This window comes from Bordetella genomosp. 10, from assembly GCF_002261225.1.
In the GTDB taxonomy this organism is placed as follows: domain Bacteria; phylum Pseudomonadota; class Gammaproteobacteria; order Burkholderiales; family Burkholderiaceae_B; genus Bordetella_C.
The window spans coordinates 2,452,127-2,566,910 of sequence record NZ_NEVM01000005.1; the positions used below are offsets into that span (position 1 = coordinate 2,452,127).

General features: G+C 66.8%; 100 protein-coding genes, 1 tRNA gene and 1 pseudogene (2 of these 102 cut by a window edge). 40 read left to right on the top strand and 62 right to left on the bottom strand.

The features are described 5' to 3' along the window. Window positions 1–345, top strand: partial view of a hypothetical protein gene (locus CAL29_RS27120; protein WP_143277754.1) — the 3' portion only. Its footprint begins 369 nt before the window's first position; 345 of the gene's 714 nt are visible here — the last part of the coding sequence; the start codon falls outside the window, past its left edge; it ends in the stop codon at window positions 343–345. Here the strand turns inward: CAL29_RS27120 and mobV are convergent. From mobV to CAL29_RS27135, 3 genes are all read right to left on the bottom strand, one after another. Next, window positions 342–1,406, bottom strand: coding sequence for a MobV family relaxase (gene mobV / locus CAL29_RS27125; RefSeq protein ID WP_094855997.1), 1,065 nt, complete (start codon window positions 1,404–1,406; stop codon window positions 342–344). The genes CAL29_RS27120 and mobV overlap by 4 nt on opposite strands. 336 nt (window positions 1,407–1,742) lie before the next feature. After that, a complete protein-coding gene (locus CAL29_RS27130) occupies window positions 1,743–2,999 on the bottom strand; it encodes a tyrosine-type recombinase/integrase (RefSeq protein WP_143277755.1) in 1,257 nt (418 codons plus the stop codon). Window positions 3,000–3,079: 80 nt separating this feature from the next. After that, a tRNA-Ser gene (locus CAL29_RS27135) sits at window positions 3,080–3,170 on the bottom strand. A gap of 219 nt (window positions 3,171–3,389) precedes the next feature. Here CAL29_RS27135 and CAL29_RS27140 point away from each other — a divergent pair. Next, window positions 3,390–4,103, top strand: coding sequence for a hypothetical protein (locus CAL29_RS27140; protein ID WP_094855999.1), 714 nt, complete (start codon window positions 3,390–3,392; stop codon window positions 4,101–4,103). Window positions 4,104–4,116: 13 nt separating this feature from the next. Here the strand turns inward: CAL29_RS27140 and CAL29_RS27145 are convergent, their stop codons facing one another. The 6 genes from CAL29_RS27145 to CAL29_RS27170 form a co-directional block, all read right to left on the bottom strand. Continuing rightward, entirely contained in the window at window positions 4,117–5,880 is a 1,764-nt protein-coding gene (locus CAL29_RS27145; RefSeq protein WP_094856000.1) for a peptidase M14, read from the bottom strand. A 2-nt stretch (window positions 5,881–5,882) separates the two neighbouring features. Continuing rightward, complete coding sequence (locus tag CAL29_RS27150; RefSeq protein WP_094856001.1) at window positions 5,883–6,749, bottom strand: ABC transporter permease; 867 nt, start codon at window positions 6,747–6,749, stop codon at window positions 5,883–5,885. 6 nt (window positions 6,750–6,755) lie between these two features. Further along, the gene (locus tag CAL29_RS27155; RefSeq protein WP_094856002.1) at window positions 6,756–7,679 is read right to left on the bottom strand and encodes an ABC transporter permease; all 924 of its coding nucleotides are present in this window, start codon (window positions 7,677–7,679) and stop codon (window positions 6,756–6,758) included. A gap of 82 nt (window positions 7,680–7,761) precedes the next feature. Further along, window positions 7,762–9,285 carry an ABC transporter substrate-binding protein gene (locus CAL29_RS27160; RefSeq protein WP_094856003.1) on the bottom strand — a complete coding sequence of 508 codons (1,524 nt, stop codon included), beginning with the start codon at window positions 9,283–9,285 and terminating at the stop codon, window positions 7,762–7,764. 234 nt (window positions 9,286–9,519) lie between these two features. Then, window positions 9,520–11,373: an ABC transporter ATP-binding protein gene (locus CAL29_RS27165; RefSeq protein ID WP_373559816.1), complete on the bottom strand. Its 1,854-nt coding sequence runs from the start codon at window positions 11,371–11,373 to the stop codon at window positions 9,520–9,522. A gap of 147 nt (window positions 11,374–11,520) precedes the next feature. After that, complete coding sequence (locus tag CAL29_RS27170; RefSeq protein WP_094856004.1) at window positions 11,521–12,399, bottom strand: LysR family transcriptional regulator; 879 nt, start codon at window positions 12,397–12,399, stop codon at window positions 11,521–11,523. A 131-nt stretch (window positions 12,400–12,530) separates the two neighbouring features. Here CAL29_RS27170 and argH point away from each other — a divergent pair, with 131 nt between their 5' ends. Then, the gene (gene argH, locus CAL29_RS27175; RefSeq protein WP_094856005.1) at window positions 12,531–14,039 is read left to right on the top strand and encodes an argininosuccinate lyase; all 1,509 of its coding nucleotides are present in this window, start codon (window positions 12,531–12,533) and stop codon (window positions 14,037–14,039) included. 135 nt (window positions 14,040–14,174) lie between these two features. Further along, window positions 14,175–15,140 (top strand): Bug family tripartite tricarboxylate transporter substrate binding protein, encoded by a 966-nt coding sequence (locus tag CAL29_RS27180; protein WP_094856006.1) that lies wholly within the window; start codon window positions 14,175–14,177, stop codon window positions 15,138–15,140. A 67-nt stretch (window positions 15,141–15,207) separates the two neighbouring features. On the opposite strand, the gene CAL29_RS27185 is transcribed toward CAL29_RS27180, so the two are convergent. The 5 genes from CAL29_RS27185 to ribD all read right to left on the bottom strand — a co-directional run bounded on the left by CAL29_RS27185 (window position 15,208) and on the right by ribD (window position 22,194). Further along, complete coding sequence (locus CAL29_RS27185; RefSeq protein WP_094856007.1) at window positions 15,208–16,764, bottom strand: SpoVR family protein; 1,557 nt, start codon at window positions 16,762–16,764, stop codon at window positions 15,208–15,210. Then, a complete protein-coding gene (locus CAL29_RS27190; RefSeq protein ID WP_094856008.1) occupies window positions 16,761–18,023 on the bottom strand; it encodes a YeaH/YhbH family protein in 1,263 nt (420 codons plus the stop codon). The genes CAL29_RS27185 and CAL29_RS27190 overlap by 4 nt, the downstream gene beginning before the upstream one ends. A 10-nt stretch (window positions 18,024–18,033) precedes the next feature. Then, the gene (locus CAL29_RS27195) at window positions 18,034–19,959 is read right to left on the bottom strand and encodes a PrkA family serine protein kinase (RefSeq protein ID WP_094856009.1); all 1,926 of its coding nucleotides are present in this window, start codon (window positions 19,957–19,959) and stop codon (window positions 18,034–18,036) included. Between the two features lie 308 nt (window positions 19,960–20,267). After that, window positions 20,268–20,915 (bottom strand): riboflavin synthase, encoded by a 648-nt coding sequence (locus tag CAL29_RS27200; RefSeq protein ID WP_094856010.1) that lies wholly within the window; start codon window positions 20,913–20,915, stop codon window positions 20,268–20,270. A gap of 148 nt (window positions 20,916–21,063) precedes the next feature. Then, a complete protein-coding gene (ribD, locus tag CAL29_RS27205) occupies window positions 21,064–22,194 on the bottom strand; it encodes a bifunctional diaminohydroxyphosphoribosylaminopyrimidine deaminase/5-amino-6-(5-phosphoribosylamino)uracil reductase RibD (protein WP_373559817.1) in 1,131 nt (376 codons plus the stop codon). Between the two features lie 174 nt (window positions 22,195–22,368). Between ribD and CAL29_RS27210 the strand changes: the two genes are divergently transcribed. Then, window positions 22,369–22,932 (top strand): cysteine hydrolase family protein, encoded by a 564-nt coding sequence (locus CAL29_RS27210; protein ID WP_094856012.1) that lies wholly within the window; start codon window positions 22,369–22,371, stop codon window positions 22,930–22,932. Between the two features lie 43 nt (window positions 22,933–22,975). After that, entirely contained in the window at window positions 22,976–23,971 is a 996-nt protein-coding gene (locus tag CAL29_RS27215) for a GlxA family transcriptional regulator (RefSeq protein WP_179284203.1), read from the top strand. Between the two features lie 94 nt (window positions 23,972–24,065). Here the strand turns inward: CAL29_RS27215 and nrdR are convergent, their stop codons facing one another. The 4 genes from nrdR to tyrS form a co-directional block, all read right to left on the bottom strand. Next, window positions 24,066–24,545, bottom strand: coding sequence for a transcriptional regulator NrdR (nrdR, locus tag CAL29_RS27220; protein WP_094856014.1), 480 nt, complete (start codon window positions 24,543–24,545; stop codon window positions 24,066–24,068). Between the two features lie 121 nt (window positions 24,546–24,666). Beyond that, the gene (gene glyA / locus CAL29_RS27225) at window positions 24,667–25,911 is read right to left on the bottom strand and encodes a serine hydroxymethyltransferase (protein ID WP_094856015.1); all 1,245 of its coding nucleotides are present in this window, start codon (window positions 25,909–25,911) and stop codon (window positions 24,667–24,669) included. A 382-nt stretch (window positions 25,912–26,293) separates the two neighbouring features. Beyond that, window positions 26,294–26,947, bottom strand: a complete 654-nt coding sequence (locus CAL29_RS27230; RefSeq protein WP_094856016.1) for a YbhB/YbcL family Raf kinase inhibitor-like protein — start codon at window positions 26,945–26,947, stop codon at window positions 26,294–26,296. Window positions 26,948–27,104: 157 nt separating this feature from the next. Next, on the bottom strand, window positions 27,105–28,334 hold the full coding sequence (gene tyrS / locus CAL29_RS27235) for a tyrosine--tRNA ligase (protein WP_094856017.1): 1,230 nt from the start codon (window positions 28,332–28,334) through the stop codon (window positions 27,105–27,107). A 194-nt stretch (window positions 28,335–28,528) separates the two neighbouring features. On the opposite strand from tyrS, the gene CAL29_RS27240 reads away from it, so the two are divergent. Both CAL29_RS27240 and CAL29_RS27245 read left to right on the top strand, forming a co-directional pair. Then, window positions 28,529–29,941, top strand: coding sequence for a M23 family metallopeptidase (locus CAL29_RS27240; protein WP_373559818.1), 1,413 nt, complete (start codon window positions 28,529–28,531; stop codon window positions 29,939–29,941). Between the two features lie 32 nt (window positions 29,942–29,973). Beyond that, the gene (locus CAL29_RS27245) at window positions 29,974–31,086 is read left to right on the top strand and encodes an anhydro-N-acetylmuramic acid kinase (RefSeq protein WP_094856018.1); all 1,113 of its coding nucleotides are present in this window, start codon (window positions 29,974–29,976) and stop codon (window positions 31,084–31,086) included. A 167-nt stretch (window positions 31,087–31,253) separates the two neighbouring features. Here CAL29_RS27245 and erpA read toward each other — a convergent pair whose 3' ends face one another. The 8 genes from erpA to CAL29_RS27285 form a co-directional block, all read right to left on the bottom strand. Continuing rightward, complete coding sequence (gene erpA / locus CAL29_RS27250; RefSeq protein WP_094856019.1) at window positions 31,254–31,628, bottom strand: iron-sulfur cluster insertion protein ErpA; 375 nt, start codon at window positions 31,626–31,628, stop codon at window positions 31,254–31,256. A 131-nt stretch (window positions 31,629–31,759) separates the two neighbouring features. Further along, the gene (locus CAL29_RS27255; protein WP_094856020.1) at window positions 31,760–32,590 is read right to left on the bottom strand and encodes a DUF6776 family protein; all 831 of its coding nucleotides are present in this window, start codon (window positions 32,588–32,590) and stop codon (window positions 31,760–31,762) included. Window positions 32,591–32,655: 65 nt separating this feature from the next. Beyond that, entirely contained in the window at window positions 32,656–33,048 is a 393-nt protein-coding gene (gene rpsI / locus CAL29_RS27260) for a 30S ribosomal protein S9 (protein ID WP_088598928.1), read from the bottom strand. Between the two features lie 9 nt (window positions 33,049–33,057). Beyond that, complete coding sequence (gene rplM, locus CAL29_RS27265; protein ID WP_094856021.1) at window positions 33,058–33,486, bottom strand: 50S ribosomal protein L13; 429 nt, start codon at window positions 33,484–33,486, stop codon at window positions 33,058–33,060. Window positions 33,487–33,713: 227 nt separating this feature from the next. Continuing rightward, complete coding sequence (locus CAL29_RS27270) at window positions 33,714–34,742, bottom strand: alpha/beta fold hydrolase (RefSeq protein ID WP_094856022.1); 1,029 nt, start codon at window positions 34,740–34,742, stop codon at window positions 33,714–33,716. Between the two features lie 99 nt (window positions 34,743–34,841). Next, entirely contained in the window at window positions 34,842–36,476 is a 1,635-nt protein-coding gene (locus CAL29_RS27275; protein WP_094856023.1) for a GMC family oxidoreductase, read from the bottom strand. Window positions 36,477–36,740: 264 nt separating this feature from the next. After that, on the bottom strand, window positions 36,741–38,366 hold the full coding sequence (locus CAL29_RS27280) for an ABC transporter substrate-binding protein (protein ID WP_094856024.1): 1,626 nt from the start codon (window positions 38,364–38,366) through the stop codon (window positions 36,741–36,743). A gap of 158 nt (window positions 38,367–38,524) precedes the next feature. Further along, window positions 38,525–39,283, bottom strand: a complete 759-nt coding sequence (locus CAL29_RS27285; protein WP_256977768.1) for a FadR/GntR family transcriptional regulator — start codon at window positions 39,281–39,283, stop codon at window positions 38,525–38,527. 157 nt (window positions 39,284–39,440) lie between these two features. On the opposite strand from CAL29_RS27285, the gene CAL29_RS27290 reads away from it, so the two are divergent. Further along, window positions 39,441–40,424, top strand: coding sequence for an asparaginase (locus CAL29_RS27290; RefSeq protein WP_094856026.1), 984 nt, complete (start codon window positions 39,441–39,443; stop codon window positions 40,422–40,424). A gap of 86 nt (window positions 40,425–40,510) precedes the next feature. Here CAL29_RS27290 and CAL29_RS27295 read toward each other — a convergent pair whose 3' ends face one another. The 6 genes from CAL29_RS27295 to pmbA form a co-directional block, all read right to left on the bottom strand. After that, a complete protein-coding gene (locus CAL29_RS27295) occupies window positions 40,511–41,221 on the bottom strand; it encodes an ABC transporter ATP-binding protein (protein ID WP_094856027.1) in 711 nt (236 codons plus the stop codon). A 51-nt stretch (window positions 41,222–41,272) separates the two neighbouring features. Next, complete coding sequence (locus tag CAL29_RS27300; protein ID WP_094856028.1) at window positions 41,273–42,061, bottom strand: ABC transporter ATP-binding protein; 789 nt, start codon at window positions 42,059–42,061, stop codon at window positions 41,273–41,275. Next, window positions 42,054–42,920, bottom strand: a complete 867-nt coding sequence (locus tag CAL29_RS27305; protein ID WP_094856029.1) for a branched-chain amino acid ABC transporter permease — start codon at window positions 42,918–42,920, stop codon at window positions 42,054–42,056. The genes CAL29_RS27300 and CAL29_RS27305 overlap by 8 nt, the downstream gene beginning before the upstream one ends. Window positions 42,921–42,922: 2 nt before the next feature. Further along, window positions 42,923–43,804, bottom strand: a complete 882-nt coding sequence (locus CAL29_RS27310) for a branched-chain amino acid ABC transporter permease (protein ID WP_094856030.1) — start codon at window positions 43,802–43,804, stop codon at window positions 42,923–42,925. A gap of 99 nt (window positions 43,805–43,903) precedes the next feature. Next, window positions 43,904–45,058 carry an ABC transporter substrate-binding protein gene (locus CAL29_RS27315; protein WP_094856031.1) on the bottom strand — a complete coding sequence of 385 codons (1,155 nt, stop codon included), beginning with the start codon at window positions 45,056–45,058 and terminating at the stop codon, window positions 43,904–43,906. 221 nt (window positions 45,059–45,279) lie between these two features. After that, window positions 45,280–46,644 carry a metalloprotease PmbA gene (gene pmbA / locus CAL29_RS27320; protein WP_094856032.1) on the bottom strand — a complete coding sequence of 455 codons (1,365 nt, stop codon included), beginning with the start codon at window positions 46,642–46,644 and terminating at the stop codon, window positions 45,280–45,282. 115 nt (window positions 46,645–46,759) lie between these two features. Between pmbA and yjgA the strand changes: the two genes are divergently transcribed. Both yjgA and CAL29_RS27330 read left to right on the top strand, forming a co-directional pair. After that, on the top strand, window positions 46,760–47,302 hold the full coding sequence (gene yjgA / locus CAL29_RS27325) for a ribosome biogenesis factor YjgA (RefSeq protein ID WP_094856033.1): 543 nt from the start codon (window positions 46,760–46,762) through the stop codon (window positions 47,300–47,302). Window positions 47,303–47,363: 61 nt separating this feature from the next. Continuing rightward, window positions 47,364–48,053, top strand: coding sequence for an alpha/beta hydrolase (locus tag CAL29_RS27330; RefSeq protein WP_094856034.1), 690 nt, complete (start codon window positions 47,364–47,366; stop codon window positions 48,051–48,053). A gap of 12 nt (window positions 48,054–48,065) precedes the next feature. Here the strand turns inward: CAL29_RS27330 and CAL29_RS27335 are convergent, their stop codons facing one another. Next, window positions 48,066–50,507, bottom strand: coding sequence for a bifunctional acetate--CoA ligase family protein/GNAT family N-acetyltransferase (locus tag CAL29_RS27335; RefSeq protein ID WP_094856035.1), 2,442 nt, complete (start codon window positions 50,505–50,507; stop codon window positions 48,066–48,068). Between the two features lie 57 nt (window positions 50,508–50,564). Here CAL29_RS27335 and gltX point away from each other — a divergent pair, with 57 nt between their 5' ends. Beyond that, window positions 50,565–51,983 (top strand): glutamate--tRNA ligase, encoded by a 1,419-nt coding sequence (gene gltX / locus CAL29_RS27340; RefSeq protein ID WP_094856036.1) that lies wholly within the window; start codon window positions 50,565–50,567, stop codon window positions 51,981–51,983. Window positions 51,984–52,018: 35 nt separating this feature from the next. On the opposite strand, the gene CAL29_RS27345 is transcribed toward gltX, so the two are convergent. After that, window positions 52,019–52,552: a hypothetical protein gene (locus CAL29_RS27345; RefSeq protein WP_373559819.1), complete on the bottom strand. Its 534-nt coding sequence runs from the start codon at window positions 52,550–52,552 to the stop codon at window positions 52,019–52,021. Window positions 52,553–53,084: 532 nt separating this feature from the next. Between CAL29_RS27345 and CAL29_RS27350 the strand changes: the two genes are divergently transcribed. The 4 genes from CAL29_RS27350 (at window position 53,085) to CAL29_RS27365 (ending at window position 58,808) form a co-directional block, all read left to right on the top strand. Then, the gene (locus CAL29_RS27350; protein WP_094856037.1) at window positions 53,085–56,024 is read left to right on the top strand and encodes a ribonucleoside-diphosphate reductase subunit alpha; all 2,940 of its coding nucleotides are present in this window, start codon (window positions 53,085–53,087) and stop codon (window positions 56,022–56,024) included. Between the two features lie 21 nt (window positions 56,025–56,045). Next, the gene (locus tag CAL29_RS27355; protein WP_094856038.1) at window positions 56,046–57,221 is read left to right on the top strand and encodes a ribonucleotide-diphosphate reductase subunit beta; all 1,176 of its coding nucleotides are present in this window, start codon (window positions 56,046–56,048) and stop codon (window positions 57,219–57,221) included. 268 nt (window positions 57,222–57,489) lie between these two features. Then, window positions 57,490–58,023 (top strand): histone H1-like DNA-binding protein, encoded by a 534-nt coding sequence (locus tag CAL29_RS27360; RefSeq protein WP_094856039.1) that lies wholly within the window; start codon window positions 57,490–57,492, stop codon window positions 58,021–58,023. Between the two features lie 224 nt (window positions 58,024–58,247). Next, window positions 58,248–58,808: a YggT family protein gene (locus CAL29_RS27365; protein ID WP_094856040.1), complete on the top strand. Its 561-nt coding sequence runs from the start codon at window positions 58,248–58,250 to the stop codon at window positions 58,806–58,808. Window positions 58,809–58,983: 175 nt separating this feature from the next. Here the strand turns inward: CAL29_RS27365 and CAL29_RS27370 are convergent, their stop codons facing one another. The 9 genes and pseudogenes from CAL29_RS27370 to CAL29_RS27405 form a co-directional block, all read right to left on the bottom strand. Next, window positions 58,984–59,493 carry an outer membrane lipoprotein gene (locus tag CAL29_RS27370; protein ID WP_094856041.1) on the bottom strand — a complete coding sequence of 170 codons (510 nt, stop codon included), beginning with the start codon at window positions 59,491–59,493 and terminating at the stop codon, window positions 58,984–58,986. Window positions 59,494–59,670: 177 nt separating this feature from the next. Then, window positions 59,671–60,612, bottom strand: coding sequence for a carbohydrate kinase family protein (locus tag CAL29_RS27375; protein ID WP_094856042.1), 942 nt, complete (start codon window positions 60,610–60,612; stop codon window positions 59,671–59,673). 26 nt (window positions 60,613–60,638) lie between these two features. Beyond that, window positions 60,639–61,754, bottom strand: coding sequence for a DUF3426 domain-containing protein (locus CAL29_RS32330; protein ID WP_444979157.1), 1,116 nt, complete (start codon window positions 61,752–61,754; stop codon window positions 60,639–60,641). Window positions 61,755–62,213: 459 nt separating this feature from the next. Continuing rightward, a pseudogene (locus CAL29_RS32350) lies at window positions 62,214–62,318 on the bottom strand (MJ0042-type zinc finger domain-containing protein); the annotation flags it as partial. Window positions 62,319–62,343: 25 nt separating this feature from the next. Beyond that, window positions 62,344–63,273, bottom strand: a complete 930-nt coding sequence (gene prmA, locus CAL29_RS27385) for a 50S ribosomal protein L11 methyltransferase (RefSeq protein ID WP_094856044.1) — start codon at window positions 63,271–63,273, stop codon at window positions 62,344–62,346. A gap of 247 nt (window positions 63,274–63,520) precedes the next feature. Continuing rightward, window positions 63,521–64,867 (bottom strand): acetyl-CoA carboxylase biotin carboxylase subunit, encoded by a 1,347-nt coding sequence (gene accC, locus CAL29_RS27390; protein ID WP_094856045.1) that lies wholly within the window; start codon window positions 64,865–64,867, stop codon window positions 63,521–63,523. A 14-nt stretch (window positions 64,868–64,881) separates the two neighbouring features. Further along, entirely contained in the window at window positions 64,882–65,331 is a 450-nt protein-coding gene (gene accB, locus CAL29_RS27395; protein ID WP_094856046.1) for an acetyl-CoA carboxylase biotin carboxyl carrier protein, read from the bottom strand. A gap of 96 nt (window positions 65,332–65,427) precedes the next feature. Beyond that, entirely contained in the window at window positions 65,428–65,862 is a 435-nt protein-coding gene (gene aroQ / locus CAL29_RS27400) for a type II 3-dehydroquinate dehydratase (protein WP_094856047.1), read from the bottom strand. Window positions 65,863–66,113: 251 nt separating this feature from the next. Next, on the bottom strand, window positions 66,114–66,647 hold the full coding sequence (locus tag CAL29_RS27405; protein WP_094856946.1) for a TlpA family protein disulfide reductase: 534 nt from the start codon (window positions 66,645–66,647) through the stop codon (window positions 66,114–66,116). A gap of 122 nt (window positions 66,648–66,769) precedes the next feature. On the opposite strand from CAL29_RS27405, the gene mpl reads away from it, so the two are divergent. From mpl to CAL29_RS27470, 13 genes are all read left to right on the top strand, one after another. Further along, window positions 66,770–68,158, top strand: coding sequence for a UDP-N-acetylmuramate:L-alanyl-gamma-D-glutamyl-meso-diaminopimelate ligase (mpl, locus tag CAL29_RS27410; protein WP_094856048.1), 1,389 nt, complete (start codon window positions 66,770–66,772; stop codon window positions 68,156–68,158). Further along, entirely contained in the window at window positions 68,155–68,763 is a 609-nt protein-coding gene (locus tag CAL29_RS27415) for a YqiA/YcfP family alpha/beta fold hydrolase (protein WP_094856049.1), read from the top strand. Before mpl ends, CAL29_RS27415 begins: the two co-directional genes overlap by 4 nt. A gap of 195 nt (window positions 68,764–68,958) precedes the next feature. Continuing rightward, window positions 68,959–70,863: a ribonuclease catalytic domain-containing protein gene (locus tag CAL29_RS27420; protein ID WP_094856050.1), complete on the top strand. Its 1,905-nt coding sequence runs from the start codon at window positions 68,959–68,961 to the stop codon at window positions 70,861–70,863. Window positions 70,864–70,987: 124 nt separating this feature from the next. Further along, entirely contained in the window at window positions 70,988–71,665 is a 678-nt protein-coding gene (locus CAL29_RS27425; protein ID WP_094856051.1) for a response regulator transcription factor, read from the top strand. Then, window positions 71,662–74,193, top strand: a complete 2,532-nt coding sequence (locus CAL29_RS27430) for a sensor histidine kinase (protein ID WP_256977769.1) — start codon at window positions 71,662–71,664, stop codon at window positions 74,191–74,193. The genes CAL29_RS27425 and CAL29_RS27430 overlap by 4 nt, the downstream gene beginning before the upstream one ends. A 164-nt stretch (window positions 74,194–74,357) precedes the next feature. Beyond that, entirely contained in the window at window positions 74,358–75,452 is a 1,095-nt protein-coding gene (locus tag CAL29_RS27435; RefSeq protein ID WP_094856052.1) for an ABC transporter substrate-binding protein, read from the top strand. Window positions 75,453–75,613: 161 nt separating this feature from the next. Beyond that, window positions 75,614–77,386, top strand: coding sequence for an ABC transporter permease (locus CAL29_RS27440; RefSeq protein ID WP_094856053.1), 1,773 nt, complete (start codon window positions 75,614–75,616; stop codon window positions 77,384–77,386). Beyond that, window positions 77,379–78,464 carry an ABC transporter ATP-binding protein gene (locus CAL29_RS27445; protein WP_094856054.1) on the top strand — a complete coding sequence of 362 codons (1,086 nt, stop codon included), beginning with the start codon at window positions 77,379–77,381 and terminating at the stop codon, window positions 78,462–78,464. The genes CAL29_RS27440 and CAL29_RS27445 overlap by 8 nt, the downstream gene beginning before the upstream one ends. Window positions 78,465–78,550: 86 nt before the next feature. Then, on the top strand, window positions 78,551–79,435 hold the full coding sequence (locus CAL29_RS27450; protein ID WP_256977770.1) for an energy transducer TonB: 885 nt from the start codon (window positions 78,551–78,553) through the stop codon (window positions 79,433–79,435). After that, window positions 79,432–80,301 (top strand): shikimate dehydrogenase, encoded by an 870-nt coding sequence (gene aroE / locus CAL29_RS27455; RefSeq protein ID WP_094856056.1) that lies wholly within the window; start codon window positions 79,432–79,434, stop codon window positions 80,299–80,301. The genes CAL29_RS27450 and aroE overlap by 4 nt, the downstream gene beginning before the upstream one ends. Before the next feature lie 6 nt (window positions 80,302–80,307). Then, the gene (gene mtgA, locus CAL29_RS27460) at window positions 80,308–81,045 is read left to right on the top strand and encodes a monofunctional biosynthetic peptidoglycan transglycosylase (RefSeq protein WP_143277756.1); all 738 of its coding nucleotides are present in this window, start codon (window positions 80,308–80,310) and stop codon (window positions 81,043–81,045) included. A gap of 121 nt (window positions 81,046–81,166) precedes the next feature. Next, the gene (gene lptG, locus CAL29_RS27465; protein WP_094856057.1) at window positions 81,167–82,345 is read left to right on the top strand and encodes an LPS export ABC transporter permease LptG; all 1,179 of its coding nucleotides are present in this window, start codon (window positions 81,167–81,169) and stop codon (window positions 82,343–82,345) included. After that, a complete protein-coding gene (locus tag CAL29_RS27470) occupies window positions 82,342–83,181 on the top strand; it encodes a symmetrical bis(5'-nucleosyl)-tetraphosphatase (protein WP_094856058.1) in 840 nt (279 codons plus the stop codon). Before lptG ends, CAL29_RS27470 begins: the two co-directional genes overlap by 4 nt. A 6-nt stretch (window positions 83,182–83,187) precedes the next feature. Here CAL29_RS27470 and CAL29_RS27475 read toward each other — a convergent pair whose 3' ends face one another. From CAL29_RS27475 to CAL29_RS27490, 4 genes are all read right to left on the bottom strand, one after another. Continuing rightward, window positions 83,188–83,931, bottom strand: coding sequence for a lysophospholipid acyltransferase family protein (locus CAL29_RS27475; protein WP_094856949.1), 744 nt, complete (start codon window positions 83,929–83,931; stop codon window positions 83,188–83,190). Window positions 83,932–84,162: 231 nt separating this feature from the next. Continuing rightward, window positions 84,163–84,561, bottom strand: a complete 399-nt coding sequence (gene ruvX, locus CAL29_RS27480; protein WP_094856950.1) for a Holliday junction resolvase RuvX — start codon at window positions 84,559–84,561, stop codon at window positions 84,163–84,165. Then, window positions 84,554–85,147 (bottom strand): YqgE/AlgH family protein, encoded by a 594-nt coding sequence (locus tag CAL29_RS27485; RefSeq protein WP_094856059.1) that lies wholly within the window; start codon window positions 85,145–85,147, stop codon window positions 84,554–84,556. The genes ruvX and CAL29_RS27485 overlap by 8 nt, the downstream gene beginning before the upstream one ends. 77 nt (window positions 85,148–85,224) lie before the next feature. Then, complete coding sequence (locus CAL29_RS27490) at window positions 85,225–85,389, bottom strand: rubredoxin (RefSeq protein WP_094856060.1); 165 nt, start codon at window positions 85,387–85,389, stop codon at window positions 85,225–85,227. Between the two features lie 186 nt (window positions 85,390–85,575). Here CAL29_RS27490 and thiD point away from each other — a divergent pair, with 186 nt between their 5' ends. The 3 genes from thiD to hemL are packed head-to-tail and all read left to right on the top strand — an operon-like array spanning window position 85,576 to window position 88,354. After that, window positions 85,576–86,382: a bifunctional hydroxymethylpyrimidine kinase/phosphomethylpyrimidine kinase gene (gene thiD, locus CAL29_RS27495; protein WP_094856061.1), complete on the top strand. Its 807-nt coding sequence runs from the start codon at window positions 85,576–85,578 to the stop codon at window positions 86,380–86,382. Continuing rightward, the gene (thiE, locus tag CAL29_RS27500) at window positions 86,382–87,044 is read left to right on the top strand and encodes a thiamine phosphate synthase (protein WP_094856062.1); all 663 of its coding nucleotides are present in this window, start codon (window positions 86,382–86,384) and stop codon (window positions 87,042–87,044) included. Before thiD ends, thiE begins: the two co-directional genes overlap by 1 nt. 23 nt (window positions 87,045–87,067) lie before the next feature. Then, complete coding sequence (hemL, locus tag CAL29_RS27505) at window positions 87,068–88,354, top strand: glutamate-1-semialdehyde 2,1-aminomutase (RefSeq protein WP_094856063.1); 1,287 nt, start codon at window positions 87,068–87,070, stop codon at window positions 88,352–88,354. Here the strand turns inward: hemL and siaD are convergent. Both siaD and siaC read right to left on the bottom strand, forming a co-directional pair. After that, a complete protein-coding gene (siaD, locus tag CAL29_RS27510; protein ID WP_094856064.1) occupies window positions 88,351–89,154 on the bottom strand; it encodes a biofilm regulation diguanylate cyclase SiaD in 804 nt (267 codons plus the stop codon). The two genes, hemL and siaD, sit on opposite strands and share 4 nt — an antisense overlap. A gap of 79 nt (window positions 89,155–89,233) precedes the next feature. Beyond that, window positions 89,234–89,611: a biofilm regulation phosphoprotein SiaC gene (siaC, locus tag CAL29_RS27515; protein ID WP_094856065.1), complete on the bottom strand. Its 378-nt coding sequence runs from the start codon at window positions 89,609–89,611 to the stop codon at window positions 89,234–89,236. Window positions 89,612–90,187: 576 nt separating this feature from the next. Here siaC and CAL29_RS27520 point away from each other — a divergent pair. From CAL29_RS27520 to CAL29_RS27535, 4 genes are all read left to right on the top strand, one after another. Next, complete coding sequence (locus CAL29_RS27520) at window positions 90,188–91,231, top strand: hypothetical protein (RefSeq protein ID WP_094856066.1); 1,044 nt, start codon at window positions 90,188–90,190, stop codon at window positions 91,229–91,231. Window positions 91,232–91,378: 147 nt separating this feature from the next. Beyond that, window positions 91,379–92,605, top strand: a complete 1,227-nt coding sequence (gene argJ, locus CAL29_RS27525) for a bifunctional glutamate N-acetyltransferase/amino-acid acetyltransferase ArgJ (RefSeq protein WP_094856067.1) — start codon at window positions 91,379–91,381, stop codon at window positions 92,603–92,605. An 82-nt stretch (window positions 92,606–92,687) separates the two neighbouring features. Then, the gene (locus CAL29_RS27530; protein ID WP_094856068.1) at window positions 92,688–93,554 is read left to right on the top strand and encodes an ATP-binding protein; all 867 of its coding nucleotides are present in this window, start codon (window positions 92,688–92,690) and stop codon (window positions 93,552–93,554) included. Continuing rightward, window positions 93,547–94,542, top strand: a complete 996-nt coding sequence (locus tag CAL29_RS27535) for a Nudix family hydrolase (RefSeq protein WP_094856069.1) — start codon at window positions 93,547–93,549, stop codon at window positions 94,540–94,542. Before CAL29_RS27530 ends, CAL29_RS27535 begins: the two co-directional genes overlap by 8 nt. 202 nt (window positions 94,543–94,744) lie before the next feature. Here CAL29_RS27535 and CAL29_RS27540 read toward each other — a convergent pair whose 3' ends face one another. The 9 genes from CAL29_RS27540 to CAL29_RS27580 all read right to left on the bottom strand — a co-directional run bounded on the left by CAL29_RS27540 (window position 94,745) and on the right by CAL29_RS27580 (window position 107,764). After that, window positions 94,745–94,954 carry a hypothetical protein gene (locus CAL29_RS27540; protein ID WP_094856070.1) on the bottom strand — a complete coding sequence of 70 codons (210 nt, stop codon included), beginning with the start codon at window positions 94,952–94,954 and terminating at the stop codon, window positions 94,745–94,747. 4 nt (window positions 94,955–94,958) lie between these two features. Continuing rightward, window positions 94,959–95,720, bottom strand: a complete 762-nt coding sequence (locus CAL29_RS27545; protein WP_143277757.1) for a GAF domain-containing protein — start codon at window positions 95,718–95,720, stop codon at window positions 94,959–94,961. A gap of 242 nt (window positions 95,721–95,962) precedes the next feature. Next, complete coding sequence (locus CAL29_RS27550) at window positions 95,963–97,435, bottom strand: efflux transporter outer membrane subunit (RefSeq protein ID WP_094856072.1); 1,473 nt, start codon at window positions 97,433–97,435, stop codon at window positions 95,963–95,965. Beyond that, a complete protein-coding gene (locus CAL29_RS27555; RefSeq protein ID WP_094856073.1) occupies window positions 97,432–100,548 on the bottom strand; it encodes a multidrug efflux RND transporter permease subunit in 3,117 nt (1,038 codons plus the stop codon). Before CAL29_RS27555 ends, CAL29_RS27550 begins: the two co-directional genes overlap by 4 nt. After that, entirely contained in the window at window positions 100,545–103,655 is a 3,111-nt protein-coding gene (locus CAL29_RS27560; protein ID WP_094856074.1) for an MdtB/MuxB family multidrug efflux RND transporter permease subunit, read from the bottom strand. The genes CAL29_RS27555 and CAL29_RS27560 overlap by 4 nt, the downstream gene beginning before the upstream one ends. Further along, window positions 103,652–105,034: an MdtA/MuxA family multidrug efflux RND transporter periplasmic adaptor subunit gene (locus tag CAL29_RS27565; RefSeq protein WP_094856075.1), complete on the bottom strand. Its 1,383-nt coding sequence runs from the start codon at window positions 105,032–105,034 to the stop codon at window positions 103,652–103,654. The genes CAL29_RS27560 and CAL29_RS27565 overlap by 4 nt, the downstream gene beginning before the upstream one ends. 245 nt (window positions 105,035–105,279) lie before the next feature. After that, a complete protein-coding gene (gene zapD, locus CAL29_RS27570; protein ID WP_256977773.1) occupies window positions 105,280–106,032 on the bottom strand; it encodes a cell division protein ZapD in 753 nt (250 codons plus the stop codon). 55 nt (window positions 106,033–106,087) lie between these two features. Next, window positions 106,088–106,747, bottom strand: coding sequence for a dephospho-CoA kinase (gene coaE, locus CAL29_RS27575; RefSeq protein ID WP_094856077.1), 660 nt, complete (start codon window positions 106,745–106,747; stop codon window positions 106,088–106,090). Between the two features lie 168 nt (window positions 106,748–106,915). Continuing rightward, a complete protein-coding gene (locus CAL29_RS27580) occupies window positions 106,916–107,764 on the bottom strand; it encodes a prepilin peptidase (protein ID WP_094856078.1) in 849 nt (282 codons plus the stop codon). Window positions 107,765–107,916: 152 nt separating this feature from the next. On the opposite strand from CAL29_RS27580, the gene CAL29_RS27585 reads away from it, so the two are divergent. Beyond that, a complete protein-coding gene (locus tag CAL29_RS27585; RefSeq protein WP_094856079.1) occupies window positions 107,917–108,714 on the top strand; it encodes a copper resistance protein NlpE N-terminal domain-containing protein in 798 nt (265 codons plus the stop codon). A 137-nt stretch (window positions 108,715–108,851) separates the two neighbouring features. On the opposite strand, the gene CAL29_RS27590 is transcribed toward CAL29_RS27585, so the two are convergent. The 4 genes from CAL29_RS27590 to CAL29_RS27605 form a co-directional block, all read right to left on the bottom strand. Continuing rightward, window positions 108,852–109,205, bottom strand: a complete 354-nt coding sequence (locus tag CAL29_RS27590; RefSeq protein ID WP_256977774.1) for a LuxR C-terminal-related transcriptional regulator — start codon at window positions 109,203–109,205, stop codon at window positions 108,852–108,854. Window positions 109,206–109,329: 124 nt separating this feature from the next. Next, window positions 109,330–110,172 carry a pantoate--beta-alanine ligase gene (panC, locus tag CAL29_RS27595; protein ID WP_094856080.1) on the bottom strand — a complete coding sequence of 281 codons (843 nt, stop codon included), beginning with the start codon at window positions 110,170–110,172 and terminating at the stop codon, window positions 109,330–109,332. Between the two features lie 36 nt (window positions 110,173–110,208). Next, the gene (locus CAL29_RS27600; protein ID WP_094856081.1) at window positions 110,209–111,096 is read right to left on the bottom strand and encodes a segregation and condensation protein A; all 888 of its coding nucleotides are present in this window, start codon (window positions 111,094–111,096) and stop codon (window positions 110,209–110,211) included. A gap of 17 nt (window positions 111,097–111,113) precedes the next feature. Then, complete coding sequence (locus CAL29_RS27605) at window positions 111,114–111,302, bottom strand: DUF3460 family protein (RefSeq protein ID WP_094856082.1); 189 nt, start codon at window positions 111,300–111,302, stop codon at window positions 111,114–111,116. A 171-nt stretch (window positions 111,303–111,473) separates the two neighbouring features. Here CAL29_RS27605 and CAL29_RS27610 point away from each other — a divergent pair, with 171 nt between their 5' ends. The 3 genes in view from CAL29_RS27610 to CAL29_RS27620 are tightly spaced (at most 38 nt apart) and all read left to right on the top strand, a layout consistent with a single transcriptional unit that may run on beyond the window. Next, entirely contained in the window at window positions 111,474–112,949 is a 1,476-nt protein-coding gene (locus CAL29_RS27610; RefSeq protein ID WP_094856083.1) for a DHA2 family efflux MFS transporter permease subunit, read from the top strand. After that, window positions 112,939–114,450, top strand: a complete 1,512-nt coding sequence (glpK, locus tag CAL29_RS27615) for a glycerol kinase GlpK (protein WP_094856084.1) — start codon at window positions 112,939–112,941, stop codon at window positions 114,448–114,450. The genes CAL29_RS27610 and glpK overlap by 11 nt, the downstream gene beginning before the upstream one ends. Window positions 114,451–114,488: 38 nt before the next feature. Further along, a protein-coding gene (locus CAL29_RS27620) for an MFS transporter (protein WP_094856085.1) crosses the window boundary here: on the top strand, window positions 114,489–114,784 show its start. It continues 1,078 nt past the right edge of the window; the window shows 296 of its 1,374 coding nt (coding positions 1–296); its start codon is at window positions 114,489–114,491; its stop codon lies beyond the right edge, outside the window.

Genomic DNA, 114,784 nt, shown 5'->3' on the forward strand with positions numbered 1-114,784 from the left:
CATTTTGATGCCAAATCAATTTTCACCATCTTTTCTTTTGGATATGTGGCATTCTTCATCCTTTGGGGGTTCCTCGTAAGCTTTCCGATTCTGACCGGCCCCACCTATGCTTGGTTAAGCCAATTTATCGACCTGCCTGGTCACGGCTATTTTTACTCGAAACTGGCTTGGCCGTACATTCTTGGTGGCACCGCTCTTGCCGTTTCACCAATGCAGGCTTGGTGCCGAAAACGGCAGGCAGAGGGCAAGCCCTCCGTTCCTACTCTCATTCTGGTTCTCGCCGTCCCTGCATTCCTTTTTTCCATTTTTTGGATCTCGGTATTTACCCGGAACCTCTTTAGCTAATTAGGGTGCCCTTCCAAGAGCGGGGGATGCGAGGGTTTGGAGGATGGAGCTTGAGGTTCGTACCTCTGCTTCATTCTCGCCAGCTCCCTCGCCAATAATTTGTTCTGCTCCATTAGAACTTGATTTGCCTTCAAGTCCAAGAATCGACCGTTTATCGCTTCCTTGTAAATCTCTCTTCGTTGGTCGACCTCCTCAAGTCCAGACTTCAGCTTCTTCCTTTCTGCAACGATTTCGTTCTGTAGGCGATGAAAATCTAGCCTAGCTAGAGCATTGGCAGTTTTCTGCTGCTTGGCGAAAAAATCGATATATGGAGTGAGAAGTTCGCGAATTTTTTGACGAACCACATTTATGCTAAGCCGCTCGCCCAGAGAAATCTCTACACTGTCGATTAGCCTATCAATTTTCTTCTTATAGTCGGTCTGCATCGCAAGATCGATAGCACGGTAGAACTTCTTCATCGGCACATGCTTTCGCATCGAGCCGCGAACACCTCGAACTAACTTCCACTTTTTGTTATGTTCAGCAAATCGATCCTGCAATCCGACTAGGAATTCCGGGTCATATCTTTTTGCATTTAATGACCAAGTTTCTTTGTGGAATTCGCCTTTTTGATTTTTATACCTCTTGAGCGACTTCAGCTCCGTAGAAATCATAAAGTGGATGTGTGGGCTCGATTCATCCATATGCAGCACTGCGAACTTTAGCTGCTGCCCGAATTCATTTTTTACGAATTGCACCTGATCGAGAGCCCACTTTCCGATCTGCTCTACAGATTTTCCTTTGAAAAATTCGGGCGAGGCAGTGGCGATGAACTCCAACATTTGCACATTGTCTTTCCGAGTTTTAATGCCGAGTTTTGCATAAAATTCGCAAAGCTTTTCTTGCAAACTCATGGATTTTGCGACATCGACATCTAGCGAATTGAACAGAATTTCGTTCAACTTTGATCTACTGGCATCGATGTTTGATTGCTCCCGCAATCTCAAATTGTGCTTCGCCGCCGCCGTTATTTGTGCCGGGCTTTTTATCTTTTTTGCTCTTAATATTGCGTACTGTGGCATGGTTTTTTCTTCTTATTTTTGCACTCCTTTTATTTATTCTAGCGGAGCACGAAGAAAAAACAAGGACACCGGATTAAAACCCGGTATCACTCACTATACCAACCCACTACACTTCGTTCCGGGGTTGGTGTTCGCCACGGGGTTCCCCCTTTGGATTCCCCAAAGCAAAACCGATGGGGCTGGGCCCCTTGCCCCCATTCCGACTGCCAAATAAATTTGACAATCGGCCCTATAGGCTACGCGATGAATCGGGTGTTACTCCTCCCACCGCGCAAGCGAGCCCCGCAGGGACTCTTCCAAAGCCCCCCCTTGTTAGGGGCTGGGGGTAGGAGGAAATTAGGCATAGCCAACTTTCTCCAACAGCATTTTTTGAACTACTGAAAGTTGAGCTTGAAGAACCGTCAACGGAAAATCTTGGCTATAGATTTCAGCATTTGTTCCCTCGACCTCATGCCCAATAACTTGGCATCGCATCTCTAACGACACCCCTTGTTCTTTCATATAATTATTAAAGAATTTTCTCAACGAGTGGAACACGAGCTTGCCTCGATTAATTCCAATTTCGTCAATATACCTAGCGAATTTTTTCCCAACTGCATTTCCCGCACCCTTACCCTCTAACTCCCGGTATTTGAAAATCTTGTCATCGGGCAGCTTTCTTCCCTCAATAAAAGGCTGGAGTTCGTTCATCAATTCATCGGGAATGGGCACCTCACGAACCCCCGCTTTTGTCTTGGCATCGAGAATTCGCACGAAATGAAAACTCCTCTCATGCTTGAGGAACTGCCCTTTTTTCAGGATAGTTAGCTCACCCACCCGAAAGCCTGTCACAAGTTCCAGCATCAGGCAGAAATAAAAGTCGGGATCCTTTTTCTTGTGGGCGAGCATTCTCTGCCGATCAAAGACTGACAACACCTCTTCCAGATAAAACGAAGCATAGGTGCTTTTCGCTCGTTCCCGCGAAGTCAGCAGGGTGCGATCTTTGGCGGGATTTTCCGCGAAAAGGTACTTGTGTTTGATGGCAAAATTAAGAACCGTACGAATGACGGACACTTTATTGTCAATCGTTCGCAGTTCATTGCCTGAACCCTTTAAATGCTCTTGATAACGGGTGATGTCATCGCTCGTTATCCGATAGAGATACGGATTTTTCAGGAACTCAGCAAATTCGGTAATGTTTGTCGTGTATTGCTGAACCGAACGGGTCTGCAATTTCTTCATTGCCATGAACTTGCTGAACAGCTCCAGCAGCCGCAACCCCTTGGGCTGCTCTTCCTCTATGGGAGCATTGCGAAGGACACCGCTGGCAGGCACCAGATGCCCCAGCTTGTCCAGCATCCCCAAGGCGAGCAATGCTTGCTCGTTGTCTTCCTTGGTGCCGTCAGTCTTGATATAGCCCCGCTTGAGGTCTATTTCGTAGTTCTTGACCTTCGATGGATCGACCATGCCCAGAGCCTCATAGAACTTCAAGGCTCGTAGGATAGCAAGGGAACGGTCACGGGTTCGCAGGCTTCGCTTTACTTGCCTACCATCGACCCGCAGATGAATGCAATAGACACCCGTTTCGGCACGGGCATAGACAGGTATTTTCACGGGTGTTGTTACCCATTTTGCTACCTATCCTGCATTCCAGAGTTTGGAAAATCCTTGAAAAATCAAGGACTTAGAAGACTTGGCGGACAGAGGGGGATTCGAACCCCCGATACGCTTTTGACGTATACACGCTTTCCAGGCGTGCGCCTTCAACCGCTCGGCCACCTGTCCTGATCCGGGTATTCCGCCCGGGAATCAACCCGAAACGGAAAACGGCAATCAGCGATTCTAGCAGATCTGGATGAATTGTGCTGGTATGGGGTTCCGCGGCTTGCCAGGCCCCCAACGGCCCCACAACGATCCCCCCCACGGCCAACCCCCAGCCGCAACAGCGTTAGCATCGACATCGACACCGCTAACCGCAACAAATCCCCCTCAACAGGACCCAAGATGCGCAACCTGGACTTCAGCTCCTGGCAAGCCCTGCTCTCCACCCTGGTCGGCCTGGCGATCTTCACCCTGATCGGCGTAGGCATCCGCCTACTCATCATGCAGACCGTGCAGCAAAAGCGCCAGCGTGAAAACCGCCAGATCAACGAACGCCTGCGCACGCTCATCGCCGCCTATAAAACCCTCGGCGGCTCCTTCACCGGCAACCTGCTGGTCGACCCCACCCACCTGCGCGACCTTCGCCAGAATACGAAAAGCCCCGACACAGCCGAGACAACGACCGACACCACCGAATCCACATCCGACCGCCGCCGCCGCACCCGCGACGCGGTGGAAGCCGCTCTATCCGACATCATTCTCCTCGGCACCGAAGAACAAGTCAGGCTGGCCGCCCACGCCGCCACCGAACTCACGCAAGGCAGGCCCATCCACACCGCCGAACTCGTGGCATCGCTACGGACCTTCATCCGCGAAGTCCTCGATCTGGAACCGTTGCCCCGCGAATTGACCATACCCGCCCAAGGCCCCGCCCGCCCCTCGGCATCCTCCTCGAAAGGCAAGGAAACCGGCCGCGGCGAAGGCGGCAAGGATGGCGGCAAGGACGGCAGTACAGGTGGTGGCGGCATGGGCGGCGGCGCGGGAATGGGCATGGGTCTCGGCCTGGGCGTGGGCGCCGCGCACAAGCTTCCGGACGACGACGGCGCTCCGAACTAACCCCCGACGCTGCCTACTTCCCCGCCCCACCCCGCGTCACGCAGTTCAAGTACCCGTCCACGGCCGCCAGGGCCGTCGCGGTCTGCACCTCCTGCGCGAGGCGGAAGCGGTCGCCATAGACCGTCTCATCGGGAAATTCGCTGATCAGCATCAGCGGCACCCGCTCCTTCGCCGACTCGCTGATCTGCACCGGAATCCCGTTCAGCATGTCGAAGCCGCGCTCTTGCGCATGCGCCTCGAATACGGCCAGTTGGCGCGCGTTGAACCGGATCAGTTCCGGCTGTTCGCGCGCCAGGCGGGCGGTGATGTTCTCCACCAGCGCCCGGGCCCTGCCGCCCCAGCCGGGATGATGCCGCATGACCAGGAAGAAGCCCTTGGGGATGGTCCACAACTCGAAATGGCGCGGCAGGTAGCCCGACAAGGGCCGCGTCCATTCATGGGACGGATAGCCATGCAGGCTGACGTGCAGTTGCGCGCCGCTCATCTCGTAGGCCTTGATGCGCGCTTCCAGTTCGTAGTACGGCGCCTTCTCGCGATACGCCAAGTCGTCGCCCAGCGCGGTGTAGCGGGCGGCATGGTGCATATGCCGCGGATTGGTCTGGCACAGGCGTCCGAACAGCGCATAGCCATCCGGATTCTCCAGCCCGATCAGCACGAAATGCGCGTCCGGCCGCGCCTTCAGCACATGCGCGGCAGCCAATGCGCCCACCACGCCGGAGGCCTCGTTGGCATGCTGCCCGCCGGAAATCACCACGGCCGGCTCGGCGCCGCGCACGTAGCAGCCGCGCACCGCGCGCCCCTGCCGCGTCCGCACGGCAAAGGGCTCTCCGCCCATCACCTGCATCTCGTGCGCGACACGCTCCGGCGACAGCGGCCCGTTAACCGCCGACAAGGGCGTGCCCAGCGACCGCGCCACCACTTCCGGGACCGGCTCGAAAGCCTCCGTGGCGATGCGCAGCTTCACCTCGCGCTCGCTATGGCGCACGTCCGGCACGATCTGTCCCGGCTGCAAGCCGCGGCTGCCCAAGGGCCGTCCCGAATGGCGCTGGAAGACTTCCAGCAAACCGAAGTAGATTTCCTCGTGCATGGCTTCGAAGGTGCTGATGACCTCGTCTTCGTAGCCCGTATCGCGTTCGATGCCCGGCAGCTCCACGAGCACTTCCAGCCGATCGAAATAGGGTTCGTCCTGCCCCCACGGATGCCCGGCCGCCGTGCGCAGGATGGCGTCGTACATCCGCGAATACTCGGTCGGCCGCGCCTCGTCCAACAGCAGCTTGCCGTCCGCCCCTTCCACGCGCACCCAGCCGGTGGGCGTCAGGCTGGACACGCCAGCGTGGTCGGTCACGACATGGTTCGGCGCGAACACCTTCTTCTGTTCGGTGCGGGCCGTGGCGTAGCGCAGCTCCACCTCGTAGTCGAGCCCATCGCCGGAGGCCTCGAACGACACCTCTATGGTGTCCAGCATGCCGACCAGCGGATAGGCCTCCAGGGTGAACCGGCGCGGCGGCGCCGACGCATGCACCGGATAGCGCACGGTCACGCCGGCCAGGCCGTTGACGTCGACCTCGTCCAGGAAGAAATGCACCAGCGGCTTGTAGGCGCTGTAGAACCGCGCCTGCACGCCCGCCTGCGACAGCCGCAGCTCGGCCGAACGGCGCGCCGCGGCGTCCTCGAACAGCCACGCATGCACGCTGGCGCCACGATAGACGGGGTCGGAAAACTCCCGCACCCAGGCATCCAGGGTGCGCTCGAAAGTCTGTTCCAGCAGTATCGCCATGTCTACACCTTGCCCGTCGGATCGAGACGGTCACGCAGCCAATCGCCCAGCAGGTTCAGGCCCAGCACCGTCAACATGATGGCCAGCCCCGGAAACACGCTGACCCACCAGGCGGTCTGCAAATAAGTCCGGCCGTCGGCAAGCATACCGCCCCAGCTCGGGATGGTGGGATCCACCCCCAGGCCCAGGAAGGTCAGGCTGCTTTCCAGCAGGATGTTGTTGGCCACGTTCAAGGCCATCAGGATGATCAGCGGCCCCAGCAGATTGGGCACGATATGGTGGCGCAGCATCGCCAGGTCGCGCACGCCGAAGGCGCGCGCCGCCTGCACGAACTCGCGCTCCCGCAGCGCCAGCACCTGGGCGCGCACCAGCCGCGCGTATTGCACCCACTGCGAGATCACCATGAAGAAGATCACGTTGAACAAGCCGCCGCCGAGAATGGAAATGAAGGTGATCGCCACCAGGATGAAAGGCAGCGCCAGTTGCACGTCGGCGAAGCGCATCACGATGACGTCCCACACGCCGCGATAGTAGCCGGACACCAGCCCCATGGCCGTGCCCAGCAAGGCCCCGAACAGCACCGAGAAAAAGCCCGCCGTCAGCGAGATCTGGCCGCCCACCACCACGCGCGCCAGCACGTCGCGGCCCAGCGGATCGGTGCCGAATACGTGGGCCCAGGACTGGAAGGGCGGAATCAGGCGCGCGCCCAGGTCCATGCCTTCGCCGCCATCGGGAAACAGCCAGCCGGACAGCAGCACCGCCAGCACCATGACGGCGGTCAGCACCACGCCCAGCAGGAACTCCAGGGAGCGGAAACGGCGGCGGCCGGCGGCGCGGCGCGCGGCTTCATCGGGAAGAGTTGTCTGCATGGCGCCTCAACGCGTGCGAATGCGGGGATCGACGATGCCGTAGGCGATGTCGACCAGCAGATTGACCACCACGATGACCAGCGCCAGCACGGTGACCGTGCCTTGCAGCACAGGGTAGTCGCGCGACGCGATCGCATCGAAGGCCAGCGTGCCCATGCCCGGCCAGTTGAAAACCTTCTCGATCACCACGATGCCGCCGATCAGCCCGCCGAACTGCAAACCCATGTAGGTAATGAGCGGAATGGCGCAATTGCGCAGCGCGTGCTTGTAGAGCACCACGCGCTCGCGCAGGCCCTTGCTGCGCGCCACCATGATGTACTGCGCCGACAGCGTCTCCAGCATGGTGGTGCGCACCAGCCGCACGTTGGTGGCGCTGAGGATGATGGCCATGGTCAGCGCCGGCATGACCAGGCTGACGGGGCCGTCCCATCCCGACGGAGGCAGCAGCGGAAAGGTAATGGACAGCAGCAGCACCAGCATCAGGGCCAGCCAGAAGTTGGGAAAGGACAGGCCGACCAGTGAAAGGATGCGTATCGCCTGGTCGCTGGCCTTGCCCTTGTTCACCGCCGCGCGTATGCCCAGCGGCACGGAAATCAGCACGGACAGCGCCAGCGATACGAAGGCCAGCATCAAGGTCGCCGGCAAGGCGTCGCCGATCAGCCGCCCCACCGAGGTGCCACCCGCGAAGCTGTGGCCGAAATCGCCATGCAGCAGGCCGCCCATGTAGGACAGGTACTGCACGGCAAAGGGCCGGTCCAGTCCCAAACCGGCGCGGATGTTCTGCAGGTCCTGCTCGCTGATGCTGCCGGCGCCCTGGCTCAGCATGACGGCCGGGTCGCCGGTCAGGCGCACCGCGTAGGAAACGAGCAGGGTCACCGCCAACACGACGAAGACGGCTTGCAGGACACGCTTGACGATGAAACCGGTCATGAGGATAGGCGCGTGGCGCGCCCCGGCGTCGAGCCGGGGCGCGATTCAACGGACGACTCGACGAACAATCGATCTTTCAACGTCATTCCACGCTTGCATTCACGAAACGGAAGCGGATGTCGCCGGGGATTTCCGCGTTCTTGACGCGATTGTTCACGCCGACCACGGTGTCCAGCGCGTACATCGGCAGGTCCAGCGCCTGGTCCGCCACATAGGCCGCGACGGCGCGCAGCGTCTTCTGGCGTTCGTTGACGTCATACGTGTTGCGCTGCGCCTCCAGCATGGCGTCCAGCTTGGGATCCTTGTCGTACGGATTCCACTTCTCGCCGCTGTGGTACATCAGGTAGGCGGTGTTGTCGTAGTCGTAGGTCCAGCCGCCCCACTGGTTCTGCCACATCGCGCCCGTCTTGCCCTGCGGGATGATGTCGTTGATCAGCACCGGCGTCTCATACGGCTTGATGGTGACCTTCACGCCGACCGCCTGCATATAGGCGGCCATGGCCTGCGCCACTTCGCGGAACTGCGAATCGCTGCCGCGCACGTCGAGCTGGACGGTCTCGCCGGGCTTGACGCCGGCCGCGGCCAGCAGCTTCTTCGCCTCGCCGGGATTGAAGGGCAAGGGCTTGAGCGCCGGATCGTAACCGAAAGACAGGTCGCCCTGGAAGCTGGCGATGGGCTTGGCCTTGCCCAGCAGCAGTTGCTTGATGATGGCGTCGCGGTCGACGGCCATGGTCAGCGCGCGCCGCACGTCGCGCTTGGCGGTGATGCCATGCGCGGTATCGAAGCGCACCACGATGGTGACCGGCCCGCTGGTGCTGACCACGTGCGCGTTGGACGACTTGTCGATGGTCGCGATCAGGTTCAGCGGGATGACCGTGGCGATATCCACGCGGCCGGCCTGCAGCTCCGCCACCTGCGTCGCCGGCTCGGAGATGAAGCGATAGACCACCTGGTCCAGCTTGGGTTTGCCGCCCCAGTAATCGTCATTGCGCGCCAGCGTCAGGCTGACCTTGGGCTTGTAGTCGACGAACTTGAACGGGCCGGTGCCCACGGGATGCTCGTTGAAATAGGCATCCCCCTTCTCCTGGATGTACTTCGGCGGCACGATCATGGCGCCATAGCCGGCCAGCTTGGTCAGCAGCACGGGATCGGGGCGCTTCATGACGAAGTCGACCGTGTGATCGTCGACCACCTCCACCTTGTCGATCGAGGTGTAGTTGGACCGCTGCGGCCCCTTCGCGCCTTCCTGGCTCAGCAGGCGATCGAAGGTGAACTTGACGGCGTTGGCATCGAAAGGCTCGCCGTCGTGGAACTTGACGCCCTCGCGCAGCTTGAAGCGGATGCGCGCGTTGTTGTCGAGGAATTCCCAACTGGTCGCCAGCGCCGGCTGCAGCTTCATGTCCGCGCCCCGCATGGTCAGGCCGTCATAGATATTGCTGCCGACCGATCCCCACCAGGTCACGAAGGTGTCGATCGGATCCCAACTGCCGGCGTCCTGCGTAATGGCGACCGTCAAGGTGCCGGCCGCGTGCGCGCCGGCCAGCGGGGCCAGGGCCCCGGCGCCGAGCGCCAGCGCCGCGCTCGCCGCGGCAATGGTTCTTTTCATCGCCGGGCCGCTCCCAAGATGAAAAACGCCCCCTCGGGGGGCAGCAAGCGGCGCCAGCCGCGCGGCGTGGGGGCCTTTTTTCATCGCCGGGCCGCTCCCAAGATGAAAAGCGCCCCCTCGGGGAGCAGCAAGCGGCGCAGCCGCGCGGCGTGGGGGCATTTTTTTCAGGGAAAACATGGTCGCCTCCAAGGACAGGATCGATAAGGAAAGGAATCTGTTCAAACCGGGCCGACGTCAACGGGCCACCAGATGGCCCGGCTCGACTTCGTCCAACATCAAAATGGCCGGCTCGTCGCCCACGCGGCGCACCGGGCTGGGAATCTCTCCGGACACCAGGCTGGTATCGATGTGCCGGCCCGGCTCGGCCACCGGCACGGCGGCCAGCAGCCTGCGCGTATACGGATGGCGCGGCGCCTCGAAAATGCGGCGCCGGCTGCCCAACTCGACGATCTGCCCCAGGTACATCACCGCCACGCGATGGCTGACCCGCTCCACCACCGCCATGTCGTGCGTGATGAACAGATAGGACAGGCCGTGCTCCTTCTGCAGATCCATCAGCAGGTTGAGGATCTGCGCCTGGATGGAGACGTCCAGCGCCGACACCGATTCGTCGGCGATGATCAGCCGCGGCTTGCTGGCCAGGGCGCGCGCGATGCACACGCGCTGGCGCTGGCCGCCGGAGAACTCGTGGGGATAGCGCCGCGCGTGCTGGGCGGACAGTCCGACGTGCTCCAGCAGCTCCGCCACGCGCCGCTGGATGGCCGCCTGGCCATCCAGCAGGCCATGCGTGACGATGGGTTCGGCGATGCTGAAGCCCACGGTCTTGCGCGGATCCAGCGAAGCATAGGGATCCTGGAAGATGTACTGGATTTCCTGGCGCAGGCGCTGGGCGCCGGCGCGGTCCATCGAGAAAATATCGCGCCCGTCGAAGCGCACTTCGCCCGACGTCGGCGCCACCAGTTGCTGCAACGTCTTACCGATGGTCGACTTGCCGCTGCCCGATTCTCCCACCAGGGCCAGCGTTTCGCCGGGGTAAAGATCGAAGCTGACGCCCTCCACCGCATGCACGCGATGCGTGGCGCGGCCGAAGAAGTTGCGCTTGACGTCGAAGCGCGTGGTCAGGCCGCGCACGCTGAGCAAGGGCTGGCGATAGTCCGCCGTGTCCTGGTCGTACGCCGCGCCGGCCTGGCGCAGCGTATCGCCGTCCAGCACCACCTGCTGCGTGCGGCGCGGCAGGTCGGTCCCGGCCATGCTGCCCAGGCGCGGCACGGCCGCCAGCAGCGCTTGCGTATAGGCATGCCGGGGCGCCTCGAAAATCTGCCTTACCGGCCCCTGCTCCACCTTCTTCCCGCGCAGCATGACGACCACCTCGTCGGCCATTTCCGCCACCACGCCCATATCGTGGGTGATGAACACCACGGCGGTGCCCAGATCGCGCTGCAACTCGCGGATGATGTTGAGGATCTGCGCCTGGATGGTCACGTCCAACGCGGTGGTCGGCTCGTCGGCGATCAGCAGCCGCGGCTTGCACGACAGGGCCATGGCGATCATGACACGCTGGCGCATGCCGCCGGACAACTGGTGCGGGTAGCGGTCCAGCATCTGCGCCGCGTCCGGCAGGCGCACCTTCTCCAGCAGCGCCCGCGCCGCCTGGCGCGCCGCCGCCGGCGACAGCCGCTGGTGCAGCACGATGGCTTCCTGGATCTGGTCGCCCACCGTATAGACCGGATTCAGCGACGTCATCGGCTCCTGGAAGATCATGGCGATATCGTTGCCGCGCAAGGCGCGCATGCGGTCCTCGGACGCCTGCGCCAGGTCCAGCGTCCGGCCCTCCTTGTCGCGCAGCAGGATGCTGCCGGCGCTGACGCGCCCGCCCGTGTAGCGGGTCAGGCCCATGATGGCCAGGGAAGTGACGGATTTGCCCGAACCCGATTCGCCCACGATGGCCAGCGTCTGGCCGGGGCGCACATCGAAATCCAGGCTGTCGACGGCGCGCACCGGGCCGGCGTCGGAGGAAAAATCCACGGTGACCCCTCGCAGCGACAGCAGCACGTCTGCGGAAGGCGGAGTGGTAATGCGGTTAGACAAGGGGGAAATAAGAAAATGTGATTCTGGCGTATCGGGCGATTCTCGACGGTGCCGGAGCGGCGGCACATCCGTATAAACCCTTAGACCCCGCGCATCGTGCCGGCACGGTTTCACGAGCCTGGGCTCCCGGCCACGGACATTCCGGCGCTAGGCCGCCGGCCACGCCTGCTCCACGCATTCCAGGAAGGCGCGCACCAGCCGCGGGCTGGGCGTATTGACGGGCTTCAGCACATAGCTGCTGAACTCGATCGCCGGCGCGAATGGGATCGCCTTCATCCCCGGTGTCTTCATGCTGCGGCTGACGATGGGGTTGACGATGCCCACGCCCAGCCCCAAGCCCACCATCCTGCATATCGTCGTCGCGTAAGGCGTCTCTATCGTCAGCTCCCGCTCGTCCGGCGCGAAGGCCGCATCGGTGGCCAGCCGCGTGGAGCTGCCGTGCGGCAGGGAGATGAAGCGCTCGCCCGCCAGGTCCCCGGCCTGTATCAGGCGCTTGCGCGCGAGCCGGTGCTCGGCCGGCACGACGCACACCCCGCGCTCCTTGCGCAGCAGTTCGGTCTCGATGCCGGGGATATCCGACAGATAGGAGACCAGTCCCACATCGCAGTAGCGCATCGACGTCCACTTCGCGACCGTGGGCGATCCGTTGGTATGGATCACGACCGGCACCTTGGGGTAGCGTTCGGTGAACAGGCGCATCGCTTCCGGAATGATGCTCATGGCGATGGACGCCACCGCCCCCACCCGCAAGCTGCCGGCGCCCGATTGCCGTATCGACCGCGCCGACTCCGACAGGCTATCCAGGCCGACGAATGCACGCTCGACCTCGCCCAGCAGGGCCTCCGCCTCCAGGGTCGGGAAGATGCGGCCGGCGACGCGCTCGAAAAGCGCGAAGCCGACCTCTTTTTCCAGTTGCGAAATCACGCGCGTGACGTTGGGCTGCGACGTATGCAACTGGCTCGCGGCCAGCGTCATCGAACGGGTCAGCATGACGGCGCGGAAGGTTTCGATCTGCTTGAAGTTCATGCGTCCCGCCTCGGAAAACGCCCTTGCACAAGGCCATATCAAGAAAGTATGGACTCGGCAAGATAACTGATTTGACGTTACAGGGGGGCATTTTCATACTGGCCTGCACTCGTTTCATTGGAGCAGGAAGAATGGAGTCCAAGGTCAGCCGGCGCCTCAAGGAGGCCATCGCACCCGAGGTGCGCGAATATGTTTTCGTGCCCCGCCTCAATCGCGAATTCCACAACAACTTCGTCTACCTGACGAGCATCAACCAGGCGCACCTGCTGATGCTGCACGCCACGGGCCTGATGGACACCGCCACCGCCGCCACCCTGGCCCGGGCCCTGGCGCGGATGGAAGAGGAAGGCCCCGACGCCGTCGAACTGGACGCGGGCCGCGAAGAAGCCTATTTCAACTACGAAGCGCGGTTGATGGAAATCGCCGGCCGCGACGCCGGCGGCCGCCTGCACATGGCGCGCAGCCGCAACGACATGGGCGCCACCGTCGATCGCATGAAGACGCGCGCGAAGATCCTGGATCTCATCGACGCCATGGCCGCCGTGCACCAGGCCGCCATGGCGCGGGCGCGCGAGCATGCCGACGCGGTCATGCCAGGCTATACCCACCTGCAACCCGCCCAGCCCATCACCTACGGCTACTACCTGACCGCCGTCGCGGAAACCATCCTGCGCGACATCGACCGTCTCAACCTGGGACTGCGCCGCCTGGACGCCTGCCCGCTCGGCGCGGGCGCCCTCGCCGGCACCGCCTTTCCCATCGACCGCTCGGCGACCGCCGCCTGGCTCGGCTTCACGGCCGCCGTTCCCAATGCGCTGGACGCCGTGGCGTCGCGGGACTTCGCCTGGGAGCTCATGTCGTCCGTCGCCATCGCCGCGGTCACGTGGAGCCGCGTGGCCCAGGACTATTACGTGTGGTCCACGCCCGAATTCGGCCTGATCGAATTCCCCGACAGCGTGGCCAGCACCTCCAGCATCATGCCGCAGAAGAAGAACCCCGCGGTGCTGGAGCACCTGAAGGGCAAGGCGGCGCACATGGTGGGCTTGCTGACCGCCTCCATGGCCACGATCAAGGGCACGAACTTCACGCACACGGGCGACGGCAGCCGCGAAAGCATGCGCAGCTTCTATGAGGCCGTGGACGAGGCCAAGCGCTGCCTGGCGCTGTTCCGCCTGATCGTGGATCGCGCGCAACCCCGCCGCGATGCCATGCTGTTCCAGGCCCGCACGAATTTCTCGACGGCGACGGACCTGGCCGACGCGCTGGTGCGCGAGGCCGGCATGTCCTTCCGCGACGCGCACCATGTCGTGGGCGCGGTCGTGCGCCGCGCGCTCGACGCGGGCATTCCAGCCGACCGTATCGACGCGGCCCTGATTGATGCGGCGGCCATGGAGGAGCTGGGCCGCCCGGCGGGCCTGGAGGCCGGCACCGTGGCCGACTGCCTGGACCCGGCCCGCAACGTCGCCGCGCGCAAGGTCATGGGCGGACCGGCGCACGCGCGGGTATTGGAAAGCGTGGAACGCCAGGAGCAGGCGAGGATCCGGCTCCTGGAGGAGGTCTCCGTCCTCCGGCGCCGCCTGGCCGACGCCGACGAAACGCTCAAGCGCCAGACGCGGGAGCTCGCCGCGGCGGGGCATTGAGCGGGAGACTGCGGCCGCGACGCACGTACGCAGCGCACGTATGCAGTGCACAAATGCAATGCACGAATCAACGCAAGAACCGATGCACGAATCAATGCGTGAATCAACGCAAACACAAGACAAGGGGTCATCGTCATGAACATTTTCCGTCGACTCGTCCTGGGCGCCGTACTGGCGGCGCCCCTGCTCGCCACCGCGGCGCAACCCTATCCCGACAAACCCATCCGCCTCATCGTGCCGTTCGCGCCGGGTGGCAGCGTCAACCTGATGGGACGCCTCCTGGCGGACAATCTCTCGCAACGCCTCGGACAGCAGGTCATCGTGGAGAACCGCGCGGGCGCGGGCGGTCTGATCGGCGCCGAACTGGTGGCGAACGCCGCCCCCGACGGCTATACGCTGCTCTTGGCCACGATGGGCGCGCAGTCCATCCAGCCCTATCTCAGCAAGCAGCTCCGCTTCGACCCCAAAACGTCCTTCACGCCCATCGGCGAATTCGCCAGCCTGCCCAACGTCCTGGTCACCACGCCCGACGTGCCGGCGAACAACCTGGCGGAACTGATCGCCTACGCCAAGGCCAACCCCGGCGCCCTGAGCATGGCGTCGGCCGGCATCGGCTCGGTCAACCAGATGGTCGGCGAGCTGTTCATGCTGAAGACCGGCGCCCGCTTCACGCACGTCCCCTATAAAGGCGCGGGACCGGCCATGGTCGACCTGATGGGCGGCCGCGTGCAGCTTACTTTCGTCAACGTGCCCAGCGTGGTGGCCCAGGTGAAGGAAGGCAAGCTCAAGGCGCTGGGTATCGCCGGCGAAAAACGGACAGCCATGCTGCCCGACGTCCCCACCATGAAGGAGGCCGGCGCCTGCGATTGCGTGGTCGATTCCTGGTACGGCCTGATGGGGCCGGCGGGCATGCCCAAGGAACTGGTCGACAAGCTGTCGCGCGAACTGCGCGAGGTGGTCGCCACGCCAGCCATGCAGCGCATGCTGGCCGAGCAAGGCGCCGAACCCATCCAGGGCTCGCCCGCGCAATTCGCCGCCGTCATCGACGCCGAATCCCGGCGCTGGTCCGAGATCATCAAGGAAGCCAAGCTGGCTGAATGACGCGACGATTCCATCAAGCCCGGCGCCGCCGCCGGGCTTTTTCCGCTGTCCTGGCCGCCACGCCCTGCTAGGGCGTCACTTCCCGGTACGACATGCGCTCGCCGCTGTTATCGGTTTCCTCAAGACGCACCTTGAACCCCCACAAGCGCACCAGGTGCTTGAGCACTTCCTCGGCATCCTCGGCCACCAGCGGCCGGCCGCGCGATTGCATATGGCGCAACACCAGCGACCGGTCCGTTTCGCGGTTGTAGCGGACCACCTGGATATCCGGCACCAGGTTGTCGCGATTGTGCTGCTCGGCGAGCAGCTTGCGCACGCGCCGGTAGCCTTCGTCGTCGTGGATGGCCGCCACCTCCAGCTTGGGATTGGACGAGTGGTCCGCGATGGCGAAGAAGCGGAAATCGCGGATCAGCTTGGGCGACAGGTACTGCGAGATGAAGGACTCGTCCTTGAAGTTGCGCATGGCGAAGTCCAGCGTCTTCAGCCAGTCCGCGCCCGCGATGTCCGGGAACCAGCGGCGGTCTTCCTCGGTCGGGTTCTCGCAGATGCGGCGAATGTCGCTCATCATGGCGAAACCCAGCGCGTACGGATTGATGCCGCCATAGCCGCGCTGGTCGAAGCCGCGCTGGCTGACCACATTGGTGTGGCTCTGCAGGAACTCGATCATGAAGCCGTCGGTGACGAGGCCCTTCTCGTGCATGCGGTTCAGGATGGTGTAGTGCCAGAACGTGGCCCAGCCCTCGTTCATGACCTTGGTCTGCATCTGCGGGTAGTAGTACTGCGCGATCTTGCGCACGATGCGCACCAGCTCCCGCTGCCAGGTCTGCAGCTTGGGCGAATGCTTCTCGACGAAATAGAGGACGTTCTCCTCCGGCTCGGCCGGAAAGACGCGCTCGCGGTCCTTCTCCTGCTCTTCCGATTTCGGCACCGTGCGCCACAGGTCGTTGAACTGCAGCCGCTGGTACTCCTCGCGGTCCGCCACGCGTTGCAGCTCTTCCTTGTAGGACACCGGCGTGGGCCGCTTGTAGCGGTCCACCCCATGCGAGGACAGGGCATGGCAGGAATCGAGGATTTCCTCCACGGCGTCGATGCCGTAGCGTTCCTCGCAGGCCATCACGTAATTGCGCGCGAACACCAGGTAGTCCAGCACGCCGTCGGCGTCGGTCCACTGGCGGAACAGGTAATTGCCCTTGAAGAAGGAGTTGTGCCCGTAGCACGCATGGGCGATCACCAGCGCCTGCATCGCCATGGAGTTTTCCTCCATGAGATAGGCGATGCAGGGGTTGGAATTGATGACGATCTCATAGGCCAGGCCCTGCGCGCCCTTGCGGTAGGCCTGCTCGTTGAGGATGAAATCCTTGCCGTAGGACCAGTGCGCATACCCGACCGGCAGCCCGGCCGAGGCATAGGCGTCGAGCATCTGCTCCGAGGTGATGACCTCGATCTGGTTCGGATAGGTATCGAGCTTGAACTCCGCGGCGACCTTGGCGATGGCGTCGTCGTAGCGTTGCAACAGCTCGAACGTCCATTCCGAGGTCGTCGAGATGGGCCCCGGGGGGGCCGAACCGCCGCCGGGCAGGTCGCCGGCGGGGGGCGCTTCCAGCGCGTTCAGGATGGCGTTCATGCGGCCTCCTTGCGGAAGAGCTCGTGAAAGACCGAGAAAATCTCGGAGCGGTCCGATATGCGCCGCATGACGAAGTGCTCGGCCGGCTCCCGTTCGTACTCGGCCCACAGGCTGCTCTTGCGCACGTCATGGATGTCGTGCAGCTCGATATAGGCAAAGTAGCGGGTGGCCGGCAGCAAGTGCTCCGACAGGAAGCGCACGCTGCGGCCGGCGTCGGCGCCGAAGGAATCGCCGTCGCTGGCCTGCGCCGCGTAGATGTTCCAGGTCGACGGCGAGTAGCGCTTGCCGATGATCTCGTGCATCAGTTCCAGCGCCGACAGCACCACCGTGCCGCCGCTCTTGGGGTCATGGAAGAAGGTGTCCTCGTCCACTTCCTCGGCATTGTCGGTGTGGCGGATGAAGACCAGGTCGACGTGCTCGTACTTGCGCATCAGGAACAGGTACAGCAGCGTGAAGAACCGCTTCGCCATGTCCTTCTTGGACTCGTCCATGGAGCCCGAGACGTCCATCAGGCAGAACATGACGGCGCGCGCCACCGGCACCGGCACCGACACGCGGTGGCGATACCGCAGGTCGATCTCGTCCAGGAAGGGCACGCGCGCCAGCCGGCCGCGGCAGATTTCCACCTGTTCGCGGGCGGCTTCCAACTGGTCCTCCGGCGCCTTGCGGGCGACCAGCGCCGCCAGTTCGTCCTCCGCCGCCGTCAGCTCCTGGCGCGCGCTCACGCTCAAGGCGATACGGCGCGACAAGGAAGCCTTCAAGGTGCGGTTGACGCTGAGCGAGCTGGGCGAACCGGTGGTGGTGTAGCCGGCGCGCTGCCATTTCTTCTGGTTGACGTCGCCTAATTGGGTACGGACCAGGTGCGGCAGCTCCAGGTCTTCGAAGAAGAAATTGAGGAACTCGGCGCGCGACAGGGTGAACGTGAACTGGTCCACCGAATCGCCCTCGCCCGGTTCGCGGCCGCCGCCCTGGCCGCCCCCGCCCTGGGGCCGGTCGATGGTGTCGCCGGTCATGAACTCGCGATTGCCCGGGTGCACGATCTCCCGGTCGCCGCCGGGCCCATGACGGAACCGGGGTTCGGAGATGTCCCGGGTGGGGAGATTGATCTCCCCGCCCTGATCCATCTCTTCGATCGAGCGCTCCCGAATCAGGTCCCGAACCGCTTTGCGTACCTGAGTCTTGTAGCGCCGAAGGAAACGCTCCCGATTGACGGCGCTCTTGTTGCGTCCATTGAGACGACGATCGATAAGTGAATTCATAACACCCCGCTTACGAGGATTTTCTGACCCGCAAATACCATTCGCAGAGCAGCCTCACCTGTTTCTCGGTATAGCCCTTTTCGACCATCCGCTCGACGAAACTCTGGTGCTTGCTCTTGTCCTCGGCCGAGGCCTTGGCGTTGAAGGAAATGACGGGCAGCAGGTCTTCGGTGTTCGAGAACATCTTCTTCTCGATCACCTCGCGCAGCTTTTCGTAGCTGGTCCATGCCGGGTTGCGGCCCCCATTGTTGGCGCGCGCCCGCAGCACGAAGTTCACGATCTCGTTGCGGAAGTCCTTGGGGTTGGCGATGCCCGCCGGTTTCTCGATTTTCTCGAGTTCGTCGTTCAACGCCGAGCGGTCGAAGCTTTCGCCGGTTTCCGGATCCCGGAATTCCTCGTCCTGGATCCAGCAATCCGCGAAGGTGACGTAACGGTCGAAGATATTCTGGCCATACTCCGAATACGACTCCAGATAGGCGGTCTGGATTTCCTTGCCGATGAACTCCGCGTAGCGCGGCGCCAGGTAACCCTTGATGAACTCCAGGTAGCGCCGCCGCGTGTCTTCCGGAAAATCCTCGCGGGCGATGCGCTGCTCCAGCACGTACATCAGGTGCACCGGGTTGGCCGCCACTTCGGTCTGGTCGTAGTTGAAGACACTGGAAAGAATCTTGTACGCGAAGCGCGTCGAGACCCCGTTCATGCCTTCGTCGGTGCCGGCGTAGTCCTTGTATTCCTGCAGCGACTTGGCCTTGGGATCGACGTCCTTCAGCGTTTCGCCGTCGTAGACCCGCATCTTGGAATAGATATTCGAGTTCTCCGGCTCCTTCAGGCGGGTCAGCACGGAGAACTGCGCCATCATGTCCAGCGTGCCGGGCGCGCAGGGCGCCTCGCTCAGCGAACTGTTGCGCAGCAGCTTGTCATAGATGCAGACCTCCTCGGAAACCTGGAGGCAGTAAGGCACCTTGACGATATAGATACGGTCGAGGAAGGCCTCGTTGTGCTTGTTGTTGCGGAAGGTCTGCCACTCCGACTCGTTCGAGTGGGCCAGGATGCTGCCGTTGAACGGAATCGCCGAAAACCCCTCGGTGCCCTTGAAGTTGCCTTCCTGCGTCGCCGTCAGCAACGGGTGCAGCATCTTGATGGGCGCCTTGAACATTTCGACGAATTCGAGCAAGCCCTGGTTGGCCAGGCACAGCCCGCCGGAATAGCTGTAGGCGTCCGGGTCGTCCTGCGAGTAGCGGTCCAGCTTGCGGATGTCGACCTTGCCGACCAGCGAGGAAATGTCCTGGTTGTTTTCGTCGCCGGGTTCGGTCTTGGCGATCGCCACCTGGCGCAGCACCGACGGATTCAGGCGCACCACGCGGAATTGCGAGATGTCCCCGTCATATTCCTTCAGGCGCTTGACCGCCCACGGCGACATGATGCCGCTGAGATAGCGGCGCGGAATGCCGTAATCGTCTTCCAGTTGCTGGCCGAAACGGTCCGGATTGAAAAGCCCGAGCGGCGTTTCGTTGACGGGAGACCCCTTCAGCGCATAGATCGGATAGCTCTCCATCAGCACTTTCAGGCGTTCCGCGATGGACGACTTGCCGCCGCCGACGGGTCCCAGCAGGTAGAGGATCTGCTTGCGTTCCTCCAGGCCCTGCGCGGCATGCTTGAAGAAGGCCACGATCTGGCTGATCACGTCCTCCATGCCAAAGAATTCCTTGAAGGCCGGATAGCGCCGGATGATGCGATTTGCGAACAGCCGGGACAACCGGGGATCGTTTCGGGTATCGATGATCTCCGGTTCTCCGATCGCTGCCAGCATCCGCTCGGCGGGGCTGGCGTACGCCATCGGATCGCGCTTCGCCAGATCGAGGTATTCCTCAAGGGTCAGCTCCGCTTCCTGATCCCTGGCGTACTGCGACTTGAAGCCTTCTACGATATTCAGCATCGTGACACCTCCGACTACGTCGTGCAAAAAGGTCTACTGCGCTCCCGTGACTTCATTGTGTCCCTGTGTGTGCAGCCTCGCTAGAGGTAATCACCATAAGTTCATACATGGCTTGGCGATGTTGCGTTCGACACACACACTGCATGACGGTCCGCGGCTATATGGTTTAGTCCGGCGGCAAACAGCGCAAGTTCCGCAAAAGCGGGACAGGGGAAGCGAGCATTGAAATAAATGATCTCGATATAAGACATATGCCCCTCGCGCCGGAAAAAACCCACAAAACCGCGGCCGTTCTTTTCCTTTGGAAACTAGGCGCCGCGCCGGGCGTCAACCGCGCCCGGGGCGCTCAGCATCCGCTCGACATAGCGGGCGATCGTGTCGATTTCCAGATTGACTTTGTCGCCTGCCTTTACGTTACGCAACGTAGTCACCTCTTGGGTATGGGGAATAACGTTAATCCTTATGTCAGAGCCCTTTTTATCCGGCATATCCGCCACATGATTAACGGTCAGGCTGATGCCATTAACCGAAACAGAGCCCTTATAGGCCAGATATTTCGCAATATCTGGCGGCACGCGGATGATAAGTTCCCTCGATTCACCGACCTTTTCGTAGCTTTCCACCGTGCCCAGGCCATCCACGTGGCCGGAAACCAGGTGTCCGCCGATCGCGTCGCCGATGCGCAGGGCCTTTTCCAGATTCACTTCGCCCGGCTTTTCCAATCCCACGGTCAGCTTGAGGCTTTCGCGCGAAACGTCGACCTCGAATTCGCGTCCCTGCACGGCCACCACGGTCATGCAGGCGCCCTGGATGGCGATCGAATCGCCCAAGCGCACATCGCTCAGGTCCAGTCCGCCCGCGTCGACGGAAAGGCGCAAACCCGCGCCGCCGTCATTGGATTCAAAGGGCTGGACGCGCACGATGCGTCCCACGGTCGCCACGATGCCGGTAAACATGAATGCATTCACTCCTGGTAAATTTCCCTGTCACCGGGGCGGCCATTCCGTTGCCGGATGCTGGTTTCGCAAGCAAGCCCTGCGCCTGCGCGGCCTCGCCGCCGAAAACTAGGGGTAAACAATAGGGCGGCGCTTGCGCGCGCCGCCTTCAAAAGGCGGCAGCAGCGGTCATCAACTGCTGCCAACGCTCCACATAACGGCCGTGCAGGCGAACGTCGCCCCCCAGCCGCGCCACGTCGATGAACTCGAAACGACGCGCTTCCTTCAGATTCTCCAGCACTGGCAGCCCGACCATGCCGGCCGCGTCGCCCAGCAGCATGGGAGCGATGTAGGCCAGCACCTCGTCCACGCAATCGGCGGCCAGCAAGGCGCCGCTCAAGCCGGCGCCCGCCTCGACGTGCACTTCATTGACCTGCTGCCCGGCCATCCAGCGCATCATCGCCGCCAGGTCGACGCGTCCCGCGGCCGCCGGCAGGCGGATCACCCGGGCGTTGCGGCGCGCCAGCCGCTCGGCCTTGTCCTGGTCGTCGCTGACCGTGAACACCCACACTTCGCTACCGTCGAGCAGGCGCGCGGTTTCCGGCAGGCGCAACTGGCTATCCACCACCGCCTTGCGGGGCTGCCGCGGCAGGTCGATGGCCCGCACGGTCAGTTGGGGATCGTCCTTGAGCACCGTGCCCATGCCGGTCAGGACGACGTCGGCCCGCGCGCGCCACACATGCCCGTCGGCGCGCGCTTCCGCGCCCGTTATCCATTGCGACATACCGTTGTGCAGGGCGCTGCGGCCGTCCAGGGACGCCGCCAGCTTGAGCCAGGTCCAGGGCGTGCCGCGGCTCATGCGCGCCGCGAAACCGGCGTTCAGGGCCAAGGCCTCTTCCTGGCAGACGCCCGCGGTGACGGCGATGCCGGCTTCGCGCAGGCGCGCCAGCCCGGCGCCGCCCACCAGCGGATTGGGATCGCCCATGGCGACCACCACGCGCGCCGGCGCCGCCGCCACCACCGCGTCCGCGCAGGGCGGCGTGCGGCCGTAATGGCTGCACGGTTCCAGGGTGACGTAAAAGGTCGCGCCGGCCGTCGATTCGCCGCGCCGGGCCGCGTCGCGCAAGGCGCAGACCTCGGCGTGCGGGCCGCCGGGCGGCTGCGTCGCGCCCTCGCCGATCACGCGGCCGTCGCGGACGATCACGCACCCCACCCGGGGGTTGGGCGCGGTCGTGTGGATGACGGTTCGGGCGAGCGCCAGCGCGTGGCGCATCCAGTGCAGGTCGGCTTCGGTAGTCACGTCTCGATTGTATGCCCGGGCTTGCCTTCGCGCTGTGTCCGAATTGTCCATGGGGACTTCATGGCGATGTCCGATTTGGTCCTAAACTAGTCCGCGATGGATCTGGTCCGAGCCCGGCCCCGGAGTCACAATGCGACGCATCCCGGTATTTTCAGCCGGTTTGCGGAGAATCACATGAAACGAGCGGTATTGGTCATTGATGTGCAGGAGTCCTTCCGGTGCCGTCCGTATTGGGACGAAGCCGACTTGCCCGCGTTCCGCCAGGCCGTGCAGACCCTGCTGGACGAGGCGGCCGCCGCGGGGGTGCCCGCGCTGCGGATTTTTCACCATGAGCCCGCCGCGCCCGAGGACAATCCCTTCTCCCCGCGCTCCGGCTTGGTGCGCACGCTGGAAGGCATCCGCTACACGCCGGTGGAGACGTTCCACAAAACGGTGCATTCGGCGCTCTATGCCCTGAGCGCCGACGGCACCGCTTTGGAGCATTGGCTGCGCCAACATGGCATCGAGGAAGTGCTGGTGTGCGGCATCCGCACCGAGCAATGCTGCGAAACGACCACCCGCCATGCGTCGGACGCCGGCTTCCAGGTGCGATTCGTCGCCGACGCCACCCTGACCTTCCCCATGACCAGCGCCGCCGGCCGCCGCTATACGGCGGCCGACATCCGCGACCGCACCACGCTGGTCCTCGACGGCCGTTTCGCCCGCATCGTGGAAGCGGCGACGGCCATGGACGACTGAACCCCGCGACCGGCCCATGTCCGGCGCACGCCTGGAAAACACGATGCCTCCCACACCGTCCGCCGCCATGCCGGTCTATTTCGCCCTGCTGCCGCGCACCGTCCTGCTGGACGTGGCCGGCCCCGCCGAAGTATTCCGCGTCGCCAACAAATACGCGCCCGGCGCCTTCGACCTGCACTTCTGCGGGCCCGCCGCGGGCATGGAGAGCGGCCTGCCGGGCCTGCGTTTGGCCGGCCTGGAGCCCCTGCCGGAACGGCTGCCGGCGCATGCCCTGGCGGTGGTGGCGGGCACGGTGGGCGCCGACGTCGCGTGGCAGGAGGCCGAGACGCACCGGCTGGTGGAATGGCTGGCGCAGCGCCATGCCGAAGACGGCTTTCGCCTGATGACGGTCTGCTGGGGCGCGCTGCTGGCCGCGGCCGCCGGTTTGCTCCGCCAGCGCGCCTGTACCAGCCACCACTCCTGCCTGGACATGCTGACGCGCATCGATCCGGACGCGCGCGTGCTGGACAACCGGATCTTCGTGGAGGACGGACGGGTGATGACCAGCGCCGGCTATACCGCCGGCATCGACCTGGCCCTGCACGTGACGGCCGGCCTGTGCGGCCCCAGGGTCGCCAGCGCGGTCGCGCGCGAGATGGTGGTGTACCTGCGCCGCGCCGGCGACGACCCCGCGGTGTCGCCGTGGCTGGAGCACCGCAATCACCTGCATCCGGTCGTGCACCGCATCCAGGACGCCATCGTGCAGGATCCCGCCGCGCCGTGGACGGCCGAAGCGATGGCACGGCGCGCCCACACCAGCAGCCGCCACCTGGCGCGGCTGTTCGCCCGTCACGCGGGCTGCTCGCCGCTGGACTACCTGCACCGCATCCGCGTGGCGATGGCGCGAGAACTGGTGCGGGAAAGCGATCTGAGCCTGGAAAACGTCGCCGAACGCAGCGGTTTCGGCTCGGTGCACCACATGCGCCGGGTCTGGCGCAAATTCGAGGCCATGCCGCCCGGCGCCTGGCGCGGCGCGCTCGGCGACGCATCGCCGGGCTGATCCGGGCTGTGATCCGCTGATTCAGACTGATCCGCCGATCAGGACGATCCGGCGTGGTGAAGCCTGGCCTCGGGGCCGGGCGGTCCGGGCAGCGCTATTCCTTGCGCAACTTGCCCGACAGCAAGGGCCCCTGCATCTCGCGTATGGCTTCGATGAACTCGCCGATGTCCTCGAAGCTGCGGTAAACCGAGGCGAAGCGCACGTAGGCCACCTTGTCGAGCTTCTTGAGCTCGTTCATGACCAGCTCGCCGACGTAGGCCGACGGCACTTCCCGCTTGCCGCTCGCCAGCAGGGTCTCCTCGATGCGCGCCACCGCGGCGTCGACGTCCTCGGTGCTGACCGGACGCTTGCGCAAGGCCAGCGACAGGCTGCCGCGCAGCTTGCCCGGCTCGAAATCGCTGCGGCTGCCGTTGCGCTTCACAATCGACGGCATGGCCAGCTCGACCCGCTCGTAAGTCGTGAAACGCTTGTCACAGGCCTGGCAACGGCGACGCCGGCGTATGGTGTCGCCCTCTTCCGACACCCGGCTATCGACGACCTGGGTGTCCGCGTGACCGCAAAATGGACATCGCACTTGCCTGCCCCCTCAGTGGCGAAACGATCAGGCGGATCGGCATTCCCCGCCCAGGCGCCAGGCGCACGGGACGAAAACCCGCGCCTGGATGTCTGGCGCCATGGCCGGAGCTTACCTTACATCAGCCGTAGACCGGCAGGCGCGAGGTCAGGGCGTCCACGCGGGTGCGCACCGCGGCGATGTTCGCTTCGTCGCGCGGGTTGTCCAGCACGTCGGCGATGAGGTTGGCGGTGAGTTCGGTCTCCGCTTCCTTGAAGCCGCGGGTGGTGATCGCCGGCGTGCCCAGGCGGATGCCGCTGGTGACGAAGGGCTTTTCCGGATCGTTGGGGATGGCGTTCTTGTTGACCGTGATGTGCGCCTGGCCCAGCACCGCTTCGGCTTCCTTGCCGGTGATGCCCTTGGCGCGCAGGTCGACCAGCATGACGTGGCTTTCGGTGCGGCCGGACACGATGCGCAGGCCGCGCTTGACCAGGGTTTCCGCCAGCACCTTGGCGTTCTTCACCACCTGCTGCGCGTAGTCCTTGAAATCCGGCTGCAGGGCTTCCTTGAACGCCACGGCCTTGGCGGCGATGACGTGCATCAGGGGGCCGCCCTGGATGCCCGGGAAGATCGAGGAATTGATGGCCTTTTCGAACTCGGCCTTCATCATGATGACGCCGCCGCGCGGGCCGCGCAGCGACTTGTGCGTGGTCGAGGTGACGAAATCGGCGTGCGGCACCGGGTTGGGGTACGCGCCGCCGGCCACCAGGCCGGCGTAGTGGGCGATGTCCACCATGAACAGCGCGCCGTTGTCGCGGGCGATGCGGCCCATGCGTTCGAAATCGATGTGCAGCGCATAGGCGGACGCGCCCGCCACGATCAGCTTGGGCTTGTGCTCCTTGGCCAGCGCCTCGACCTTGGCGTAGTCCAGGACTTCGTTGGCGTCCAGGCCGTAGGGCAGGAAGTTGTAGAGCTTGCCGGAAGCGTTCACGGATGCGCCGTGGGTCAGGTGGCCGCCTTCGGCCAGGCTCATGCCCAGGACGGTGTCGCCCGGCTTCAGGACCGCCATGTAGACGCCCTGGTTGGCCTGCGAGCCCGAGTTCGGCTGCACGTTGGCGGCTTCGGCGCCGAACAGTTGCTTCAGGCGGTCGATGGCAAGTTGTTCCGCGACGTCGACGAATTCGCAACCGCCGTAGTACCGCTTGCCGGGATAGCCTTCCGCATACTTGTTGGTCAGTTGCGTGCCCTGCGCTTCCATGACGGCGGGGCTGGCGTAGTTTTCGGAAGCGATCAGTTCGATGTGCTGTTCCTGGCGCACATTTTCTTTCTGGATAACGGCCCAGAGATCGGGATCGACCTGGGAGATCGTACGGGAGCGGTCAAACATGGGAAGTCCTGAAAGGAAGGTCTGGATATCGGGGAAAACCAGGGTCAGGCGCTAGTTTACAGCGCAGCCCACCGCCGACGCCTCCCCGGCGTGCTCCCGTTGTCACGCGCCAAGCCGGAAAACGAACGAAAACGGGGCGAAAACGGACAGAAAAGCGCAAAAAAGCGGCAAAGCGGGGGCAGAGGGGAAAAACTGCTCAAGGGAGCATGAAAATATTTCACGCAGATGGCGGCCGCGCCTCAGCCCGCACCGGCATGAAAACGGCGGGCAAGCCCGCCGTGGAATGGATCGCCCCATTGAACCGGTTCCTGAGATCGACCATGAGGTCGGCCCCGTTATAAGGCCGGCCCTCCGGAACGCCAGGGCGCCCCGGTGGCCTCGCTCAAGCCGACGTCGTGCCGATCTGCTTGGGCGCCAGGTCCGGATTGAGGGTGTAGGTGCCCGTCAGCGAAGCCTGCGCCAGCACCTTGCCCTTGATGGCGGCCAGCACGTCGGCGCCCGTGAAGGCGCCTTCCAGTTCCAGCTTGGGCACGCTCAGCGCATACAAGGTGAAAACGTAGTGATGCGGGATCGAGTCGTTCCACGGGGGGCACGGCCCGTCGTAGCCGAAATAATCGCCGCTCATGTCATGGTCCGAGGCAAACCAGTCGGTATAGCTGTTCACGCCCTGGCGGGCGCCCTGCGGGGCCAGCGGGCCGCCCTTGCCGCGCGGCGTGATGCCATTGGAAAAGGCGCCTTCCTCGATTTCCCGGGTTTCCGGGGCCAGGTCGATCAGCACCCAGTGGTAGAAATCCACCCGGGGCAAATCCGCCGGCACCAGGCGGCCTTCCTGGTTGACGTCGTCAGGCTTGCTGGGCACGTCCGGATCGTGGCAAATCATCACGAACGAGGCGGTGCCGTCGGGCACGTCGTCCCACGAAAACTGGGGATTGCAGTTGTCGGCCAGCGCAACGTGGGATTGCGCGTCGATGCGGCCGAACGCATAGCGTTCGGAAAGAGCCTCGTTATCGGAAAAAGACAAGCTCGCAAGCTTCATGGCGTGCCTCCTTGTTGCGTCGCACAGACCTAAGCGTATCTGTTTTGAATTGACTTGCGTAGTTCCAAATCGAGGTCTTTCGGCGGCGGCCCGGACGCCCGCGCCGCGGCAATCCCCAAAAGCCCATCGGCCGGGCCGGCCGAAGTCCCCAGCCGGGCTACCCGGCCAAGGTTACACGGGCAAATTTGCGCTTGCCCACCTGGATGACATACTCGCCGGCGGACAATTGCAACGATTTGTCTTCCACCTTGTCGCCGTTGACCCGCACGCCGCCCTGCTCGACGTTGCGCTGGGCTTCGGCGCCGGAGGCGCACAGCCCCGCCTCGCGCAAGACCTTGAGGATGCCCAGCGGCGCGCCGCCCACCTTGACCTCGGGCATGTCGTCCGGCAAGGCGCCGTCGCGGAAGCGCGCCTCGAAGCCGGCCAGCGCGTCCACCGCGGCCTGCTGGCCATGGAAGCGCGCGACGATTTCCTGGGCCAGCGCGACCTTGGCGTCGCGCGGGTTGCGGCCGCCGTCGATCTCCGCCTTCAAGGCGGCGATGTCCTCCAGCGTGCGGAAGGACAGGAGTTCGAAATAGCGCCACATCAGGGTGTCGGAGATCGACATCAGCTTGCCGAACATCGATTCCGGCGTGTCGGAAATGCCGATGTAGTTGCCCTTGGACTTGGACATCTTCTCGACGCCGTCGGTGCCCACCAGCAGCGGCATGGTCAGGATGCACTGCTGCTCCTGGCCGTATTCCTTCTGCAGCTCGCGCCCCACCAGCAGATTGAACTTCTGGTCGGTGCCGCCCAGCTCCAGGTCGGACTTCAGGGCCACCGAGTCGTACCCCTGCATCAAGGGGTAGAGGAATTCATGCACCGCGATGGGCACGCCCGACTTGAAGCGCTTGGTGAAGTCGTCGCGCTCCATCATGCGCGCCACCGTGTAGCGCGAGGCGAGCTGGATGATGCCGCGCGCGCCCAGGGGGTCGCACCATTCGGAGTTGTAGCGGATTTCGGTGCGCGCCGGATCCAGCACCAGGCTGGCCTGGGCGTAGTAGGTCTTGGCGTTGGCCTCGATCTGCTCGCGCGTCAGCGGCGGACGGGTGTTGTTGCGGCCGCTGGGGTCGCCGATCATCGACGTGAAGTCGCCGATCAGGAAGATGACGTTGTGGCCCAGGTCCTGCAACTGGCGCATCTTGTTCAGCACCACCGTGTGTCCCAGGTGGATGTCGGGCGCCGTCGGATCCAGGCCGAGCTTGATGCGCAGCGGCACGCCGGTGGCGCGGCTGCGCGCCAGCTTGCGCACGAACTCGGACTCGACCAGTAATTCATCGCAACCACGTTTTGCGACGCGCAGGTCGGCCTCGACCTCGGGAGTGATGGGAGCTTCTGGGTGGGACATAGTCAGGGACAACCTTGCGGAACCGGGACGGAAAAATCGGCCTGCCGCCGGGCGCCGGCGGGAGACGATTTCAGCACTTTAATGGATGGAGAAGTCTGGAAATTGGTCGAAAATTCTAGCCGAATGGGCTAGGATAGCGCCCTAATCATACGCAACTGTCATACAGGGGTTCCGTCCCCGAGGTTTTTTCTCCAATGACCCGAGGGTTTCAAGACCCGGCGGCCGACGCGGCACGGACGAATGCCCCGCAGGCCCTGAACGCCGAACCATCGATTTCCCGACGCGCCAGGTTTTTCCGCGGCGCCCTTCTCGCCTCCGCCCTGGGTCTGTTCGCCGCCGCCGCCGCGGTCGGCATGGTCCCCCAAAATTCCAGCGATCTTCCCCCGGCCCGGTTGGTGCAGAGCGTGATGACGCTCTCCCCGGACGAATACCAGGTCAGCGCCAGCGCCGACGCCCCGTACATCAGCGAAACCCGCATCCGCGCCGGCGACACGCTGTCCGCGGTGTTGCAGCGGCTGGAATTGGACGACGACGCGCTGCAGGTCTTCCTGACGCACGACCCGAGCGCGCGCAGCATCTACAAGCTCTATCCCGGCCGCTCCGTGCAGGCGGCGACCGACGAGTCCGGCAAACTGCTGTGGCTGCGTTATATCCATACCCCCGGCAACGAAAGCGACGGCCAGGTGGTGACGCGCTACCTGAACATCGTTCCGGCCGGCGACGGCTACAAGGCCGAGGAAGTCACGCAGAACACGGATCGCCAGACCCGCGTGGCGGTGGGCACCATCCGCTCCTCGCTGTTCGCCGCCACCGACGAGGCCGGCGTGCCCGATTCAGTCACCATGCAGATGGCCGACATCCTCAGCGCCAAGATCGACTTCCTGCGCAACCTGCGCCAGGGCGACCAGTTCCGCGTGGTCTACGAAGTCCGTTCGCACGACGGCCGCTATGCCGGCGCCGGCCGCGTGCTGGCCCTGGAATTCAAGAACCAGGACAAGACGTACACGGCGGTCTGGTACAGCCCGGACGGCGGCGCCAACGGCGCCTACTACGGTTTCGACGGCACCAGCCTGCGCGGCGCCTTCCTGCGCACCGCCCTGAAGTTCAGCCGTATCAGCTCGACCTTCGGCATGCGCATGCACCCGATCCACAAGACCTGGATCGGCCACAAGGGCGTGGACTACGCGGCGCCCATGGGCACGCCCATCCACAGCACCTCGGACGGCGTGGTGGAATTCGCCGGCGTGCAGAACGGCTACGGCAACGTGGTCATCATCAAGCACGACGCCAAGTACTCCACCCTCTATGCGCACCAGAACCGGATCGCCGAGGGCATCCGCAAGGGCGACCACGTGACGCAGGGCGAAGTCATCGGCTACGTCGGCATGACGGGCTGGGCCACCGGCCCGCACCTGCATTACGAGTTCCGCGTCAACAACGAGCCGGTCGACCCGTTGTCGGTGGACCTGCCGGTGGCGCGCAGCCTGGAGGGCGACGACAAGGCCGCTTTCGCCAAGCTGGCCGCCGGCTACAGGCAGCAGATCGAACTGCTGGCCAAGTTCCAGCAGGCCATGCCGGGCGCCCTGGCCAGCGCCGCGGTGAACTAGGCGCCGACCGCAAGCCCACCAGGAGCCGGACCATGAATACGCCGCGTTTGCTGATCGGATTGATGTCCGGCACCAGCACCGACGGCGTGGACGGCGTGCTGGTCCGGTTCGGCGGCCCCCGGCCCGAACTGCTGGCGCAGGCCGACCTGCCCATGCCGGCGCCCCTGCGCCAGGAACTGCTCGCGCTGAACGCCAGCGGCCCCGGCGAACTCGAACGCGCGGCGCTGGCCTCGACGGCCCTGGCCGATCTCTATGCGGACGTCGTGCGGGCCCTGCTGGCGCAAGCCGGCGTCGCCGCGGCGGACATCGCCGCTATCGGCGCCCACGGCCAGACGGTGCGCCACCGCCCGGAACAGGGCTATACCCTGCAATTGAACGCGCCGGCCCGCCTGGCCGAACGCTGCGGCATCGACGTGATCGCGGATTTCCGCAGCCGCGACGTGGCGGCGGGCGGCCAGGGCGCGCCGCTGGTGCCGGCATTCCACGCCGCCATGTTCAACGCCGACGCGCCGCGGGCCGTCCTCAACCTGGGCGGCATCGCCAATGTCACGCTGCTGGCGCCCGGCCGGCCCATCGTGGGATTCGACACCGGCCCCGCCAATATGCTGCTGGACGACTGGTGCCAGCGCCATACCGGCCAGCCCTACGACCGCGACGGCGCCTACGCGGCCAGCGGCAAGCCCGACGACAACATCCTCAATTACCTGCTCGCCAGCGAAGCCTGGCTCAAGCTCGCGCCGCCCAAGTCGACGGGACGCGACCTGTTCAACCGCGCCTGGCTGGACCAGCGCCTGGCCGCGTGGACCGGCTACTGCCGCGCCTTGCAGCCGCAGGACATCCAGGCCACCTTGCAGCGATTCACCGCGCGCACCGTCGCCGACGCCATCGCGGCCAACGCGCCCGACACGCGGGAAGTCCTGGTATGCGGCGGCGGGGTCAGGAACAGCGGGTTGATGCGGGATCTGCAAGACTGCCTGCGGCGGCCGGTGCGTCCAACCGACGACGAAGGAGTGCCGGCGCAGGCCGTGGAGGCGATGGCCTTCGCCTGGCTGGCGCAGGCCTTCCTGGACCGCGTCCCGGCGGGGCTGCCGGAAGTGACCGGCGCGCGCGGGCCTCGCGTGCTGGGCGCGCTTTATCCGGCCTGATCCCGCCGGCCCGGCTGCGCGGGCCCGACTCCCCTGGCCTGAGTCCCTCTGCCTGCCTCAGACGAGCGACTCGGACAATCGGAAAAGACAAAGCCAGGCGCAAGCGCCTGGCTTTATTCACGCAAACAGTGGCGCCGGTCTCTACCGCGGCGCCATCGTCTACGTCGTCAAACCGAGAACGACGAACCGCAGCCGCAGGTGGTCGTGGCGTTCGGATTGCGGATGACGAACTGCGCGCCTTCCAGGTCTTCCTTGTAGTCGATTTCCGCGCCGACGAGGTATTGGAAGCTCATCGGATCGACGAGCAATTGCACGCCTTCCTTGTCCAGCACGGTATCGTCTTCGTTGACCGTTTCGTCGAACGTGAAACCATACTGGAAGCCGGAACAGCCGCCGCCCTGCACGAACACGCGCAGCTTCAGCTCGGGGTTGCCCTCTTCGGCAAGCAGATCCTTGACCTTGGCCGCGGCGGCATCGGTGAAGATCAGCGGGGTGGGCGGAGGGGCTTGCAGGTCTACGGTTTCGGTAACAACAGCGTTCATAATCGGGACTCCTGCCCTCTAGGGGCGAATTCAAGCGGCGCCGTGGCGCCGGCATCTGTCTCTACTATACTGCGCGCGGCCCGGGCCTGCCCAATACACCTACACGGCGCCGGGGCTATTGACGCGAGCCATTAAAAGGGACCCTTCACCGTGCGTGTCGCGCGCACGACACCGCCTTCGAGGACGTTGAGGGTGATGGAGGCCGGGACGAAGCCCTTGGGCAGGCCCAGCAAACCCTGGCCGCGCTGGTATTGATCGAAGTCGAAGGGAATCGTGTCCGGCGGCAAGGGGGCCTTGGCGTCGTCGGCCACCGGGGTCGCCGTTGCCGGGCCGTCCTCCGCCTTGGCCGCCGGCGTCGCGGACGCCCCGCCCGCCACGGCTGGCGCCGTCGCTGACGTCGCCCCCGCCCCGGCGGAATTCACCGGCTCCGCCCCCGCCGCGGGACTCGGACTTGCCGGACGCAGCAGGCTGAGCACCAGGGTTTTCGGCTTGCCGTCCTGCGCCCCCTCCGCCACGAATTGCAGGCTGCCGACGAAGGGCGGGCTGCCGTTGCGGACGCTGCGCATCAGCAGGACGCGATAACGCAGCCCTTCGGCCGTCTGCTCGATATCCAGCCCCCGCACGCTGACCACGCCGCCGGGCGTCGGCGGCAGCAACTGTTCGTAGAACGCCAGGCGGTCGCGCAGGGTGCCCAACTGGTCGAGCTGGCTGTCGACCTGCGCCGCCAGGGCCTCGCCCGCCGAGCGCTCGACCGCCAGCTCCCCTTCCGCCATGTCCAGTTGCCGGCGCACGAACTCCAGGTCGGCGGTGCGCTGGCCCAGTTGCGCCTGCAAGGCGTGCAGCGCTTCCGGCGACGGCGCGTCGGAGTCGGGCTGCCTCAACGCCAGGTACGCCGCTTCCCCGCCGATCACCAGACCGACGAGCAGGACCAGCAGAATGCGGAAGAAAACCGATCGAGACATATCTTTTGCAACAGAATGCGGGACACCAAACAAAAAGGCCGCTTTCGCGGCCTTTTTGCTGGGCATTAACGCTTGCTGAACTGCTTGCGACGACGCGCCTTGCGAAGACCGACCTTCTTACGTTCGACTTCACGGGCATCGCGGGTCACCAGGCCAGCCTGCGACAGCGCGGGCTTCAGCGTGGCATCGTAGTCGATGAGCGCGCGGGTGATGCCGTGGCGCACGGCGCCGGCTTGACCCGATTCGCCACCGCCATGCACGTTGACGCGGATGTCGAAGGACTCCAGATGGCCAGTCAGCTCCAGCGGCTGGCGCACGACCATGCGGCCGGTTTCACGAGCGAAGAACTCGTCGACGGGCTTGCCGTTGACGACGATCTTGCCAGACCCTTTCTTGAGGAACACACGCGCCACCGAAGTTTTACGACGGCCGGTTCCGTAATTCCAGTTACCGATCATGTCGATTCCTTAGATTTCCAGCGGCTTGGGTTGCTGGGCGGTGTGCGGATGCTTGTCATCGGCGTACACCTTCAGCTTCTTGAACATGGCATAGCCAAGCGGGCCCTTCGGGAGCATGCCCTTGACCGCCTTTTCAATGGCGCGGCCGGGGAAACGCTGCTGCATCTTGCCGAAGTTGGTTTCAGTGATACCGCCCGGGTAGGTCGAGTGGCGGTAGTACTTCTTGTCCAGCGCCTTGTTCCCGGTAACGACGATATCGGCCGCGTTGATGATGATGATGTAATCACCAGTGTCAACGTGCGGCGTGAAAACGGGTTTGTGCTTGCCACGCAGACGGCGTGCGACTTCGCTGGCCACACGACCGAGGACCTTGCCCTTCGCGTCGATCACAAACCATTCACGCTTGACTTCATGCGGCTTGGCCACAAAGGTCTTCATGATGGTTCCTAGAGAGATTTTGATTTTCCGGCGGAGAAATCCGGCCGGAATCCCCCCTTTCGCCGCCCCGCCTAAGCGTTGTTGGTTCGCCCGTGCGAGTACGGAAAACAAGGGAAGTCTGCGATTCTAGCACGGAACTGCTCAGTTTTTGAACATTCCGCCGGCGACGGGCCCGCGCGCCGTGGCGAAAAAGCCCTTCGCCCCCCGCTCGCCCAGCCCTTTCGCCCCTATCCCCGGCCGAGCAGGGCCGTGACTTCCGCCTCTATCCAGGCTCTTTCGGCGGGCAGCACGTTGGGATTGCCGGCACGGTGTCCCCAAATAGAGGAAATCGGCCTGAGCCGGCCATTGCGCAGATGCGCCAGCTCGATCTCGCTGTCGGCCACGCGGAAATACATGTCGTGGTCGCAGGGCATCAGCAGGACCTCCGCCTCGATCGCCCGCAGGGCGGCCTCGAAGTCGCCATGGTAACGGTCATTGGCGCTGATGTCGCCGCGCTGCCAGGACCAGAACTGGGCCAGCAGGTCGGCCGGATCGCGACGCGAGAAATGGCCTTCCCAGAAGCGGATCAGGTAATCCTCCAGCGAACTGGCGCCGAGCAGGCGCCACGCTTCCTCCCGGTAGAAGTCCTGCGACAGCCCCGCCGCCGCGTAGACGCGCCCCATCGCGCGAAAGCCGCGCTGGGGAAAGCCGCGAAACTCCCCGTCCTGCCATGCGGCGTCCGCGGTCAGCGCCAGGCTGGCGGCGTCGATGAAGAGGCGGTTGTAGGCCGAACAGCGCGCGGCGCCGCACACCACCGCGATGCGTTTCACCCGCTGCGGAAACAGGGCGGCCCAGTGATAGGCCTGCATGGCGCCCATGGAAAAGCCATAGACCAGGGCCAGTTCCTGGATATCCCATAGCTCCGCCAGCATCCGCTGCTGGACGTGGACGGCGTCGTACAGCGTCGTGTGGGGATACCGCGGCCCGGTGTGCGGCCATGCGCTGGTCGACGGCGAGCTGGAAATGCCGTTGCCGAACAGATTGGGAATGACGATGAAATAGCGCTCCGGGTCCAGCGCGCCCCCGCGCCGGATCATGAACTCCTGCTCCAGGTGGGTCGCGCCATAGGAGGTCGGAAACAGGATCGCATTGTCGCGGCGGGCGTTGAGCTTGCCGTAGGTGGCGTAGCCGATGCGCAGCCCGCGATAGGTCAGGCCGGACTGCAACACCACGTCGCCCGCCTCGTAGCTTCCTTCCGTTCTCTCGATCTCGCTCATCCTGCGACTCCCGCGCCCCCGCATGGCGGCGGGCTGTTCATGGCTCTGTCTATATATAGATGGAGGGGTCCGCACGCATCCGCGCGCATGGCCGTCGGCTCAACGGCGTCCATCCTCGCGAATCATATCCGCCGCCCGCTCGCCGACCATCATCGCGGCGGCGCAGGTGTTGGCCGACGGCGTCCCGGGAATGACGGACGCGTCCGCGATGCGCACGCCCTCCAGCCCGATGAGGCGCAGGCGCTCGTCCACCACCGCCGCGGCATCGGCCGGCGCGCCGACCCGCGCGGTGCCGACCAGGTGCTGGGCCGATGCGCCGTAGCGCGCGGCGAAATCCAGCAGGGCTTCGTCGCTGCCGCCGGCCTCGCCCGGCATGGTCTCCTCGACGAAGTACCGGCGCATGGCCGGCGCGCGCAACACCGCGCGCGCCTTGCGGATGCCGTCGAGCAGCACCCGGCGGTCGAGTTCGTCCGACAGGTAGTTGGGCCGGATGCGCGGCGCTTGCATCGGGTCCGGCGATTCCACGTGCACCGAGCCGCGGCTTCGCGGCCGGTGCGGCCACACCCCGGCGGTCATGCCCGGGAAGTCGTCCAGCACGCCGATGGCGCCGTCCTTGTAGCTGGCCGGCGTGAACACGCCTTGCAGGTCCGGCCTGCCGTCGGCGTGGGCCGACATGGCGAACCAGTGCACGATGGAGGGGCTGACCGCCAGCACGTTGGGCCGGTCGAGCAGCCAGCGCCCGATCTCGCGTAACAGGCCGGCGCCGCGCGCCATTTCATTGATGGTGCGGGCGTTCTTCACGCGCGCCACCACCCGGACCCCGTAATGGTCGGCCAGGTTTTCGCCGACGCCGGGCAAGGCGTGGCGCGCGGCGATGCCGGCGGCGGCCAGGCGAGCCGGATCGCCGATGCCGGACAGCTCCAGCAGGCCCGGCGTGTTCAAGGCCCCGCAACTGACGATCACTTCACGGCGAGCGCGCACCTGGAGGGGGCGGCCGCCGCGCAGATAGGCCACGCCGGTCGCCCGCCTGGGCTGGTCCGCCAGGCCGAACAGCAAGGACTGGGCATGCGCCCGCGTGAGGATGGACAGGTTCGGCCGTCCGCGGGCGCGCTTCAGGTAGGTCGTGGCGACCGCTGAGCGCCAGCGTCCGTCGATGGTGCGCTGGAAGTAGCCGGCGCCCGCCTGGGTCGCGCCGTTGTAGTCGTCGTTGCGCGGGATGCCCTCTTCCCCCGCGGCCTCGATGAAGGCGTCGCAGAGGTCGGAGCGCCACGGCGAACGCGAAACGGCGATGCTGCCCTCGCGCCCGTGGAACGCGCTGTCGTCGGCGCCCAGCCAGCGTTCGGATCGCTTGAAATAGGGCAGCACATCCTCGTAGGACCAGCCGCGCACGCCCAGGGATGACCACGCCAGGAAATCGTCGGCCTGGCCCCGGTTGTAGATCATGCCGTTGATCGAAGTCGTCCCGCCCAGCGTCCGTCCCTGGGGCAAGGCGATGGCCCGCTGCGCCGTCCAGGCGCCGGGCTCGGCGGAGAATTGCCAGGTCCAGGCCGGATTCCTGACGACCTTGATGAAGCCCGCCGGAATGTGCAGCCACGGCGACGTGTTGCGGCCGCCCGCTTCCAGCAGGCACACGGTGACGGCGGGATCCTCGCTGAGCCGGCTCGCGACGATGGCGCCCGCGGCGCCGGAGCCGACGACGACATAGTCGAATTCTTCAGAAGGCTGGGCAGGCATCGCCGTCCTTGTGCCGAGCCTTATTCCAGGCTTTATTCCAGGCTTTACTCCAGGCCTCGTGCCGGACTTCACACCGGGATTCCCCGGCCCCTCCCGGCATGGCCTGCACCGATTGCGCCCGCCCCTTGCGCAAGCGCGGGACGAGAAGATATGGCTGTGTCACGGATTCTTCCGGTTGGCGCGCCCATGCGAGCGCGGCGGCGAGGCCGCCGGCGCAACGACCGGCGGCCTCGCGATACGGCAAAAGCCGCGGGACTTGCTGGTTTACTTGTCCAGGTAGACGGACTCGAAATTCGAGTTGGTGCCCACGCCGTTCGTGATCAGGTTATGGACATTGTTCTTGTACAAGGTCACATTCTGGTTCTCGAAAAGGAAGCCGTTGGCGACGTCGTCGACCAGGATCTTCTGCACCTGCGAGTACAAGGCCTGGCGCTGTTCCCGCGTGGCCGCCGACGACGCCTCGGCGAACAGGCGGTCCACCTCGGGATTGCGATAGCCCTCGTTGTTGACGAAAGGCGAGCCCTTGACGATGTTGCTGGAGATGAACAGGCGCGACACGCCGATGGCCGGATCGCCGAACTGGTCGGTGAAGTGGAAGGTCAGGTCGAAGTCGAAATTGCCGACCCGCTGCGCCCAGCCGCCGGCATCGGTGGCGTCGATGTCGACGTTGAAACCGAGCTGCGTCAGCACCTGGCGGGTGTATTCGCCCAGGCGATCCCAGGCCGAGCCGTACGGATAGCTGAGAATGCGGACGGGATATTTAGCCAGGTCGACGCCGGATTCCTTGATCAGCGCGCGCGCCTTCTTGAGGTCGTAGTTGTAGACCGGCAGATTCGGCTCATGGAAAAGCGTGGTCGACGAAACCGGGCTGGTCGCCACCTTGCCGATGCCGAAGAAGATGTGATCGACGATGAACTGGCGGTTCAGCGCGTACATGACGGCCTGGCGCACCTTGACGTTGTCGAAGGGCGGCTTGCGCTCGTTCATCACCAGCGAGGTGATGGTCGAATACATTTCCGTGCCCTTGGTGGTGCTGGACACGCCCGGCATCGCCTTCACGCGGGTGACGTCGACGTTGTCGATGTCGCCGCCGCGCAATACCTGCACGTCGCCTTTCTCGAAGGCCACCGAACGCGACGCGGAGTCGGGAATGACGTGGAAAACGATGCGGTCGAGATAGGGCAGCCCCGGTTTCCAGTAATGCGGGTTCTTCACCAGCACGATATCGGAACCGCGCTTCCATTCCTTGAACATGAACGGCCCGGTCCCGATGGGATGCTGGTTCGCGGGATTGGTCGCGTAGTCGGTGCCGTCGTAGATGTGTTTGGGCACCACCAGGATGTTGTCGGTGCCGAACAGATAGATGAAGGGCGCGAATCGCTCCTTCAGCTTGAACTGCACGGTGGCGGGGTCCAGCGCGGTGATCGAGGCGACATAGCGGTCCAGGATGGGCCGCACGCGCGGGTGCACCTTGCGCAGGAACTTGTCGGCGGTGAAGACGACGTCGTCCGCGGTGAAGGGCTGGCCGTCATGCCAGGTGACGCCGGTCTGCAGGTGGAAGGTATAGGTCAGGCCGTCCGCGGAAACGTCCCAGGACTTGGCCAGGCCCGGCTGCGGCTGCAGCTTGTCGCTGTAGGTCAGGAGGCCTTCGTAGATCTTGCTGCCGACGTACTGGGTGGGCGATTGCTGGTTGAGCCCGAGGACCAGGACGGGCGGTTCCGGCTGCACGATGGCGTACAGCGTGCCGCCGGCGGTCTGGGCGTGGGCCATGGACATCGCGGAGGCGGCGGCCAGGGCGGCGGTCAGCAGGGCGGCTTTCGCCAGCACCCGCCGCAGGATGGGCAGAGTTGGTTTAGTGCCCCGGTGGCACAGTGGCTGGACCAATTTCATCGAAAATTCCCCTTGGAGTTGGCACTGCAAAAAGTTGCCGTCCTCGACGGCGCCCTCTCATTCGCGGCGCGACCCTCGCTGGATGCCAGCGCCTGGACGGCGGCGCCGGGCGGACCGTCTGCGCGGTGTCCCGATCGGCGAGTCCGGCATCCGGAAGGTCAGGTCGCCAATGAAAAATCCTGGCGCAAGCGGCTGCGCGTACCCATGAAATGCGCGCGCATCGCCGCCCGCGCGCCCTCGGCATCGCGTCGGCACAGGGCCTCGACGATGGAGTCGTGTTCGTGCTCGGCTTTCTCCCAGGCCTCGCGGCCGACGATGAGCTGTTCGAGCTTGTTGAACATCACGCTTTCGTCGTGGATGTCCCACAGGTGGCGCACCGTCAGCGCCATGGCCAGGTTGCCGGTGGCCTCGCCGATGGCGATGTGGAAAAGCCGGTTGTGCAGGCGCGGCGTCTTGGAATTCTCCATCAGCGCGTTCGCCTCGCAGATGGCCTTCAACTGCTCGTCGGTGGCGTTGGCCGCGGCCAGCGCCGCCGCCTCGGGCTCGACGAGCAGATTGACGTGCAGCAGTTCGAAGGCGCCGACGTTGCCCCACACGGGGTTCTCGCCGGAGGCCTGGATATCGACGTCCTCGGCGCGGCGCCGCAAGGCGCTGACCGGCGGCAAGGACGTGCCCTGGCGTTGCCGGACATAGACCCCGCTGCCCACGCGAACCTCGACGTAGCCTTCCACTTCCAGCGCGATCAGCGCTTCGCGCACCGTGGTGCGGCTGACCTGCAGGCGCTCGGCCAACTCACGTTCGGTGGGCAGGCGATCGCCCGCGTCGTACCGCCCGGCGCGGATGGACTGGATGATGCGATCCGCGATGGTTCGGTAGAGACGCTGTACGCTAACGGGACTGAGATCCAGGTTTTCCAAAATCCGGCTTATCATGGTCAAGTGGCTGGACCAATTTTAGTGGCCCGGCCATCATCGGGATGCTGGGATTAACCCTCGCACCGACAACATCGAAACCGGCAAGACCGAAACCGGCAGGATCAAAATCGATCGCACCGGAAAACATCCAAGGGAAATCATGCACAAGCCTAAAGTCGCGGTCGTCTTCACGGGCGGCACCATCGCCGGCCGTTCCGACTCCAGTCTCGACACCACCTCCTACCGCTCCGGCGTCCTCACCGGCGCCGAACTGCTGGCCCGGATTCCCGAGGCGCTCGATATCTGCACCCCGGTGCCGGAGCAGTTCCGCAACGTCGTCAGCGCCGACATCACGGACGCCGACCTGCTGGAGCTGCATGCCCTCGTCAGCCGGCAACTGGCGCAGGACGACATCGCCGGCATGGTGATCACGCATGGCACGGCGACGCTGGAGGAAACCGCCGCTTTCCTGCAATTCACCGTGCACGGCGAGAAACCGGTGGTGCTGGTCGGGGCCATGCGGCCGGATTCCGCCATCAGCGCGGACGGTCCGCTGAACCTCGTGCAGGCCCTGGCGCTGGCCGCCTCGCCCAAGGCGCGCGGACGCGGCGTGCTGGTCTGCGCCAACGACCGCATCGGTTCGGCCATTCATATTTCGAAGACGAATACCCAGGCGGTGGACACCTTCCAGGCGCGCGACGCCGGTTTCCTCGGCGTGATGATGGGAGTGCGGCCGCTGTTCTATGCCCAGCCGGCGCAACCGCTGCTGCCCCCTTGCTTCGACCTCGCCGGCGCGCAGGCGCTGCCGCGGGTGGCGGTGGTGCATACCCACCTGAACGACGATCCCGGCGTGCTGGACTATTTCCTGTCGCAGGGCGCCCGGGGCCTGGTCATCGCCGCCACCGGCAACGGCACCATGTCCACCGCGATGGTCGATCGCGCCAATGCCTGCGTCGAACGCGGCATCCCCGTGGTGAAGTCTTCCGTCTGCGGCGCCGGCTTCCTGTGGAACGAAGGCAAGGACCTGCTGATCCCGGCGGGCTTCCACAATCCGCAGAAGTCCAGGATCCTGCTGGCGCTGTGCCTGCGGCAAGGCATGGACCGGGCGCGGATCGAAGCCTGCTTCACGGCCCCGCTGGCCTGAACGCCGAACGCCGAACGCCAACGTCGGACAGCCCGGCCCCCGCGCCCGGGCATCCGCGCCGGGCATCCACGACACGGCCCCGGGCCCTAGCCGCCCAGGTAGGCTTCCAGCACCCGCGGGTGGCCCAGCAGTTCCCGTCCGCTGCCCGACAGCGCCAGCGCGCCGTTCTCCAGCACGTAGCCCTTCTGGGCGATCTTCAGGGCCTGGCGCACGTTCTGCTCCACCAGGAACAGGGTCAGGCCGTCGGCGTTGATGGCGCGCACGGCGCGGAAGATTTCCTGCACCACGATGGGCGCCAGGCCCATCGACGGCTCGTCCAGCAGCAACAGCCGCGGCTTGGCCATCAGCGCCCGGCCGATGGCCAGCATCTGCTGCTCGCCGCCGGAGAGGTTGCCGGCCACGCCTTGCAGGCGTTCCTTCAGGCGCGGAAACAGGTTGAAGACGTATTCGAGATCGCCGGCGACGTTGGCGCGGCCGCGGCGATAGGCGCCTAGCTCCAGGTTCTCGCGCACCGTCATGGTGGTGAGAATGGCGCGCCCTTCCGGCACCTGCACGATGCCGCGCGCCACAATCTGGTGCGGCGCCAGGCGCGTGATGTCCTCGCCCTCGAACAGCACCGCGCCCTTGGCCTTGGGCAGCAGCCCCGACAAGGCCAGCAGCGTGGTCGACTTGCCGGCGCCGTTGGCGCCCACCAGGGCGGTGATCTGCCCGGCTTCCAGGGACATGTCGACGCCGCGCACCGCCTCGATGTGGCCGTAATTGATTTCCAGGCCACGTATTTCCAGCATGGCGGTCATTGCACTACCCTCCTGTCGCCGCAGATTCGCGCGGGGGTCGACCCGATAGGCTCATGCGCGCACCTCCGCCGCTTGCTCGTCTTCCTCGTCGTCGCGGCCCAGGTAGGCCTCGATGACCTGTTCGTTGTTGCGGATCGATTCCGGCTCGCCGCTGGCGATGATCTTGCCGAAGTTCAGCACGGCGATGGTTTCGCACAGCCCCATCACGAAATGCATGTCGTGCTCGATCATCAGGATGGTGTACCCGCGGCCGCGGATGGCCTCGATCTCGCGCATCAGTTCGGCGCGCTCGCCGGTGTTCATGCCCGCCACCGGTTCGTCCAGCAGCAGCAGGCGCGGCTCGGTCGCCAGCGCGCGGGCCAGCTCCAGGCGGCGCTGTTCGCCGTAGGACAGGTTGTCGGCCAGGTCGTTGGCCTTGTGGTCCAGCTTCATCCAACTCAGCAGTTCCAGCGCGCGCTCGCGCGCCCGCGCTTCGTGCTTGCGGAAATTGGGCAGGCTGAACAGCAGGCCGCCGATGCCGTAGTGCATGTGCCGGTAGGCGCCCACCACCACGTTTTCCAGCAGCGTCATCTCCTTGAACAGGCGGATGTTCTGGAAGGTGCGCGCCACGCCGGCGCGGGTGATGAGGTGCGGCTTGACGCCGACCAGGCTCTTGCCGTCGAAGCTGACGTTGCCGCCGCTCGGGCGCAGCAGGCCGGTGATGATGTTGAAGACCGTGGTCTTGCCGGCGCCGTTGGGGCCGATCAGGCCGAAGATGGCGCCCTGCGGCACCTTGAGATTGACGTCGTGCAGCACGTGCAGGCCGCCGAAACGCATGGAGATGTTCGAGAGCTCAAGCATGGCGCTTGCCTCCCTTGCGCGTCCAGCGCGCGAAACGCGCCGGATCCCAGATGCCTTGCGGCAGGAACAGAACGATGAGCACCAGGATGACCCCGTTGGCGACCAGGCGGAAGTCGCCCAGACCGCGCAGCGCTTCCGGCAGCACGGTGATGATGGCGCTGCCCAGCAGCGGTCCGATCAGGCTGTTGATGCCCCCCAGGATGGTCATGGTCAGGATTTCCACGCCACGGTCGAAACCGAATTCCTGCGGGCCGATGAAAAACGTCAGGTGAGCATTGAGCGCACCGGCCAGGCCGGCGACGGCCGCGCCCAGGATGAAGGCCGCCATCTTGTTGGCGCGCACGTCGATCCCCATCAGGCCGGCGGCGGTCTCGTCGCTGCGGATGGCGTCGAAGGCGCGCCCGATCTTGGAGGCGCGCATGCGCCACAGCGCCAGCAGCACGATGGCCACGGCGGCGGCCACGTGCCACCACTGCGTCAGTTGCGGGATGCCGTTCAGGCCCAGCGCGCCGCCGGTCACCGATTCCGTGTTGAGGATGGCCACCCGCACCACTTCGCCGAAACCCAGCGTCGCCATGGCGAGGTAGACCCCGGACAAGCGGATGGTGGGCAGGCCGATCAGCGCCGCCACCACCGCCGGCGCGGCCATGCCGCCGGCCAGCGCCACCGAGAAAGGCATGTCGTAGTTCATCGTCAGCAGCGCCGCGGCATAGGCGCCGATGCCCATGAAGGCGGCGTTCGCCATGGCCAGCATGCCGCAGGCCAGGGTCAGCCAGATGGACAGCGCCAGCAAGGCATTGGTCCCCAGCGACAGGACCAGGTTGCCGTAGATATTCCAGAAATTTTCGAGTCCGCTCATGCTCAAGCCTTGCGTTGCACCACTTTGCCGAACAGGCCCTGGGGGCGCACCAGCAGGATCAGGAAGAGCAGGCCGAAAGCCACCGCGTCGCGCATCGTCGATCCGATGTACGCGACCGACAGCACTTCGGCGAAGCCCAGGAACAGGCCGCCGAGCATGGCGCCGCGGATGTCGCCCATGCCGCCCAGGATGATGACGGCGATGCCCTTGTGCAGCATGGGCTGGCCCATCAGCGGGAAGACGGCGTTCGAATACAAGCCGATCAGCAGGCCCGCCACGCCGCCCAGCGCGCCCGCCATGAAGGAGGTCACCAGGAACAGTTGCTCGACGTTGATGCCCAGCAGCCAGGCGGCCTTGGGCGATTCGGCGATGGCGCGCAAGGCGCGGCCGAACTGCGTGCGGTGCATGACCAGCATCAGCACCGCCATCAAGGCGAAGGACAGGAAGATGATGGCCAGCTCGATGACCGTCACGTGCATGCCGGCGATGACCAGCGTCTGCTCGGGCACGATGCCCGCCGGAAAGCGCTGGTTGCTGGCGCCGTAGACGCCCTGCATGCCGTTGTTCAGGATGATGCCCACGCCGATGGTGGCGATCATCGGGATCAGGTGGGGCGCGTTGCGCTTGCGCAGCGGCTTGAGCACCAGCCAGTCGATCAGGGCGCCGACCGCCCCGGAGGCCACGAAGGCCCCGATGACGGCGACCCACAGCGGAACGCCCAGTTTGGTAATGAAGGACAGCGCCACGTATGCGCCCACCATGAATACCGCGCCATGGGCCAGATTGATAATGCCCAGCACGCCGAAGACCAGCGTGAAGCCCAGCGCGAACAAGGCGTACACACAGCCCAGGGACAGGGCATTGACGAATTGTTGTTCCAACATTCCAGGGGTTCCGAATCGAAAAACGCCTTGCGGACAGCGGCGATGGCCGCGGCCCGCAAGGCGTCGAACACGGCGTCGGCCGCGCTCGCCTTGCTTGGTTTACTTCACGATGAGGTACTTGCCGTCCTTCGTCACGCTGACGATGGGCGCTTGCTCGGCGTCATAGCCGGCGGGCCTGCCGGCGCGGTCCTTGGCCTGGCGGAACTTGAAGGGGCCGGTGGCGCCGGTCCAGCTCACGGCAGGCAGGGCATCGCGCAGGGCGGCACGGTCGGCGGCGAGGTCACCCGTCAGCTTGGTCTTCTTCAGGGCCGCGGCAACGATGTGCATGGCGTCGTACGCCTGGGCCGCGAATTGATCGGGGGCCATGTTGTACTTGGCCTTGTAGGCACCGATGAACTTGGTATTTTCAGGGGCCGGATTTTCGATCGACCAGGGGCTGCCGACCCACAGGTCGTTGGAGGCCGCGCCGGGCGCCAGCTCGAAGATCTTAACCGAATTCATGCCGTTGCCGCCAATGAACGGCACGTTCAGGCCGATCTGGCGCGCCTGCACCATAATGGGGCCGCCTTCGGCCAGCAGCGCGGACAGCACCACGGCGTCGGGGTTGGTGCCCTTGATCTTGGTCAGTTGGGCCTTGAAGTCGACGTCGCCCTTGGCGAAGGTTTCCGTGGTGGTGACCGGGATCTTCAGGTCTTCCAGGGCCTTCTTGAAATTGTCGTAGCCGCTCTTGGTGAAGACGTCGTCGTTGCCGTACAGCACCGCGACCTTCTTCACGCCGGCCTTGTCCATGGCCATCTTCAGGGTGGCGGGCAGCACGTCGGCCTCGGTCACCGAGTTGCGGAAGACGTAGTTGCCGATCGAGGTGATGCCGTCGGCGGTGTTGGACGTGCCGAAGGCCACGGTCTTGCCGGCCTGGGCGATGGGATCGGCGGCCTGGGCCGAATTCGACAGCGTCGGGCCGAAGATCATCAGGACCTTGTCCTGGAAAATCAGCTTCTTGAAGACGTTGATGGCTTCTTCTTTCTTGCCCTGTTCGTCTTCGATCACCAGCGCCAGCTTGTTGCCGTCGATGCCGCCGGCGGCATTGATTTCATCGGCCGCCAACTGGAAACCGTTGCGGATGGCCACGCCGTACTGGGCGGCGCCGCCGGACAGGGCCTCGGCCATGCCCAGCTTGATGTCGGCCGCGTGGGCGGCGGGGAAGGCGCCGGCCATCGCGACGGCGGCCAGCAGCTTTTTATAAGTGAAATTCATGGGAACACCCTCTCTCACGCTCGTATTGGGTAGAAGCCAGGGTCTCGCGCCCTTGCTGGACGTATAAGACTATCGACGGCACTCGCCGCGTTTCACCGGGAAACGGTGCAAATCGCGGATTTATATCAGCCGCATCCGCCCCTTCAAGCAGCGGGGCGGGCGGACAAGCCCGCCATTATTACTCGATTTGTAGCAGCTTGAAACCCTGAGGAGAGCGTCTCCTACCCGCCCGCGATGGCCATCTGTTCGATGAGGATGGAGCCCGTCCGCTTCGTCCCGCGCACGATCTCGTCCGCGCCCACGGCGACGATCTGGCGGAACATATCGGCCAGATTGCCGGCGATGGTCACTTCCTGCACCGCGTGCTGGATGACGCCGTCCTTGACCCAGTAGCCGAACGCCCCGCGCGAATAATCGCCCGTCACGTAATTGACGCCCTGCCCGATCAACTCCGTGACCAGCAGCCCGGTGCCCATCTTGCGCAGCATGGCCGGCAGGTCGTCCCCCGGCTGGGTGTTGCGCGAGGCCAACGTCAGGTTGTGCGAGCCGCCGGCGTTGCCGGTGACGGGCATGCCCAGCTTGCGCGCGGTGTAGGTCGAGAGGAAATACCCTTGCAGCACGCCGCCGCGCACCACGTCGCGGGCGCGCGTGACCACGCCCTCGTCGTCGAAGGGCGAACTGCCCATGGCGCCGGGAATGTGCGGATCCTCGGTCACGTCCAGGTGATCGGCCAGCACCGGCTTGCCCAGGCTGTCGAGCAGGAAGGAGGCCTTGCGGTAGAGCGCGCCGCCGTTGGTCGCCTGCGTCAACGCGCCGAGCAGGCCCAGCGCCAGGGGCGCCTCGAACAGCACCGGGAACTTGCCGGTGGGAATGCGCCGCGCCGACAGCCGCGACAGCGCCCGCTCGGCAGCGTAGCGGCCGACCGCCTCGGGATTTGCCAGCTTGCTGGCGTCGCGCTCGCTGGAATACCAGAAATCGCGCTGCATATTGCTGCCGCGCCCGGCGATGGGCGCCACCGACAGGCTGTGCCGGGAATAGGGATAGCCGCCCAGGAACCCGCGCGTGTTGCCCATCACGAACTGGCCTTCGTAGGTGCCGAGCGAGGCCCCTTCGGTGTTGGTGATGCGCGGATCGACCGCGCGCGCCGCGCGTTCGGCGCGCAAGGCCAGCTCGGCGGCGCCTTCCGTGTCGATGGCCCAGGGGTAGTGCAGGCGCAGGTCCGGGTAGTCGCGCGCCAGGTTTTCCGCGTCGGGCAGGCCGGCGGCGGGGTCTTCGGCGGTCGCGCTGGCGATGTGCCAGGCGGCCTCCACGGTTTCGCGCAGCGCGGTCGGCGAGAAATCCGAGGTCGAGGCCGAACCGCGCCGCTGGCCGGCGTAGACGGTGACGTCCAGGGACCGGTCGCGCGTCTGCTCGACCGTCTCGATATCGTTCTTGCGCACCGACACCGACAGTCCCAGGCTTTCGGAAACTTCGGCGGCGGCGTCGCTGGCGCCGATTTTGCGGGCATGCGCCAGGGCGCTTTCGACCAGTTCGCTGAATCGCGCGTGGTTTTCGGCAATGGGCAGGGAGGAAGAGGAATTGACCATGAAAGCTCGCTTCAGAGAGACGGGTATGATACCCAGGTCCGCCACCGCGCAGCACGTTTTGGCCATCGCGCCTTCGCCCTCCCCTTATCTACTTATTAATTAGCCGCTCATTTTTATGTACGACCAGCCCGACTCCCCCGCCACCGACGATGACGACGGCGGCTACGACCGCCCCAGCAAGTCCCAGGTCAAGCGGGAGATGCTGGCCCTCACCGACCTGGGCAAGGAGCTGATCGCGCTTTCGCCGGAACGGCTGCGCCAGTTGCCCCTGGCGGAGCGCCTGCACGACGCCATCCGCGAAGCGCAGCGCACCACCAGCCGCGAAGGCCTGCGCCGCCAGACCCACTTCGTCGGCAAGCTCATGCGCGACGCGCCCGCCGAGGAAATCCGGCGGCAACTGGACGTCTGGCGCAACGGCTCGCGCGAGGAAACCGCCGCCATGCACCGCCTGGAGAAGCTGCGCGACCGCCTGATCGAGGACGACACGGCGCTCACCGAGCTGCTGAACCTCCATCCCGGCGCCGACGTGCAGCAACTGCGCACCCTGATACGCGAAGCGCGCAAGGAAGCCCGCGCCAATGCCGAGCTGCAACAGGGCCAGGAGCCCAAGCGCAAGCACTACCGCGCGCTCTTCCAGGCGCTGAAAAACCTGGAATGACCCGCCGGGCGCGGCATGCCCGCCGCCGGCCCCTCTCCCCCCTTTCGAATCCGGCCCCGCCATGACCTCAGACACGACGCCCGACCTGCTCGACTGCATCGAACTCCAGACCGGCCCGCAACCCACCCACGCCGTCATCTGGATGCACGGCCTGGGCGCGGACGGCAACGACTTCGTGCCCATCGTGCCCGAACTGCGCCTGCCGGCCACGCCGGCGGTGCGCTTCGTCTTTCCCAATGCCCCGGTGCAGCCGGTGACCATCAATGGCGGCATGGCGATGCCCGCCTGGTACGACATTTTCAACCGCGACCTGGTGCGGCGCGAGGACGGGCCCGGCATCCGGCGTTCCGAGGCGGCCATCCGCGCCCTCATCGCCCGGGAAAACGCGCGCGGCATCCCGACCTCGCGCATCGTGCTGGCCGGCTTTTCGCAAGGCTGCGCCATGACGCTGCACACCGGCCTGCGCCTGCCGGAAAAGCTGGCCGGCATGATGGCGCTGTCCGGCTACCTGCCCCTGTCGGACCTGGCCGCGGCCGAACGCCACGGCGCCAACCAGGACACGCCCATCTTCATGGCGCACGGCACCTACGACCCGGTGGTGGAACTGGGTCGCGCCACGGCCTCGCGCGACCTGCTGAAATCGCTCGGCTACGACGTGCGCTGGCACGACTATCCCATGCCGCATTCGGTCTGCGCGGAGGAAGTGGCGGACATCTCCGCCTTCCTGCGGGAAATCCTGGCCGGCGCCTAGGCCCCCGGCCCCTCAGCCGCCGTCGAGCCGCAGCCAGACCCGGCGCATGGTCGGGTCGTCGTCCGGCGACGGGTCGTTGGTGAAGCCCAGGCGCTGCATCAGCGTCAGCATCGGCCGGTTGGTCGCCAGCACCAGGCCGTCGATGTATTCCAGGCGCTGCTCGCGCGCTGCCTCGATGAGCGCCTGCATCAGTTGCCCGCCCAGGCCCCGCCCCTGCCAGTCGTCGCCCAGGACCAGCGCGTATTCCGCGCCGCGCCCGTCCGGATTGCGCAGGTAGTGGGCCAAGCCGATGATCACCTCGTGCGGATGCCCGCGGTGGGCGGGATTCGGCACCTCGGTGGTCGCCACCAGCGCCACCTCGCGGTCGTAGTCGACCTGGGTATAGCGCGCCAGCATGCGCGGCGTCAGCTCGCGCATCATGGACACGAAACGCATGTAGCGCGAGCGCTCCGACAGATGGCGGATGAAGTCCTGCAAGGCCTCCCCGTCCTCTGGACGGATGGGCCGGATGACCCAGGGCGTGCCGTCGGCGAACGCCCGGTGCTGCACCAGCCGCGACGGATACGGATGGATGGCCATGTGCGGATAGCCGCCCAGCCGCTGGCTGTCGTGCGCCGCCTCCGCCGTCAGCGTCACGCGCAGCGAGCGCGCGTACAGGCGCGTTTCGCCCGCGTACAGCGGATCGATGTCCAGCGAGGCGACGTCGGGCAGTTCGGTGATCAGCTCCGACACCTGCACCAGCGCCTGCTGCAAGGCCTCGAAGGCGGCGGTCCCCAGCCGGGACGCCAGCACCTTGCGCCAGATCCGGCTGCGTTCTATCAATTGGCGCGCCAGGAAACCGTTGAGCGGCGGCAGGTCCATGCCGCGATCCACCAGACTCAGCACGGCGTCGGGGCCGCCCGCGCCGAAGCGGATGACCGGCCCGAAATGCGCGTCGCGCTGGACCCGTATCGCCAGCGGCCGCGACAACGGTTCGTAGAGGCCGGCGGGCATGGTGTCGTGCACCGGCACCTGGAAAGCCGCCAGCAGGTCGCGCGCCTCGGCCGGCTCCAGGGTCAGCCGGCCGGCCGCGCGCGCGGCCGAGACGATGGCGTGGGCGGCGCCGTCGCCGCTGTGCACGGCATGCGGCAAGGCCGTCTGCGTCTGCAGCAGCAGTTGCTGGTTATAGAAGTGGGACGACAGCACGCCGAAGGCGTCGGCCGCCGACTCGGGCGTGCGGAAGGCCGAGGTGCCGGCGTCGTCCAGCATACGGCGCAAGGGACGCATGCCGGCGTCGCCCATGAAGCAAGACACGATGGGCTTGCGCGCGCGCGGCGCCACCTGCGCCAGCCGCTCGGCGACCGCCCGCATGTCCGCCAGCGCGTCGGGCGCCAGCAGCACCAGCACGCCGTCCACCTGGGAGTCGTCGTTGAGGATGTCCAGCACGCCCTGGATCCTGTCCGGCGTCAACGGCGCGTAGGTGATCACCGGATTGGCCACCGCCGCGCCCGGCTCCAGCAGCGCTTCCAGCGCCTGGCGGCTGGCCGGCGTCAGGTCGGCGCGCTCCACCGCCGCGTCGGGGCCGAGCAGGTCCAGCGCCAGTTGCGGCGGCCCGCTGCCGTTGGACAGCAGCGCGACGCGGCGGCCGCGCGGACGCCGCGTGTATCCCAGCACCTTGACCGCGGAGAACAACTGCACGAAATAGCGCACGCGCACCGCGCCGGCCCGGCGCAGCACGGCGTCGAACACGGCGTCGTCGTCCTGCCCGCGGCCGGCCTTGAGCACCACCACCGGCTTGACCGAGGCGGCCGCGCGCAAGGCGCTGATGAATTCGCGCGCCGGCCCGACGTCCTCCAGGTACAGCGCGATGCTGTCGGTGCGCGGATCGGTCGCCAGGTAGTCCAGCACCGGCCCGAGCCTGACGATGGCCTCGTCGCCCAGCGCGATGGCGGTGGAAAAGCCGATGTGCACGTCCTCGGCCCAATCCATGACGGCGGCGATGATGGAGCGCGATTGCGCCACCAGCGCCACCCGGCCGCTGCGCGCCAGCGTCGGGTGCTGGCTGAAGTTGTAGCCGGCGGGCGGCCGCTGCACGCCGAAGGCGCGCGGCCCCAGCAACTGGCAATGGTTCTCCCGGGCCCAGGCCTGGCAGAGCGCCATGGTGCCGCGCGGATAGGGATCGGGCTCCTCGTGCGGCAGCACGATGAGGGCGCGCGGCGCGCGCGGCGCCAGCCGGCGCAAGGTCTCCGCGAACATGGCGGGCGACACGCAGACCAGCCCCAGGTCCGGCCTTTCGTGGTCGGCCAGGCCGGTCAACTGGGCGGGAATCTCCGGGGCCTCGTCGCGGGCGACGTCGACGCGCGTGGTGCGCGCCGCCAGCGCGGCCGGCAGGGTCGCCACGCCAGGCAGCGGCCGGTCCGCGACGACGATCAGGGAACGGGGTCCGAAAAGGGAGGCGAGCGGGTGTCGAAGCATGGATTACGTACGCTATTCTAAAATGCGTCCAGAACGCAATATGACCGGCCTTTTTTCATGACCCAGACCACGCCTACCCCTGCCCCCATCCGCACCCGCTTCGCCCCGTCGCCCACCGGCTTCCTTCACCTGGGCGGCGCGCGCACCGCGCTGTTTTCCTGGGCCTTCGCCCGCCACCACAAGGGCACCTTCGTGCTGCGCATCGAGGACACGGACGTCGAGCGCTCCACCCCCGAGGCCGTGCAGGCGATCCTCGACAGCATGGACTGGCTGGGCATGCAGCCCGACGAAGGTCCGTTCTACCAGATGCAGCGGATGGACCGCTACCGCGAAGTGGTGGCGCAGATGCTGGAAGCCGGCACCGCCTACCATTGCTACTGCTCGCCGCAGGAAGTAGAGGCCATGCGCGAGAAAGCCCGCGCGGCCGGCCTGAAGCCCCGCTACGACGGCACCTGGCGGCCCGAGCCCGGCAAGACCCTGCCGCCGGCGCCCGCCGGCGTCCAGCCGGTGGTGCGCTTCCGCAATCCGCAGACGGGCGCGACGAGCTGGAACGACATGGTCAAGGGCCCGATCAGCTTCGACAACGGCGAACTGGACGACCTCATCATCGCCCGCCCGGATGGCACGCCCACCTATAACTTCTGCGTGGTGGTCGACGACTGGGACATGGGCATCACCCATGTCTTGCGGGGCGACGACCACGTCAACAACACGCCGCGCCAGATCAACATCCTGCGCGCCCTCGGCGCGCAACTGCCCGAGTACGGCCACGTGCCCATGATTCTCGGCCCGGACGGCGAGAAACTGTCCAAGCGCCACGGCGCCGTCAACGTCATGGAGTACGACAACGAAGGCTACCTGCCGGAGGCCATGGTGAATTACCTGGCGCGCCTGGGCTGGAGCCATGGCGACGACGAGCTGTTCACCCGCGACCAACTGGTGGAATGGTTCGACACGCGCCACCTGTCGAAATCGGCCTCGCAGTGGGATCCGAAGAAGCTGAACTGGGTCAACGCCCACTACATCCGCCAGATGGCCGACGGCGAACTGGCCGCCCGCGTGGCGCCGCGCATCCACAAGCGCGGCGGCAAGACCGACGCCGTCGACCTGCCCGCCGTCATGCACTTGCTGAAGGACCGCGCCGAGACCCTGGAACAACTGGCCGACGGCGCCATGCTGTTCTGCGGGGACTTCCCCGGCATTCCCGCCGACCTGGCGGCCCAGCACCTGACCGAAACGGCGCGCGTGGCGCTGGCCGATTTCGCCCTGCGCGCGGCGGCCGGCGAGTGGACGCGCGAGGCGCTGTCGGCCGCCATCAAGGCGGTGCTGGCCGAGCGCGGCCTGAAGATGCCGCAGTTGGGCATCCCCCTGCGCGTGGCCGTGACCGGCCAGCAGCAAACGCCGGCCATCGATGCCGTGCTGGCCTTGCTGGGCAGGGACGTGGTGCTGGCGCGCCTGGGGCAACTGCAGGACTGACGGCGCGTGGCGGCGCGATCAGGACGGGCGGCGGATCAGGGCAGGCGGTAGTTGGACGCCATGCGGGTGGCCGTGATCAGTTGCCCGTTCGGCTTGAGCTCGCGCATGCGCGCGTGCTTGCCGTCTATCTTCTCGACCTGGTAGCGGTTGCGGTAGATGGGGTCGCTGACGTCGACCGGATCGCCGTAGGAGGCGGTGGTCTGCATGGTGTAGACGCCATCGGCATAGGTCCAGCAACCGGATTCGCTCAGCGCCGGCCGGACCCGCTTGCCGATCTTCAACTGCGTCTGGTAGGTCATACGCCCGTCGGGCGACAGCACCGTCAGGGTCTGCAGGTTGCCGGCCACGCCATGCGGCGTCGACACGGAATACCAGGTGCCGACCAATGGCGAATCGGCGGCGACCGGCGTGCAGGCGACCGGCTTGGGCGCCGCCGGCGCTTGCGGGGCGGCGGCCACCGGCTGCGGTTTCTTGACGGCGCAACCGGTCAGAACCAAGGTCGCGGCGACCATGCCGCTGCACAGGAATCCGATGGCGCGGCCACCGGAAAACACGACTCGACTGCTCATGAAAACCTCGAAACTTCGCAAAAACCCCCGGAAAAGCCGGAAAAAAGGGCAATGCGACAGGAGACTTCATTCTGAATAGCCCGCTCGCAAGAATCAATCTCGGCATGGTGCCGGCATGCCGCGGCTGTGCAATTGCGCAACAGTTGCTCAGCAGTAAGGCATGCCGGTTCCCCCCATCGCGGCAGTCATATATATGCATCCGGGTGAACGAAGCGGCCACTTCGCTCATCAGCGCCGGCTGACGGGCATGCTGTCGGCCCTCCCCGCCATGCGCTGGGCCTCCCGCTTAACTCTTGTAACAACTAAAGGCCGAACTGTTATGTGGCCGGGCTTGTAGCCGACCCGTTCCATCACTAGAATTAGTGCCTGGGAGCGGGGTAGAACACTATATCTTGTGGTCAGATGCGGTCGGATTTCGTTCCGTCCTTTTACTATTGCCGCGCATCCGCGACCGTCCTTCCCACCGCCAAAGCAAACATATACACACAGACGCGACCTTTTCTCGCGTCTTTTTCTTCGCACAGGAGCTTCCATGCAGACTTCGATCGCCTCTGTGACCCGGCCCTCCACCGCCGTGCCGCCCTCTGAAACCGAAAACGCCGCCGCCAATGCGCAATGGGCCGGCTATCAGGTCATCCGCCGCAATGGCGCGGTGGTCGGATTCGAACCTGGCAAGATCGCCATCGCGCTGACCAAGGCCTTCCTGGCCGTCAACGGCGGCCAGGGCGCCGCCTCGGCGCGCGTGCGCCAGATCGTCGAGACGCTGACCAGCCAGGTCGTGCACGCGCTGGTGCGCAGCCGCCCCAACGGCGGCACCTTCCATATCGAGGACATCCAGGACCACGCCGAACTGGCGCTGATGCGCTCGGGCGAGCATGACGTCGCCCGCGCCTACGTCCTCTACCGCGAAAAGCGCGCCCAGGAGCGCGCCGCCGCCGATCAGAAAACCAAGACCGCCGAAACCGCCGTCCCGGAAACCACGCTGAACGTGACCGAGAACGGCGTCAAGCGCCCGCTCGACCTGGTCGCCCTGCGCGCCACCATCGACGCGGCCGGCGAAGGCCTGACCGACTACATCGACGCCGGCTCCATCCTGAAGGAAACGGTCAAGAACCTGTACGACGGCATCCCGGTCGACGAGGTCTACAAGTCCGCCATCCTGTCGGCGCGCGCGCTGGTCGAGAAGGACCCGGCCTACAGCCAGGTCACCGCCCGCCTGCTGCTGCACACGATCCGCAAGGAAGTGCTGGGCGAGGAAGCGTCGCAGGACAGCATGGCCGTCCGCTACGCCGAATACTTCCCCGCCTTCATCGCGCGCGGCATCGAAGGCCAGTTGCTCGATCCCAAGCTGGCGCAATTCGACCTGCCGCGCCTGGGCAAGGCCTTGAACGCCAAGCGCGACCTGCAGTTCAGCTACCTGGGCCTGCAGACGCTGTACGACCGCTACTTCCTGCACATCCGCGGCCGCCGCATCGAGCTGCCGCAGGTCTTCTTCATGCGCGTCGCCATGGGCCTGGCGCTGGGCGAGACCAAGCCGGGCGTGGACCGCGAAGCCCGCGCCATCGAGTTCTACGAGATCCTGTCGTCGTTCGACTTCATGAGCTCCACGCCGACGCTGTTCAACTCGGGCACCCTGCACTCGCAACTGTCGTCGTGCTACCTGACCACGGTCTCCGACGACCTGGAAGGCATCTACGACGCCATCAAGGAAAACGCGCTGCTGGCCAAGTACGCCGGCGGCCTGGGCAACGACTGGACCCCGGTGCGCGCGCTGCGCAGCCACATCAAGGGCACCAACGGCGAAAGCCAGGGCGTCGTGCCCTTCCTGAAGGTGGTCAACGACACCGCCGTGGCGGTAAACCAGGGCGGCAAGCGCAAGGGCGCGGTCTGCACCTACCTGGAAACGTGGCACCTGGACATCGAAGAATTCCTGGAACTGCGCAAGAACACCGGCGACGAACGCCGCCGCACGCACGACATGAACACGGCGAACTGGATTCCCGACCTGTTCATGAAGCGCGTCATCGAAAACGGCGAGTGGACGCTGTTCTCGCCGTCCGATTGCCCGGACCTGCACGACAAGTACGGCCAGGAATTCGAGAAGGCCTACCTCGGCTACGAAGCCCGCGCGGCCAGCGGCGACCTGAAGCTGTTCAAGAAGATGCCGGCGCTCACGCTGTGGCGCAAGATGCTGTCGATGCTGTTCGAAACCGGCCATCCGTGGATCACGTTCAAGGATCCTTGCAACATCCGCTCGCCGCAGCAGCACGTCGGCGTGGTGCACAGCTCCAACCTCTGCACCGAGATCACGCTGAACACCAACGAGTCGGAAATCGCCGTCTGCAACCTGGGTTCGGTGAACCTGGTCGCGCACATGAAGCCGGCGGCCAAGGGCGGCTACGAGCTGGATCTGGAAAAGCTCGAGCGCACCATCGGCATCGCCATGCGCATGCTGGACAACGTCATCGACATCAACTACTACGCGGTGAAGAAGGCGAAGGACTCCAACGAGCGCCATCGCCCGGTCGGCCTGGGCATCATGGGCTTCCAGGATTGCCTGCACATGATGCGCGTGCCGTACGCGTCGCAGGATGCGGTCGAGTTCGCCGACCGTTCGATGGAAGCGGTGTGCTATTACGCCTACTCGGCGTCGAGCGCGCTGGCGCAGGAACGCGGCCGCTATCAAACGTATGAAGGCTCGCTGTGGGACCGCGGCATCCTGCCGCAAGACACGCTCGCGCTGCTGCGCGAAGCGCGCGGCGGCTATGTCGATGTCGATGCGTCGAGCGCGCTCGATTGGGATGCGTTGCGCGCGCGCATCAAAGAACACGGCATGCGCAACTCCAATTGCGTGGCAATCGCCCCAACGGCGACGATTTCCAATATTATTGGCGTATCCGCCTGCATCGAACCGACTTACCAGAATCTATACGTTAAATCGAATCTGTCCGGCGAGTTCACGGTCGTCAACGATTACCTGGTACGCGACTTGAAGAAACTCGGTCTCTGGGACGAAGTGATGGTCGCCGACCTCAAGTATTTCGACGGCAGCCTGTCCCGCATCGATCGCGTGCCCGCCGAACTCCGCAAGGTCTACGCCACCGCGTTCGAAGTCGAACCTAGCTGGCTGGTCGAAGCGGCGTCGCGCCGGCAGAAATGGATCGACCAATCGCAATCTCTCAATATTTACATGGCTGGCGCATCGGGCAAGAAACTCGACGACACCTACAAGCTTGCATGGCAGCGTGGTCTGAAGACGACGTACTACCTGCGCACGCTGGGCGCCACCAGTGCGGAAAAATCCACGGGCCGGGGCGGCGAACTGAACGCCGTTTCCAATGGCAATCCGGCTGCTGCCTCCAGCACGGCAGCGGCTCCGGCACAGAACTTGCCGGAACCCGAAGTCGTCGGGGCGGTTTGCACCATGCGACCGGGCGATCCCGGTTTCGAAGAGTGCGAAGCCTGCCAGTAATTGCCCCCGGAGAATTCAAGCATGATTAATTGGGAAGACGACAACGTCGCGCTGCAACCGGCGCAAAACTCCAACCCGGCAGCCGGACTGCCGGCCCGTCCGTCGACCGGCGCGTTCGGCGAATCCGCCCTGCCCGCGGCCCAGGCGCAAGCCGCCGCGCCCGCCGGCGAAGGCGCGGCGCATCGCGTCAAGGTCGCCGACAAGCGCATCATCAATGGCGAGACGGACGTCAATCAACTGGTGCCGTTCAAGTACAAATGGGCGTGGGAAAAATACCTCGCCACTTGCGCCAACCACTGGATGCCGCAAGAAATCAATATGTCGCGCGACATCGCGCTGTGGAAGAACCCCAACGGGCTGACCGAGGACGAGCGCCGCATCATCAAGCGCAACCTGGGTTTCTTCGTCACGGCCGATTCGCTGGCGGCGAACAACATCGTGCTGGGCACCTACCGCCACATCACGGCACCCGAATGCCGCCAGTTCCTGCTGCGCCAGGCATTCGAGGAAGCCATCCACACGCACGCCTATCAGTACATCGTCGAAAGCCTGGACCTGGACGAGGCGGAGATCTTCAACGCCTACAACGAAGTGCCGTCCATCCGCGCCAAGGACGAATTCCTCATTCCGTTCATCGAAGCCATCGCCGATCCGAACTTCAAGACCGGCACGCCCGAGGCCGACCAGACGCTGCTGAAGTCGCTGATCGTGTTCGCGTGCCTGATGGAAGGCCTGTTCTTTTACGTGGGCTTCACGCAGATCCTTGCGCTGGGCCGCCAGAACAAGATGACCGGCGCCGCCGAACAGTACATGTACATCCTGCGCGATGAATCCATGCACTGCAACTTCGGCATCGATCTGATCAACACCGTCAAACTCGAGAATCCGCATCTGTGGACGCCTGAATTCCGTGAAGAAATTCGCGGACTCTTCCTCAAAGCGGTCGAACTCGAATATGCTTACGCCGAAGATACGATGCCGCGCGGCGTGCTGGGCCTGAATGCACCGATGTTCAAGTCCTATCTGCGCTTCATCGCGAATCGCCGGTGCCAGCAGATCGGTATCGAAGCGCTGTTCCCGCAGGAAGAGAATCCCTTCCCGTGGATGGCGGAAATGATCGATCTGAAGAAAGAACGAAACTTTTTCGAAACCCGAGTAATCGAATACCAAACCGGAGGCACGCTGAACTGGGAATGATCCCGGTCAGGGTGTTCGAAGGCTGATAAGACTAGCGGTAGGCGGTGCACGGCGCACCGCCCACCCGCGCCATTTGAAATGGCTCGCGCCCGATTGCGCGGGGGCCATATCAAATGGTTGTGCCGTATTCATTAGCGCACATCGCAGTAGCTGCCGCCCGTCCGGGGCAGCGGTATGCGCCGATGAATAGCCCGGGCAGCGACCCGCCATGTGGCGGGCCGGTGCACGGGTTTAAGTTCTGGGACCCCTGAACCTAAGGAGCAAAACCATGGCAACTGCCAAGAAAGCCGCCAAGAAGGCGGTGAAGAAAGCCCCGGCCAAGAAGGCCGCGGCCAAGAAAGCCCCGGCCAAAAAAGCCGCGGTGAAGAAGGTTGCGGCAAAGAAGGTCGCCGTCAAGAAAGTCGCGGCCAAGAAGGCTGTGAAGAAGGCCGTGAAGAAGGTTGCGGTCAAGAAGGTTGCCGCCAAGAAGGCGCCGGCCAAGAAAGCCGCGGTCAAGAAAGTCGCTGCCAAGAAGGCCCCGGCCAAGAAAGCCGTAGCCAAGAAGGCCGTTGCGAAGAAGGCTGTCGCCAAGAAAGCCGTCGCCAAGAAGGCGACTGCCAAAAAGGCGGTCAAGAAGGCCGTAGCCAAGAAGGCCCCCGCGAAAAAGGCTGCTGCGAAGAAGCCCGCCGCGAAGAAGGCCCCTGCCAAGAAGGCTGCCGCCAAGAAGCCGGCTGCTGCCCCCTCGGCCGCTGCTGCCCCTGCTGCGAAGACGGCGTTGAATCCCGCCGCCTCGTGGCCCTTCCCGACCGGCGGCCGTCCGTAAGGACCGACTGCCAGTCTAAGCAGCACCAGCAGTACCAGCAGTATCTGAAGCCACCTGGCCCAAAGCCAGGTGGCTTTTTCAATGGCGCGGGCGCGCGGGCGCTCTCATCCGCCCTTCCCTCACATCCCCTGGCGATCTTTCACGGGCCGATTCAAGGCTTGGTCTTGCTATCGTGCGAGAATGCGTGTTGCCGTAAAACCCTAACTTTGCGATCAAGGCGGCCCATGTTCGGCGATATCTCCAGTTTCCTACTCGACACCGTCTTCACCCTGTTCGGGGCCGCGCTGATCGCGCGGGCCTGGCTGCACGCCGTGCGCATGCATCCATTCAACCCCGTGGCGCGGGTGATCTACCAGGCCACCAACTGGCTGGTGATGCCGCTGCGCAAGCTGCTGCCCGCGCGCGGCATGGTGGATGGCGCCAGCCTGCTGGCCGCCTGGCTGACCGCCCTGGTCTATCTGCTGCTCACGTGGCTGCTGGTGCTGGGCCTGGTGATGCCGCTGTCGGCCCTGGCCCCCGCCGTGCTGGTGTCCTTCCTGACGGTAGTGCGCTGGGCCTTCAACCTGCTGGTGTGGGTCACGCTGGCCCAGGCCATCCTGTCCTGGGTCAATCCCCTGGCGCCCATCATGCCGCTGCTGCAGACGCTCACCGATCCGCTGCTGGAGCCGATCCGCCGCGTCTTGCCGCGTGGCGGGATCGATTTCTCGCCCCTGGTCCTGGTGGTGCTGGGCCAGTGCGCGGTCATGGTCATCACGCGCATCAGCTACGCCATCTTCGCGCTTTGAACGCCGGCCGGCGATCGCGCCGGCATGGATGGAAATGGAAATGGGAAAGGCCTGGATCCGGTGTAAACCGGATCCAGGCCTTTGTCTTTCATCGGCCGCCCTGACGGCGGCCAGGGATCGCGACGGCGGGAACCGCCCTTTATCGGGCCGGCTCCCCTGCCGCCCTGCCCGCCGCTTATTGCAGCGGAACGATGCGGGTCGGACCGTTGCCGCTGATCACCTGGACGCGCTGGCCCACGCTGACCGGCACGTCGGCGGCCTGAGCCACCACGCGGGTTTCGCCGTTGTCCAGGCGCACCGTGATTTCCAGGCCGGAGGTGGTGCCCACGCGGTTCTCGATGGCATTGCCCGCCAGCGCGCCCAGGATCACGCCGCCGACCGTGGCGATGGCGCGGCCGCTGCCGCCGCCGACGGCGTTGCCCGCCACGCCGCCCAAGGCGCCGCCGGCCACCAGGCCGGCGCCCGAGGAGCGGTCGTTCTCGATGGTGATGGGACGCACGCCGGTCACCGTGCCGGTGCGCACGATCTGCTCACGCTGCGCCTGGTCGTAGCTGTACACGCCGCTGGACGCATTGGGATTGGCACAACCGGCCAGCAAGGCGACGGAAGTGGCGACCGCGCCCGCCGCCAGCCAGCGCACGGCTCGCGCACGGATCGGGGTGAAGGATGCTTTGTTTTGAGTCATGGTTTGCGAGCTCCTGAAACGGGGTTGCTGCGACACAGATAATACGCCTCCGGCTAGGGTAAACGAGCAGTAAACGACGCCCGAGAAATAGCCTGCAACGATTTCTTTACCTTAGTGCATAGGCCAAGTCGAAAGTTTCCGCCGTGTTGCCGGTGCTTGCACATGGCAGAGCGATCTTCACACCGGCAGGCTGATTCCATACGTCTGTAGCAAGGATTTACTGATCTCCTCGCGCGACGGGCGATGGTTCTGCGGACCGCGGGAGGCGATCTTGATGGCCCCCATCACGTTGCCCAGGCGGCAGCAGTCCAGCCAGCTCCAGCCCAGGCTCAGGCCATACAGCACGCCGGCGCGATGCGCGTCGCCGCAACCGGTGGGATCGACCACCTGCGTCGCCGCGATCGGCGCGATATGCTGTTCGCCCTCTTTCGTCCACAGACTGGCCCCCTCGCCGCCGCGCGTGACGATGGCGGCTTGCAAGCCCCGTGCCAGCTCGGCGATGCTGCTGCCCGTGCGCTGCTCCACCACGCCCGCTTCGTAGTCGTTGACCGTCAGCACCTGCGCCCATTGCAGCATGCGGCGCAGGTCGGCGCCGTCGAACAGGGGCATGGCCTGGCCCAGGTCGAAGATGAAGGGAATGCCGGCCGCGTGCAGGCGTTCGGCGTGCGCGAACATGCCTTCCTTGGCGTCGGGCGCGACGATGGCCCAGGCCGCCTTGGCGCCGCTGACGTCGTTCTGCGCGGAAAAGCTCATGGCGCCCGGGTGGAAGGCGGCGATCTGGTTGTCGTCCAGGTCGGTGGTGATGAAGCATTGCGCGGTCAAGGTCTGGGGAATCACCTTGACGCGGCTGGCGTCGATCTCCAGGGCGCGCAGCCGTTCCAGGTAATCGCCGGCGTCCTCGCCCACCGTGGCGACCGGGACCGGATTGCCGCCCAGCAGCTTGAGGTTGTAGGCGATGTTGCCGGCGCAGCCGCCGTATTCCTTGCGCATGGACGGCGTCAGGAAGGAGACGCTGAGGGACTGGACGCGCTCAGGCAGGATGTGCTCTTTGAAGTGGCCTTCGAAGACCGCAATGGTGTCGAACGCCATCGAACCGCAAACCAGCACAGGTGATGCCATGGTGAATCCTCTATTCGGGGGGAAGATCAGGGAAAGAATTTGTCGAGCTGATAGCCGTTGACCTGCGCGCCGGCGATCCGCAGGGGCACGCTCAGGGTCTGTTCGCCGCCGGCCGGAAAGGCCGAGCTCGCGTCGGTGGGCAGGTAATCGTCGGGACGCAGGATCTTGCGCACCACCACGGTATCGGAGAGATCGGTCAGCTCCAGCACCAGCGCCGGCCAGGGCTGCGGCTTGTCGTAGCGGTTGCGCAGGGTCACGTTGAGCACCAGCCGGGTGATGCCGTCGTCGGTGGCGGCCGCGCCGGCGGGCGGCTGCAATGACGACGCGGTGATGGAGATGCGCTCCAGCCGGCGCGGATAGCCGACCTCGCAGCCCAGCGCGCCGCAGGCGGCCTGCAAGGCCGGGCGCAGCGCGGGCACGGCGCTGGCCACCGCGGACCGGTAGACGTAGAGCCACTGCAGGCCCAGCACGCACAGGGCCAGCAGGCAGCCGAGCGCCCACAGGCGGCGGACCAGGGCGGCGCGGCGCAGTCGGGTCTCGTCCATGAAAACCGGCGGCGCCATGCCGGCGTCGACGTCGTCGTCGTAGCGGGTGCGCGCTTCGCCCCTGACCGGGGTATAGGCGCCGTCGTCGGCGTCATCGTCGCCGATGCGGGGATCGTGCGGCGGGTAGATATATACGCCGCCGTCGCGGCGGATATCCGGTTCGTCGCGGGCGGGCCGTTCTTCCCGTTCGTCCCGCTCGTTTCGTCCGGCCCGCCGGTCCCACGACTGCGCCGCCTCCCCGGCGTCCGCCTCGTCCCGGTTGTCCGATTCGAGACGGCGGTCCTCCTCGTCGATCTCGTGGCCGTGCAGGTCGTCGTCGTATCGCTCGTCGGCCGGATCGACATAGACCGGCCGTTGGCGGCGGCGGATGACCTGCGGGTCGCCGTGGTCGTCCTTGCCGCCATGAACGATCCCGCGGTCCTCGGCTTCCTTGTCACCGCCAAGGCCCCTGACGCCATGGACATCCTTGTCATCGCCGAAGTCCCTGGCGACATGGACGTCCTCGTCGTCATCGAACGGCTCGTCCTCATCCTCCGGCGCATCGCGGGAAAGGAGCGTCGGCTCCTGGCGCCAGGAGTCCGAGCGGCCGCGCAGCACCGCCGGCGGATCCGCCGGCAGCACCGGCTCCGTGGCCCACAAATGGGCATCGGAAATATCGTCCCGGACCGGCGGCGGCACGGTGTGAGGAACGGGCGGCGCGGGCCGCTCATCCCACGGCGGCGCGGAACGATCGGCCGGCGACGCGGGCGCCGGCGCGGAGGCGCCTTCGCTGCGCGAGGACGGCGCGTCCGGCACCCTGGAACTCAGCGTGGGCGCCGCCGGAGGCGGCGCGACCGGTATCGGGGGCGCGACAGGCGGCGCGGCGGCCGGGCCGGGGGGGCCGAGGGGGCCGTTCGAAACGAAGGGCCCCGCCGCGGGCGGCGCAGCAGCGGGTGCGGATTCGGGTACAGGAGCGGGCGAGGATGCAGGCGAGGGATCAGACGTGGACGACGGTGTAGGTGCAGGCGCCAGCACGGGCACGTCCTCGTCGACGATGGCTTCGTAGCCATCGAAGACCCGCGCGCAGACGCCGCAGCGGACCAGCCCGTTACGCACCCGCAGTTGATCCGCGACGACCTTGAAGGCGGTACCGCAATGGGGGCAGCGTGTGGTCAGGGCCATGGCGCGCGATCCACTTCAGCGGGAATCAGGCCTGCCGGCCATGCAGGCAGACCCAGCCGTCCAGCGCGCGCCATACCGACATTTGCAGGTATTTGGCATACACCGCGCACACTTCCTCCGCCTGCCGCTCCAGGACGCCCGACAACACCAGCGAGCCGCCCGGCGCGACGCGGCTGCTGAGCAGCGGCGCCAGCACCTTCAGCGGGTTGGACAGGATATTCGCCACCACCACGTCGCTGAGCCCGTCGGGCATGGCGTCCGGCAGCATGGCTTGCAGTTCGACGCGGTTGACGCGGGCATTCTCCAGCGTCGCCAGCACGGCCTGTTCGTCGATGTCCACCGCCACCGTGTGGCCGGCGCCGAGCTTGCGCGCGGCGATGGCGAGGATGCCCGAGCCGCAGCCATAGTCCAGCACCGTGGCGCCGCGCGGCAGCCCGGCTTCCAGCCAGGCCAGGCACAGATGGGTGGTGGGGTGGCTGCCCGTGCCGAAGGCCAGGCCGGGATCGAGTTCGATATGGATGCCGCCGCCGGCGTCCGGGACCGTGTCCATGCCGGGCACGGCGGGATCGTCGCGATGCCAGCTCGGCACGATCCAGATGCGGTCGGCGATGTGTATGGGCCCGAATTGGGCCTGCGTCAGGCGCACCCAATCGGCGTCGGGCACGTCGCGCAGCGACCAGTTTTCGAGCGCGCCGGCGTAATCGTCGCCCAGGATGCCGCGGACTTCCTCGACGATCTGCGCCGGATCGGCGCCGTCGGGCAGCAGGGCCACGACCTGATTGCGCTCCCAGGCCTGGACGTCCGGTTCCGTGCCGGGCTCGCCGAAAAGCGGCTGCTCCTGGTCGGTGTCGCGGTCGGCGTCCTCGACCGATACCGACAGCACGCCGGCCGCCAGCAATTCGTCGGACAAGGCTTCGGCCTGCGCCTCGGGGCAATGGAGCACGAGCTCACGCATGATGGTCTTCCGTATTTTGTGCCAGTCCCGCCGATAGGAATTGCCCCCACGCCGCTTGCTGCCCCCAAGGGGGCTTTTTGCCTTGGGGCGGCCCGGCGGCAAAAAACGCCGGGCGCAAACCTCGGTGCCCATCCAGGGCGTAGCGGATCCGGCTCTGCCGGTCCGCCAACGCCGCCCCCTTGAGGGGGCCGCGCGCAGCGCGGTAGGGGGTGGGCCTCCCCTCAAGCCCTGATTGTAGTTCCAGCGCTCAGGGGCGTTGCGAGAGCTTTTGCTCCAGGTAGTGGATGCTGGTGCCGCCTTCGATGAAGCGGGCGTCCTGCAGCAACTCGCGGTGCAACGGGATATTGGTGGAAATGCCCTCGACCACCATTTCCGACAAGGCGATGCGCATGCGGGCCAGGGCCTGCTCGCGATCGTCGCCATAGGTGATGACCTTGGCGATCATGGAGTCGTAGTTGGGCGGAACGAAATAGCCGTTGTACGCATGCGAATCGATGCGCACGCCCGGACCGCCGGGGGTGTGCCAGTTCGTGATGCGGCCGGGGCTGGGCACGAAACGGAACGGATCCTCGGCGTTGATGCGGCATTCCAGGGCATGGCCCTTGAACTGGATGTCGCGCTGGCGCAGCGTGAACTTCTCGCCGGCGGCGATGCGGATCTGCTGCTGCACCAGGTCGATGCCGGTGATCAGCTCGGTCACCGGATGCTCCACCTGGATACGGGTGTTCATCTCGATGAAGTAGAACTCGCCGTTCTCGTACAGGAATTCGAAGGTGCCGGCGCCGCGGTAGCCGATCTTGCGGCAGGCATCCGCGCAACGGTCGCCGATGCGCTCGATCAGGCGGCGGGCGATGCCCGGCGCGGGGGCTTCTTCGATGACCTTCTGGTGGCGGCGCTGCATCGAGCAGTCGCGTTCGCCCAGCCAGACGGCGTTGCGGCCGCCGTCGGCCAGCACCTGGATTTCCACATGGCGAGGGTTCTCGAGGAACTTCTCCATATAGACTTCCGGGTTGTTGAAGGCCGCCCCGGCTTCCGAACGCGTCATGGTGACCGCGTTGATCAGCGCCGCCTCGGTATAGACGACGCGCATGCCGCGGCCGCCGCCGCCGCCCGCGGCCTTGATGATGACCGGGTAGCCGACCTCGCGCGCGATGCGCATGATCTCTTGCGGATTGTCGGGCAAGGCGCCTTCGGAGCCGGGCACCACCGGAACGCCGGCCTCGATCATGGCGCGCTTGGCGCTGACCTTGTCGCCCATCAGGCGGATCGAGTCGGGACGCGGGCCGATGAAGACGAAACCGCTCTTTTCCACGCGATCGGCGAAGTCGGCGTTTTCCGACAGGAAGCCATAGCCGGGGTGGATCGCCTCGGCGTCGGTGACTTCGGCCGCCGAGATGATGGCCGGCATATTCAGGTAGCTTTCGCGCGAAGGCGCCGGGCCGATGCAAACGGACTCGTCGGCCAGCCGGACATACTTGGCCTCGCGGTCCGCCTCGGAGTGCACGACCACGGTTTTGATGCCCAGCTCGCGACAAGCGCGTTGGATGCGCAGCGCGATCTCGCCGCGATTGGCGATCAGGATTTTTTCGAACATGGAAGCTATCGCTATCAGCCGATGACGAACAGGGGTTGGCCATATTCGACGGGTTCGCCGTTCTCGACCAGGATTTCCTTGATGACGCCGGACTTGTCGGCTTCGATCTCGTTGAGCAGCTTCATCGCTTCGATGATGCACAGCGGATCGCCTTCCTTGACGGTCTGGCCGACGTCCACGAAGGGCGCCGCGCCCGGGTTGGGCGAACGATAGAAGGTGCCCACCATGGGCGCCTTCACCGCATGGCCCTGCACCACCGGCGCGGCGGGAGCGGCCGGGGCGGCAGGCGCGGCCGCGGCGGCAGCGGGAGCCGCATAGGCCTCGGGGGCATGGTACGCCACGGGCTGCAGGGTCTGGGAGAACTTGACGATGCGAACCTTGCCTTCACCCTCGGTGATTTCCAGTTCGGCAATGCCCGACTCGGCCACCAGGTCGATCAGGGTTTTAAGTTTTCGGAGGTCCATGAAGCTGCTTCCCGGTGTTTTGACGGCATGCGCCCTTGAATGGAGATGGGTGCCGTACGCTTAGGTGGAGATGAAAAAGCCTGGAGATGCCGCGGTTCAGTGCCGCGCCGCATAACGCACGGCGGCTTCGTAGCCGTCCGCGCCCAGGCCGGAGATAAGTCCCACGGCCAGATCCGACAGATAGGAGTGGTGCCGGAAAGGCTCGCGCTTGTACAGGTTGGACAAATGTACTTCAACAAAAGGGATCGAAACGGCGGCCAGGGCGTCGCGCACGGCCACGCTCGTATGGGTGTAGGCGGCGGCGTTGATGACGATGAAATCGGTGCCGTCCTGGCGCGCCGCCTGGATGCGGTCGACCAGATCGCCTTCGTGGTTGCCTTGCCAATGCTGCAGCTTGACACCGAGTTCGCCCGCGAGGGCAAGCAGGTTGTCGTTGATCTGAGCCAGGGTGAGGCTGCCGTAGATGCCCGGCTCACGGGTGCCCAACAGATTCAGGTTCGGGCCGTGCAAGACCAGTATGCTTTGCGCCATTCTGCTTTCCGGTCCCCGCGCGCTTTGCCGTCGTCCGCCAGCGGCGGGCATCGGGTCGCGCCAGGACCCAGGATTCAATAAATATGGAGTACTGAGTAAGGTACTGACCGTGGTACTTACATCGGGTGCTTACAAATACGGCGCCACAAGGACGCCGGGACTGCAGGCAAGTTAATCTGCCGCGAAAACCACCAATAAGGCAGCTTTTTACGACAAATCGCCTTATTTGTCCATGGTGGAAACCGCTGGAATCATGCTCCCAGCGATTTCAACCGCGCGCTGATGTCATCTTCCTTCACCGGGCCCAGAACTTTGTGGCTAATTCTGCCATCTTTGTCTAAAAGCACCGTAAACGGCAAGCCTCCCGGCGCGTTGCCCAGGCCCCGCATCAGGTCGATGGTGCCGGGGCCGGCCACCAACAAGGGATAGGAAACAGGCACTTTAGCGAGAAATTTACGGATGTTGTCCGCGCTATCGATGCCGATGCCGACGAAACGGGCGTTGGGGTGCGCCTTGCCCAAGGCGTCCAGCGCCGGCATTTCCTTGACGCAGGGCGCGCACCAGGTGGCCCAGAAATTGACCACCACCGGCTGGCCCAGCCATTCGCCCACGCGGTGTTGGCCGCCGTCGAGGCCGGGAAACTCCCGCGCCAGCAGGTCCCGCGTGTCGGGACCGGCCGAATCGGCGGAAGCGGAATCGGCCGCCAGGGCCACGGGCATGTAGCGGGCCAGCCACGCGCTTGCCGCCAGCGTGACCGTGCGCAAAAGAAAGGTGCGTCTATCCATGTCCGTGATATTACCCAAGGGCGGGCGCGCCGGCATCTCCCGCGCGCAATCGGCGCCCGCGGACGGGCCCCGGCCGGACGGAATCCGGCCACCCTCTACAATGCGGGCAGGAGAAATACGTCATGCACCTGCACATTCTCGGCATTTGCGGCACTTTCATGGGCGGCCTGGCGCTGGTGGCGCGCGCAGCCGGCCACACCGTCACCGGCTGCGATACCGGCGTCTACCCCCCCATGAGCACGCAACTGGAGGAACAGGGCATCGCGCTGACGGAAGGCTATGGCGCCGACCAGATGGCGCTCGAGCCCGACCTCTACGTCATCGGCAACGTCGTCACCCGCGGCAATCCCTTGATGGAAGCCATCCTGGAGTCGGGCGCGCCCTACGTGTCGGGCCCGCAATGGCTGTGCGAACACGTCCTGGCCGGCCGCCACGTCCTGGCGGTGGCCGGCACCCACGGCAAGACCACCACCAGTTCGATGCTGGCGTGGATCCTCGAATACGCCGGCCTGCGGCCGAATTTCCTGATCGGCGGCGTGGCGCGCGACCTCAAGGTCTCGGCCCGCTTCGACCCGGAAGTGCCCTGGTTCGTCATCGAGGCGGACGAATACGACACGGCCTTCTTCGACAAGCGGTCCAAGTTCGTCCATTACCGCCCGCGCACCGCGATTCTCAATAACCTGGAATACGATCACGCGGACATCTTCCCCGATCTGGCCGCCATCGAGACCCAGTTCCATCACCTGGTGCGCACCATTCCCGCCGGCGGCCGCATCGTGCTGCCCCAGGCCGACGCCGCGCTGGAGCGCGTGCTGGCGAAAGGCTGCTGGACGCCCACCGTGCGCTTCGGCGCGGGCGCGGCATGGGAGGCCGGCGAGCCGGACGACGACGGCGGCTTCGAGGTGTTGCACGAGGGCCGCGCCGCCGGCCGCATCCGCTGGGACCTGAGCGGCGCGCACAACCGCGCCAATGCCCTGGCCGCGCTGGCGGCGGCCGACCATGCGGGCGTGGCGCCGGCCACCGGCATCGCCGCCCTGTCCGCCTTCGGCGGCGTCAAGCGCCGCATGGAGCTGCGCGGGACCGTCCACGGCGTCAAGGTGTATGACGATTTCGCCCATCATCCGACCGCCATCGCCACCACGCTGGCAGGCCTGCGCCGCCAGGTCGGGTCCGCCCGCATCCTGGCCGTGCTGGAGCCGCGCTCGAACACCATGAAGCTGGGCACGATGGCCGAACGCCTGCCGGCGGCGCTGGCCGATGCCGACCTGGTGTTCTGCTTCGGCGCCGGCAGCGGCAAGCACGCGCTGGGCTGGGACCCGGCCAAGGTGCTGGCGCCGCTGGGCGCGCGCGCCGTGAGCCACGACGACCTGGACCAGCTCGTCCGCGCGGTCGTCCAGGCGGCCCGCCCGGGCGACCACATTCTCGTCATGAGCAACGGCGGATTCGGCGGCGTGCACGGCAAACTGCTCGATGCGTTGGCCGGCGCGGCCGCGCTGCGGGAACAACCATGATCCTCTACCTGCACGGTTTCCGGTCCTCGCCGTCTTCCTTCAAGGCGCGCCTGATGGCGCAGGCCATGGCCGACCGCGGGCTCGCCGGGGACTGGCGCTGCCCGCAACTGCCCGCCAGCCCGCGCGAGGCGATCGCCCTGGCTGCGTCGCTGGCGCGCGAACTGCTGGACCGCGCCCGGGCCGGCGGCGACGCCAGCCCCCGCGCGCTGACCGTCATCGGCTCCTCGCTGGGCGGCTATTACGCCGGCTGGCTGGCCGAACAACTGGACTGCCGCGCCGTGCTGCTGAATCCGGCCGTGCACGCGCCGCGCGATCTCGCCACCCAGGTCGGCGCGCAGACTATGTATCATTCGGGCGAGCCGTTCGAGTTCAAGCCCGAGTACGTGGCGGAACTCGCCGCCATCGAAATCGCCCGGCCGACCCGGCTCGAACGCTATTTCCTGGTGGCCGCCACCGGCGACGAAGTGCTCGATTGGAAGGAAATGCGGGATTTTTACGCCGGTAGCCGGCAACGGATCATCGAGGGCAGCGACCACGGCATTTCCGATTTCGAGAAATACCTGCCGGAAGTCCTGGAATTCGCCCTGGGAGACGGACACTCATAGCCCGCCGGCGCATCGGCCGCCACGGCGCGCTCGCGCGCCATGCCGGGGCCAGAACCCAGGCCAGGATAACGATACCTGCACACTTATATATATAGAGATAAACAACGCCGGGCCCGCGCGCCCGGCGCCTGACCAGAACCCCCGCAGCATTGCGCGCGGACGCTCGCGAGCCGCGCCCTCAGACAGACCCTGACCATGTACGTGTTTTACGAAGACGACGGCGCTTTCAAAGCCGGCCGCATCATGTCCGAAACGGACGCCAGCCTCCAGGTCGAAGCCGACTCGGGCAAACGCAGCAAGATCAAGCGGGCCAGCACGCTGTTCACCTTCGACAAACCGGAGCCCGCCGAGCTGCTGCGCCAGGCCGAGGCGGCCGCCGCCGACATTGACCTGCAATTCCTGTGGGAATGCGCGCCGCAGGAAGAATTCGACACGCCCGCGCTGGCGGCCGATTATTACGGCCACGCGCCTTCGCCGGTGGAACAGGCGGCCCTGCTCATGCGCCTGCACGGCGCGCCGGCGTATTTCCACCGGCGCGGCAAGGGGCGCTACCGCCCGGCGCCGCCCGACATCCTGGCCGCCGCCCTGGCGGCCATCGAGAAGAAACGCCTGCAGGCCGAGCAGCAGGCGAACTGGGTCGACGACATGGCCGCCGGCAAGCTGCCGGACGAAATCCGCGACGCCGCGGAAAACCTGTTGATCCGTCCCGACAAGAACAGCCAGCAATGGAAGGCGCTGGAGGCTGCCTGCGGCCGCCTGCAGAAGACGCCCGACCGCCTGCTGCTGGAACTGGGCGCATGGCCGCACGCGCTGGCCCTGCACCTGCGCCGCTTCCTGGCGGTGAACTTCCCGCGCGGCACCGGCTTTCCCGACGTCGCCGTGCCGCCGCTGGATCGCGAGCTGCCGCTGGCCGACGCGGAAATCTATTCGGTCGACGACGTCACCACCACGGAAATCGACGACGCGCTGTCGGTCACCGAACTGGAGGACGGCCTGGTCCGCGTCGGCGTGCACGTGGCCGCGCCGGGGCTGGCCGTGACCCGCGGCAGCGAACTGGACGCGCTGGCCCGCGCGCGCCTGTCCACCGTCTACATGCCGGGCGACAAGATTCCCATGCAGCCGGACGCCGTGATCCGGGCATTCTCGCTGGATGCCGGACGCGAAGTCCCCGCGCTGTCGCTCTACGCGACGATCAACCCGTCGACCGGCGAGGTCGTCGAATCGAACAGCCGCGTCGAACGCATCGTGGTGCGCGAGAACCTGCGCCACAACATGCTGGACGGCGAAATCACCGAGGCCGCGCTGGCCGATCCGCAAGCGCCCCTGCCCTATGCCCATTGGCTGCGGCCGCTGTGGCGGGCCGCGCTGGCGCTGAGCGCCAAGCGCGAGGAAGTGCGCGGCAAGCCGGAAAACAACAGCCGCGTCGAGTACAGCTTCTACCTGGACGGCCCGGCCGACGACCCGGACACGCCGGTGCGGCTGGTGCCGCGCCAGCGCAACGCGCCGCTGGACCGCATGGTGGCCGAGTTCATGATCCTGGCCAACAACCTGTGGGGCGGCCTGCTGGCCCAGCACGGCGTGCCGGGCATCTACCGTTCGCAGCAGGCCGGCCGCGTGCGCATGAGCACCCAGCCGCTGCCGCACGAGGCGATCGGCGTGCCGCAGTATGCGTGGAGCACCTCGCCGCTGCGCCGCTACGTGGACCTGGTCAACCAATGGCAGCTCATCGCCGCGGTCGACAACGGCGTTTCGGCGCGCCTGGTGGCGCCCTTCAAACCCAAGGACTCGGACCTGTTCGCCATCATCGGCGCCTTCGACGCGCAGTACGCCGCCTGGGCGGACTTCCAGAATTCGATGGAGCGCTACTGGTGCCTGCGCTGGCTCAAGCAGCAGAACGTCACCCGCGTCACGGCCAGCGTGCTGCGCGACGACCTGGTGCGCCTGGGCAACGCCCCGCTGGTGGTGCGCGTGGGCAACCTGCCGGCCCTGGAGCGCGGCACGCAGGTGCTCATAGACATCCTCGGCACCGATGAGTTGGCGCTGGAAGCCGAATGCCGCTACGTCGGCGAGGCGGCGCCGGCGGAGGCGAACGCCGCCTGAGCGCGCCATCGGTACGCTATGATCGGCGCATACGACGGCGCGCCGCCGCCGGCGAGAAGAACGAAACGCAAGCGAACCAAGCGAAAGAATGAAGGCTGGCGCGCCATAGCGCCGGGGAGACATCATGCGCATCCTGCTCGTCGAAGACAACCTCGACCTTGGCGATGCGGTCGAAAGCAAATTGCGCAACGCCGGACACAGCGTCCAATGGGTGCGCGACGGCGAGACCGCCTTGCAATGGACCCGGCACGAGACCTGGGACGCGCTGGTGCTGGACATCATGCTGCCGGGCAAGAGCGGCTTCGACGTCATCCGCGAGCTGCGCGGCAACGGGCTGGAAGCGCCGGTGCTGGTGGTCACGGCCCGATCCGAAATCGAGGACAAGATCGACATGCTGGACCTGGGCGCCGACGATTACCTCGTCAAGCCCTTCGACCTGCGCGAACTGGAAGCGCGCCTGCGCGCCCTGATGCGGCGGCCCGCCGGCCGCACCACCAGCCTGGCGACCTACGGCAACCTGGCCCTGGACCTCGCCGGCCGCACCGCCCTCGTCAACGGCGTGCCGCTGGAACTGGGACGGCGCGAATTCCGCCTGCTGGAGATCCTGCTCAGCCGCCAGGGCAGCACGGTAGCCAAGGAAAGGCTGATGAGCCAGCTCTTCGACCTGGACGACGTTTCCCTGAATGCCCTGGAACTGCTGATCTCGCGCCTGCGCAAGAAACTGGCGACGTCGTCGGTGGATATCGTCACGGTGCGCGGCGTGGGCTACCAGGCGCGCGTCAGCGAGAGCGTCGCGGCTTGATCGAGCGCCGCCATTCCGAGCGCCGCTTTTCCATCCTCGGGCGCATTTTCACCACGGGCCTGGCGCTGCTGGGCTGCGCGTCCATCGGCCTGGCGCTGTTCCTGCGCCACGATGCGCACCGCGCGGCGGACCGCGCTTTCGACCGGCTGCTGGCCGCCTCCGCGCTGACCATCGCGGGCTCGGTGCGCATCGGCGACGGCGGCATCGTGGTCGAGCCACCGCACGCCGCGCTGGCCATGCTGTCCGGTATGAACCGCGTGTTCTACGCGGCGCGCGGGCCGGACGGCGAGGCGATCACCGGCTACGACGATCTGGCCTGGGCCCTGCCGCCCGCGGCATCGTCCAGCCCCAGGTACGACGATATCGAATACCGCGGCGAAGCGGTGCGCGTGGCGACGGTGGGCCGCCTGGTGACCGCGGGACCGCGCGCCGGCTGGGTCACCATCCGCGTCGCCGAGACCCGCGACGCGCGCGACGCCCTGGCCTCGGAGCTCTGGCGGCGCGGCGTCGGGCCGCTGCTGGCGATCGCGCTGCTGGCGCTGGCCTTGCTGTGGTTCGGCCTGCGCCGCGCGTTCGCGCCCCTGGCGGCGATGGAACAGGAATTGAGCCGGCGCGAGCCCCACGACTTGCGGCCGCTGGCCATGCCGGCGCCGCGCGAGGTGACGCGCCTGGCCGAAGCGCTGAACGGCGTCATGCCGCGCCTGGAAAGCGCCATGCGCAACATCAATACGCTGGTGGCCGACGCCGCCCACCAGGTGCGCACGCCGCTGGCGTCGCTGCGCGCGCAGGCCGAGGTCGCGATGGAGGAGACCGATCCGCAACGCCTGCACGAGCGCGTGACGCGCATACACCAGAACGCGACCGTCGCCAGCCAGTTGGTCAGCCAGTTGCTGATGGACGCGACCATCACCCACCGCCTGGGCATGCGCGGCACGGCCAGCGTGGGCATCGCCGAAATCGTCAACGACACGCGCAACCATATCGGGCCGCTGGAAGCCGCGCGGCTGCGCATTTTCATCGCGCCCGAAGTGCGGCGCGCCCGCGTGACCGGCGACCGCGTGGCCCTGCGGGAAATGCTGCGCAACCTGGTCGACAACGCCCTGCGCTACGCGCCGGCGGGGCCGATCGAGATCCAGGTCACGCCGGTGTCGGCGCTGCGCGTGGCCATTACGGTCAACGACCACGGCCCGGGCATCCCGGACAACGAGATCGAACTGGTGCAGGAGCGTTTCCAGCGAGGCAGCAGCGGCGCGCAGCAGCCGGGCTCCGGCCTGGGGCTGGCCATCGTGCGCATGGTGGCGCAGGCGCACGGCGGCGCGCTGTGGCTGCGCAACCGTGCGGGCGGCGGCCTGGCGGCCAAGGTGATCCTGCCGCGCGTCAAGCCGACCTACCGGAAATCCACGGCCATGCTGGCGGCCGCCGCGGCGGCGGTGCTGCTGTCGGCCGCGGGGGCGCCCGCGCCGGCGCGGGCCCAGGGCTGCGCCAAGGTCCCCGCCACGACGCACTATCCGACCCCCACGCCGGGCGATCCGCAACTGACCATCGCCGGCACCACCGACACGGCGACGATGAGCGGACTGATCCAGTCCTTCCAGAACGCCCATCCCGGCGTCGCGGTGAGCTACCTGGAAATGGGCAGCCGCGCCCTCTACGACGCCGCGGAAGCGGGACGCCTGCCCGACGTGGACGTGCTGATGAGCCCGGCGACGGACCTGCAGGTGCGGCTGGCCAACGACGGCTACGCGCTGCGCTACGAGACGCCGCGCGCGGCCGGCATGCCGGAATGGGCGACGTGGCGCAATGAAGTCTTCGGCTTCACGCTGGAGCCGGTGGTGATGGTCTACAACCCACGCCGCTATACCGAGGCCACGGCGCCGCGCTCGCACCAGGCGCTGCTGCGCCTGCTCGAAAGCGATGGCGCCGCCCTGCATGGACGCATCGGCACCTACGACCTCACGCGCAGCAGCGTGGGCTACCTGCTGGCCGAACAGGACGAGCAGGTCTCGTCCGACTTCTGGGGCCTGGCCCATGCCCTGGGCCGGGCGGGCGTGCGGCGCGCCGCCTGCGGCCAGGACATCCTCGACGCCATCGAGCATGACCAACTGGACCTGGGCTACAACGTGCTGGGCTCGCAGGCGCTGGCGCGGCTGGCCGCCGGCGGACGCATCGGCGTGATCTATCCACGCGACTACGAACTGGTGCTGACCCGTTCGGTGCTGATCGCCCGCCATACCCGCCAGCCGGCGCTGGCGCGCGCGCTGGTGGACTGGCTGCTGTCGCCGGCGGGACAGGCCGCGGCCGCCGGCAGACCGGGGCTGGGATCGCTGATCGCCGGCACGCCCGGCCCCTGGACGGCCGACGCCGTGCTGGCGCACACGCCGGGCGTGGTGCAGCCGGTCGCCATGGGCCCGGGCCTGCTGGCCGGCCTGGACCGCCAGCGCCAGGCGCGCTTCATTCGCAACTGGCTGCGGCTGGTCGGAGAGGCGCCGCCGGACGGCCCGGTCGCTTCCGCCGACGACGGTGAATGAGACCCGTGAACTGAAACCGGTCCGGGACGCGGCCATGCCCGCCACCTGTCGCCGCGTGACAGCATCACGACAGGACGGCGACAGGATTGCAAACCTAAGATGCCGCCAGACGACTGCCCAAGTCGCCTCGAACTATTCCAATATCAATACCCGGAGAGACATCCATGCTTCCCCAGTCCCGCCTCGCGGCCGCCTGCGCCGCCGCTTTCGCCCTTGCTTCCGGCAGCGCCCTGGCCCAGGTCCCCGCCGGCTACCCGGCCGATTACCAGAAGATCATCGACGGCGCCAAGAAGGAAGGCACCGTGGTCATCTACTCGACCACCGACACCAAGGCCGCCGGCCCCATCATCAAGGGCTTCGAAGCCGCCTACCCCGGCGTCAAGGTCGAATACAACGACATGAACAGCACCGAGCTGTACAACCGCTTCATCAGCGAACAGGCGGCGGGCGGCAACAGCGGCGACGTGGTGTGGAGCTCGTCGATGGATTCGGCGCTGAAGCTGGCGACCGACTACGCCCTGCAATACAAGTCGCCGGAAAGCGGCAAGCTGCCGTCCTGGGCCGTCTGGAAGGACGCCGCCTACGGCACCACGTACGAACCGGCCGTCTTCATCTACAACAAGCGCCTGATCGCCCAGGCCGACGTGCCGAGCACCCACGCGGCGCTGGCCAAGCTGGTCGCCTCGCAGACCGACAAGTTCAAGAACAAGGTCACCACCTACGACGTCGAGAAGTCCGCCGTGGGCTTCATGCTGGCGGTGCAGGACAAGGCCAACGACAGCAAGTATTTCGACACGCTGCGCGACATCGCCAAGGGCGGACTGGTGGTGCAATCCTCGACCGGCACCATGATGGAACGCGTGTCGTCGGGCGAGAACCTGATCGGCTACAACATCCTCGGCTCGTACGCCGAGGCGCGCGCCAAGACCGATTCCTCCATCGGCATCGTCTATCCCACCGACTACACCCTGGTGCTGTCGCGCGTGTCCTTCATCGCCAAGAAATCCAAGCACCGCAACGCCGCCAAGCTGTGGCAGGACTTCCTGCTGTCGCAGAAAGGCCAGGACCTGGTCGCCAACCAGGCCGACATGGCGTCGATCCGCGACGACGTGCCCGGCGACAACGACGTCGACGGCATGACCAAGAAGCTGGGCAGCGCGCTCAAGCCCATCCCGGTCAATGAAAACCTGCTCGACTTCCTCGAACAGAAGAAGCGCCTGGAATTCATCAAGGACTGGCGCGCGGCGGCCGGCAAGTAAGCGGCAGATAAGCGGCGAACAAGCCGCCGGCCGGCTAGGCCCCGGGCCCGTCCCGCGTCCGCGTCATGCGCGGACCGGCAGCGCGCCCGGACCCTTCCGCCGGCGGCCCGGCCCACGGCCGTCTCCGGCCAAGCCTCCGGCTATTTACCAGGATTCCCATCATGCAGTCATTGCGCTCAAAATGGCAGTCGCTGCCGCGCGGCGTGACCGTAGCGATCACGGCGCTGGCCATCTACGTGCCGCTGTCGCTGATCATCTACCAGAGCTTTCTGTCGGCGCCGTTCTTCATGCCGTCGAAGACCGTCAGCCTGGACGCGTTCCGCTTCATCTTCGACGACCCCGATTTCTACAAGGCCCTGATCAGCGGCCTGATCCTGGCCTTCGGCCTGTTCATCATCGCCGTGCCGCTGGGCGGCATGCTGGCCTTCCTGATGATACGCACCGACCTGCCGGGACGGCGCTGGATCGAGCCCCTGATCCTGGTGCCCGTCTTCGTCTCGCCCATGGTGCTGGGCTTCGGCTACGTGGTGGCCGCGGGGCCGGTGGGCTTCTTCTCGAAATGGGCGCAGGACCTGCTGGGCTTCGTGCCGTGGAATATCTATTCCATGACCAGCATCGTCATCATCGCCGGCCTGACCCACGTGCCGCACGCCTATCTCTATATCTCCTCGGCCCTGCGCAGCATGGGTTCGGACGTGGAGGAAGCCGCGCGCATCACCGGCGCCTCGCCGCTGCGCGTGATGATGTCCGTCAGCCTGCCCATGGTGCGGCCGGCCCTGCTCTACGCCAGCGTGCTGCTGTTCTTCCTGGGTCTGGAAGTCTTCGGCCTGGTGCTGGTGCTGGGCGACCCGGAAGGCAACCTGGTGCTGGCGACCTATCTGTACAAGCTGACCAACAAGCTGGGCGTGCCGTCCTATCACCTGATGGCGGCGGTCACGGTCGTGCTGATCTGCATGACCGTCCCGCTGGTGGCCCTGCAGCGCCGCCTGATGCGCACCGCCAACCGTTTCGTCACCATGAAGGGCAAGGCCTCGCGCGCGCGGCCGCTGCCGCTGGGCAAGTGGCGCTGGGCGGCGGGCGGCGTGGTCGCGGCGTGGCTGTTCGTCACCGTCGTCGTGCCGCTGGTGGGCGTGCTGCTGCGCGCCTTCGTGTCCAACTGGGGCATGGGCGTGCGGCTGGTGGACGTGCTGTCGCTGGAGGCCTTCCGCGCCGTCTTCGCCTCTCCCAACCTGATACGCGCCATCGTCAATTCCGTGGCGATCGGCGTGATCGGGGGCGCCCTGGCGGTGATCTGCTACGGCTTCATCGGCCTGGCCATGCACCGGCGCCAGGACGGCGTCACCCGCTTCCTCGACTACAGCGTGCTGGTGCCGCGCGCTGTGCCCGGCCTGCTCGCCGGCCTGGCCTTCCTGTGGGTGTTCCTGTTCGTGCCGCTCTGGCTGGACAACGCCCTGGACGAGGGCGGCATCCTGTCGGCGCTGCCCTATGCCGAATGGCTGCGCGAAAACTTCGTCGAGTGGCTGCGCAGCATCCGCAGCACCATCTTCAGCGTCTGGGTGGCCTACACCGTCGTCTGGATGGCCTACGGGCTGCGCCTGATTTCCTCCACCCTGTTGCAGGTGGGCCCGGAACTGGAGGAAGCCGCGCGCAGCGCCGGCGCCCGGCGCGGCCAGGTGACGCGCCACGTCACGGTGCCCCTGGCGCGGCACGGCCTGGTCGGCGCCTGGCTGCTGATGTTCCTTATTTTCGAGCGCGAATACTCCACCGGCGTGTACCTGCTGTCGCCGGGCACGGAGACCATCGGGTCGATGCTGGTGTCGCTGTGGGCGACCGGCGCCATCGACATCGTGGCCGCGCTGTCCTTCATCAATATCGTGCTGGTCGTCATCGGCCTGGGCATCGCCCTGCGATTCGGAGTGAAACTTCATGATTGAACTGTCAGTGGAAGACCTGCACCTGGACTATGGCGACGTGCCGGTGCTCAAGGGCGTATCGATGGAATTGCGCCAGGGCGAAGTGGTTTCGCTGCTGGGACCGTCGGGCAGCGGCAAGACCACGCTGCTGCGCGCGGTGGCCGGCCTGGAGGCCGCCAAGCGCGGCAAGATCGCCATCGGCGAGCGCGTGGTGTTCGACGGCGCCAAGGGCGAAGTGCCGGCCGAGGACCGCAACCTGGGGCTGGTGTTCCAGTCCTATGCGCTGTGGCCGCACAAGACCGTGTACGACAACGTGGCCTACCCCCTGCAACTGCGCCGCACCCCGGCCGCGGAAACGCGCCAGCGCGTGCAGGAAGTGCTGGACCAGTTGGGGCTGGGACACCTGGCCGCGCGCCACCCGCACCAGTTGTCCGGCGGCCAGCAGCAGCGCGTGGCCATCGGCCGGGCGCTGGTCTACAACCCCCCGGTCATCCTGCTGGACGAGCCGCTGTCCAACCTGGACGCCAAGCTGCGCGAGGAAGCGCGCGCCTTCCTGCGCGAACTGATCGTGCGCCTGGGCCTGTCGGCCCTGATGGTGACGCATGACCAGAGCGAGGCGCTGGCGATTTCCGACCGCATCCTGCTGCTGAACAACGGCCGCATCGAACAGCAGGGCACGCCCCAGGAGATGTACGGCGCGCCGCGCACGCTGTTCTGCGCCGAGTTCATGGGCAGCAACAACCGCATGAACGGCCGGGTCGCCGAAATCCGCGACGGCAAGGCGCGCATCGAGGGGCCGGGCTGGAAGCTGTGGGGCAAGGCGGCCGACGGGCTGAACGTGGGCCAGGACGCGACCGCCGTCATCCGGGTGGAGCAGGTGCGCCTGGCCGACGATCCGGAAGGCAATCACCTGGACATGCAGTTGATGACCGGCATGTACCTGGGCGACCGCTGGGAATATCTCTTCCGCACGCCCGGGGACGACTCGGTCAACGCCATGGCCCTGCGCGCCTACGGCCACGAAGGCCGCGCCACCGGCGCCTGCCGCCTGGCGCTGCCGGCGTCGCAGGTCTGGGTCTTCCCGCCGGCGGCGAAGTAAGGAAGGGGAGCAGCCGGGGGGCAAGCCCGGGGCCGGCCATCCGTCGATCGGCAAAACGGGCCTAAAATGCCCGCGTGCAACAGACTTTGCCCTCCTCCCCCCTGACCCGATCCGCGCGCTGGCTGAGCGCGCGGGCGCAGCATTACCTGTGGATCGGGCTGGCGATTTCGCTGTTCGTCCATGCCATCGCGCTGGCACTGCGCTTCGCGCCGCCGCGCACCCCGCATCCGCCGGCCCAGTCGCTGGAAGTCATCCTGGTCAATACGCGCACGGAAAACGCGCCGGCGCACGCCGACGCCCGGGCCCAGGCCAATGTCGAGGGGGGCGGCGACGCCGAGCGGGGCATGGCGCAGTCGCCGCTGCCGCAGTCGGGCGACGCGCCCAACGCCATCGTGCTGGAAGCCATGCGCAAGCGGCAGGCGGAGCTGGAAACCGAGCAGCAGCAGTTGCTGACCCAGTTGATGGCGCGCACGCAGGCCGGCCGCGCCCACCAGCAGGGCCAGCCGACGCCGCAAGCCGCGGCGCCCGGCCACGACGATCTCGACCAGGACAGCGTGCTGCAGAACGCCCAGGTGGCGGCGCTGTCCCAGCGGGTGCAGGCCTATAACAAGAAGCCGCGGCGCGCCTTCGTGGCGCCGGCCGCCGAGGCCTCGCGCTTCGCGCCCTACCTGGACGCCTGGCGCAACCGGGTCGAAACCATCGGCACCCAATACTATCCGGACGAAGCGCGCGGCAAGGTCTATGGCTCGCTGCGCATGACGGTCTACGTGCGCGCCGACGGCAGCGTGGCGGACGTCGAGATCGACAATCCCTCGCCGCACGCGGTGCTCAACCAGGCGGCGCGCCGCATCGTGCAGTTGTCCGCGCCCTTCCCGCCGTTCCCGCCCGAGATCGCCCGCGATACCGACGTCCTGGCCATCACGCGGACCTGGAACTTCGTCAACGATACCTTGGAAACCCACGCGCCATGACCGCCCCCTCCTCCCAACCCGGCCGCTACGCCGTCATCGGCAATCCGGTGGCGCACAGCCGCTCGCCGCAGATCCACTCCCTGTTCGCGCGGCAGACCGGCATCGACCTGGAGTACGGTCTCCTGCCGGCGCCCCTGGACGGCTTCGCGGCGGCGGTGCGGGATTTCTTCGCCCAGGGCGGCCGCGGGCTGAACGTCACCGTGCCGTTCAAGCGGGAGGCCTGGCAACTGGCCGAAGCCAACCTGAGCGAGCGCGCCCGCCTGGCCGGCGCGGTCAACACCCTGTGGCAGCGCGACGGCGCGCTGCACGGCTGCAATACCGACGGCGTCGGCCTGGTGCAGGACCTGCGCCGCCTGGGCGCGGACCTGCAAGGCGCCCGCCTGCTGCTGCTGGGCGCCGGCGGCGCCGCGCGCGGCGTGCTGCAACCCCTGGCGCAGGCCGGCTGCGCGCGCCTGCACATCGTCAACCGCACCGCCGAGCGCGCCCGCGAGCTGGCCAGCGACTGGCTGCGCGCCAGCGGCGCCACCCATCCCGCCGTCAGCGCCGGCGGCCTGGACGAGGCGGCGCTGGGCGGCCCCTGGGACGTCGTCGTCAACGCCACCTCCAGCAGCCTGGCGGACGCCCCGCCCGAGCTGCCCGCCGGCCTCTACGCGCCCGGCGCGCTGGCCTACGACATGATGTACGGCGCCCAACCTACCGCCTTCATGCGGCAGGCGGCCGCCGACGGCGCGGCGCACTGCGCCGACGGCCTGGGCATGCTGGTCGGCCAGGCGGCCGAAAGCTTTTACATCTGGCACGGCGTGCGGCCCGACCCGGAACCGGTGCTGCAGGCCCTGCGCGCGGCCCTGGCCGCGCCGGCGCGCTGATCCCGCATGGCGTCGCGTCGCCCGGCCGCCGGCCACTGGACCGTCAAGCGCATCGTGCTGGCCTCGCTGATGGCCCTGATGTGCCTGCTCATCCTGTACGAACTCTGGCTGCTCTGCATGGTGGTCTGGTACGCCCACCGCAATCCCGCCAGCAGCGCCATCATGCGCGAGCAACTGGCCGAACTGCGCAAGGACGACCCGCGCGCCGCGCTGAAATTCACCTGGGTCGACTACGACCGGATCAGCGCCAACCTCAAGCGCGCGGTGGTGGGGTCCGAGGACGCCAATTTCCTCGAACACGACGGCGTCGAATGGGATGCCATGCGCAAGGCCTGGGAATACAACCAGAAGCAGGCGGAGGAAGGGCGCGCCAAGATGCGCGGCGGCTCGACCATCACCCAGCAACTGGCCAAGAATCTTTTCCTGTCGGGGTCGCGCACCTACCTGCGCAAGGGCCAGGAACTGATCCTGACCTTCATGATCGAATGGGTCATGACCAAGCAGCGCATCCTCGAGCTCTATCTGAACGTCGCCGAATGGGGCGTGGGCGTTTTCGGCGCCGAGGCGGCCGCCCAGCATTACTTCAACGTCAGCGCGGCGCGCCTGGGGCCGGCCCAGGCGGCGCGGCTGGCGGCCATGCTGCCCAATCCGCGCTATTACGACCGGCATCGCGGCACCGCCTACCTGAACTCCCGCACGGGCATCCTGCAACGGCGCATGCCGCAAGTCGAGATACCGCAATGACCGGCCGACACGGCCTGCGGGGCAGAAGCCCCGCATATTTGTTAAGCTTCCTGGTTTGGCGGTTCGAGTGCTTGTTCGGCGCCCGTCCGGCTTGAGATCATTCCCGCGATACCCGTTTCCAATGCGCACCGCCCGCCGCTACCTGGCTCGTGAAATCTACCGCTCCTGCACCGTGGTGCTGCTGGCGCTGATAGGCCTGTTCACGTTCTTCGCGCTGGTCGACGACCTGGACAACCTGGGCGGCAAGTTCACCATCTGGGCCCTGTTCTACATCCAGGCGCTGGCGCTGCCCACGCGGCTCTACGACCTGTTGCCGATCGGCCTGCTGATCGGCGCCATCCTCGCGCTGGCCAGCCTGGCGCAGCGCAACGAGCTGGTCATCCTGCGCGTCTCCGGCGTCAGCGGCATGCGCCTGCTGGGAATGTTGTGGATCGTCACCATTCCCCTGGTCATCGGCGCCACCATGCTGTCGGAATGGGTGACGCCGGCGGCGGAAATCAAGGGCGGCGAGGCCAACCTCGTCTACCGCGGTAAGGCCGGCAACGGCCGGCTGGAAAGCGGCTACTGGTTCAAGGAGCCGACCAAGGACGGCGGCAGCCGCACCATCAATATCCAGTCGCTGGGCGGCGGCGGGGAAGTCACGGACATCACCCTTTACGAATTCCGCAAGGACCAGGAGCTGATCGCCCTGTCCAAGGCCGAGCGCGGCGTGTTCTCCCACGGCGACCTGGTCATGGAGAACGTCACCGAGAACCGCATCGCGCCCGACGCGGTGGACGCCCTGGACAAGGCCGAGCCGCCCAAGGACGCGATCCTGCAGGTCGTCAAGCTGCCGCGCCGCGTCCTGCCCACGTCGCTGACGGCGGAACGCCTGCTGGCGCGCGTGCTGACGCCGGAACGGATGTCGGTGGTGACCCTGCTGGACTACATCGATTACCTGCGCCACAACAACCTGCAATACGACCGCCAGGTGGTCGCCCTGTGGCGCAAGGCGGTCTACCCCTTCACCCTGCTGGTGATGATGACCATCGCCGCCCCGGTGGCGTTCATGCAGACGCGGCGCGGCGGCGTCGGCGCCAAGGTCTTCATCGGCATCCTGGTCGGCGTGGCCTTCTTCATGGTCAACCAACTGGCGCTGAACGTCGGCATGCTCAGCCATTGGCCGCCATGGCTCACGGCGCTCGGCCCCAACGCGGTGGCCTTGCTGCTCGCGTTCGGCGCGCTGACGATGATGGAATACCGGCATGCAATCTCGCGCAACTTCTCGCAGCGGGCGCCCTGGAGCAAATCGCCAGTATGAAGGGCCATGACATCTGGATGATCGGCGACTTGCAGGGATGCTGCGAGCCGCTGGCCAACCTGCTCTCGCAAGCCGAACTCAAGGAAGATCCGCAGGCGCGGTTCTGGTTCGCGGGCGACCTCATCAACCGCGGTCCCAAGTCGCTCGCCACGCTGCGCCGCGTGATGGCGCTGGAAGAGCGCGCGGTGGCGGTGCTGGGCAACCACGACCTGCACCTGCTGGCGGCCGCCGCCGGCGTGCGCAAGCCGGGCAAGTCGGACACCATCGACGAAATCCTGTCGGCCCCGGACGCCAGGCAGTTGATCGACTGGGTGCGCCATCGTCCCCTGGCCCACTTCGCCTACGACCATTTGATGGTGCACGCCGGCACGCTGGCGAAATGGGACGTGGCCAAGACGCTGTCGCTGGCCAGCGAAGTGCAGGACGCCCTGCGCGGCCCCAATTGGCAGCGCGCGCTGCAGAAAATGTACGGCAACCAGCCTTCGCGCTGGGACGAGCAATACCGCGGCGGCAAGCGCATGCGGGTGATCATCAACGCCTTGACGCGCATGCGGCTGTGCACGCTGTCGGGCCATATGGAATTCGCCACCAAGGTCGCGCCCGGCGCTTGGCCGCCCGGATTGATTCCCTGGTTCGACGTGCCCAACCGCGCCACCAGCAGCGTCACCGTGGTGTTCGGCCATTGGTCGACGCTGGGCCTGCTGATGCGCAAGGACGTCATCTGCCTGGATACGGGCTGCGTGTGGGGCGGCAAGCTGACGGCGCTGCGCATGCGGGACCGCAAGCTGGTGCAGGTGGCCTGCGGCAAGGGCCTGGACCCGACGTCGGACGGCTGAGCGACCTCAGAGCAGGTGCGAGCGTATGCCCTCGCGCGCCCGGCGCGACAGTTCCAGCCGGGACACGGGCGTGCCGTCGGGGTGCGTCTGCGCTAGCGGCGGTAGGTACACCACTTCCACGGCCAGGCCGCGCGCGCCCAGCACGCGCCAGAGATTGGCGACCAGGGACTCCTCGCCGACGAAGGCGGCGAAAGGGTCCCGCCGGCCGTTGCGCAGGAAGCGCAAGGCCAGCGGCTGGATGGTCACGCCGGCCTGGCGCGCGGGCTCGAACAGGCTGGCGTGGAAAGGCAGCAGGTCGTAGCCCTCGGTGGTGGTGCCCTCCGGGAACAGCCCCACGGCCTCGCCCCGGGCGAAACGGCGCTGCATGGCCGTTCCCACCGTCTGCACCGCGTGCCGCTGGCCGCGCTGGATGAACAAGGTGCCGGCGCCGGCCACCAGCCAGCCCACCACCGGCCAGCGGCGGATTTCGGCCTTGGCCACGAAGGCGGTGGGTCGCACGGCATTGATCACGAAAATGTCGATCCACGACACGTGATTGGCCACCAGCAGCACCGCCTCGCGCAGGCGCGGCGTGCCGCGCACCGTCAGGCGCACGCCGCAGGTGCGCATCAGGCAACGCGACCAGGTGCGATTGAGCAGGGCCCGGCCCGCCACCCCGATGAACGGGTAGACCAGCCCCACCAGCGCTAGCCCCACCAGAATCAGCAGAATCACCACCAGACAGCGCGGAATGAAGCGCAGCAGCCGCATCGTCATGGCCGGGCGCCCCGGCGCGCGGCCTGCCGGCGCCTGGCGCGCGGCGTAAATCGTTCGAGAGAGGGATACAGGCAGCCGGAATCCAGGACGGTCATGGATAGACAAGGAAGAAGGGGTCGGCCGAGCCGGCGGCTCGCCGGGCGCAACCATAACACGGCGCGGCGTCATCACGCCGGCGCGGGCCGTGGCCGGCCCGGCGCCCCTGCCTGCGCCCCTACCCCGTTCTTACCCCGGCAGCGCGTCCAGATACCGTTGCAGGATCACCGCGGCGGCCATGGCGTCGTCGTCGGCGTGGGTGCCGAGCAGGGCCTGGGCCTGCATGCTGGAACCCCGTTCGTCGACCAGCTCCACCGCCACGCCGAAACGGCCGTTGAGCTGGTTGGCGAAACGGCGGCAGCGCGCGGTGGCCTCCTGCTCGCCGCCGTCCGTGGCCAGGGCCAGGCCCACCACCACCCGTTGCGGCTGCCATTCCCGCAGCAGCGCCTCGATGCGGGCGAAGCGAGGCGCGCGCGCCTCGCCATAAATGATTTCCAGGGGGCGCGCCTGGCGCGTCAGGGTATTGCCGATGGCGATGCCGATCTTCTTGGTGCCGTAGTCGAAGGCCAGCAGGGTTTCGTCAGGCATGGCCGGCATCGCCCGCCAGCATGACGGGATCGATGCCCAGCAGCTTGAGGGCCGCGGGATAGCGCTCTTCCGGCGGCACGTCGAAAATGATGTGGGGGTCGGCCGACACGCTGAGCCAGGCATTGCGCGCCATTTCGCTTTCCAGTTGCCCCGCGCCCCAGCCGGCATAGCCCAGCGTGACGAGCATCTGCTCGGGGCCGTTGCCGTCAGCCACCGCCTGCAGCACGTCGCGCGAGGTGGTGAGGGCCAGGCCGCCCAGCTTGATGCTGGAGTTGTAGTCCCCGGGCGGCATATGCAGCACGAAACCGCGATCGGTCTGCACGGGGCCGCCGAAGAACACCGGGGTTTCCTTGACCGGCGCGATCTCCAGGTTCAGCTCGATGCGCTCGAAGAGCGTGCCCAGGGTGAGATCGGTGGGGCGGTTGATCACCAGCCCCAGCGCGCCCTTGGTCGTGTGTTCGCAAACATAGATGACGGAACCCGCCAGGCTGCCTTCGACCATGTTGGGCATGGCCATCAGGAACTGATTGGAGAAGTCGACGGACGGGGATTCGCCGGATGCATCGGAGTGGCTTTCGTCGGTCATGGCGTATTCCTAAAAGTGGCGCCCCGCGAACGAGGGCGACAGGCTGCGGGAGCCGGTCGGCGCGGTGCGGGCGCCTGTCAGATTTCCATCAATTCGAAATCTTCCTTGCGCGCGCCGCATTCCGGACAGACCCAGTTGGGCGGGACGTCTTCCCAGCGCGTACCCGGGGCGATGCCCTCTTCGGGCAGGCCGGTCGCCTCGTCGTAAACCCATCCACAGATCAGACACATCCAGGTTCTCATAGTTCTCTCAAGCTTCCAAATCGTTTTCGGTCCACACCGGGCCGTCCAAGTCCCCGTTTTCGGAAGAGCATCGACAACGCGGACGGCGCGATCCATTAGAATGGGGTCGATCTTACCGAAACCCAATAGGCATTGGTCTGACCGAGCACAAAAAATCCGGACCTGCCTTTTTGATCCGCCGTACACGTGGCCGCCGCAACTCCTCCCATCGTTCTCATATTTGGCCCCGCCGATCCCACGGGATCCGACGGCCTGCCCGCCGACGCCGTGACCTGCGCCCGCATGGGCTGCCACGGCTTGGCGGCGATTACCGCCGTTACCGTGCAAGACACCGCGGTGATGGAGGAAGTGCATGCGCTTTCGCCGGAATTGCTCGACGATCAGGCGCGTTGCCTGCTGGAGGACATGCCGGTGCAGGCGATCAAGGTCGGCGGCCTCTATAGCGCCGAATGCGCCAGCGCGGTCGCGCAGATCGCGGCCGACTACAGCCAGGTGCCGCTGGTCCTGCACCTGGGACACCGCACGCCGCTGCCGGCCGACGCCGCGGCCCAGGACGACGCCGACGATCTGCTGGCCGCCACCCTGGAACTGGTGCTGCCGCAGGCCGACGTGGTGGTGGTCGAGCACGCCCGGCTGGCGCAATGGCTCAGCGACGGCACCCTGGAAATCGGCGAGGCCGCCTCGGCCGCCCACGCCATGGTGGGCGCCGGCGCCAAGTGGGTGCTCGCTCTGGGCTCGCCGCTGCGGCCCGGCCATGCCGTCAACCTGCTGGTCGGCCCGGAAGGCGCGACCAGCAACTGGCCGTGGCAGGCGCCTCCCGACCGCAGCAGCGACAGCGGCGGCCTGCTGGCCACCGCGCTGGCGGCCTGCCTGGCGCAGGGCATGGAAGTCCCCGACGCCGTGGAAAAATCCCTGGGCGTGGCCGACGCGGCGGTCGCGGCCAGCTTCCTGCCCGGCATGGGCCGGCGCATCGCCAACCGGACATTTTCCTGATGAAAGCCCAACGTTTCCCCAGCGGCCTGTACGGCGTGACGCCGGAATGGGACGATACCGCGCGCCTGCTGCGCGCGGTCCAGCAAGCCGCCGCCGGCGGCATGCGCGCCCTGCAACTGCGGCGCAAGGACATTCCCGCCGCGCAGCGGCGGGAGCAGGCGCTGGCCCTGGCGCCCCTGTGCCGTGAACTGGGCGTGATTTTCCTGATCAACGACCATTGGGAGCTGGCGCTGGAGATCGGCGCCGACGGCGTGCACGTCGGCCGCGACGACGCCGCCGTGGCCGAGGTGCGGGCCCAGGCGCCGGACCTGATCGTCGGCGCGTCCTGCTACAACGAGATCCAGCGCGGCCGCGACATGCTGGCCGCCGGCGCCGACTACATCGCCTTCGGCGCCGTCTTCCCCTCTCCCACCAAGCCGAACGCCGTGCGCGCGCCGCTGGAATTGCTGACGCAGGCGCGCGCCCTGGCCGAGGAACAGCCGGCGCCGCGGCCAGCGGTGGTCGCCATCGGCGGCATCACGCCGGAAAACGCGCCGCTGCTGGCGCAGGCCGGCGTCGACGCCATCGCGGCGGTCAGCGGCCTGTTCGAGGCAGCCGACGTCGCCGCCACGGCGGCCGCCTACGCCCAGCCCTTCCAGCCCAAGGGCAGGCCGCGTCCCTAGCGTCTTTAGCGAGATTCATCATCATGTCCACCAACGCCGAACTCTTCGAACGCGCCTCCCGCAGCATCCCCGGCGGCGTCAATTCGCCGGTCCGCGCCTTCCGCTCCGTCGGCGGCACGCCGCGCTTCATCGCCCGCGCCGTCGGCCCCTACGTGTGGGACGCGGAAGGCAAGCGCTACATCGACTACGTGGGCTCCTGGGGCCCGGCCATCTTGGGCCACGCCCACCCGGAGGTGGTGCGCGCGGTGCAGGAAGCCGCGGTGCACGGCCTGTCCTTCGGCGCGCCCACCGAAGCCGAAATCGAACTGGCCGAACTGCTGATCCAGCGCCTGCCGTCCATGGAGCAGGTGCGCCTGGTCAGTTCCGGCACCGAAGCCACCATGACGGCCATCCGCCTGGCGCGGGGCGCCACCGGCCGCAAGAAAATCATCAAGTTCGAAGGCTGTTACCACGGCCACGCCGATAGCCTGCTGGTGAAGGCCGGTTCCGGCCTGCTGACCTTCGGCAATCCCACCTCGGCCGGCGTGCCGGCGGAGTTCGTCGAACACACGCTGGTGCTGGACTACAACGACCTCGAGGGCGTGCAGTCGGCCTTCGAACAATACGGCAGCGACATCGCCTGCATCATCGTCGAGCCGGTGGCCGGCAACATGAACCTGGTGAAGCCGCGCGCCGGCTTCCTGGAAGGGCTGCGCGAGATCTGCACCCGCCATGGCGCCCTGCTGATCTTCGACGAAGTCATGACCGGATTCCGCGTCGGCCCGCAAGGCGTGCAGGGACTGACCGGCATCAAGCCCGACCTCACCACGCTGGCCAAGGTGATCGGCGGCGGCATGCCGGTGGGCGCCTTCGGCGGCAGCGCGGAAGTCATGCGCCATATCGCGCCGCTGGGCGGCGTATACCAGGCGGGCACCTTGTCCGGCAATCCGGTGGCGGTGGCGGCCGGCCTGGCGACGATGCGGCTGATCGCCGCGCCCGGTTTCTACGAGCAATTGACCGCGCAGACGCGCAAATTGGCCGACGGCCTGCAGGAACGTGCCCGTGCCGCGGGCCTGGCCTTCAGCGCCGACGCCATCGGCGGCATGTTCGGCCTCTATTTCTCGCCCCAGGTGCCGGCCTCGCTGGCCGAGGTGTCGGCGGCCGACGTCGACGCCTTCAAGCATTTCTTCCATGCCATGCTGGACCGCGGCGTCCATTTCGCGCCCTCGGCGTTCGAGGCCGGCTTCGTCTCCGCCACGCACGACGACGCCGTGATCGGGGAGACGCTGGACGCGGCCGAGGCGGTTTTCCGGGAAATGAAGAAAAGCTAGGCTTCGGTTTCCAGGGCGACGCGGTCGCGGCCGGCCTGCTTGGCCAGGTACAAGGCCCGATCGGCGCGGCGCAGCACGGTGGAGATATCTTCCCCGTATTGGTGCCGCGCCATGCCCACGCTGACCGTCAAGGTCAGTTGTTCGCCGTCCACTTCCAGCCGCTTGCGCCGCACCGCGTCCAGCATGCGGTCGATGACGGCCTCGCCCTCGCCCAGCCTGACGCCGGGCAGCAGCACCAGGAATTCCTCGCCGCCCCACCGCACCACGTCGTCCGTATCGCGCACGTTCGTGCGCATGATCTCCGCCAGTTCGATCAGCGCCTGGTCGCCCGCTTCATGGCCGTAGCGGTCGTTGATGCGCTTGAAATGGTCGACGTCCAGCATCGCCACCACGAAGCCGCCGGCGTGCCCGGCGGTCGGATGGACCAGGTCTTTCAGGCGTGCCATCAAGGCGCGCCGGTTCAGCAGATTGGTCAGCGGGTCGCGGCTGGACGACTCCTTCAGCGAGGCGTTCATGCCGCGCATGAGTTCCTGGTAGCCGTCGGAAATCCGCATGACCTTGGCCAGGCGGCGCAATTCCCGGCCGAAGCGCTCGAAACGGTCGGCGAGCCCGCCCTCGCGCCGCGGCGCCGCCGGCGCGAAGGCGTCGGACAGGTCCGAGATACGCTCCAGCCGGTCGAGCTGCTCGTTCGTATGCTGCCAGAGATCGGCCAGGGTCTCGCGCAACGGATGCGCTTCATGGGCCGGATCGGCCAGCAGCGTCTGTATCCGTTTTTCCAGATCCTGATAGCGTTTTTTCATCGCCGGGCCGCTCCCAAGATGAAAAGCGCCCCCTCGGGGGGCAGCAAGCGGCGCAGCCGCGCGGCGTGGGGGCCTTTTTTCATCGCCGGCCGACGATATCGAAGGAAAAGGTGCAGTCTTCCCGGAATTCCTCGACCAACTCGCCGACGCGCGCGTTGTCCCCATCGTAAAACCAGGTGACGGAGACCGGGCGCGCCTGGGCATGGGCCGCCTCGAGCAGGTCGAAGATGTCCATCAAGGCCTTGATGCTGCGGGTATTCAGGTACTGCAATTCGAGCGTCAAGGACAGCGGCGCCTGGCAGGCGGCAAGATAATCCTCGATCCATCGGGCAACGGGGCCGAACAGCGCGTAGGCGTTCTCGGGAAAGGCGTCCCCGCGCAGCACGAGCACGCCGCAGGAGGCGTCCGATTCGACGGCGGGCGTCGAGTCCGTGGCGGGGATATTCAAATCGTTCATGTAGGTAATCTTGAGAGCAGCCGGTACGGATCGATGGCAACGCTCGGGTCGAAGCGCCATGGCCGCCGCCCCACGGGCGGACGACCCGTCGCTTCCCGATGGGCCGGTGGCCGCGATGGCGCCGGCTAGTGAGGCTCGTGCGGCACGGAGGGTTGGACGCGCCGGCGTCATCGTGAAAATTCTCCCGCGCCGCTGCACAGGGCGCGGGCGCCCTGCCGCGCGACAATAGCGCCAGTTACAAAAGGGGCCTGAGTGGCCGGCGTTTGACAAAATGTGTAAGGCTGGCTGTCAATGGAGCACACACACCTTGTCATAAAAGTGCATAGTGTAGAGGGCGCCTGGACGAAATTCTGCGGGAAAAACGGGCAATTTCTGCCTTGAATCAAGGATTATGCAACTGCCGGGCAGGCGACACGAAAGCGTCATCATATTTCAAAATGAAACCTTCGTATTTCCAAAGATGATGCCGGCACCGTCCGCCACGGCTCCTGCGCGCAGCGCGGAACGCGTACACTCCTGTCCAGGATCCGCGCGCGTCGCGGACTGTCCGTTCAACCCACTTTTTCGCCCCTCCCGATGATTCCGGTCGCGCTGCCCGGCGGCAACTTCTATCCGATGCTGGTCGCGTCGCTGATATGTCTTGCCACCTTGCTGACCTGGATCGCCGTCCTCTGTACCACCCCCACGGCGCGCCTGCGGGTGCGCGAGCATCCGCGCAAAAGCCTGGCGGCCATGGGCCTGCTGGCCCTGGTGGGCGCCATTTTCCCCGCCGGCCAGGCGCAGCGCTGGCTGGCGGCGCGCGAAGCCGCCGAAGACCAGGCGCGCCGCACCCTGGTGCTGGACCACGGCGCCGAGCTGGACGGCATCCCCATGCCCGCCAACACCCGCCTGCTGCTGAAGACCCCCGGCCAATTGGCCAGCTTCGAACTGGCCAGCTTCCCCGCCGAGGTAGACCTGGACGGCGCCCGGATCCGGCAATTGCGGCGCTATGTGCGCGGCGACGGCGCAGCGGCCACGGTCATCGGCGCCTCCGCCACCATTGCCCAGGACCAGGACATCGACGGCTGGCGCTGCAGCCACGGCCATTTCGTCGAATTCCGCATGTCCACGGCCGACGGCCGCCTGCATTTCAGCAGTTGCCACCTGGCGGCCGGCAACCAGCTCGACAAGCAAGCCATACCCGCGGGGACCTGGGCCAGCCTGCGGAGCGGCGCCGGCGCGGCGAGCGACCCGCGCCTGGCCGAAGGCTGGCTGCTGCGCACGGAAGGCAGCGAACCGATACTGGTCCAGGACCTGCCCCTGTTCAAGGCCGAACTGCGCCTGGACCCGCAGCACCGCGTGCGGTCCTTCGAGGGCGCGCTGGCGCAGCCCTTCACCCTGGGGGCCATGACCTACCCGCCCGGCACGCGGGTGGCGACCGCGGCCCCCTCGCTGCCCGGCGCGATGCCGGGCGACCTGGTCTTCAGTCCCTCGCGCGGCCGTTCGGCCAAGCGCGAAGGCGGGCAGGACGTCGCCGCCGGCAATTCCGTGCTGCAGGCGCCGGACGGCAAGGTGCGGGCGGTGCTCGCCAACCGCGCGGCCGGCGTGCTGGACTACGCCTCGATCGGCCTGACCCCTTGATGGGGCCCGCGGCGCGCGGATCGATGCGCCGCGCGACACGGCGGGCGTAGCCCGCGACGATGCCTGTCGCAAAACACTGGGATAATAGACGTTTCCCCTGTGACAGCCGGACCGCCGCGCGCGGCCCGCCAACTCGAGACTAGCGACATGGCCGTCAACCTGCAAATCCCCTCGGAATCCGAGATTTTCCCCGTCCCCGGCATTGAAATCGGCGTCGCCGAAGCCGGTATCCGCAAGGCCGGACGACGCGATCTGACGGTATTCCGCCTGGCGCCGGGCACCAGCGTGGCGGGCGTGTTCACCCGCAACCGCTTCCGCGCGGCGCCGGTGCAGGTATGCGAAGCCCATCTCGCGGCGGGCAAGCAGATCGCCGCGCTGGTGATCAACACCGGCAACGCCAACGCCGGCACGGGCGCCGACGGCATGCAGCGCTGCAACGACACCTGCGCCGCGCTGGCCCGGCTGCTGGACGTGCAGGCCGACCAGATCCTGCCCTTCTCCACCGGCGTCATCCTGGAGCCGCTGCCGGTCGACCGCTTGGTGGCCGGACTGCCCGCCGCCATCGCCAACCTGGGCCCGAACAACTGGTTCAGCGCCGCCCACGGCATCATGACCACCGACACGCAGCCCAAGATCGCCTCGGTGCGCCGCGACATCGGCGGCAAGACCGTCACGTTCACCGGCATCAGCAAGGGCGCCGGCATGATCCGGCCGAACATGGCGACCATGCTGGGCTTCCTGGCCACGGACGCCGGCATCGCGCCCGAACTGCTGAAGCGGATGGCGCGCGAAATCGCCGACGTGTCCTTCAACCGCATCACGGTCGACGGCGACACGTCCACCAACGACTCCTTCATCATCATGGCCAGCGGCCAGTCGGGCCTGCGGGTCGACAGCGCCAACGATGCCGCCTATGCCGAGCTGCACCAGGCCCTGTCGGCGGCCGCCGCCGAACTGGCGCAGAAGATCGTGCGCGACGCCGAAGGCGCCACCAAGTTCATGACCATCCGCGTGGAAGAAGCGGGCACCACCGAGGAAGCCTTGAAAGTAGCCTACGCCGTGGCCCATTCCCCGCTGGTCAAGACCGCCTTCTACGCCTCCGACCCCAACCTGGGCCGCATCCTGGCGGCGGTAGGCTATGCCGGCATCGACGACCTCGATACCGCGAAACTGCGCCTGTGGCTGGACGACGTGCTGGTCGCCACGGCGGGCGGCCGCAACCCCGAGTATCGCGAGGAAGACGGCCAGCGGGTGATGAAGAAAGCCGAGATCCTGGTGCGCATCGCGCTGGGCCGCGGGTCGGTGACGGACACGGTCTATACCTGCGATTTCTCGCACGACTACGTCAGCATCAACGCCGATTACCGTTCCTGAGCCCGGTTCCCGAATCGCGATTCCTGAATCACGATTCCCGAACCATCGTTCCGAACGACTGTTCCCGATCCTGGACATCGAAGTGACCATCAACGATTTCACCACGCTGATCTCCCGCGCCGAGCGTGTGCTGGCGCAACTCGAAGCCTATCTGCCGCCGGCCCCGCCGGAAATCGATTGGTCCGCCCGCGCCTTCCGCTGGCGCCGGCGCGGCTCGCGCGGCTGGCTGGACGCGGTGCGCCACGTCGCCCAAATCGATATGGCCGACTTGCAGCATATCGAGCGGCAGAAAGACATCATCGACCGCAACACCCGCCATTTCATCGACAAGAAACCGGCCAACAACGTGTTGATGACCGGCGCGCGGGGAACGGGCAAGAGTTCGCTGGTCAAGGCCATGCTGGCCGCCTACGGCGACCGCGGCCTGCGCCTGATCGAGGTCGACAAATCGGACCTGGGCGACCTGGCCGACATCGTCGAACTGGTCGGCGCGCGCCCGGAACGCTTCATCGTTTTCTGCGACGACCTGTCCTTCGAGGAAGGCGAGGCGGGCTACAAGGCGCTGAAGTCGGTGCTGGACGGCTCGGTGTCGGCGTCGGGCGACAACGTGCTGATCTACGCCACGTCCAATCGCCGGCACCTCATGCCCGAGTACATGAGCGAGAACCTGCAGGCCAGGCACCAGCCCGACGGCGAAATCCATCCCGGCGAAACCGTGGAGGAGAAGATCTCCCTGTCCGAGCGCTTCGGCCTGTGGCTGTCGTTCTACCCCTTCCGCCAGGACGACTACCTGGACATCGTCTACCACTGGCTGCGCGAACTCGGCTGCCCCGAGGAGCACGTCGCGCCGTCGCGCACCGAAGCCCTGCAATGGAGCATCGAGCGCGGCTCGCGCTCGGGGCGCGTGGCGTTCCAGTTCGCGCGCGACTGGGCGGCCCGCCATGCCTGAGAAAACCGTTGCCGAGAACGTCCTCGACGTCGCCGCCGGACTGATCCTGCGCGCCGATGGCCAACTGCTGCTGGGGCAACGGCCCGAGGGCAAGCCCTGGTCGGGATGGTGGGAGCTGCCCGGCGGCAAGCTGGAGCCGGGCGAGACCGTGCTGCAGGCCCTGGAGCGCGAGCTGGATGAGGAACTGGGCATCCGCGTCACCGAGGCCACGCGCTGGGTCACCTATGTGCACGCCTATCCGCACACCACCGTGCGTCTGGCCTTCTGCCGGGTGACGAAATGGGAAGGCGAGCCGCGCGGACGGGAAAACCAGCGGCTGGAGTGGGTGGATCCCGCCCGCGCCACGGAGGTCGGCGACGTGCTGCCGGCCACGCTGCCGCCCTTGCGCTGGCTGCAATTGCCCGCGACCTACGGCATCAGCAATATCGGCCGTCCGGAAGACCTGCCCGCTTTCCTGCAACGCCTGGACGCCGCCCTGACGGGCGGGCTGCGCCTGATGCAATTGCGCGAACCGGGATGGCCCGAGGGGCCGCAAGCGGCATCGCTGCATGCGGCGCTGCAAGCCGTCTTGCAGCGCTGCCGCGGCGTGGGCGCGCAAGTTCTCGTCAACAGCGCGCATCCGCGCGCCTGGTGGGGCGAAGCGGACGGCGTGCACCTGCGCGCCGCCGACGCCGCGGCGCTGGCCGGACAGGGCCCCGCCTTGCGCGAGGCGCTGGGACCGCAAGCCAAGGTGGGCGTATCCACGCATGACCGCGGCCAGGTGACCGTGGCGCGTGAACTGGAGGCGGATTTCATCGTCGCCGGCCCGGTGGCCGAGACCGCCAGCCATCCCGGCCAGGCCGGCGTGGGTTGGGAGGGTTTCGAGGCCATCATCGCCGATGCCGGCTTACCGGCCTATGCCATCGGCGGCCAGGGCCCGGACACGCTGGCGCGGGCGCGAGAGCACGGCGCGCACGGCGTGGCGGCGATACGGGCGGTGTTTCGATAAGGGCCCGAGATAAGGGCCTGAGATAACGGCCCAAGACAAAGGCCTTCGATAAAGGCCGTTCGATAAAAGCCGGCGGACGGGAAGCGGTGGGGCAATGCAGCGATCGGCGCAGTAATCGGTGCAGGAATCGGTGCCATGATCGTTGCAACGACCAATGCGGTGACGATGGGGCGATATCGTCGTTATCGCCCCATCGCGGAAATCATGCGGCTTCGCACTGGCCGTGGTCGAAGAACGAGCGGCTGGCCGAAACGCCGGTGGTGATGCCCGTGCTGCCCGTGGTGAGCGCGTCCCGCCCTGCCTGGGTCAGGCGCAGGCGGGTAACGATGATTTTGGCGCCCGGCCGGGAAACGATTTCCTCCCGGGCGATATAGCGATTGGGGCCGTTCGCTTTCCTGGTTTGCGTGTCCATGTGATCAATACCTCCGCGTCACGTAATCACCGACGGCATCGCCGATAGCGATCAGCATCTGCCTCGATTCAGACTCACTGAATATCTGGGGCGCGCTTGAGTCCAAGTAGAGCACTCCCAGGACATGCTGTCCACTGCGGTCCAGCACGGGCAAGGCCGCCGCCGAGACGCGTCCCGGTTTGATCTGCGCAGCCTGCGCGGATGTGTAACCCCATTCGGCGACCAGTTCCGCGCGATGGTCCGCTTCGGTGGCCGCCACGCTTTCCATGATGTAGGGCTCCATGTTCCGCACCGCCTGGCCGGTGATGCCGGTATTGACGGAGAACGTCCGGCCCGCGCCGCCGCCCTCGCCGTCTCCGACGTAAGGAATGATCTGCTGCAGCTTCTGCGGACTGCCCAGCGGCGGGACGACGCGATGGAAGGTCGCGCGCAGGTCGACTTCGGTCTCGCTGTTCGACTCGACCAGGAATTTGACGGCCGCATGCGCCACGGTCACCGCGCCGTACAACCCGTCATGCGTTTCCTCCGGCGCCTCCTGGCGGTCCTGGCGCCGCGCGACCAGAACCTTGAGAAAGGAAAAAAGGCAGACCCACACCACCACGGCCAATGCCAGGTCGGCGAACAGCCTGTCGTCCGGCGATCGCCAGAAGCGCACCATGGTGAAGGCGGCCGCGCCCACGACGGGGACGGCGCCCAGGACTTCGATAAACCACTTGCGGTACCAGATCGGGGGCCGGTCGACGCCCGGTATGGGGTTGATGCGCACGTCACTGTCCTCCTTGCCGCCCGGCAAACGTCATGAGAGCGATTGTCCGCCGCGCCGCGCCCGCGCGCCATACGCAAAACTACGCGAGACCCTTTTGCCTGTCCGGGCGCCGGCGGCCCGGCCCGCTGCCCGCGACCGCAACCGCGACCGCAACCGCAACCGCGACCACAACCGCGAGGCAAGGAAACCGCGCGCGGAGCCCGTCGTGCAATGGCCCCGCGATCCCACGGGCCAGGACCTGACTAAGGCTTGTCGGCCGCCAGCTTGGGCTGGACGTTGCCGTCCCAGCCGCCGCCCAGCGCGGCGGCGAGCTGCACGCTGGCGATCAGGCGGTCGCCCACCAGGCTGATGGCGCTGCGCTCGGCCGACAGGGCGGTGGTCTGCACGGTGGCGACGCTGAGATAGTCGACCAGGCCCTGCTCGTACTGGTTGCGCGTGTACGCCAGCGACTGCCGCGCGGCCTCCAGGGCGCGCCGCTGCACCTGCTGCTCGTCGGCCAGCACGCGCAACTGGATCAGGTAGTCCTCCACCTCGCGCAGGGCGCCCAGCACGATCTGGCGATAGGCCGCGGCCTGCGCGTCGTAGGCGGCGCGCGCCGAATCGATCTGCGCGTTGCGCAGGCCGCCGTCGAACAGGGTCGCCGCCAGCGCGGGGCCGATGGACCAGTAGCGCGCCGGCGCCGTCAGCCACTGCGCGAACTCGCCGCTGCGAAAGCCGCCCGAGGCCGACAACGTCAGGTCGGGAAACCAGGCGGCCACGGCCACGCCGATCTGCGCATTGGCCTGCGCGGTGCGGCGCTCGGCCCCCGCCACGTCGGGACGGCGCTCCAGCAATTGCGAAGGCAGGCCCAGGGGGATGTCCGGCACCGGCTGCCTGAAGGGCTGCGCCGCCAGCGCGAAGGTGGACGGCGCCACGCCCATCAGCACGGCGATGGCGTGCTCGTACTGGCCGCGCTGCCATTCCAGGTCGACCAGGCTGGCGCGCGTATTCTCCAACTGCGTCTGCGCCACCGCCACGTCGCCCTTGCCCGCCACGCCGACGTTGAAGCGGTTCTGCGTCAAGGTCAGGGACCGCTCATAGGCGGCCACGGTTTCCTCCAGCAGGCGCTTCTGCTCGTCGAGTATGCGCAGCTGGAAATAGTCCTGCGCCAGCGTGCTCTGCGCGCTGAGGCGGGCGCCGGCGAGATCGGCGGCGCTGGCCTGGGCGCTGGCCTGGCTGGCCTCGACGTTGCGGCGGATGGATCCCCACAGGTCGGCTTCCCAGGTGACCGTTCCCCCCAGCGAAAAGGCATTGCTCACGGACTTGCTGCCGGTGCCGCTGCTGCTGCCGCCGCTGCCGGAACGGGTGACGCCGGCGTCGACGCCGACGGTCGGAAAGAAGGAAGCGCGCGCGCCGCGCACCAGCGCCTGCGCCTGGCGGTAGTTCGCTTCGGCCTGCACGATGTCCAGGTTGGCGGCGTTCAGGCGGTCCATCAATCCATCCAGCACGGGATCGCCATAGACGCGCCACCATGCGCTGTCCAGGGCGACGCCGGGCTGCGCCGGCGTCCAGCCGGGCGCGCCCTGCCGGGCCTCCTTGTACGCGGCGCCGACGTCCAGGGGCGGGCGCTGGTAGTCCGGGCCGACCGCGCAAGCGCCCAGCGCGCCGCACAAGGCCAGCACCGGCAGCAGGCGCGCGGCGCGCGCGCGGGAAGGAGGAAAGGACAGGCGCATCATGAATAGTCGGAAGTGGTGGCCACCGCGCGGGAAGCCTGGCGGCGCCGCGCCCAATGGCGCAGCCGGTCGAGATACAGGTAGATCACGGGCGTGGTGTAGAGCGTGAGCAACTGGCTGACCACCAGGCCGCCGACGATGGTCACGCCCAGCGGCTGGCGGAATTCGGCGCCGGTCCCGGTGGCCAGCACCAGGGGCAAGGCGCCGAAGATGGCCGCCATCGAGGTCATCAGGATGGGCCGGAAGCGGGTGATGCAGGCCTGGAAAATGGCGTCGCGCGGGCTCAGGCCGTGGCGCCGCTCCGCGTCCAGCGCGAAGTCGACCATCATGATGGCGTTCTTCTTGACGATGCCGATCAGCAGGAAGACGCCGATCAGCGCGATGATGGAAAACTCCATGCGCACCATCAGCAAGGCGAGCAGCGCGCCGATGCCGGCCGACGGCAGGGTCGACAGGATGGTCAGCGGATGCACGAAGCTTTCGTACAGCATGCCCAGCACGATATACATCGTGACCAGCGCCGCCAGGATCAGCCAGGGCTGTTGCGCCAGCGTCTGCTGCAGGGCCGCCGCCGTGCCCTGGAAACTGGCCTGGATCTGGTCGGAAGGCAGGCCGATGCGCGCCACCGCCTCGTCGATCGCCGTGCTGGCCTGTCCCAGCGAAACGCCCGGCGCCAGGCTGAAGGAGATGGTGTCCGCCACGAACAGGCCCTGGTGCTGCACGCTCAACGGCGCGGCGCCGACCTGGAAGCGCGCGAAGGCCGCCAGCGGCACCCGCGCGCCGCTGCTGGAGATGACGTCGATCTTCTTCAACGATTCGGCGTTTTGCGCGAAGCGCTGCTCCACGCCCATCACCACGTGGTATTGGTTCAGCGGCCCGTACATCACCGAGACCTGCCGCTGGCTGAAGGAATTGTTCAGCACCGCCGAGATGTCCGTCATGTCCACGCCCAGCCGCGTGGCGGCCTCGCGGTCGATGACCAGGTCGACTTCCTGGCCCTTGTCCTCGACGTCCGTATCGACGTCGACCAGCTCCGGCAGCGTGGCCAGGGCCTGCTGTACGCGCGGCATCCAGGTCCGCAGCAGTTGCAGGTCGCCGGCCATCAGCGCGTAGTCGTAGGACCCGGTGCTGCTGGCGCGGCCGCCGATGCGGATGTCCTGCTGCGCCACTAGGAACATGCGCGCCCCGGGAATGCTTTGCAGGCGCCCGCGCAGGCGGTCGATCACGGCTTCCGAGGACACGCCGCGCTCGGACAGGGGCTTGAGCTGGATCTGCATGAAGCTGCTGTTGCTGCCGCCGCGGCCGCCCGCGTAGCCCGTCATGCTCTGCACCGCGGGATCCGACTGCACCACCTTGCGCATGTATTCCAGCTTGGGCAGCGTGGCCTGGAAGGACGTGCCCTGGTCGACCCGGAAAAAGCCCAGCAACTGGCCGGTGTCCTGCTGCGGAAAGAAGCCCTTGGGCACGTGCACGTACAGATAGAGGTTCAGGCTGATCGTGACGAGCAGCACGAACACCATCAACAGGCTGTTTTTCAGCGTCCAGGCCAGCGTGTTCTCGTACAGCCTGCCGAGCCAGGCGAAACCCTGCTCGGACCAGCGCGCCAGCCGCCCGGGCTGCTGCCCCGCGCGCTCGGCGTCGTGGCGCAGCATACGCGCGCACATCATCGGCGTCAGCGTCAGCGAGGTCACCAGCGAGACCATGATGGAGGCCGACAGCGTGACGGCGAACTCGCGGAACAGCCGCCCCACCACGCCGCCCATCAGCAGGATGGGAATGAACACGGCGATCAGCGACAGGCTCATGGACAGGACGGTGAAGCCCACCTCGCGCGCGCCGCGCAGCGCCGCGCGCATCGGCGTCATGCCGCGCTCCACGTGGCGCATGACGTTTTCCACCACGACGATGGCGTCGTCGACCACGAAGCCGGTGGCCACGATCAAGGCCATCAGCGAGATGGTGTTCAGCGTGTAGTCGCACAGGTACATGATGGAGAAGGTGCCGACCAGCGACACCGGCACGGCGATGCTGGGGATCAGCGCCGCGCGCCAGCTACGCAGGAACACCAGCACCACGATCATGACCAGCACCACCGCGATGACCAGCGTCATCTCGGCCTCGTGCAGCGAACTGCGGATGCTGGGCGTGCGGTCCTGCGCCACCCGCAGGTCGACGCCGCCGGGCATCTGCGCCTCCAACTGCGGCAGTTGCGCGCGCACCGCGTCGACCACGTCGATGATGTTGGCGTCCGCCTGGCGCCGCACGATCAGCAGGATGGACCTGTCGTTGTTGTAGAAGCCGGTCTGGAACAGGTCCTCCACCGAGTCGGTGACGGTGGCCACGTCCGACAGGCGCACCGCCGCGCCGTTCTTCCAGGACACGATCAGCGGCTTGTACTGCTCGGCCTTGCTGAGCTGGTCGCTGGCCATGATGACCCAGTGCTTGTCGTCGCTCTCGACGAAGCCCTTGGGCCGGTTGGCGTTGGCGTTGGACAGCGCGGTGCGCACCTCGTCCAGCGACACGCCCTGGTTGCTGAGCGCGCCGGGCAGCAGCTCCACCCGCACCGCCGGCAGCGAGCTGCCGCCCACCGTCACGTCGCCCACGCCGTTCACCTGGGACAGTTTCTGCGCCAGGATGGTGGACGCCAGGTCGTACAGCTCGCCCTGGGTATGGGTGGGCGAGGTCAGCGCCAGCGTCATGATGGGCGCGTCCGAGGGATTGGCCTTGCGGTAGGTCGGATTGCTCTTCAGGCTGGTGGGCAGCAGGGTGCGCGAGGCATTGATCGCGGCCTGCACGTCGCGCGCGGCGCCGTCGATGTCGCGCTTGAGGTCGAACTGCAGGGTCACGCGGGTCGAGCCCTGGGTGCTGCTCGACGTCATTTCCGTCACGCCGGCGATCGAGCCCAGGGCCCGCTCCAGCGGCGTCGCGACGCTGGAGGCCATCGTCTCCGGACTGGCGCCGGGCAATTGCGCCGTCACCGAAATGGTGGGGATGTCCACCTGCGGCAGCGGCGCCACCGGCAGCAGCGCGAAAGCCAGCGCCCCGGCCAGCACCACGGCCAACGCGAGCAGCGTGGTGGCCACGGGCCGGACGATGAAGGGCGCCGACAGGATCATCGCGGCGCTCCGGCCGGATCGCCGCGGCGGGCCGCGCGGCGTTCGCGCCAGCGCTGGCCCATGCGGTCGAACATCAGGTAGATGACCGGCGTGGTGAACAGCGTCAGCAACTGGCTGAACAGCAGGCCCCCCACCATCACCAGGCCCAGCGGCTGGCGCAGTTCGGAGCCGGTCCCGGTCGACAGCATCAGCGGCACGGCGCCGAACAGCGCGGCCAGCGTGGTCATCAGGATGGGCCGGAAGCGCAGCAGGGCGGCCTGGTGGATGGCCTCGCGCGGCGCCATGCCGTGCTTGCGCTCGGCGTCCAGCGCGAAGTCGATCATCATGATGGCGTTCTTCTTGACGATGCCGATCAGCAGGATGATGCCGATGATGCCTATCATGTCCAGCTCATTGCCGGTGAGCAGCAGCGCCAGCAGCGCGCCCACGCCGGCCGACGGCAGCGTCGACAGGATGGTCACCGGGTGGATGAAGCTCTCGTACAGCACGCCCAGCACGATGTACATCGTGACGATGGCGGCCAGCACCAGCCACAACGTGCTGGTCAGCGAGGATTGGAAGGCCGCCGCCGCGCCCTGGAAGCGGGTTTCGACGGCGGGCGGCAGGCCCATGTCCTTCTCCGCGGCCTGGATGGCCTTGACCGCGCCCGACAGCGACGCGCCGCGCGCCAGGTTGAAGGACACGGTCACCATGGGGAACTGGTCGAGCCGGTTCACGGCCAGCACGGTCCGGCTTTCGGAGATGTGCGCGACGCTGGAGAGCGGCACCTGGGTGCCGGCCGCCGTGGGCACGTAGATCTGCGACAGGGCGTCCGGCCCGCGGCTGAACTGCGGCATGACCTCCAGCACGACGCGGTACTGCGCCGACTGCGTGAAGATGGTGGAAATCAGCCGCTGGCCGAAGGCGTCGTACAAGGCCTCGTCTATCGTCGCCGCCGTGATGCCCAGGCGCGAGGCGGCGTCGCGGTCGATGTCGACGAAGGTCTGCAATCCCTCGTCCTGCAGGTCGTCGGTGACGTCGGCCAGCTCCGGCAGGCGCGACAGGCGCTCGACCACCTTGGGAGTCCATTCGCCCAGCACCTTCAGGTCCGGGTTGGACAGCGTCATCTGGTACTGCGTGCGGCTGACGCGGTCCTCGATCGTCAGGTCCTGCACCGGCTGCATGTAGGTGGTCATGCCCTGCATGCCGGCCAGCGAATCGCCCAGGCGCGCGATGACGTCGGACATGGAGTCGCTGCGGGAGTCCCGCGGCTTCAGCACGATCTGCATGCGGCCGGCGCTGACGGTGGCGTTGCTGCCGTCCACGCCGATGAAGGACGATATCGTGGCCACCGCCGGATCGGCCAGGATGATCCTGGCGGCTTCCTGCTGGCGCTCGGCCATGGCGGAGAACGAAATGCTCTGCGGCGCCTGCGTGATGGCCTGGATGATGCCCGTGTCCTGCGGCGGGAAGAAGCCCTTGGGCACCATCAGGTACAGCAGCGCGGTCAGCACGAAGGTGGCCAGCGCCACCAGCAGCGTCAGCGGCTGGTGGTTGAGCACGACCTGGAGCAGGCGGTCGTAGCCGGCGATCAGCTTGTCGATCATGGCGCCGGTGGCGCGATGGAAGCGGCCGTGGCGGGTCTCGGACTCCGGCCGCAGCAGGCGCGCGCACATCATCGGCGTCAGCGAAAGCGACACCACCAGCGAGATCAGGATGGACACCGCCAGCGTGATGGCGAACTCGCGGAACAGCCGCCCCACCACCTCGGTCATGAACAGCAGCGGGATCAGCACCGCGATCAGCGAGAAAGTCAGCGAGATCAGCGTGAAGCCGATCTGTCCCGCGCCCTTGAGCGCGGCCTGTAGCGGCGTCTCGCCTTCCTCCAGGTGGCGCGCGATGTTCTCGATCATGACGATGGCGTCGTCGACCACGAAACCGGTGGCGATGGTCAGCGCCATCAGCGTCAGGTTGTTCACCGTGAAACCGGCCAGGTACATGATGCCGAACGTGCCCACCAGCGACAGCGGCACCACCACGCTGGGGATGAAGGTGGCGGTGAGGCTGCGCAGGAACACGAAGGTCACCATCACCACCAGCGCGATCGACAGCAGCAGCTCGAAGCGCACGTCGCTGATGGAGTCGCGGATGGTCTGGGTGCGGTCCGCCACCACGCTCACGTCCAGCGTGGCCGGCATGGCCAGGCGCAACTGCGGCATCAGCGCCTGGATGCGGTCGACCACCTCGATCACGTTGGCGTCGGGCTGGCGCTGCACGTTCAGCAGGATGGCGGGCTTGTCGCCGGCCCAGGCGGCCTGCCGGATGTCCTCGGCGCCCTGCACCGTCTGCGCCACGTCGGACAGGCGCAGCGGGGCGTTGTTGCGGTAGGCGATGATCAGGTCGTTGTAGTCGGTGGGCGACTTCAACTGGTCGTTGGCGTTGATGGTGGTCGAGCGCATCGGCCCGTCCAGGTTGCCCTTGGGCTGGTTGACGTTGGCGTTGACGATGGCCGTGCGCAGGTCCGACAAGGCCAGGCCGTTGGCCGCCAGCGCCTGCGGGTTCACGCGCACGCGCACGGCCGGCCGCTGCCCGCCGGCGATGCTGACCAGGCCCACGCCCGGCACCTGCGACAGCTTCTGCGCCATGCGCGTCTCGACCAGGTCGCGCACCTGCGGCAGCGGCATGGTGGGCGAGGAGATCGCCAGCGTGAGCACGGGCGCGTCGGCCGGGTTGACCTTGTTGTAGGTGGGCGGCACCGGCAGGTCGTTGGGCAGCAGGTTGGAGGCCGCGTTGATGGCGGCCTGCACCTCCTGCTCCGCCACGTCCAGGGATAAATCAAGGCTGAACTGCAGCGTGATCACCGAGGCGCCGCCGGAGCTGGTGGACGACATCTGGTTCAGCCCCGGCATCTGGCCGAACTGCCGCTCCAGCGGCGAGGTCACCAGGGACGTCATGACGTCCGGGCTGGCGCCCGGGTACAGCGTCACCACCTGGATGGTCGGATAGTCGACCTCGGGCAGCGCCGCCACCGGCAGCAGCCGGTAGGCGATCACGCCCGCGATCAGGATGGCCACCATCAACAGCGTGGTGGCCACCGGCCTCAGGATGAAGACGCGCGACGGACTCACGGCGCGGCCCTTGGCGGCACGGCGGTGCTGGCGCCCGGCTCGGCGCCCAGCGCGGCGCCGGGCGTGGCCGGGATGGTGCTGGTGGGATCGGTGACCACTTCCACCTTGGCGCCGGCGCGCAGGCGGTCGGTGCCCTCGATGACGACGCGGTCGCCGGGCTTCAGGCCGTCCTCGATGGCGACCATGTCGTTGTTGACCGGACCCAGCTTCAACTGGCGCACCACGACGGTGTTATCGGGCTGGGCGACGAACACGAACGGCCCCTTGGAACCGCGCTGGACGGCGCCGTTGGGAATGACGGTCACGCCCTTGCGCGTCTCGACGTGCAGGCGCACGTTGACGAACTGGTTGGGAAACAGGGCGTCGTCGGCATTGTCGAAACGCGCCTTCAGCTTCAGCGTGCCGGTGGTCACGTCGATCTGGTTGTCCAGGGTTTCCAGCACGCCGGCGGACAACTGCTTCATGTTGGCGCGGTCGTAGGCGTAGACCTCCAGGGCGTGCCCGGCGCGCAATTGCTCGCGCACCGCCGGCAACTGGGTCTCGGGCAGCGTGAAAACGACGGCGATCGGCTGCGTCTGCGTGATCACCACCAGGCCGTTGGTATCGCCGGAGGACACCAGGTTGCCCTGGTCCACCTGGCGCAGGCCCAGGCGTCCGCTGAGCGGCGCGGTGATGCGGGCATAGGTCAGTTGCAGGCGGGCCGAATCGACATTGGCCTGGTCGGTCTTGGCGGTGCCCTCGTACTGGCGCACCAGCGCGGCCTGGGTGTCGACCTGCTGCTTGGCGATGGATTCCTGCTTCAACAGGGCCTGGTAGCGCGCGAGATCGCGGCGCGCGTTGTCCAGTTGCGCCAGGTTCTGCGTCTGCGTGCCCAGGGCCTGGGCCAATTGCACCTCATAGGGCCGTGGGTCGACCTGCGCCAGCACGTCGCCGGCCTTCACGTACTGGCCTTCCTTGAAATTCACCTTGACCAGTTCGCCGTCGACGCGGCTGCGCACGGTCACGGTGTTGTACGCGGTGACGGTGCCCAGCGCCGGCAGGGAGATGTCCATGTCCTGGGTGGCGGCGGTGAAGACGCGCACCGGCACCGGCGCCTCGCCCATGCCCGCGCCAGCGCCGGCGCCGGCCCGGCCGCCCGGACGCGGGCCGTGGCCGGCGCCTCCCTGCCCGCCCTGGGCGCCCTGCGCCGGGGCGGCCCCTGGCGCGGCGCCCGGCGCCCCGGCCGCGGCATGCTGGCCGTTGCGCTGCCATCTTCCCCCCTGGTGGGTCGGCCGCAGGACCAGCCAGGCGATGCCGGCCACGATCAAGGCGACGATCACCCAGCCGATCACACGGCGACGAACGCGGGCGGGCTGGGTGGCGGAGGTAGGTTCAACCATTTGATGGGCGTCCGGCGTCTATTCAGCAAAAAGAGCCGCTATTGTCCATCAAGGTCCCGGGTTTTTATATGTAGGCGTTTGTGATTTGAAATCGACCGCAACAGGATTCGCGCCTGAAACGGGGGCCCATCAGCCATTCGACAGTAATTTCACGGGTATTCAACCCTGTCGGGCGGTCGGCCGGGGCGATGGCAACCCGGCGGCTCAGCCGCCGCAAGGCAATATCGGGAAGACCGTGGCGCGGCTCAGGTGCTGCAAAGCGACATCTGGAAAGCCACGTCGCGGCTTACCTGCTGCGGTTTCAACTCCCCATCCTGCGTCGAAAACCTGATCCAAATCATGTACTTATTGGCGCTGATCTCGGGAAAGACGCCGGCATCGTCGCCCACCCAGATGCGCAGCAACTGGTGGGAGCGGCCACCGAGCATCTGCTGGAAGGCGCCCTGCTCGGCCGTCGCCTCCTGCCTGCGCCCGGACTCGCGCAGCAGGCGCAAGCCTATGGTCACGCCTTCGCTCAGGGGCTTGAGGGGAGCCATCCAGGCCTGCAGGTCGGCACAGCGCACTTCTTCGGGCTTGTGCTGCCAGGCATGGTAGGACGGCATTTCGATCTGCGTGGCGCCGCCGGGCACGGCCAGGCGGCCGCGCAGGCTCACCAGCCACTCGTTTTCGCGCAGCGGCTGGCCCGCCTTGCCCTGGGTGGACAAGGCGCCGGCCGTTTTCTCCATTTCGCGCAGCATGGTTTCAAGCGCATCCTGGGCCACGCCCGGATGATCGCGCAGCGCCGCCAATTGCAGACGCTGGCGCTCCATGTCCTGCAATACCGAGGTCTTGATGTCGGTACGCTCGATGGCGTCGAGAATATCGAATATGGTCGCGATAGCGATCTGATGATTCTTGGCGTCGCCGGGCCTGGCGAAATAGAACAACCGGTCGAAGAGATATTCGAGGCGCAGGTACGCCCGGATACGCTCGTTGAAGGGATATTCGTAAAGAATCACGCTCGATACAGGTCCGTCATTAAGCCGGCCGCGGCCGGAATGGTTGGGGGGAACATCACGCGCCGCGGTCCATGGATGCCGCCAGCGCGCACCATTGTTCATGCAGGGTTTTCGCCCGCGCGCGCAATTGTTCCGGCGAAGTCGCGCCGTCGTTGAGAATCACGTCGTGCGCGGCCGCCAGGCGGGTTGCCCGCGCGACCTGTGCCGCCATAATACGCTGGATGGTCGATATCGTCAGCCCGCTGCGCGACTGCACCCGTGCAATCTGTGTATCAGGATCGCAATCGATAACGCAGACGCGATCGACGCGCCGCGCCCAGCGGCCCGACTCGATCAGCAGCGGCACCACGAAAACCACGTAGCAGCCCTGGGCGGCCGCGCCCTCCTCCTCGGCGCGCCGCGCGATCAGCGGATGCAGGATCGCCTCCAGCCGCGCGCGCGCCTGCGCGTCGGCGAACACCTGTTCACGCATCCAGTCGCGGTCCAGCGCGCCATCGGCGCGGCGCGCGCGCGCGCCGAAAGCCTGCTCGATGGCCGGCATCGCGTCGCCGCCCGGCGCCGTCAAACGATGCGCGATGTGGTCGGTGTCGATGACGCTGGCGCCCCACTCCGCCAGCAGGTCGGCGACGCGGCTCTTGCCCGAGCCGATGCCGCCGGTCAGGCCGATCTTGAAATGCGAGGAAAAGGAGGGTGCGGTGGCGGGTGTGGAGCTCATGGCCGGGTTTGTGCTTGCCTCTGGTTACGCATAGTTGCGCTTAAAGTTTTGCGCTGATAGCTCATAAAGCGCGCCTGTATCGGCGGGCGCGCCGGCGGCCTGGCGCCGTGTTCCGGAAGGCCTTGCGAACTTCCGGGACGCGCCGCCGCCAGCCGCTATTAGCCCCTACTAAAAGGGCCACGCGGTCGATACGCCGCCGCACAACAACGCCACGATACCAGCCGCCGCCAGATAGGGGCCGAACGGCTGGGGCTGGCCTCGCCGCGCGCGCCGCGTGGCGATCAGCAGCAGGCCCGCCAATGCGCCGGCCAGCGACGCCGCCAGCAGCATCAGCGGCAGCGCCGCCAGGCCCAGCCAGGCGCCCAGCGCCGCCAGCAGCTTGAAGTCGCCATAGCCCATGCCCTCGCGTCCCGTCGCCAGGCGATAGCCATGGAACAGCAGCCACAGCACGCCGTAGCCCGCCGCCGCGCCCAGCACAGCTTGGCCGGGCGGCGCGAAGGTATGCGCGACGTTGGCCAGCAGGCCGGCCCACAGCAGCGGCAGCGTGATGGCGTCGGGCAGCAGGCCGGTATCCAGGTCGATCCAGGCCAGGGCCAGCAGCGCCGCGACCAGCAGCATGGCCCATAGCGCCTGCACGCCCGGACCGAAGCGCCAGACGCAGGCGGCGAAGCCCAGGGCCGTCAGGCATTCCAGCATGGGATAACGCCACGCGATGGGCTGCCCGCAGGCGGCGCAGCGGCCGCGCAGCAACAGCCAGCCGATCACCGGCAGGCGGCGCCATCCCGTGATCGGCGCCAGGCAGGCCGGGCAGCGGCAGGCCGGCCGCCACAGGCTGGGACGGCCCGGGTCCGTCGGCATTTCCTCGCCGCGCCACTCGCGGCATTGCGCTTCCCAGTCGTAGTCCATGATGCGCGGCAGGCGCTCCACCACGGTGGTCAGCCAGGAGCCGACGGCCAGGCCCGCCAGGACGGCCAGGCAAATCGCGATAGTCATGTCGATGGGAAAGATGGACTGCATGTGGCTCCCTGATGGACCGTGGCGGCGGCCGTCGACGCGCATTATTCAGCGCGCCGTCCGAATGTCAAAATGCGCCGCCCCGATACCCGCGCGCGCGGCGTCCCAATCATGCGTAGAATTACCTTTAAATTTTGATTCCTGGATACATCATCATGCCCGCCGCCGAGCTCGAACGCCGCACGTCCGCCCCTGTTTCCGCACGCACGAGCCTGACGGCCGCCAGCGTCGTCCTCCTGGCGATCCTGGGTCCGCTGACCGGCTGCGCGAAACAGCGCGAGCCCGGCTACTACGACCCGCCGCCCGCCAGCACGCAAGGCGACGCGCAATACAACGCCACCGGCGCCGGCTATCGCACGGTGGTCCGCGCGCCGTCGCAACTGCAGTTCGACCTGAAGCGGCCCGCGCCCACCCAGCAACAGCAACAGCAGGCCGCCGGGCAGCAACAAGCGGCGCAGGCAGGCGAGGCGGCCGGGGACGGCCAGGCCGCGCCGGCCACCATCGCCAGCGCCGACGCGCCGGCGTCCGCTCCCGCCCCCGCGCCGGCCGCCGGCCAAGCCAGCAAGCTGGTGCCGCAACCGCAGACCTATATGGGCACCCTGCCCTGCTTCTCCCCCGGCCTGAACTGCGAAGCCCAGCGCATCACGCTGACGCTGGCGCCGAACGGCCGTTGGCGCGGCCGCTCGGCCTACCTGGCGGAGTCCGCCAACAAGGAAAAGGCGGTTGCCGAGCAAGGCTGCTGGGACGCCACCGACGAAAAGCCGCCGCGCGTCTTCCTGACGGGCGCCGACGGCAATTCGCGGGCGGAATTCGTGGTCGCCGCCAACAACGTGCTGCGCCTGCGCGCGCTGGCCGGCGTCACGCCGAACCTGAACTACACGCTGACGCGCCAGCCGGACCTCGATCCCATCGACGAACTGTCCAAGCAGCCGCCGCCCAAGTGCGGTAACTGAACGGGGCCCACCCCCTACGCGCTGTCGCGCGCCCCCTCAAGGGGGCGGCGCCGGCGGACCGGCAAAGCCGGATCCGCGGCGCCCTGGATGGCATTGACGCGGGTTCATGCATCGGCGCGGCCCTGCGCTTTCCAGCCCTACTCCCGCGCCTGTCGGTGCGGGCACATCCGGCAGGCCAGTTCCATCGTCGAACGCACCCCCATCTTGCGCAGGATATTGGCGCGATGGGCCTCCGCCGTGCGCGAGGATATCGAGAGCTCGATGGAGATGTACTTGTTGGACTTGCCGCTGATCAGGTAAGGCAGGATGTCGCGCTCGCGGCGCGTGAGATCCGCCTGGCGCGGATGGCCCGCCGCGCCGGGACAGGCGGACGGCCCGGACGGCGCGGCGGCCGGGTCCGGCATGCCGGAGGGACGAGGATAGGCAGGGGAATGAGCGAGGGGATAGGCGACGGGCGGCCGCGTCGCCGGCACATGCATACGAGACATCATGCTGTCCTTCCTCCATGTCAGGAATGGAAGGTAGTCTTGCATGCCGCCCCAGGGCGGAGAAGCTGGCAGAACTGACAGGGTGGACAGCGGCGTCCTACAACGCCGCGTCCCACAAAACCACGCCCTACAACTCCAGATTGTCGATCAGGCGGGTATTGCCCAGCTTCGCGGCCGCCAGCACCACCAGCGGTTCGCCGGCCTGGAAATCCGCCGCGTCGGGCGTCTTCAGATCCCGCTGCCGGCGCAGCGACACATAGTCGACCTGCCAGCCGCGCGCGGCCAGGACGGCGGCGGCTTCCTGCTCCAGCGCCGCGACGTCGTGCCGGCCCGCCGCCACGCGCTGGCGCATGGCCTGCAGCTCGGCGTACAGCCGCGGCGCCTCGGCGCGCTCGGCATCGGTCAGGTAGCGGTTGCGCGACGACAGCGCCAGGCCGTCGTCGGCGCGCACCGTTTCGTGCGCCAGCACCTCGACGGGCAACTGGAACTGGCGGCACATGGCGCGCACGATCATCAACTGCTGGTAATCCTTCTTGCCGAAGACCGCCACGCGCGGCTGCACGCAGGAAAACAGCTTCAGCACCACGGTACAGACACCCCGGAAGAAGCCGGGCCGGAACTCGCCTTCCAGGATGTCGCCCAGGTCGTCGGGCGGCTGCACGCGATAATTCTGCGGCTCCGGGTACATCTCTTTCTCGTCCGGCGCGAACAGGACGTACACGTCGCGCGCGCGCTCCAGCTTCTCGATGTCCTCGGCCAGCGTGCGCGGGTAGCGGTCGAAATCCTCGGAAGGACCGAATTGCAGGCGGTTGACGAAGATGCTCGCCACGACGGGATCGCCGTGCTGGCGCGCCAGCTTCATCAGCGCCAGGTGGCCCGCGTGCAGGTTGCCCATCGTCGGCACGAACGAGACGCGCGTCTGTCCGCGCAGGTGATCGCGCAATTCCTGGATGCTGTGTACGACTTTCAAGGATGTCTCCGGATGGGGCGGCGGCCAGGAAAGCGCTCAGGCCGCCTGCGCCACGCTCGTATAGGCCAGGCGGACGTAGATGGGCGCATAGGGCTCGGCCTGGGTTATTTCCAGCAGCGACTCGCGCGCCAGTTCCAGCATGGCGATGAAGTGCACGACCACCACCGCCGCCGGCGCGCCTTCGTCCAGGCGCTCCATGAACATGTCGGTGAATTCCATGAAGCGCACGTCGTTCAGGCGCCGCAGGATGTGCGTCATGTGGTCGCGCACGGAGAGCTGCTCGCGCGTGATGTGATGGTGCGCGTTGAGCTTGGCGCGCTTCATGATGTCGGCCCAGGCCTGGCGCAGGTCCTCGGCGCTGACGTCCGGCATGGCGCGCTCGACGGTCAGGTCGGCCACGGCCTGGGCGCGCACGAAATCGCGGCCCAGTTGCGGCAGCGCGTCCAGCTTCTGCGCCGCCAGCTTCATCTGTTCGTATTCGAGCAGGCGGCGCACCAGTTCGGCGCGGGGATCCTCGACTTCCTCGCCGGTGTCGCTCTTCTTCACCGGCAGCAGCATGCGCGACTTGATCTCGATCAGCATCGCCGCCATCAGCAGGTATTCCGCCGCCAGCTCCAGGTTGTGCAGGCGGATCTGCTCGACGTACGACAGGTACTGCCGGGTGACATCCGCCATGGGGATGTCCAGCACGTTGAAGTTCTGCTTGCGGATCAGGTACAGCAGCAGGTCCAGCGGCCCCTCGAAGGCTTCCAGGAAGATTTCCAGGGCGTCCGGCGGGATGTAGAGGTCCTGCGGCAGCTTGAACAGCGGCTCGCCGTACAGGCGCGCGAAGGCCACGCTATCGACGACGTCGGGCGTGCTATCCACCTGGGGTTCCACCAGTGCGGCCAGGTCCGAACCCGGCACGGAGGAATGCTGCGGCATGGCCGGGACCGGTCGCTTCAGTCCGCTGAGTAGACGTAAGGCTTCTGCTGCACGCGGGCGGCGCGGAATCCCTCGAGCAATTCAGGATCCTGCGGCTTGTCCCAGAGCAGCCCGCGGCCTTCGCGCTGGCGCTTTTCGACATCGGGATGGGCCTGCTTGTATTGCTTCAGGAACTGGGTGATCTCGGACTCGTAGGTTTTGGCCATGGCACCAATTTTGGCGGGTTGTATTCCCGCCAGTTTACTTCACGGCGGCGCCGGCACCAGCCGTATGTCTCTCGTGCGCCTGTCCGGGGCCCGTTAAGCGGTCCGCCAGAGGCCCCGGTTTACAATGGCCAAGCTACCGCCGTCGCCCTCCGCCGCGCTACCCGTCCCCACATGTCCGCCTCTTCCTCCACCGTTTCCGCCGCCCCGGTTCAAGATCCCGATGCCCTGCGCGCCGCGCGCATGATCCCCTTCATCGTGGGTTGCGCGCTGTTCATGCAGATGCTGGACGCCACGGTGGTGGCGACCGCCCTGCCGGCCATGGCCGCCTCCCTGGCGTCCACGCCGGTGCGGCTGAACGTGGCGATCACCTCCTACCTGCTGGCGGCGGCGGTGTTCGTGCCCATCAGCGGCTGGGCGGCCGACCGTTTCGGCGCCCGGCGCGTGTTCATCGCGGCCATCGTACTGTTCACCCTCAGTTCGGTGACCTGCGCCATTTCGAGGGACCTGACGCAACTGGTGCTGTCGCGCATCGCCCAGGGGATGGCCGGGGCCATGATGGTGCCGGTGGGCCGCATCATCCTGCTGCGGCTGGTGCCCAAGGAAGACCTGCTCAAGGCCATGTCCTTCCTGTCCATCCCGGCGCTGCTGGGGCCGGTGATCGGGCCGCCGCTGGGCGGCTTCCTGGTCACCTACGCATCCTGGCACTGGATCTTCCTGATCAATATCCCGATGGGCGTGTTCGGCATCGCGCTGACCCTGCGCTACATCAAGGAAGTGCGCGACGCCGACCCGCCCAAGCTGGACTGGCTGGGCTTCTTCCTCAGCGCCATCTGCCTGGCCTCCCTGGTGACCGGCTTCGAGGCGGTGGGCCGGGACGTCATGGACAGCGGCCAGTTGATCGGCCTGATCGTCGTGGGCCTGGTGTGCGGTTTCTGGTACGTCCGCCATTCGCGCTCGATCGACTATCCCATCATCGACCTGTCGCTGATGCGCATCCCCACCTTCGCCATCTCCACCCTGGCCGGCAACCTGTGCCGCTTCACGGTGGGCGCCACGCCCTTCCTGCTGGCCATGCTGCTGCAGATCGGCTTCGGGCTGTCGCCGTTCTCGGCCGGGATGATCACCTTCGCCGGCGCCGCCGGCGCCCTGTTGATGAAGTTCGTCGCCACGCCCATCGTGCGCCGCTACGGCTTTCGCCGCGTGCTCACCGTCAACGCCCTGCTGACCGGCATCTTCATCGTGGCCTGCGCGCTGTTCCGCCCCACCACGCCCTCCTGGGTGATGATCGTCATCCTGCTGATCGGCGGCTTCTTCCGCTCCCTGCAGTTCACCGGCGTCAACACCCTCACCTACGCCGACATCCCGCCGCGGCTCATGAGCCGCGCCAGCAGCTTTTCCGCCATGGCGCAGCAATTGGGCATCAGCCTGGGGGTGGGCGTCGCCGCCGTCACCCTGAACGTGAGCATGGCCCTGCGCGGAGCCGATACACTATCCATCGGAGACACCGTCAGCGGTTTCATCGTGATCGGCATCCTGTGCGCGTCGTCGTATTTCTCTTTCCGCCGCCTGGATCCCACCGCCGGCGAAGAGGTGAATGGCCGCAACCGCAAGGCGGCCGGGACGATGAACAACGACAATGAAGAATGAATACATTCTCGCCCTGGACCAGGGCACCACGAGTTCGCGCGCCATCCTGTTCGACCGCGACGGCGTAGTCCGGGCCACGGGCCAGCGCGAATTCCGCCAGTACTACCCACGGCCGGGCTGGGTCGAGCACGACCCGGACGAGATCTGGCGCAGCCAGCTCGAGGTCGCGCGCGAGGCCCTGCGCAATGCCGGCGCCGCCGCCGCCGACATCGCCGCCATCGGCATCACCAACCAGCGCGAAACCACCCTGATATGGGACCGCCGGACCGGCGTGCCGCTGTCGCGCGCCATCGTCTGGCAGGACCGCCGCACCGCGGCCTGGTGCGACGACATGCGCGCGGCCGGGCACGCGGACTGGCTTCAGCAGCGCACCGGCCTGGTCCTGGACGCCTATTTCGCCGGCACCAAGCTGGCCTGGCTGCTGGACCACGTGCCGGGCGCCCGCGCCGCCGCCGAACGCGGCGAAGTGGCCTTCGGCACGGTGGACACCTGGCTGGTGTGGCAACTGACCGGGGGCCAGGTGCACAGCACGGACCCCAGCAATGCCTCGCGCACGCTGCTGTTCGACATCCACAAGCAGGACTGGAGCGACGAGCTGCTGGAGCGCCTGGACATCCCGCGCGGCGTGCTGCCGTCGCTCGCGCCCAGCAGCGGCGTCATCGCCCGCACCCTGCCGGAGTGCTTCGGCGGCCCCATCCCCATCGCCGGCGTGGCCGGCGACCAGCAGGCCGCCACCTTCGGCCAGGCCTGCTTCCAGCCGGGAATGGCCAAGAACACCTACGGCACCGGCTGCTTCATGCTGATGAACGTGGGCGAGCAGCCTTCCCGCTCCCACCACCGGCTGTTGTCCACCGTGGGCTGGGGCCTGCCCGGCGCGGCTCCCTGGAAGACCACCTACATGCTGGAAGGCGGCGTCTTCGTGGCCGGCGCGGCGGTGCAGTGGCTGCGCGACGGCCTGGGCATCATCCCGAAATCGGCGGACGTCGAGGCCCTGGCCGGCAGCGTGCCGGACACCGACGACGTCTTTCTCGTGCCCGCCTTCGCCGGCCTGGGCGCGCCGCACTGGGATCCCTACGCGCGCGGCCTGCTGATCGGCCTGACGCGCGGCACCACGCGGGCGCACGTGGCGCGCGCCACGCTGGAATCGATCGCCCTGCAGAGCACCGAACTGCTGCAGGCGATGAACGCCGACAGCCCCAGCCCCCTGTCCGAATTGCGGGTGGACGGCGGCGCGGCGCGCAACGATCTGCTGATGCAGATACAGGCCGACCTGCTCGGCGTGCCCGTGGTGCGCCCGCGCGTGGCCGAATCGACCGCGCTGGGCGCCGCCGGCCTGGCGGGACTGGCGGCGGGCTTCTGGCGCGACCAGGACGAATTCGCGGCCCAATGGCAGGCCGACCGGCGCTTCGAACCCACCTGGTCGGACGACCAGCGGCAGGCCCGGCTGGCGCGCTGGCGCCAGGCCGTATCGTTGAGCAAGGGCTGGGCCAAGGGCGCGTAACAACCGTGAATCCGCACCGTAATTTCCGGATCATCGCGATGGTGGTCGCCACCACGCTGTTCATGCAGAACATCGACAGCACCGCCATCGCCACTGCCCTGCCGGACATGGCGCGCGACCTGGGGGTCAACGCGGTGCACCTGAGCGCCGCCATTACCTCCTACCTGGTGGCCATGACGGTCTTCGTGCCGGTCAGCGGCTGGGTCGCCGACCGCTACGGCGCCAAGCGGGTATTCATGTCGGCCATCGCGCTGTTCACGGCGTCCTCCTGTGCCTGCGCGCTGTCCGGCGGGCTGGGATGGCTGATCGCGGCGCGCATCCTGCAAGGCGTCAG

Excerpts from the sequence above, each read along its gene's own strand:
- mobV (WP_094855997.1), bottom strand. The coding sequence starts at position 1,406 with ATGCCACAGTACGCAATATTAAGAGCAAAAAAGATAAAAAGCCCGGCA.
- CAL29_RS27140 (WP_094855999.1), top strand. The coding sequence starts at position 3,390 with ATGCGCAACCTGGACTTCAGCTCCTGGCAAGCCCTGCTCTCCACCCTG.
- CAL29_RS27145 (WP_094856000.1), bottom strand. The coding sequence starts at position 5,880 with ATGGCGATACTGCTGGAACAGACTTTCGAGCGCACCCTGGATGCCTGG.
- CAL29_RS27150 (WP_094856001.1), bottom strand. The coding sequence starts at position 6,749 with ATGCAGACAACTCTTCCCGATGAAGCCGCGCGCCGCGCCGCCGGCCGC.
- CAL29_RS27155 (WP_094856002.1), bottom strand. The coding sequence starts at position 7,679 with ATGACCGGTTTCATCGTCAAGCGTGTCCTGCAAGCCGTCTTCGTCGTG.
- CAL29_RS27160 (WP_094856003.1), bottom strand. The coding sequence starts at position 9,285 with ATGAAAAGAACCATTGCCGCGGCGAGCGCGGCGCTGGCGCTCGGCGCC.
- CAL29_RS27170 (WP_094856004.1), bottom strand. The coding sequence starts at position 12,399 with ATGAACTTCAAGCAGATCGAAACCTTCCGCGCCGTCATGCTGACCCGT.
- argH (WP_094856005.1), top strand. The coding sequence starts at position 12,531 with ATGGAGTCCAAGGTCAGCCGGCGCCTCAAGGAGGCCATCGCACCCGAG.
- CAL29_RS27180 (WP_094856006.1), top strand. The coding sequence starts at position 14,175 with ATGAACATTTTCCGTCGACTCGTCCTGGGCGCCGTACTGGCGGCGCCC.
- CAL29_RS27185 (WP_094856007.1), bottom strand. The coding sequence starts at position 16,764 with ATGAACGCCATCCTGAACGCGCTGGAAGCGCCCCCCGCCGGCGACCTG.
- CAL29_RS27190 (WP_094856008.1), bottom strand. The coding sequence starts at position 18,023 with ATGAATTCACTTATCGATCGTCGTCTCAATGGACGCAACAAGAGCGCC.
- CAL29_RS27195 (WP_094856009.1), bottom strand. The coding sequence starts at position 19,959 with ATGCTGAATATCGTAGAAGGCTTCAAGTCGCAGTACGCCAGGGATCAG.
- CAL29_RS27200 (WP_094856010.1), bottom strand. The coding sequence starts at position 20,915 with ATGTTTACCGGCATCGTGGCGACCGTGGGACGCATCGTGCGCGTCCAG.
- CAL29_RS27210 (WP_094856012.1), top strand. The coding sequence starts at position 22,369 with ATGAAACGAGCGGTATTGGTCATTGATGTGCAGGAGTCCTTCCGGTGC.
- CAL29_RS27215 (WP_179284203.1), top strand. The coding sequence starts at position 22,976 with ATGCCTCCCACACCGTCCGCCGCCATGCCGGTCTATTTCGCCCTGCTG.
- glyA (WP_094856015.1), bottom strand. The coding sequence starts at position 25,911 with ATGTTTGACCGCTCCCGTACGATCTCCCAGGTCGATCCCGATCTCTGG.
- CAL29_RS27230 (WP_094856016.1), bottom strand. The coding sequence starts at position 26,947 with ATGAAGCTTGCGAGCTTGTCTTTTTCCGATAACGAGGCTCTTTCCGAA.
- tyrS (WP_094856017.1), bottom strand. The coding sequence starts at position 28,334 with ATGTCCCACCCAGAAGCTCCCATCACTCCCGAGGTCGAGGCCGACCTG.
- CAL29_RS27240 (WP_373559818.1), top strand. The coding sequence starts at position 28,529 with ATGACCCGAGGGTTTCAAGACCCGGCGGCCGACGCGGCACGGACGAAT.
- CAL29_RS27245 (WP_094856018.1), top strand. The coding sequence starts at position 29,974 with ATGAATACGCCGCGTTTGCTGATCGGATTGATGTCCGGCACCAGCACC.
- erpA (WP_094856019.1), bottom strand. The coding sequence starts at position 31,628 with ATGAACGCTGTTGTTACCGAAACCGTAGACCTGCAAGCCCCTCCGCCC.
- CAL29_RS27255 (WP_094856020.1), bottom strand. The coding sequence starts at position 32,590 with ATGTCTCGATCGGTTTTCTTCCGCATTCTGCTGGTCCTGCTCGTCGGT.
- rpsI (WP_088598928.1), bottom strand. The coding sequence starts at position 33,048 with ATGATCGGTAACTGGAATTACGGAACCGGCCGTCGTAAAACTTCGGTG.
- rplM (WP_094856021.1), bottom strand. The coding sequence starts at position 33,486 with ATGAAGACCTTTGTGGCCAAGCCGCATGAAGTCAAGCGTGAATGGTTT.
- CAL29_RS27270 (WP_094856022.1), bottom strand. The coding sequence starts at position 34,742 with ATGAGCGAGATCGAGAGAACGGAAGGAAGCTACGAGGCGGGCGACGTG.
- CAL29_RS27275 (WP_094856023.1), bottom strand. The coding sequence starts at position 36,476 with ATGCCTGCCCAGCCTTCTGAAGAATTCGACTATGTCGTCGTCGGCTCC.
- CAL29_RS27280 (WP_094856024.1), bottom strand. The coding sequence starts at position 38,366 with ATGAAATTGGTCCAGCCACTGTGCCACCGGGGCACTAAACCAACTCTG.
- CAL29_RS27290 (WP_094856026.1), top strand. The coding sequence starts at position 39,441 with ATGCACAAGCCTAAAGTCGCGGTCGTCTTCACGGGCGGCACCATCGCC.
- CAL29_RS27295 (WP_094856027.1), bottom strand. The coding sequence starts at position 41,221 with ATGACCGCCATGCTGGAAATACGTGGCCTGGAAATCAATTACGGCCAC.
- CAL29_RS27300 (WP_094856028.1), bottom strand. The coding sequence starts at position 42,061 with ATGCTTGAGCTCTCGAACATCTCCATGCGTTTCGGCGGCCTGCACGTG.
- CAL29_RS27305 (WP_094856029.1), bottom strand. The coding sequence starts at position 42,920 with ATGAGCGGACTCGAAAATTTCTGGAATATCTACGGCAACCTGGTCCTG.
- CAL29_RS27310 (WP_094856030.1), bottom strand. The coding sequence starts at position 43,804 with ATGTTGGAACAACAATTCGTCAATGCCCTGTCCCTGGGCTGTGTGTAC.
- CAL29_RS27315 (WP_094856031.1), bottom strand. The coding sequence starts at position 45,058 with ATGAATTTCACTTATAAAAAGCTGCTGGCCGCCGTCGCGATGGCCGGC.
- pmbA (WP_094856032.1), bottom strand. The coding sequence starts at position 46,644 with ATGGTCAATTCCTCTTCCTCCCTGCCCATTGCCGAAAACCACGCGCGA.
- yjgA (WP_094856033.1), top strand. The coding sequence starts at position 46,760 with ATGTACGACCAGCCCGACTCCCCCGCCACCGACGATGACGACGGCGGC.
- CAL29_RS27330 (WP_094856034.1), top strand. The coding sequence starts at position 47,364 with ATGACCTCAGACACGACGCCCGACCTGCTCGACTGCATCGAACTCCAG.
- CAL29_RS27335 (WP_094856035.1), bottom strand. The coding sequence starts at position 50,507 with ATGCTTCGACACCCGCTCGCCTCCCTTTTCGGACCCCGTTCCCTGATC.
- gltX (WP_094856036.1), top strand. The coding sequence starts at position 50,565 with ATGACCCAGACCACGCCTACCCCTGCCCCCATCCGCACCCGCTTCGCC.
- CAL29_RS27345 (WP_373559819.1), bottom strand. The coding sequence starts at position 52,552 with ATGAGCAGTCGAGTCGTGTTTTCCGGTGGCCGCGCCATCGGATTCCTG.
- CAL29_RS27350 (WP_094856037.1), top strand. The coding sequence starts at position 53,085 with ATGCAGACTTCGATCGCCTCTGTGACCCGGCCCTCCACCGCCGTGCCG.
- CAL29_RS27355 (WP_094856038.1), top strand. The coding sequence starts at position 56,046 with ATGATTAATTGGGAAGACGACAACGTCGCGCTGCAACCGGCGCAAAAC.
- CAL29_RS27360 (WP_094856039.1), top strand. The coding sequence starts at position 57,490 with ATGGCAACTGCCAAGAAAGCCGCCAAGAAGGCGGTGAAGAAAGCCCCG.
- CAL29_RS27365 (WP_094856040.1), top strand. The coding sequence starts at position 58,248 with ATGTTCGGCGATATCTCCAGTTTCCTACTCGACACCGTCTTCACCCTG.
- CAL29_RS27370 (WP_094856041.1), bottom strand. The coding sequence starts at position 59,493 with ATGACTCAAAACAAAGCATCCTTCACCCCGATCCGTGCGCGAGCCGTG.
- CAL29_RS27375 (WP_094856042.1), bottom strand. The coding sequence starts at position 60,612 with ATGGCATCACCTGTGCTGGTTTGCGGTTCGATGGCGTTCGACACCATT.
- prmA (WP_094856044.1), bottom strand. The coding sequence starts at position 63,273 with ATGCGTGAGCTCGTGCTCCATTGCCCCGAGGCGCAGGCCGAAGCCTTG.
- accC (WP_094856045.1), bottom strand. The coding sequence starts at position 64,867 with ATGTTCGAAAAAATCCTGATCGCCAATCGCGGCGAGATCGCGCTGCGC.
- accB (WP_094856046.1), bottom strand. The coding sequence starts at position 65,331 with ATGGACCTCCGAAAACTTAAAACCCTGATCGACCTGGTGGCCGAGTCG.
- aroQ (WP_094856047.1), bottom strand. The coding sequence starts at position 65,862 with ATGGCGCAAAGCATACTGGTCTTGCACGGCCCGAACCTGAATCTGTTG.
- CAL29_RS27405 (WP_094856946.1), bottom strand. The coding sequence starts at position 66,647 with ATGGATAGACGCACCTTTCTTTTGCGCACGGTCACGCTGGCGGCAAGC.
- mpl (WP_094856048.1), top strand. The coding sequence starts at position 66,770 with ATGCACCTGCACATTCTCGGCATTTGCGGCACTTTCATGGGCGGCCTG.
- CAL29_RS27415 (WP_094856049.1), top strand. The coding sequence starts at position 68,155 with ATGATCCTCTACCTGCACGGTTTCCGGTCCTCGCCGTCTTCCTTCAAG.
- CAL29_RS27420 (WP_094856050.1), top strand. The coding sequence starts at position 68,959 with ATGTACGTGTTTTACGAAGACGACGGCGCTTTCAAAGCCGGCCGCATC.
- CAL29_RS27425 (WP_094856051.1), top strand. The coding sequence starts at position 70,988 with ATGCGCATCCTGCTCGTCGAAGACAACCTCGACCTTGGCGATGCGGTC.
- CAL29_RS27435 (WP_094856052.1), top strand. The coding sequence starts at position 74,358 with ATGCTTCCCCAGTCCCGCCTCGCGGCCGCCTGCGCCGCCGCTTTCGCC.
- CAL29_RS27440 (WP_094856053.1), top strand. The coding sequence starts at position 75,614 with ATGCAGTCATTGCGCTCAAAATGGCAGTCGCTGCCGCGCGGCGTGACC.
- CAL29_RS27445 (WP_094856054.1), top strand. The coding sequence starts at position 77,379 with ATGATTGAACTGTCAGTGGAAGACCTGCACCTGGACTATGGCGACGTG.
- aroE (WP_094856056.1), top strand. The coding sequence starts at position 79,432 with ATGACCGCCCCCTCCTCCCAACCCGGCCGCTACGCCGTCATCGGCAAT.
- mtgA (WP_143277756.1), top strand. The coding sequence starts at position 80,308 with ATGGCGTCGCGTCGCCCGGCCGCCGGCCACTGGACCGTCAAGCGCATC.
- lptG (WP_094856057.1), top strand. The coding sequence starts at position 81,167 with ATGCGCACCGCCCGCCGCTACCTGGCTCGTGAAATCTACCGCTCCTGC.
- CAL29_RS27470 (WP_094856058.1), top strand. The coding sequence starts at position 82,342 with ATGAAGGGCCATGACATCTGGATGATCGGCGACTTGCAGGGATGCTGC.
- CAL29_RS27475 (WP_094856949.1), bottom strand. The coding sequence starts at position 83,931 with ATGCGGCTGCTGCGCTTCATTCCGCGCTGTCTGGTGGTGATTCTGCTG.
- ruvX (WP_094856950.1), bottom strand. The coding sequence starts at position 84,561 with ATGCCTGACGAAACCCTGCTGGCCTTCGACTACGGCACCAAGAAGATC.
- CAL29_RS27485 (WP_094856059.1), bottom strand. The coding sequence starts at position 85,147 with ATGACCGACGAAAGCCACTCCGATGCATCCGGCGAATCCCCGTCCGTC.
- CAL29_RS27490 (WP_094856060.1), bottom strand. The coding sequence starts at position 85,389 with ATGAGAACCTGGATGTGTCTGATCTGTGGATGGGTTTACGACGAGGCG.
- thiE (WP_094856062.1), top strand. The coding sequence starts at position 86,382 with ATGAAAGCCCAACGTTTCCCCAGCGGCCTGTACGGCGTGACGCCGGAA.
- hemL (WP_094856063.1), top strand. The coding sequence starts at position 87,068 with ATGTCCACCAACGCCGAACTCTTCGAACGCGCCTCCCGCAGCATCCCC.
- siaD (WP_094856064.1), bottom strand. The coding sequence starts at position 89,154 with ATGAAAAAACGCTATCAGGATCTGGAAAAACGGATACAGACGCTGCTG.
- siaC (WP_094856065.1), bottom strand. The coding sequence starts at position 89,611 with ATGAACGATTTGAATATCCCCGCCACGGACTCGACGCCCGCCGTCGAA.
- CAL29_RS27520 (WP_094856066.1), top strand. The coding sequence starts at position 90,188 with ATGATTCCGGTCGCGCTGCCCGGCGGCAACTTCTATCCGATGCTGGTC.
- argJ (WP_094856067.1), top strand. The coding sequence starts at position 91,379 with ATGGCCGTCAACCTGCAAATCCCCTCGGAATCCGAGATTTTCCCCGTC.
- CAL29_RS27535 (WP_094856069.1), top strand. The coding sequence starts at position 93,547 with ATGCCTGAGAAAACCGTTGCCGAGAACGTCCTCGACGTCGCCGCCGGA.
- CAL29_RS27540 (WP_094856070.1), bottom strand. The coding sequence starts at position 94,954 with ATGGACACGCAAACCAGGAAAGCGAACGGCCCCAATCGCTATATCGCC.
- CAL29_RS27550 (WP_094856072.1), bottom strand. The coding sequence starts at position 97,435 with ATGATGCGCCTGTCCTTTCCTCCTTCCCGCGCGCGCGCCGCGCGCCTG.
- CAL29_RS27555 (WP_094856073.1), bottom strand. The coding sequence starts at position 100,548 with ATGATCCTGTCGGCGCCCTTCATCGTCCGGCCCGTGGCCACCACGCTG.
- CAL29_RS27565 (WP_094856075.1), bottom strand. The coding sequence starts at position 105,034 with ATGGTTGAACCTACCTCCGCCACCCAGCCCGCCCGCGTTCGTCGCCGT.
- coaE (WP_094856077.1), bottom strand. The coding sequence starts at position 106,747 with ATGAGCTCCACACCCGCCACCGCACCCTCCTTTTCCTCGCATTTCAAG.
- CAL29_RS27580 (WP_094856078.1), bottom strand. The coding sequence starts at position 107,764 with ATGCAGTCCATCTTTCCCATCGACATGACTATCGCGATTTGCCTGGCC.
- CAL29_RS27585 (WP_094856079.1), top strand. The coding sequence starts at position 107,917 with ATGCCCGCCGCCGAGCTCGAACGCCGCACGTCCGCCCCTGTTTCCGCA.
- CAL29_RS27590 (WP_256977774.1), bottom strand. The coding sequence starts at position 109,205 with ATGATGTCTCGTATGCATGTGCCGGCGACGCGGCCGCCCGTCGCCTAT.
- CAL29_RS27600 (WP_094856081.1), bottom strand. The coding sequence starts at position 111,096 with ATGCCGCAGCATTCCTCCGTGCCGGGTTCGGACCTGGCCGCACTGGTG.
- CAL29_RS27605 (WP_094856082.1), bottom strand. The coding sequence starts at position 111,302 with ATGGCCAAAACCTACGAGTCCGAGATCACCCAGTTCCTGAAGCAATAC.
- CAL29_RS27610 (WP_094856083.1), top strand. The coding sequence starts at position 111,474 with ATGTCCGCCTCTTCCTCCACCGTTTCCGCCGCCCCGGTTCAAGATCCC.
- glpK (WP_094856084.1), top strand. The coding sequence starts at position 112,939 with ATGAAGAATGAATACATTCTCGCCCTGGACCAGGGCACCACGAGTTCG.